The following is a 113492-nucleotide window of genomic DNA, read 5'->3' as shown; positions in this document are numbered from 1 at the left end:
CCGTCGGGCGACAGCTTCGGCCCGGTGACGAACCGGTGCCGGTCGTCGGTGAGTTCGCGTACGGCCTCCCGGTCCTGGGCGGCGGAGCCGTCCAGCGGTACGGCGGCCAGGACGCGGCGCACGTCGCTGGGGCCGTCGCCGGTGAACTCCTCCAGCACGCACCACACCTCGCCCCGCTCGGGCCGCGGCAGCGGCTCCGCCCAGCGCAGACCGCCGCCCACCGGGGAGACGGGCGTGAGCGGACGGGGTTCGCCGCCCGGCTCCCAGCGGTACAGCCGCTGGTCGGCGAAGTTCACGAACACCACCAGCGGGCCGCTGTCGCGGGCGAGGGCGGCCCACGGGTGTCCGCCGTACTCGATGACCCGGCTGCGCACGTTCCACGGGGCGGGCAGCAGGCACTCCTCCCGGCCGTCGGCGTGCCGGCGCACCAGGGCGCGGCGGCCGCCCTCGGCGGGGCGCGGTTCGGTCCACCACGCCTCGTCGCCGACGAAACCCACGTACTCCGGGTGCCCGTCGTGCGCGGCGGCCAGGGCCGCGTCGATGGGCGAGGGCCACGCCCCGTACGCCAGCGTCCGCACTGCCTTCCCCCGCTCGCCTAGACCGTCCGCAGGAACCGGTCGAGCACGCGGACGCCAAAGTGCAGTGCCTCGACCGGTACCCGCTCGTCGACCCCGTGGAACATCGCGCCGTAGTCGTAGCCCTCCGGCAGCTTCAGCGGAGTGAAGCCGTAGCCGGTGATGCCGAGGCGCGAGAACTGCTTGGCGTCCGTGCCGCCGGACATGCAGTAGGGCACGACATGCCCCTCCGGCGCGAACTCCTCGACGGCGGCCCGCATCCGGGCGTACGTCGCCGACTCCACGGGCGATTCCAGGGCGACCTCCCGGTGGTGGAACTCCCACTCCACGTCCGGCCCGGTGAGCCGGTCGAGCGTGGCGCCGAACTCCTCCTCGCCGCCGGGCAGATACCGGCCGTCGACGTAGGCCACGGCCTCGCCGGGGATCACGTTGACCTTGTAACCGGCCTCCAGCATCGTCGGGTTGGCGCTGTTGCGCACGGTCGACTCCACGAGCTTCGCGGCGGGGCCCAGCTTGTCGAGCAGCGCGTCGACGTCCGTCAGGTCGCTGTCGATGCCGTAGAGCGCGGCGAGTTCGGTGAGCGCCGCGCGTACGGTCGGGGTGGGCCGCAGCGGCCACTCGTGCTCGCCGATCCGGGTGATGGCGGCCGAGAGCCGGGTCACCGCGTTGTCCCGGTTCACCTTGGAACCGTGCCCGGCGCGTCCGCGCGCGGTGAGCTTCAGCCAGGCGGTGCCCCGCTCCCCGGCCGCGATCGGGTAGATCTCCCGCCCGCTGCCGTCGTGGAACGTGAAGGCGCCCGACTCGCTGACGCCCTCGGTGCAGCCCTCGAAGAGCGCGGCGTGCTCGTCGGCGAGGAATCCGGAGCCGTCCTCGGCGCTGTCCTCCTCGTCCGCGGTGAACGCGATGACGACGTCCCGCCGGGGCCGGACCCCGCGCCGGGCCCAGGCGCGCACGACGGAAAGGATCATCGCGTCCATGTTCTTCATGTCGACGGCGCCCCGGCCCCAGACGACCCCGTCGCGGACCTCCCCGGAGAACGGGTGCACGCTCCAGTCGGCGGCCGCGGCGGGCACGACGTCCAGATGACCGTGGAGCAGCAGCGCGTCGGCCGAGGGGTCGGTGCCCTCGACGCGGGCGACGACGTTGGTCCGCCCCTGGGTGCGCTCCAGCAGGGTCGGCTCGATGCCGGCCTCGGCGAGCCGCGCGGCGGCGTACTCGGCGGCGGGCCGCTCCCGGCAGTCGCCCCCGCCCCGGTTGGTGGTGTCGATCCGGATCAGGTCGGACGTGAACGTCACGACCTCGTCCAGCGCCTGCTCGTCCACCCGCTCAGCCATACTGCTCCTCCACCGCGGCCGAGACGATCGTGGTGACCGCCTTGAAGGCGCGGATGCCCTCGTACATGGTCTCGCTGGTGTAGGCCACCTTCCGCTCCGCGATCCGGTCCACGCCCGGCACGACGGTGGCGGCCATCGCCAGGTGCTCCGCGTCGAACTCTACGGCGACGGTGAACGGGCCGCCGCGCACGGGTTCGTACCGCACCGCCAGTGCGGCGGCCTCTTTTGCCGCCGCCCGGATGTCGGCCGCGGTGCGGGCGGGCGTACGGCACACGGCCGCGTACCGCGAAACGTGGTCCTTGACGGCGACCTTCAGCGCCTCGGGCGCGTACCCGAGCGCGTCCTCGCAGGCGACGTCGTCCCCGGTGACCAGTACGACCGGCACCCCGAACTCGGCGACGACATGCGCGTTGAGCAGCCCCTCGCTGGCCCGTACGTCGTTGAGCCACACGCCCGTGACCTGGTTCGCGAGGTAGGTGTGGGCGAGGACTCCCTCCATGCCGGCGCCCGCGTGGTAACCGACGAACGCGATGCCGTCGACGTCGCCGTGCTGCACGCCCTCCACCATGGACAGCGCCTTGTGCCGCCCGGTGAGCAACTGGACCCGCTCGTCCAGCTGCTCCAGCAGCAGGTTGCGCATCGTCGAGTGCGCCTCGTTGACGATCACCTCGTCGGCGCCGCCGTCGTGGAAGCCCAGAACGGCGGCGTTGACGTCGGAGGTGAACAGCGAGCGGCAGCGCTCCCACTGGGACGCGCCGGGCATCACGTCGTCCGGCCAGGTGACGCCGGTGGCGCCCTCCATGTCGGCGCTGATGAGGATTCTCATGACGAGCCGTCCCGGGTGGAGATCTTCATGGCTCGTCACGTTACGCGCTGCGAGCGGAACCGGCTACGACGTCACCAGCGGATCGGCAGGCCGGCGAGGAACGAGGTGAGCCGGTCGGCGAGGAGCCGGTGGTCACGGGCCGAGTAGTGCCAGTGGCAGCCGGTGTGGTCCAGGCCGGTGGCGTCGAGGGACCAGTAACGGACGCGGCGGTCGCCCGCGCCGGCACGATCCTGGACGACCTGCTCGACGTGTCCGGCGAACGGCCCGGTGCCGACGGCCAGGAGCGTGGTTCTCGGCCCGTAGCGGGTCCGCAGCTTGTCGAGGAAGCCGCTGTAGGCGCCGCGGTAGGCGGCGGCGAGGCTCTCCTGCGTCCACGGCTCGCCCGGGTTGAGCGGCGTCGAGAAGTCGTTGGTGCCGAGGTACACCACGACGAGCTGCGGGCGCCAGGTCCCGGGGTTCTGCCAGACGTCGCCCGGCACGTTCTGCAGCGCCCGGTCATAGTAGGTGCGGTAGGTGGTGTCCGGGCTGCCTCCGTTGTAGTTGCGCACCATACCCAGGCCCGAGTACGCGTTGATCTGGTAGTCCGCCCGGAGCCGCCGGGCGGTGAGGGCGCCGTAGCTCACATCGGCGTTGGTGGAGCGCTTGAGCTGCTCGCCGTCGCAGTCGCGGGACGCCGAGAGGTTGCCGTAGCCGGCGGTGAGGGAGTCGCCGACGAACTCGATCTGGCGGCTGCGCGCGGCCGGTCTGGCCAGAACGGCACCTCCGGGCGCGGCGACGAAGCCGCCGAACGCGCTGGTGCTCCACGGGGTGTCGTTGCGTTTGACGAGCCGGACGGTGTGCACGCCGTTGCGCAGACCGTTGACCCAGTGAGTGGTCCTGCCGGGCGTGACGAGGGTCGCGACCGTCGCTCCGTCGACCTGGACGTCGTAGTCGGCGGCGGGGTCGTCGAGCACGATACCCACGCCGGTGCCCCGGACCCGGCCCTCGAAGTAGACGCCGGGCCAGCTGTACTGGAGCACGTTCCCGGCGTCCTTGACGCGTCCGGCGGTGTGCACGCTCGCCGTCACGCCGTGCGGGTGCGGGTGTGGGTGCGGGGCGGCGGCGGTGGCTACGGCGGACGTACCGAGCAGCACCATCGACGCCGCCGGGGCGAGCAGCATCCGGATCCAGGGCAATGGCATGAGTGTCCTCCGGACGGCGAGGCGGGCGCGCGGGAAGAGTGACCGTACATCGACAAAACCGTCGTCCACCAGGCCGCTTCCGGTCACCGCCGGAGCCGGCCGAACCGGAGGGGCGGGAGCGCCTCGGGCCGCCGCCCGGTGACGGCGGACGCGGGTCGCCGGCCCGCCGCTTCAGCCCGTGCGGCCCGCCACCAGCCACGTGGACGGCAGCTCGATGCGCGTGCCGTCGGGTCGGTACTCCGTGGTCCTCAGGGGCAGTTCACCACTCGCCAGGACGGCGAGACCGGCCGAGCGCAGATACTCGGGCACGACCTCATCGGAGACCTCGCCGGGTGCGATGCCGTGCCGGAACACGGGCGCGAGCTTGGCCGGGGGGCCGCCCGGGCCGCTCGCCAGGCCCATCAGCACGGGCTTGGCGGCAGCCGAGAGTTCCACCAGGAAGGCGCGGCCCCGGTCACCGACGAGCGTGGCGATGCCGTCGACCAGCGCCTGCCGGTCGTCCGGCCGGCACTGGTGCAGGACACCCCGCATGTAGACGTTGGTGTCGCCGAGTTCCGCGTGCAGGGCCTGGGCGGCGCTCTTCTCGGCGGCGTCCAGCTGCCGGTACGAGGCCTGCCCCGCCGGGTCGGTCTGCCGGGCGTGGTCGAGTGCGGCGGCGGACAGGTCGGCGCCCAGGACCCTCGGGAAGCGGTCGGCGAGGAAGCGGGTCTGGGTGCCGTTGCCGCAGCCGAGGTCCACCAGCGGCAACGCGGGTTCGGCCAGGTACGGTTCGAAGAGGGCCAGATGCGGTCCGGCCGTCAGGACCGGTTCGGCGTCCCAGAACACCGCCCCGGGTTCGCCGGGCGCCTCACGCCAGAACCCCTCCCAGGCCTCCCGGTACCGATTGGTCACGCTCATGCCCAACTCCCCAGGGTGCGAACGGATCCCGCCGTGCGACGGGCGAGTACGGTGTATCGCGCCCCGGGCACGGCCACAAGGACGCGGCACGTACCTTCACTTCATTCCACTTCGTGTTCGGGCCGCCGGTCACCGGCGGCGCGGCAGAGTCAGCTCGAACCAGACCGTCTTGCCAGTCTTGGTCCGGCTGGTGCCCCACTCCCGGGCCAGCGTGCTGACGACCCTGAGACCGCGTCCGGCGTCCTCGAGCGGGCCCGTGCCGAGCAGCGTCGGCAGCTCGTGGTCGTCGTCCTCCACCTCGCACAGCAGGGTGTCGCCTCGGACGAGACGCAGGTCGACGGGGCGCGCGTGGGCATGCCGTACGGCGTTGGTGACGAGTTCGCTGACCATCAGCTCGGCGGGCGCGGTCAGCTTCGCCAGACCCCAGTCGTGGAGTTGCTCCCGGACCGCCGCGCGGGCCCGGCCCACCTCGGCCGGGTCGAGGGCGATGCGCCATTCGGCGACGTCGTCCGCCTCGACGCCGTTGAGGCGGGCCATCAGCAGGGCGACGTCGTCCTTGCGGCCGCCGCGGGTGTTGAGGGACCGGATGATCGTGTCGCAGGCGTCGTCCATGGACGCGGCCGGGTGGGCGGCGGACTCGCAGAGCGCCGCGAGACCCACCCCGATGTCCTCACCGCGCACCTCGACCAGCCCGTCCGTGCACATCACCAGCCGGTCGCCGGGCTCCACGCGCACGCGGACCGTCTCGAAGGGCACGCCGCCGACGCCGACGGGCGCTCCGGTGGGCAGGTCCAGCAGCTCGCTTCGGCCGTCGCCGGCACGGACCAGGACGGGCGGGACGTGACCGGCGTTGGCGAGGTGCAGCTCGCCCGCGATCGGGTCGTAGACGGCGTACAGGCAGGTCGCGAGGTAGGTGTCGCCGAGTCGCTGGGCGAGGTCGTCGAGGTGGCGCAGCAGTTGGGCGGGCGGCAGGTCGAGTCCGGCCATGGTCTGCACGGCCGTGCGCAACTGGCCCATCATCGCCGCTGAGTTCAGGCCGTGGCCCATGACGTCGCCGACGACGAACGCCGTGCGCCCGCCGTGCAGTTTCACCGCGTCGAACCAGTCGCCGCCGACCCGTCCGAGCAGGGTGCCCGGCAGATAGCGGGTGGCGATGTCGCAGCCCGCCATGCGGGACGGGATGTGCGGCAGCATGCTGTCCTGGAGCGTCTCGGCGACGTTCTCCTGCAAGGTGTACATGCGCGCGTTGTCGAGCACGAGGCCCGCGCGGGCGGCGAGTTCGGCGCCGGTGACGCGGTCCATGTCGTTGAAGACGGGCCGCTCCGGGTGCCGCAGCAGGATCATGAACCCGAGGACGACATGGCGCGCCTTCAGCGGGACGACCAGCATGGAGCGGCCGGTGATGAGCGGCCGGATGTCGCGCTTCTCGAACTGCGCGGCGACAGCGTGCCCCATCTCCTCGCTGATGCGCGGCACGAGGACGGGCTCACCGCTGGTCATGCACTGGAAGAACGGGGTGTGGGCGGGGAACGGCATGGCCTCGCCGACCGGCACGACGTCGTCCCAGCGGCCGGGTTCGTCGGTGTGCTCGACGGCGACCCGGTGCCACATCGTGGTCGTGTCGGGCACGCCGTCCCCGAACTCCTCACCGGCGACGACCTGTTCGCGGAGATAGGTCCCGGCGACGTCGGTGAAGCGGGGCACGACGGCCTTGCTGACCTCGATGATCGTGCGGGCCAGGTCGAGGGAGGTGCCGATGCGGCCGCTGACCTCGTTGAGGAACTCCAGGCGCTCGCGGACGGCGGCGTACTCGAGGTCCTCGCCCTCGTCGCGCAGGTCCTTGGGCACGGGCTCACCGGCGGCCAGGGCCCGCGCGGCCCGCTCGCGGCGCGCCTTGCGCTCGGCGCGCCGGGCGACGCCCCAGTCGGGCGTGACGGGCACCCGCTCGTTCCGGCTGAACTCCAGGATCGGGTAACCGAGTTCGAGGACCTGACCGACGATGCGGGCGCTCTCGCCGACGCTCATGCTGGGCAGGATCTCGGGCAGCCGGCGGGCGAGGTCCTCCGATCGGGGGAAGTCGGTGTGCAGCGCGAAGCCGGGCGCGATCCGCTCGAAGGCCCCGTCGTCCGCGCGCAGCCCGTCCGCGTCGGCGGCCAGCACGAGAAGCCGCTCGGGCCCGGGTCCGACCAGGGGGTAGGCCCACCACAGGACGTCGACCCGGTGGGCGGCCCCGGGCGCGTCGAGGCGGGCGCGGCCCGCAGCCGGGTAGGAGAGCCCGTGGCCGAGGGACGATTCGAGGTCGGGGCCGGGGCCGTCGGTGCCGTACGGGGTGCTCTCCCGCTCTCCCCGCAGGGCGCCGGAGACGGGGAGCAGGTCGAGGGCCGCGTGGCCGATCGCCTCGTCCTTCGGGACGCCGAACAGGCGCCGTGCGCCCCGGCTCCAGTGGGACACGAGGCCTGCGCGGTCGATCACGACGACGGCCAGCGGGACGCGGCCGGGCTCGGTGGGTTCCGGCACCGTGCCGTGCCCCGCTCCGTCCCGGTCGGTGCGACGGTCCATGGCCAGGCCCTCTCTCCCCACGGATCCGCAAGATCTGTGCCGGCGTCACCACCGTACGGCTCCCTCCGGTGGTGATGTGAGGCAATGCGGGAATTGCTCGCGCGGGGTTCGCACCGGCGCGCGACCCCGCGCGCCGATGCCCGTTCAGTCCTCGTGCCCCAGTTGCAGATCCCGCTCGGTGCGTCCGCCTCCGGGCACGTGGAGGACGGTGGCGACGGGCGGGTAACCGGCCGCGATGACGGTGTACTCCCCGGAGGACAGGTCGGCGAAGCGGAACGTGCCGTCGGGGCCGGTGGTGAGGGTGTCGACGACGTTGCCCGCCACGTCGAGAAGGGTCACACGCGCGTCCTCCACGGGCCGGCCGCCGCCCGCCCGGACGGTGCCGCGCAGGAGGGCGCCGCCGGCCAGTTCGATGTCCCGGCGGGTCTCGCGGGCGGCCTGGACGGTGACGGGGAGCGCGGCCGGGCGGAAGGCGGGGGCGCCGGCGGCGAGGGTGTACTCGCCGGCCACCAGCTCGGTGATGACGTAGCCGCCCTCCCGGCCGCTGCGGGTGGTGGCCACGACCTCGCCGTGCACGTTGGTGAGCGTGACGGTGGCGTCCCGTACGGGCGTGCCGTCGGCGGTGACGACGGTGCCGACGAGGTTCCCGGCGCCGCCGAGGACGATGTCGAGTTCGACGGGGCGTTCGCCGACGGTCACGGAGACCGCCTGCGGCTGGTGGCCGCCGGCCGTGGCGATCAGCACGTACGAGCCCGGGCCGGGGGTGGCCAGCGCGTAGCGTCCGTCCTCGCCGCTCGCGGCGCGCCCGGTCTGCTGTCCGGTGACGTCGATGAGGGTGATCGCCGCGCGGGGCACCACGGTCCCGTCGTGGTGCTGCACCGAGCCGCAGACGGGGACTCCGGCGGCGTACCCGCCGCGCGCCTGCGGAATCCGGGCGTTCCCCGGCACCGTGTCCGGGTCGGTGACAGAGGCGTTGTGGGACACCAGGGGTTTCTCCTTGAGGAAGAGGGCGATGACCAGTCCGAGGACCAGCACCGGCACCAGGTAGAGGAAGATCCGCGGCATGGCGTCGGCGTACGCCCGGACGTAGCCGTCGCGCAGGGCCGGGGGCAGGCTGTGCACGAGCTGCGGCGTGACGGCCTCGGGGTCGGGCAGTCCGGCGCCCGCGCGCGGCGGGAGGCGGTCGGCGAGGGCGTCGGCGAGCCGGTGGGCGAGGAGCGTGCCGAAGACGGCGGCTCCGACGCTGCCGCCGATCTGCCGGAAGTAGTTGTTGGCGCTGGTGGCGGTGGAGAGGTCGGCGGGGCGCACCGAGTTCTGCACGGCGAGGATCAGCACCGGCATCACCATGCCGATCCCGGCGCCGAGGACGGCCATCCAGATGCTGTAGTGCAGCCGGGGCGTGCCGGCCTCCAGGCGGGACAGCAGCCACATCCCGGCGACGGAGAGGGCGCCGCCGAGGATCGGGTAGGCCTTGTAGCGGCCGGTGTGGCTGATGAGCTGCCCGGCGATGACCGAGGCACCGACGATGCCGCCCATCATCGGCAGCATGAGCAGGCCCGACTCGGTGGCGGAGGCCCCGTCGACCATCTGCAGGTAGGTCGGCAGGTAGCTGGCGGCGCCGAACAGCCCGGCGCCGGTCACCAGGCCGACCAGGCCGGTGACGGTGAAGACGGAGTCCTTGAACAGCCGCAGCGGGACGAGGGGTTCGGCGGCGAGGCGCTCGGCGACGAGGAAGAGGACGGTGGCGGCCGCCGCTCCGGCCCCGAGGCCGAGGATCATGCGCGAGTCCCAGGCGTACTCGGTGCCGCCCCAGCTGGTCAGCAGGACCAGGCAGGTGGAGGCGGCGGTCAGCAGCAGCGCGCCGGGGATGTCCAGCCGGGCCTTGACGGCCGGTTTCGGAAGCTTGAGCGCGACGGCGACGACGCCGAACGTGAGAACACCGAACGGCACGTTGACGTAGAAGCACCAGCGCCAGGAGAGGTGGTCCGTGAAGTAGCCGCCGAGCAGCGGTCCGGCCACGGAGGCGAGGCCGAAGGCGGCGCCGATCACGCCCAGGTAGCGGCCGCGCCGCCGGGGCGGCACGATGTCGGCGATGATCGTCTGGACGCCGATCATGAGGCCGCCCGCGCCGACGCCCTGCAGCGCGCGGAACGCGATCAGCTGGTCCATGGTCTGCGCCCGGCCCGCGAGCGCGGAGCCGACGACGAAGACGACGATCGCGAACTGGAAGACGCCCTTGCGGCCTAGCAGATCGCCGAGTTTGCCGTAGATCGGCAGTCCGACGGTGGCGGTGAGCAGGTAGGCGGTGATCGCCCAGGACATCCGGTCCAGGCCGTGCAACTCACCGACGATCTTCGGGAGCGCCGTGGCGACGATCATCTGCTCCAGGGCGGCCAGGAGCAGGGCCGGCATGAGGGCGAGGAAGACCAACCGCACCCGGCGCGGGCTCAGTTGCGCGACCGGAGGCAGCGGTGGTGTGTGGGTGTCGGGAGGCGCCACCGCCGGTTCTTCCTGCGCCAGAGTGATCCCGCCCACCCACCGCTCCCCTCGTCGCGCTGCCGCACAATTCCCGCGTAAAAGCGACAACTACGAGCAAGCGCGACGAGTTACGGCACGAGGCCGAGCCGTACGGAGATCACTCGAACCGGTGAGGGGTACAACACCCTCCGCCGGCCTGAGCTTTGAGGGAGACTACTGCTCGACCTCGGTGGCGAGCCTGGCCAGCATCGCGTCGTAGATCCGGCCGAGGCCCTTGGGTGCGAAGGTCTTCTCGAAGAAGCCGCCGATGCCGCCGGCACCGGTCCAGGTGGTGGTCACGACGACCCGGGCCTTGCCCTCGCCCGCCGGAGTGACCCGCCAGGTGGTGACCATGGAGGAGTTGCGGTCCTTCTCGACCAGTTCGCCGTCAGTGGGCTCGCTGACCTCCAGGAGGCAGTCGCGCACGCGCTTGCTGGTCGCCTGGAGCTTCCAGTGGACGAGGGTGCCCTCACCGTCCCCGCCCTCGCGGACCTCGTACTCGCTGAACTGCTCGGGGAGCAGCTTCGCGCGCGTGCCGCTGTAGTCGGCGAGGGCGTCGAACACCGTCTCCGCGTCCGCCGCGACGATCCGCTCCGTAGTGGCCTCGACCTGCGCCATCGCTTTCCTCCAGGACATGGTTGCTCAGGGGTCGGGGCAAGCCAACCACCCCGCTGCCCGGCCCCCCAAATCGGGGTCGCCGAACCGCGTCCGGGCGGATGTCCGGGCCGGCGTCCGGACCGACATCCGAGCCGACTCAACTTTCGCTCCTTTAGGGACATACGAGCGCATCCGAAGATCCAATTGGGTCAAGAGTTTGACGGAATGAGTTCTTCCGGGACCGCTTTCCGGGACGATGCGGCGAGGACGGTGATCCTCACGGTCCGACATCCCACCGTCCTGGGAGGACTCCATGAGAAAACGCGCAGCCGCGCTGTGCGGCGCCGCCGTCGTCATGGCCGGGACCTTCACGGCCGTCCCCGCCGAGGCGAGCGCACCCGGCACCACCACCACCGCGCACACCGCGCACACCGCGAAGCTCAGCTGGAAGGACTGCGCCACCGAGAACTACCCGACCCTGCAGTGCGCGTCCCTGAAGGTGCCGCTCGACCACCGCAGGCCGCACGGGCGGCAGATCACCCTCGCCCTGTCCCGCGTCCCGCACACGGCCAAGACCTACCAGGGCCCGCTCCTGGTCAACCCGGGCGGCCCCGGCGGCAGCGGTCTGACGCTCGCCGGGTTCGTCGCCTCCTCGCTGCCCGAGAAGGTCGCCACCCAGTACGACGTCATCGGCTTCGACCCGCGCGGCGTGGGGGCGAGCAAGCCCGCCCTGGACTGCAAGCCGGGCCACTTCGGCCCGGTCCGCCCCGACTCCCTGCCGACGACGCCCGCGACCGAGAAGGCCAACCTCGATCGCGCCAGGTCCTTCGCCGCCGCCTGCGGCAAGAAGTACGCGCATCTCCTGCCGTACATCAACACCCCCAGCGCCGTGCGCGACATGGACGCCATCCGGCAGGCGCTGGGCGCGAAGAAGATCAACTACTTCGGATACTCGTACGGCACCTATCTGGGCGCGGTCTACGCCAAGTTCTTCCCGGAGCGGGTCCGGCGTCTGGTCCTGGACTCCGTCGTCGACCCGACCGACGTCTGGTACGAGGCCAACCTCAACCAGGACGTGGCCTTCAACGACCGCCACCGCGCGTTCCTGGCCTGGGTCGCCCAGCACGACGCGACGTACCGGCTGGGCACCGACCCGGAGAAGATCGAGGCCAGGTGGTACGCGATGCGGTCCGCCCTGGCGAAGAAGCCGGCGGGCGGCACGGTGGGCGCCTCGGAACTGGAGGACACCTTCATCCCGGGCGGCTACTACAACGGCTACTGGCCGAGCCTGGCCGAGGCGTTCGCGGCGTACGTGAACGACAAGGACTCCGAGCCGCTGGTCGAGGCGTACGAGAACTTCGGCGCGATCGACGCCTCCGGCGACAACGGCTACAGCGTCTACGCCTCGGTGCAGTGCCGGGACGCGGACTGGCCGCGCGACTGGCGCCAGTGGCGCAAGGACAACTGGGCGGTGCACGAGAAGGCGCCGTTCATGACCTGGAACAACGCCTGGTACAACGCGCCGTGCGCGTTCTGGCCGGCGGAGTCGCTGCGTCCGGTGAACGTCGCCAACGGCAAACTGCCTCCGGTGCTGCTGTTCCAGGCGACCGGCGACGCGGCCACCCCGTACGAGGGCGCTGTGACGGTCCACCGTCTGCTGGCCCGCTCCAGCCTGGTCGTCGAGGAGGGCGGCGGCAACCACGGCATCACGCTGAGCGGGAACGCCTGCCTGGACGAGCACCTGGCGGCGTATCTGACCGACGGCACCGTGCCACGCGGGTACGGTGAGGCGGACGCGACGTGCGCGGCGCTGCCCGACCCGAAGCCGGCGGCGCGGCAGGCGGCCTCGGCGAAGGCGGACTCGGCGAAGGCGGACTCGGCTACCTCGAAGGGTGCGACGCTGCACGGCCTGCTCGGCTTCCGCGGCTGAGCAGCTGACGGCCCGTCCGTCGGGGGCGGGCGATGTCAGTCCCGTGGTCCAGCATGGACCCATGAGTGAGCTGACGAGGATCACCGCCCCCGACGGCGTCGCCGCAGCGGCCCAGCACAGCCTCCCCCGGACTCTCGGCTTCGTTCGAGCAGGGGATGCCCGAGATCGAGGCGTTCGCGGTCGTGGCGGAACGAGCCGCCTGCGGGTCGCGGAATGAGCCGCCTGCGGATACGGGCGATGACGCTCGCCGACTGCGACCGCGTCGCGGAGATCCGCACCCGCGGCTGGCAGTGTGCGTACCGGGGCATGATGCCGCAGGCCTACCTGGACGGGCTGAGCGTCGCGGAGGACGCCGAGCGGCGCCGCTCGTACCTCACCCGGGGCGACGGCGGCGTGGTGAACCTGGTCGCCGAGGACAGCGGCGGCGAGGTCGTGGGCTGGGCCTGCCACGGACCGTACCGGGACGGCGAAGTCGCCACCGGGGAAGCCGAGTTGTACGCCCTCTACGTTCATCCGGGGCACCTGGGACAGGGCGCGGGGCGGGCCCTGCTCACGGAGTCGGTCGCGCGCTGCGCCACCGCGGGCCACGGCCGTGTCCTGCTGTGGGTGCTCAAGGAGAACGACCGGGCCCGCCGCTTCTACGAACGGGCCGGATTCCGCCCGGACGGCTCCGAGGAGCCCTTCGAGGTGCACGGGGTCACGGTCCCCGAGGTGCGGTACGCGAGGACGCTCACCCGCTGACCTCGTCGCTCCCCGCCGCCCTCACCCCTCCCTCGCCGCCCTCATCTCTGCCGGGGAATCCGTCCCAGCGCCCGCACCGCCGCCTCGGCCAGCGCCGGATGCGCGAGGGCCTCGTTCAGTACGGGTCCGGCCCGGCCGTCGCCCAGCGCCCCGAGCCCGTCCACGCAGGCGAGGGCCACGCGGCGGTAGGGGTCGTGCGGCCGCAGCCGCCGCCGGAGGGTGGTGATCAGCGCGGGCACCGCCTCCGGCGCGCGCAGCTCGACCAGGAGCCGTACCGGGTGCAGGGCGTAGGCGACGCGCAGCTCGTTGGTGGCGAGCGCGGCGGCCGCGCGGGCGGTGCGCGGGTCGCCGAGTCGGGCCAGGGCATAGGCGGCGGAGGCGCAGCGCGGCGGATCACGGTGGTTGAGCAGCAGCACCAGGGACTCGAAGGCCCGACGGTCCCGCGCGAGCCCGAGCCGGAACGCCACCACCTCCCTCGCCCACAGGGGCTGCCCGGGTTCGGTCAGCACCGCTGCCAGGGCGTCGAGGTCGTCGGTCGCCACGAGCCGCTCGAACGCGGGCGATGCCCCCGACTCCTGCCGTAAGCGCTCCGTGAGTGATCGCAACTCTTCGTCCATGACCCCGAGGTTAAGGGGTCCTCGGAGAGGTCTGGTCCGCCGCTCGGAACGTACATCACAAACCCGGGGACTGGCGCGCTCGTTACCCGCCGGTTAAGCTCAGACGAGCGAGTTACCCACTCGCGTTTCCTCGCGGCGGTCTGGTGACGCGGCCGTCGTGAGCCCAGTCGGTTCGGTGCCTCAGGTACCGCAGTACGACTCGGCCCCGGGACAGGGCCGGTCGGAAACGCTGTCATCTCCGGGCGTGTGCACGCCCGTCGGCGACGGCACCGGGCGTGTGCGCTTCGCAGCCCGGCCAACACCCGCACTCCTCACGCACCCGGTGCGCCCGGGGCCCGGCTCCCGCCGGGCCGTACCCGGCGCACCCGGGACGCGTTCCCCGTCGTCACCCTCATTCCTGGAGTCCCGCGATGGCCTCTCCCCTTTCCGACTCGTCCCAGTCCCCGCTGCAGACCGTCGCCGTCGTCGGCCTCGGCACCATGGGCACCGGCATCGCCGAGGTCCTCGCCAAGGCCGGCCGTAAGGTCGTCGGCATCGACGTCAGCGAGGCCCAGGCCGCGAAGTGCGTCGCCGCCCTGGAGGCCTCCACGGCCCGCGGTGTCGAGCGCGGCCGGCTGACCGAGCAGGACCGCGCCGAGATCCTGGCCCGCGTCCGCACCTCCGCCGACCTGCGTGCCGCGGCCGACGCCGACCTGGTCATCGAGGTGGCCCCGGAGTCGTACGAGATCAAGCAGCAGATCTTCCGGGAACTCGACGGGATCGTGCGCCCCGAGACGATCCTGGCGACCGGCACCAACGCCCTGTCCGTGACGCGTCTGGCGGCCGACTCGGCGCGCCCCGAACGGCTGCTGGGCCTGCACTTCTTCAACCCGGCCCCGGCGATGCGGCTGGTCGAGGTCGTCTCCTCGGTGCTGACCGCCCCGGCGGCCGTCACGGCGGTCACCGACCTCGCGCTGGACCTGGGCAAGGAGCCCGTCGCGGTCGGCGACCGCCCCGGATTCGTCGCCGACGGCCTGCTGTTCGGCTACCTCAACCAGGCCGCCGCGATGTACGAGGCGAAGTACGCATCCCGCGAGGACATCGACGCCGCGATGCGGCTGGGCTGCGGACTGCCCATGGGCCCGCTGGCGCTGCTCGACCTGATCGGCGTGGACACCGCGCGCACGGTCCTGGAGGCGATGTACGCCGAGTCCCGCGACCGGCTGCACGCGCCCGCGCCGATCCTCAAGCAGCTCAGCGAGGCGGGCCTGACCGGCCGCAAGGCGGGACGCGGCTTCTACACGTACGAGGCGCCGGGCAGCCCGGTCGTGGTCCGGGACGCGCTGACCCCGCTGGAGGGCGGCGACCTGCCCCCCGGCCGGACCGTCTCCTCGGTCGGCGTGGCCGGCTCGGGCACCATGGCCTCCGGTATCGCCGAGGTCTTCGCCAAGGCCGGGTACGAGGTCGTCCTGGCCGCCCGGAGCGAGGAGAAGGCGCAGACCGCCAAGGCCCGGATCGGCAAGTCCCTGGCCCGCTCGGTCGACAAGGGCCGGATGACCGCCGAGGCCGCCGCCGGGACCCTGGACCGCATCACGCCCACGGGCACCTACGACGACTTCGCCGGCGTGGACCTGGCCGTGGAGGCCGTCGCCGAGGACCTGGAGGTCAAGCGGCAGTTGTTCGCCGCGCTGGACAAGGTCTGCAAGCCGGGCGCGATCCTGGCCACCACCACCTCGTCCCTGCCGGTCGTCGCCTGCGCCCGGGCCACCTCGCGCCCGCAGGACGTGATCGGCATGCACTTCTTCAACCCGGCGCCGGCCATGAAGCTGGTCGAGGTCGTCCGGACGGTGCTGACCGCCGACGACGTCCACGCGACGGTCCGTGAGCTCTGCGGACGGATCAGGAAGCACGCGGTCGACTGCGGGGACCGTGCGGGCTTCATCGTGAACGCGCTGCTGTTCCCGTACCTCAACAACGCGATCAAGATGGTGCAGGAGCACTACGCGTCGCTCGACGACATCGACGCGGCGATGAAGCTGGGCGGCGGCTACCCGATGGGGCCGTTCGAGCTGCTGGACGTCGTCGGGCTGGACGTCTCGCTCGCCATCGAGAAGGTCCTGCACCGCGAGTTCCGCGACCCGGGGCTCGCCCCGGCGCCGCTGCTGGAGCACCTGGTGGCCGCGGGCTGCCTCGGCCGCAAGACCGGCCGTGGCTTCCGCGAATATGCCAAGCGCTGAGCGTTCCGGCGACTGGTTCCGGTCCGGCGTGGAGTGGGGCGGCCTGCTCGGCCCGGACCGGTTCGCGCCGCCCGGCGGCGGGGGCGGAGAACCAGGTCACGCGCGGCGAGCTGCGCACATGCAGTACGTTCATGGTATGTCCCAGCCCGTCAAGTCCTCACGTACACCGGCTACGCCCGACGCGCCGGAGAGTGCCGCCGGCTCTCGCGCCGCCGCCCAGCGGCTCAGGATGCGCCGGGAACTGGCGGCGGCCGCGATGGAGCTGTTCGCGGCCAAGGGGTACGAGGCGACCACCGTCGACGAGATCGCGGCCCAGGCCGGGGTCGCCCGCCGCACCTTCTTCCGCCACTTCCGCTCCAAGGAAGAGGCCATCTTCCCCGACCACGACGACACCCTGATCCGCGCCGAGGCGGTGCTCAACGCCGCGCCCGCGCACGAGCATCCGCTCGACACGGTGTGCCGCGGCATCAAGGAAGTCATGAAGATGTACGCGGCCCGTCCGGAGATCTCGGTCGCCCGCTACAAGCTGACGCGCGAGGTGCCCACCCTGCGCGAGGCGGAGATCGCGTCGGTGGCCCGCTACGAGCGCCTCTTCACCCGCTACCTCCTCGGCCACTTCGACGAGCGCGCGCACGCCGACGACGCCAACGACGACCCGCTGCTGGCGGAGGTCGCCGCGTCGGCCGTGGTGACCGCCCACAACCACGTCCTGCGGCGCTGGCTGCGGGCGGGCGGGCAGGGGGACGTGGAGGCGCAGCTGGACCACGCCTTCGCGATCGTACGCAAGACGTTCGGCACCGGGATCGGAGCCGGGCGCTCCGCGGAGCCGCAGCCGGCCCTGGCGACGGCCTCGGCGCAGGGCGAGGTGCTGGTGACGGTCGCCCGTACCGACGCCCCGCTCGACGAGGTCATGCGCACGATCGAGCAGGCCCTCAAGGAGCGCTGAGCTGGCCTCCGCGAGGCACTGAGCGGCTCGCGCCGCTGTGATGACGGCCACCCCCCGGGGTGGCCGTTTTGGCATGTCAGGGGCCGTTTTGCTGGCCCTCGCAGGCCACGTTCGATCGATCATCGCTCATATGTCACGTAAAGATTTCATCTGAGAGCAATTTCTGGCACTCAGTGCCTTGCGAGGTGACACGCGGTGTCATACGTTGAAGGGGTCCGGGCGATGTCCCGGCAGGCCCACCCGCCTGCACGTCCGGACGCCTGCGTCACAGGCAACCTCCCGCGCCACCACGCGCTGCCGAACAGCACCACCGCCGAACCGACGGCACACCCGCAACCCTCAGCAGCACCGACGTAACCCGCAGCGCCCCTCCCTCAGGGCGCACACCGCCGGAGGCAACACCGTGACCGTGAAGGACATCCTGGCCGCGATCCAGTCGCCCGACTCCACGTCGGAGGACTTCGCCGCCATCCCGCTCCCCGAGTCGTACCGCGCGATCACCGTGCACAAGGACGAGACGGAGATGTTCGCCGGGCTCGCCACGCGCGACAAGGACCCCCGCAAGTCGATCCACCTGGACGAGGTGCCGCTGCCCGAGCTCGGCCCGGGCGAGGCGCTGGTGGCCGTCATGGCCTCGTCGGTCAACTACAACTCGGTGTGGACGTCCATCTTCGAGCCGCTGTCGACGTTCGGGTTCCTGGAGCGCTACGGCCGGCTCAGCGAGCTCACCAAGCGCCACGACCTGCCGTACCACATCATCGGCTCCGACCTCGCGGGCGTCGTCCTGCGCACCGGGCCGGGCGTCAACGCCTGGCGGCCCGGTGACGAGGTCGTCGCGCACTGCCTGTCCGTCGAGCTGGAGTCCAGCGACGGCCACAACGACACGATGCTCGACCCGGAGCAGCGCATCTGGGGCTTCGAGACCAACTTCGGCGGCCTCGCCGAGATCGCCCTGGTCAAGTCCAACCAGCTGATGCCGAAGCCGGACCACCTCAGCTGGGAGGAGGCCGCCGCCCCCGGCCTGGTCAACTCCACCGCCTACCGGCAGCTGGTCTCGCGCAACGGCGCCGGCATGAAGCAGGGCGACAACGTCCTGATCTGGGGCGCGAGCGGCGGACTCGGCAGTTACGCCACCCAGTTCGCGCTGGCCGGCGGCGCCAACCCGATCTGTGTCGTCTCCAGCGACCAGAAGGCGGACATCTGCCGCTCGATGGGCGCCGAGGCGATCATCGACCGCAACGCCGAGGGCTACAAGTTCTGGAAGGACGAGAACACCCAGGACCCCAAGGAGTGGAAGCGCTTCGGCAAGCGCATCCGCGAACTCACCGGCGGCGAGGACATCGACATCGTCTTCGAGCACCCCGGCCGCGAGACCTTCGGAGCGAGCGTCTTCGTCACCCGCAAGGGCGGCACCATCACCACCTGCGCCTCGACCTCGGGCTACATGCACGAGTACGACAACCGCTACCTGTGGATGTCGCTGAAGCGGATCATCGGCTCGCACTTCGCCAACTACCGCGAGGCCTGGGAGGCCAACCGGCTCATCGCGAAGGGCAAGATCCACCCGACCCTGTCGAAGGTGTACTCCCTCCAGGACACCGGCCAGGCCGCCTACGACGTGCACCGCAACCTCCACCAGGGCAAGGTCGGCGTGCTGTGCATGGCCCCCGAGGAGGGCCTGGGCGTGCGCGACCAGGAGAAGCGCGCCCAGCACGTCGACGCCATCAACCGCTTCCGGAACATCTGAGAGGCGTCGCATGACTGAGCGTCAGAAGGACCGGCCGTGGCTCATGCGCACGTACGCCGGTCACTCCACGGCCGAGGCGTCCAACGAGCTGTACCGGCGCAACCTGGCCAAGGGCCAGACGGGTCTGTCGGTGGCGTTCGACCTGCCGACGCAGACCGGCTACGACTCCGACCACATCCTCGCCCGCGGCGAGGTCGGCCGGGTCGGCGTGCCGATCGCCCACGTCGGTGACATGCGCCGGCTGTTCCAGGACATCCCCCTGGAGCAGATGAACACCTCGATGACCATCAACGCCACGGCCATGTGGCTGCTGGCGCTCTACCAGGTCGTCGCCGAGGAGCAGGGTGCGGACATCACCAGGCTCCAGGGCACGACCCAGAACGACATCGTCAAGGAGTACCTGTCCCGCGGCACGCACGTGTTCCCGCCGGGGCCGTCGCTCCGGCTGACGACGGACATGATCGCGTACACGGTCTCCCACATCCCGAAGTGGAACCCGATCAACATCTGCAGCTACCACCTGCAGGAGGCGGGAGCCACACCGGTCCAGGAGATCGCGTACGCGATGTCCACCGCGATCGCCGTCCTCGACGCGGTCCGCGACAGCGGCCAGGTGCCGCAGGAGCGCATGGGAGATGTCGTCGCGCGCATCTCCTTCTTCGTGAACGCGGGCGTCCGCTTCATCGAGGAGATGTGCAAGATGCGGGCGTTCGGCCGCATCTGGGACAAGATCACGCGCGAGCGGTACGGCATCGAGAACCCCAAGCAGCGCCGCTTCCGCTACGGCGTCCAGGTCAACTCGCTGGGCCTGACTGAGGCGCAGCCGGAGAACAACGTCCAGCGCATCGTGCTGGAGATGCTGGCCGTGACCCTCTCCAAGGACGCCCGCGCGCGTGCCGTGCAGCTGCCCGCCTGGAACGAGGCCCTCGGCCTGCCCCGGCCCTGGGACCAGCAGTGGTCGCTGCGCATCCAGCAGGTGCTGGCGTACGAGAGCGATCTGCTGGAGTACGAGGACATCTTCGAGGGCTCGAAGGTCATCGAGACGAAGGTGGCGGAGCTGGTCGAGGCCGCGCTCGCGGAGATCGACCGCATCCAGGAGATGGGCGGCGCGATGGCGGCCGTCGAGTCCGGCTACCTCAAGTCGCAGCTGGTCGCCTCGCACGCCGAGCGCCGGGGCCGGATCGAGTCCGGCCAGGAGAAGATCATCGGCGTCAACGCCTTCGAGGGCACCGAGCCGAACCCGCTGACCGCCGACCTGGACACCGCGATCCAGACGGTGGACCCGGAGGTCGAGGCCCGCGTCATCGCCTCGCTGCAGCAGTGGCGCGACAGCCGCTACCAGCCGCCCTTCAACCACCCGCGGCCCTGCAAGGCCCTGGAGCGGCTGAAGGAGGCCGCCCGCGGCACCGGGAACCTCATGGAGGCCACCCTGGAGTGCGCCCGCGCCGGGGCGACCACGGGTGAGTGGGCCGGGGCCCTGCGCGAGGTGTTCGGCGAGTTCCGGGCGCCCACGGGTGTCTCGTCGGCGCCGGTGGCCGTCCCCGCCGAGGAGGGCAGCACACTGGCCCTGGTCCGCCGTAAGGTGGATCTGACGGCCAAGGACCTGGGCGTCGGCAAGCTGCGCTTCCTGGTCGGCAAGCCGGGCCTGGACGGGCACTCCAACGGCGCCGAGCAGATCGCGGTGCGCGCCCGGGACGCCGGCTTCGAGGTGGTCTACCAGGGCATCCGGCTCACTCCCGAGCAGATCGTGGACGCGGCCCTCGCCGAGGACGTGCACGCGGTCGGCCTGTCCATCCTGTCCGGCTCCCACGCCCAGCTGGTGCCGGACGTGCTCGAACGGCTGCGTGTGGCCGGTGCCACAGATATACCGGTGATCGCCGGTGGCATCATCCCCAACGGTGATGCCGAGCAGCTCAGGGCAGCCGGAGTGGCCGCGGTCTTCACCCCGAAGGACTTCGACATCACCGGAATCATCGGCCGCATCGTCGACGAGATCCGGAAAGCGAACAAGCTCGACCCCCTGGAGGTCTCCGCATGACTACGGTCAACCGCCTTCGCCCCCGGCGTTCCTGCCTGGCGGTACCGGGCTCGAACCCCCGCTTCCTGGAGAAGGCGCAGGGCCTCCCGGCGGACCAGGTCTTCCTCGACCTGGAGGACGCGTGCGCCCCGCTCGCCAAGCCGGAGGCGCGGCACACCATCGTCAAGTTCCTCAACGAGGGCGACTGGACGGGCAAGACGCGGGTCGTGCGCGTCAACGACTGGACGACCGAGTGGACGTACCGCGATGTCGTCACGGTCGTCGAGGGCGCCGGCCCCAACCTCGACTGCATCATGCTGCCGAAGGTGCAGGACGCCCAGCAGATCGTCGCCCTCGACCTGCTGCTGACGCAGATCGAGAAGACGATGGGCTTCGAGGTCGGCCGCATCGGCATCGAGGCGCAGATCGAGAACGCGCAGGGCCTGAACAACGTCAACGAGATCGCGCAGGCCTCCCCGCGCGTCGAGACGATCATCTTCGGCCCGGCCGACTTCATGGCGTCGATCAACATGAAGTCGCTGGTCGTGGGCGAGCAGCCGCCTGGCTACCCGGCGGACGCCTACCACTACATCCTGATGAAGATCCTGATGGCCGCCCGCGCCAACAACCTCCAGGCGATCGACGGCCCCTACCTCCAGATCCGCAACATCGACGGCTACCGCGAGGTCGCCCAGCGCGCCGCCGCCCTCGGCTTCGACGGCAAGTGGGTGCTGCACCCGGGCCAGGTCGAGGCGTCCAACGAGATCTTCTCGCCCTCCCAGGAGGACTACGACCACGCCGAGCTGATCCTGGACGCGTACGACTACTACACGTCCGAGGCGGGCGGCAAGAAGGGCTCCGCGATGCTCGGCGACGAGATGATCGACGAGGCCAGCCGCAAGATGGCCCTGGTCATCTCCGGCAAGGGCCGTGCGGCGGGCATGCAGCGCACCAGCAAGTTCGAGATCCCGGAGGCGTGACGGCGATGCAGTTCGGACGCACCTACGAGGAGTTCGAGGTCGGGGCGACGTACAAGCACTGGCCGGGCAAGACGGTCACGGAGTACGACGACCACCTGTTCTGTCTCCTCACCATGAACCACCACCCGCTCCACATGGACACGAACTATGCGGAGAAGACGACCGACTTCGGCAAGAACGTCGTCGTCGGGAACTACATCTACTCGCTGCTGCTCGGCATGTCCGTCCCGGACATCTCCGGCAAGGCGATCGCCAACCTGGAGATCGAGTCGCTCAAGCACGTGGCGCCGACCTTCCACGGTGACACCGTCTACGGCCAGACGACCGTGCTCGACAAGTGGCCGTCGAAGTCGAAGAACGACCGCGGCATCGTCTACGTCGAGACCAAGGGCTACAAGCAGGACGGCACGCTGGTGTGCGTGTTCCGCCGCAAGGTGATGGTGCCGACCGAGACGTACATCAAGGAGCGCGGCGGCGAGCAGCCCGGCCGCCCGCCCGTCTCCCACCACCACCCTCAACCGACGGCCCTGCGGGCCGACCCCGCTGGTTCCGAGCTCAGGGAGCAGGAGAAGTAGCCATGGCGCGACTCGCCCAGACCGCCGGTCTGACCGATATCCAGCAGGAGATCCTGTCCACCGTCCGGGACTTCGTGGACAAGGAGATCCTGCCGGTCGCGACCGAGCTGGAGCACCGCGACGAGTACCCGCAGCAGATCGTCGACGGGCTGAAGGAGTTGGGCCTGTTCGGCCTGATGATCCCCGAGGAGTACGGGGGCCTCGGCGAGTCGCTCCTGACGTACGCGCTGTGCGTGGAGGAGATCGCCCGCGGGTGGATGTCGGTGTCCGGCATCATCAACACGCACTTCATCGTGGCGTACATGCTCAAGCAGCACGGCACGCAGGAGCAGAAGGACCACTTCCTGCCGAGGATGGCGGCCGGCGACATCCGCGGCGCCTTCTCGATGTCGGAGCCGGCCCTCGGCTCGGACGTGTCGGCGATCAGCTCGAAGGCGGTGAAGGACGGTGACGAGTACGTCCTGAACGGCCAGAAGATGTGGCTGACCAACGGCGGAACGTCGTCTCTGGTGGCCGTTCTGGTCCGAAGTGACGAAGGTCACCCCGAGGGCACCGCGCCCCACAAGTCGATGACGACCTTCCTGGTGGAGAAGGAGCCCGGTTTTGGCGAGGTCCGCCCCGGCCTCACCATCCCCGGCAAGATCGACAAGATGGGTTACAAGGGTGTCGACACCACCGAACTCATCATGGATGGCCTGCGGATTCCTGCGGATCGTGTGCTCGGCGGGGCCACCGGCCGTGGTTTCTACCAGATGATGGACGGCGTGGAGGTCGGCCGCGTCAACGTGGCGGCGCGTGGCTGCGGCGTCGCTCAGCGTGCGTTCGAACTGGGCGTCCGGTACGCGCAGCAGCGCCACACCTTCGGCAAGCCGATCGCCCAGCACCAGGCGATCCAGTTCAAGCTGGCGGAGATGGCTACCAAGGTCGAGGCCGCGCATGCGATGATGGTGAACGCAGCGCGCAAAAAGGACTCCGGGGAGCGAAACGACCTCGAGGCTGGGATGGCGAAGTACCTCGCCTCCGAGTACTGCAAGGAGGTCGTCGAGGACGCCTTCCGGATCCACGGCGGCTACGGCTTCTCCAAGGAGTACGAGATCGAACGCCTCTACCGCGAGGCGCCGATGCTGCTGATCGGTGAAGGTACCGCCGAGATCCAGAAAATGATCATCGGCAGGCGGCTGCTCGAAGAGTATCGATTCCAGGGCTAGATGTCCGGATACGGGGTGTTTTCTTGGAGAAGAAGATCACACCCCGTCAGCACTCTTCAGCCGCCGACTCGGCTGCCTGGCTTACCCAGTTACGGCCCCGAGCCGCTACGATCGCCGGAAAGCCGCCGTCCCCCGTCAGAGTGCGGCATCATCCGCTACGAAGGTCATCCATGCCCCACAGCCAAACCTCTGCATCTCGCGACAGCCGGGCCGGCGTACGCCTCGCGCGCGGAGCATCGCCGTGGCTCCTTCCGACCGTCGCCACCGCAGCACTCAGCCTGGCCCGGGCGCGCCGCTCCGGCGCCGCCAAGGCCGTCGCCGTTCCCGCCACCGCGCTGGCGGCGGGGATGCTGTGGTTCTTCCGCGACCCCGAGCGTGAGATCACCCAGGGCCGGGTCATCTCGCCCGCCGACGGTGTGGTGCAGAGCATCATGCCGTGGAAGGACGGCCGCACGCGCGTCGCGATCTTCATGAGCCCGCTCAACGTCCACGTCAACCGCGCGCCGCTGAGCGGCACGGTGACGTCGGTCGAGCACGTGCCCGGTGGCTTCGTTCCCGCCTTCAACAAGGAGAGCGAGAACAACGAGCGTGTCGTCTGGCACTTCGACACCGAGCTCGGCGACATCGAGATGATCCAGATCGCCGGCGCGGTCGCCCGCCGCATCGTTCCCTACGTGCCGCAGGGCACCAAGGTCGAGCAGGGGGAGCGGATCGGACTGATCCGCTTCGGCTCGCGCGTCGACCTCTACCTGCCCGAGGGCGTGGAGGTCGCGGTCGAGGTGGGGCAGAAGACCGTGGCTGGGGTGACTCGCATTGACCGTGATTGATCCCGACACACAGGCCCCGACCTGGGTCGCCGAGGACGAGGACGACGCGGAGGAGCTGCCGCTGTCCCTCCGGCTGTCGATAGCGGACACGCTGACGCTCGGTAACGCGACGTGCGGCTTCATGGCGGTGTACTTCACCACCACCGGCATCCTCATCCCGCACCTCTCGGGTGACGCTTCGGGCATGGCCCGCAACAGCGCGGCCACGGCCGTCATACTGATGCTGTGCGCCGCCGTCTTCGACCTGTTCGACGGCCTCGTCGCCCGCAAGCTGCGGTCGTCGCCGATGGGCGCGGAGCTGGACAACCTCTCCGATCTGATCAGCTTCGGTCTGGCACCCGCGTACTTCGTACTCGTGTACGGCATGGTCGCGAGGGACGCGCACGAGCGGGTCGCGGCGGTGGGCGCGATCGTCGTGCTGTTGGCGGTGGTGCTGCGGCTTGCCCGCTTCTCGTGCGTCACCGTCAAGGACGGCACCTTCCAGGGCATGCCCTCGCCCTTCGGCGCGCTCACGGTCGTCTCGATCGTGCTGCTCGAGCTGCCGTTCGAGGCGACACTGCTGGCGGTCGTCGGTACCGCGTGGCTGATGGTGAGCCGGGTCGAGTACCCGAAGCCGCGGGGCGTCCTCGCGGTCGCGGTGCTCGGCTGGATCGTGTCGGCCATGGGCCTGCTGGCGGCGTGGGCGTTCGACGCGCCGGGCGGCCAGGTGCTGCTGCAGATGGGCTGCGCGCTGCAGATCGTGATGGCGGCGACGATCCCGCTGTTCGCGACGGCCCGGCGGGTGAACAACTTCCGCGGCCACCGGCGGGAAGCGCGGGCGGCGCAGCTGCCCTGATCTCGTCCCACCGCTTCACGGGTGTGGCCCGGGCCTCGAAGGCCCGGGCCACACCCGTTTCGCGTCCGAGGGCGTCCGCTGACGGCAAGGTGGAGGGCCTCACCAGCGGCAGCTGCGTCAGGGATCCGGACGGTGAGCTGATCCCTGACGGGTCAGGTCAGGAAGTCCCGCCCGATCCGCTCCGCCACCCGCTCCAGGATCGGCCCGGCCTCGGCGATGCACCTGGCCACGTCCGGCTCCGCATCCGTCAGGGGGTAGGCCCGCCGGATGCCGGCCCGGCCCAGGGCCTCGGGCTGGAGGGCCAGGCGGCCGCAGACCGCGACGACCTCCTTGCCGGCGGCTCGGGCCGCCGCGGCGACGCCCGCCGGGGCCTTGCCGTGGAGGGTCTGCTCGTCGAGGGAGCCCTCACCGGTGATGACAAGACCGGCACGGTCCAGGGCGGGGGCGAAGCCCAGGACGTCCAGCATCACCTCGATGCCCGGGCGGAAACGGGCGCCCAGCAGCAGCGCCCCGAAGCCGATGCCGCCCGCCGCGCCCGCGCCCGGCGAGGCGGCGTACTCGGCGGCCTTCGGACCGGCCGGTCCCTCCAGGACCTTCGCGAAGTGCGTGAGGGCGGCGTCCAGGGTCCGCACGTCGTCCGGCGAGGCCCCCTTCTGTGGGCCGTAGACCGCGGGCGCGCCCTTCGGGCCGGTCAGCGGGTTGTCGACGTCGCTCGCGAGGACCAGTTCCACGTCGGCGAGGCGCGGGTCGAGGCCTGACAGGTCCGCCGACGCCAGTGCGGCGAGGCCGCCGCCGCCCGGCGGCACCGGCTCCCCGTCCGTGTCCAGGAACCGGGCGCCCAGCGCGGACAGCATCCCGGCGCCGCCGTCCGTGGTGGCGCTGCCGCCGACCCCGAAGACGATCGTGCGGGCGCCCGCGTCCAGGGCGGCCCGCAGCAGCTCACCGGAGCCGTAGGTGGACGCCGTCAGCGCGGCGAAGACGCCGGCGGGCAGCCGCTGCAGTCCGCTGGCCTCGGCCATCTCCACGACCGCGGTGCCCTCGCGCAGCGCGAACGCCGCCGTCACCTCGTCGCCGAGCGGGCCGGCGACCCGTACCTCCCGGCGTTCGAACCCGGCCGCGACCGCCGCGGCCACGGTGCCGTCGCCGCCGTCGGCCACGGGCAGCGCCTCGACCTCGACGTCCGGCACGGCGCGGCGCAACCCGGCCGTGACCCGCTCGGCGACCTCCACGGCCGTCAGCGACCCCTTGAACTTGTCCGCGGCGACGAGCACCCGCTGTGTCCCGCGGGTGTCGCTCACTGCAGCGTCCGCCACTTGCACTCCCCTTGCTCTCGGGGCCCTCACGCACGTCAAGGCCAGTCGCGCCGCAGTGACCTTAACCGGAGGACACCCCCGTCGTCATGCGGGTGCCCAGCCCGTGGACCGCGCCCTTCGGCCCCGAAAGGGGTAGACCGTAACCATGACCACTGCCGGCACGGAGACAAGCACCGGGACACAGCTCGCCGACCGCGTCCTCGGCGGCTGGCTGGGCCGCGTCGCGGGGAACATGCTCGGCAAGCCGGTCGAGCAGGGCGAGGTGTGGACCCGCGACCGCATCGACCGCTACCTGCGGCAGGCCTCCGCCCTGCCGCTGACCGACTACCTGCCCGAGCCGATCAGCGAGAGCGACGGGTTCGAGCTGCGCCCCGAGTGGCGCCAGTGCGTGCGCGGCCGTATCCACGGCAGCTGCCGTGACGACGACGTCGACTACGCGATCCTCGGCCTGGACCTGCTGGAGACCCACGGCTTCGGCTTCAGCACCGAGCAGGTCGGCGACCTGTGGCTGCTGCGGCTACCGTACCTGCAGACGTTCACCGCCGAGCGGGTCGCGTACCGCAACCTCGCGAACGGGCTCAAGCCGCCGCTGACGGCGACGTACGACAACCCGTACCAGGAGTGGATCGGGGCACTGATCAGGGCCGACATCTTCGGCTGGACCTGCCCGGGCGTGCCGCGCCGGGCCGCCTCGCTGGCCCGGCGGGACGCGGTGCTGTCGCACACCGGCAACGGGGTCTACGGGGCGATGTGGGCGGCGGCGCTGATCGCGGCGGCGTTCACCGCGCCCACCGTGCGGCACGCGGTCGACGAGGCCCTGGCCGTGATCCCGGCCAGCAGCCGCCTCGCCCGTACGGTGCGCCGGGTGGTCTCGCTGCACGACACCCGGATGTCCTGGCAGGACACGCTCACCACGGTCTCCGAGGAGACCCTCGGCATGGGCTGGATCCACACCGTCCCGAACGCCGCCGTCCTGACCGCCGGCCTGCTCTACGGCGACGGTGACTTCACCCGCACCATCACCCTGACCGTCCGCGGCGGCCTGGACACCGACTCCAACGGCGCGACGGCGGGGGCGGTGGCCGGGGTGTTCGGCGGGGCGGCGGTCATTCCTCAGCAGTGGACGGTTCCCCTGGAGGACACGGTCCGCAGCGCGGTGTTCGGCTTCGACGGGGTGCGGATCAGCGAGCTGGCGGAGCGGACGCTGCGGCTGGCGGAGCGGGGGGCCTGACCGGCGCGGACCGGCCTTTCCCGCCCCCGCGTCCCCTCCGGGCACAGCCGCGTCCTCCCGTGCGGACGGGGCGGGGTGCGCCGGTTACCCTGCATCGATGACCACCTCTGCCGACTTCGCCGCCTACATCGCCTCCCTGCCCCGCGTCCTGGCCGGAGCCGCCGCGCTGTTCCGGGACGGCGAGGGCCGGGTGCTCCTCGTCGAGCCCAACTACCGGGAGGGCTGGGCGCTGCCCGGCGGCACGGTCGAGTCCGATGACGGCGAGACCCCGCGGCAGGGCGCGCGGCGGGAGACGGCCGAGGAGATCGGCCTGGACCGGGAGCTCGGCCGACTGCTGGCGGTGGACTGGGTGCACGGCACGGGCCGCCCCCCGCTGGTGGCGTACCTGTACGACGGCGGGGTGCTCGGCGAGGACGACATCAAGGCGATCCGTCTCCAGGAGGAGGAGCTGCTGTCCTGGCGCCTGGTCCCGCGCGAGGAGCTGCGCGGCCATCTGCCGGGCGCCCTCGGCCGCCGCGTCCTGGCCGCCCTGGACGTCCTGGCGGAGGGCTCGGGCACGGCGGAGCTGGAGAACGGGCACCGGGTGGCCTGAACGGCGCCGGCTGCTCAGCCCTCGGCTTCCCGGGGTTTGACGTCGACCTCGCGCAGCGCCTCGTCGCGTGCGGCCACGCGGGCCTCGGTGCGGTGGCCGCGCTCGACGTAGTCGCGGAGGACGAGTTCCACGGCGTCCTGGGGGCTGCCCACCCCGGCGAGCACCATGGCTTCCACGACGAGTTCGGCATCGAGCGAGACAGTGACCTTGGCCATGGGCGGACAGTAACACCGGTCCGGTCACCGCGGCATCGGCAGCACCGTGATATCCGCCCGCCGCTCCCCCACGGCCCGGCCTACCCTCGGCGACATGGCCAAGCCCCTTGTCGCCCTGCTCACCGGTGCCGGTATCAGCACGGACTCCGGCATCCCCGACTACCGCGGGCCGAACGGGCTGTGGCGGCGGGATCCGGAGGCCGAGAAGCTCGTCACGTACGAGTACTACATGGGCGATCCGGAGATCCGCCGGCGCTCCTGGCGGATGCGGCGCGCGAACCGGACGCTGCAGGCGGAGCCCAACGCCGCGCACCGGGCGGTGGCCGAACTGGAGCGGTCCGGGGTGCCGGTGCGGGTGATCACGCAGAACGTGGACGGGCTGCACCAGCTCGCCGGAATGCCCGCCCGCAAGGTGCTCGAACTGCACGGCACGGCGCGCAGTTTCGTGTGCACCGGCTGCCATGTCCGGGGCTCGATGACGGACGCGCTCGATCGCCTCGAGGCCGGTGAGGAGGATCCGCCGTGCCTGCGGTGCGGCGGGATCCTGAAGCCGGCGACGGTGATGTTCGGCGAGCGGCTCGACCCGGTCGTCCTCGGCGAGGCGGCCGCCATCAGCAAGGCCTGCCAGGTCTTCGTCGCCGTCGGCAGCAGCCTCCAGGTCCAGCCCGCCGCGGGTCTCGCCGGTGTCGCGGCCGACCACGGCGCCCGCCTGATCATCGTCAACGCCGAGCCGACACCGTACGACGACCGTGCCGACGAGATCGTCCGCGATCCCATCGGCACGGCTCTGCCGGAGCTGTTGCGCGGCCTCACGGCTCAGGCGCGGCCCGCAGATCGTCCAGGCGCGTGAGCGCGTCCCGGGCCTGGTCGCGCTCGGCTTCGGTGAGGCCGAGCGCGGCGGCCCGGGCGAGGGCGGTCGACGCCGTCTCCTCGTCACCGAGGCGTCCGGCTACGTCCGCGCGCAGGACGAGGAGCTGAAGCCGCTGCACGCGCGTCGGCGTCTCGTCCGTCAGGCGCAGCGCCCGGTCGATGACCTTGGCGGCGCCCGCCGCGTCCCCCTTGGAGTCCGCCAGGAGGGACGCGTGGTGCAGGGCCCGGGCGAACGTCTCCTCGGGGGCGGGCCCGTGGTGCCGGTCCGCGCCGGTGCGCTGTCCCACCCGGACGCAGTTGCCGCCCGGGTCGGTCATGAGGAACTGCCGCACGCCATACGTCATGTCCTTGAGCGGCCCGATCCGCGGCAGGCCCCGGGTGGGGATCCTGCCGTACGCCGCCTTGAGCCCGGCCCGGAACGCCTGGTACAGGCCGTCGACGTCGTCGGTCAGGACGTAGCAGGTGCTGATCGAGGCGGTCGGCTCGTAGTGCTTCATCGCGAAGAACTGCAGCTCGACGCCGCCGCGTGCCACGACGGCGTACGGGTTGGGGCTGCGCTGCCGGTACGTCACCTCGAAGCCGAGGGCGGTGTAGAAGTCGAGGACGGGCTGGAGGGTCCGGCACGGCAGGATCGGGATCGTCTGCTGCGGCATGACCACAGTCTAGTCAAATTTGATGAGTCGGGAGCTGGAAAAGGGCGGCCCCGCGTTCGAAGTCCAGCAGACGCTGCTTGCGCTCCAGCCCGCCCCCGTACCCCGTGAGGCTCCCGTTCGCGCCGATGACGCGGTGGCAGGGGACGATGACGCCGATGGGGTTGCGGCCGTTGGCGAGGCCGACCGCGCGGGAGGCGGCGGGAATGCCGAGGGTGTCGGCGAGTTGACCGTAGGTGCGGGTCTCGCCGTACGGGATGCGGCGCAGCTGGTCCCAGACGGCGCGCTGGAACGGGGTGCCGGTCAGGCGCAGTTCGACGGTGAACTCCTTCAGGTCGCCCGCGAAGTAGGCCTTCAGTTGCTCCGCCGCCTCCGCGAAGAGGGTGTCGTCGCGCGGGCCGAAGGTTTCCTGCGGTGGGCGGTGGCGCTGGCCGGTCATGTAGAGGCCGCACAGGACTCCGTCGTCGGCGACGAGGGTGAGGGGTCCGTACGGGCTGTCGGTCACGGAGTGCTGCTTCATGGAAGGTCCCTACGCCGGAAGGAAGTTGATCGGGTGGCTGTCGGTCGCCCAGAGGTACTGGACCGCGTAGGCCCGCCAGGGACGCCAGGCCGCCGCGCGGGCGGTGAGCGCGGCGGGCGTGGACGGCAGGCCCAGGTCCCGGGCGGCGTGGCGGATGCCGAGGTCGGTGGGGAGGAAGGCGTCGGGGTCGCCGAGGGCGCGCAGGGCGATGACGTCGGCCGTCCAGGGGCCGAAGCCGGGCAGGGCGAGGAGCCGCTCACGTGCCTGCGGCCAGTCGCTCTCCACGCCCAGCCGCAGGTCGCCGTCGGCGAGCCGCCGGACCAGGGTGGTGACGGTGGTGCGGCGGGTGCGGGGCATCGCCAGTGTCTCCGGGTCCAGTGCCGCGAGGGCCTCGGGGGCCGGGAAGAGGTGGGTGAGGCCGCCCTCGGGGTCGTCGACCGGTTCGCCGTGCGCGGTGACCAGACGGGCCGCGTGGGTGCGGGCGGCGGCGGTGGAGACCTGCTGGCCGAGCACCGCCCGGACGGCGAACTCGGCCTCGTCGACCGTGCGCGGGACGCGTCGGCCCGGCGCCTTGTCGACCAGTGGCGCCAGGACCGGGTCCGTGCGGAGCTGGTCGTCGATGGCGACCGGGTCGGCGTCCAGGTCGAGCAGCCGTCGGCACCGGCTGATGGCGACGGTCAGATCGCGCAGGTCGCTGAGGGTGAGGCGGCAGGCTATGTGGTCGGGGGTGGGCGTGAGGGCCACGATGCCGTGGCCGTACGGCAGCCGCAGGGTGCGCCGGTAGGAGCCGTCCCGCCACTCCTCCACGCCGGGTACGGCCGTCGCGGCGAGGTGGCCGAAGAGGTTGTCGGGGTTGAGCGGGGCCCGGAACGGCAGGCGCAGGGACAGCGCCCCGGGCGTGCTCGTGCCCTGCCGCTTCGGGACGCGGGCACGCAGCTCGCTCGGGGAGAGGGCGAAGACCTCGCGGACGGTGTCGTTGAAGGTGCGGATCGAGGCGAAGCCGGCGGCGAAGGCGATCCGGGCCATCGGCAGGGCCGTCGTCTCGATGAGCAGCCGGGCCGTCTGGGCGCGCTGGGCGCGGGCGAGAGCGAGCGGGCCCGCGCCGAGTTCGGCGAGCAGTTGGCGCTCGACCTGCCGGGTGCTGTAGCCGAGCCGGGCGGCGAGGCCGGGCACGCCCTCGCGGTCCACGACGCCGTCGGATATCAGCCGCATGGCCCGGGCCACGAGGTCGGCGCGCTGGTTCCACTCCGGGGAACCGGGGCTGGTGTCGGGCCGGCAGCGCTTGCAGGCCCGGAACCCGGCCTGCTGACAGGCCGCCGCACTCGGGTGGAAGACCATGTTCTCCGGCCTGGGCGGCACGACCGGGCAACTGGGACGGCAGTAGATGCGAGTCGTCAGGACGGCCGTGAAGAACCAGCCGTCGAACCGCGCGTCCTTGGACCGGACGGCGCGCACGCAGCGCTCGGTGTCGGTGTGCATCCCCATCTGCATGCGTCCAGGATCGGGCACCGGGCGGGTCGGGGCTGGCGGGAATCCGACATCGACGTGCCCGGGGAGCACCGCCTCACCGGGACAGATGAAGATTCATTCATGTGTTCGCGTGCGACCGGTACGATGACGTCATGGGTCATGGAGCCGTCATCCCCGCGCAGGACGCCAGCGAGCGCGTACGCCTGGACGCGGACAACGTCGCGAAGGTCGCCACCACGCTCCAGGCCCTGTCCACGCCCTCCCGGCTGCTGATCCTGGCGCGCCTGCGCGAAGGCCCGCTGCCCGCCACGGAGTTGGCCGCCGAGGTGGGCATGGAGCAGTCCGCCTGCTCGCACCAGCTGCGGCTGCTGCGCAACCTGGGCCTGGTCGTCGGCGAGCGCCGGGGCCGCTCGGTGGTGTACGCGCTGCACGACCACCATGTCGCCGAGCTGCTCGACCAGGCCGTATACCACGTGGAGCATCTGCGCCTGGGCCTCAGCGACGCCGCCGACTGAGGCGGCGCCGCTGTCACACCGTTCGTCCTACTCGGTGGCCGTCCGCCGTCGCGAGGCGTCCATCGCCTCGCTCACGCGCGTCAGCGGACGCAGCCGGTAGGTGTACTCGTAGTCGCGGTCGGCGAACAGCTTGAACTCGTCGTGGGGGTGTGCCCCCCAGCTGTCGTCACCGCCCACGCCCGTCTGGCGGTGGTTGACCCGGAGGACCACCGCGTCCCGGGGCGCGAGCTGGTAGTCGTGGCGGGCCCCGACCGACAGGTCCTCCGGAGTGAAGTGCGAGGCGTTGACCTCCAGCAGCGACTCACCGGAGACGAGCAGTCCGCGCCCGCCGCGGTCGGTGAGCGCGGCCCAGCGGACGTCGGTCTTGTTGCCGTTCTCCTGGGGGCGCAGGTAGGAGGTCCACTGCCCGGAGACGGTCCCGGAGTACAGGCCGACGTCGGTGGCGTTGTTGCGGTCCCACATGTTCTCCTCCGGGCCCCGGCCGTAGTAGTGCAGCCGGTCCAGGCGGCGGGGCAGGAACAGCAGGGTGCCGACCTCGGGGAGGTACGGAAGGCTGGCCGCGCCCGGGTGCAGGGTGTTGTCGACCTTGATCTCGCCGTTGCCGAAGACCGTGTACGTGGTGCTGTACGTGGACGCCGTGCTGGTGGGCAGCGTGCCGGTGACGGTGATCTCAACGGCCCGGTCATCCAGGGGCCGCACCCGGACGTCCGCCACCTTCCGGTTCGCTCCGGCGTCGCGCCACGTCTGGTTGCGGGTGTGGTGGCCGTTGCCCCGGTCGTTGTCGGTGGGCGCCCGCCAGAAGTTCGGGACGGGGCCGGAGGTGATGAGCCGGTCACCGCCCGCCTCGTAGGAGGTGATGAGGCCGGTGCCCTTGTCGACGGTGAGTGAGAGGCCCTTGCCCTTGACCGTGACGGTTGTGTCGCCGTCGGTGTGCCGCAGGGCCGGCACGCTGCGCAGCGGCGCCGGCCGCACGCCCGGGCTGCCCGCGTCGAGGGCCAGCTGCTGCTTGGCCACCTCGAAGCCCGCCGTGGCCCACTTGGTGCGCTCCTTGGTGGTGAAGGAGAGCTGCAGGAAGTACTCGGTGCCGGGTTCGGGCCTCGCGGGCAGCCGGACCGGAACCTTGATGTCCTTGCCGGTCAGCGGTGCGACGTTCAGCTGGTCGCGGGTCAGCCGGCCGCGCTGGACGACCTTGCCGTCGGCGACGAGGGACCAACGGCCGTCGAACTCACGGAGGTTGGTGAACAGGTACTCGTTGGTGAGCCTGACGGCCCCGGGGCCGCCCGAGGCCGGGGCGACGTTGATCGCCTGGTAGATCTGCTTGACCTCGGCGGACTTGCCCGTGAGGCCACGGTCGGCGGTGATGATGCCGTTTCCGCAGAAGGCGCCGTCGTTGGGGTTGTCGCCCCAGTCGCCGCCGTAGGCGTAGAACGTCCTGTCGCGCGGGCGCTTCTCGGTGACGCCGACGGTGGCGGCGTCGAACCAGAACCGCACACCCTCGTCGTCCGGGCCGCGGCCGTCCGAGGCCAGTTCTGCGGCGCTGAGGGCGCGGGCGTACACGCGGGCCCGGCGGATGGTGCCGCTGAACTCGCGGGTCGGGTTGTCGATGTCGGTGGCGAGCGCCAGGGACGCCGTGTTGGCACCGGGGCGCCGGGTGGTGGTCCGGGTGCCGCGCACCTGGCCGTCGACGTGGAGGGTGAGCGTGCCCGCGTCCGCGTCGAAGACGCCGGCGACGTGGTGCTCCTTGCCGGTCCAGCCCTCGGGCAGGGCCCAGCTCGCGGTGACCCACTGGCCGCCGCCGTGGATGAAGAACTCCAGGTTCTTGTCGGTCTGCTTGAGGGCGTACTGGGTGTCGCCCTTGGCGATGAGCGGCTGATGCCCGCCGGTGACGTTCGGGGTGACCCAGGCCTCCAGCGTGAGGGAGCCGGTCAGGTCGAGGCGGCTGTCGCGGGGGAAGACGGTGCCGCCGGAGACTCCCTTGGCGCGGTCGAAGGTGCCCGCCGGTGCCATGATCTCGCCGCGCAGCGCGCCCGGGCCGGACTCGGTCAGCAGCTTCCGCGCCGGGGTGGGCCAGCGCAGGGCCTGGTCGGCGAAGTCCCAGATCCAGCCGCCCTGGAGGACCTCGTAGCGGCGGACGAGGTCCCAGTACTTCTTGAAGTTGCCGTTGGAGTTCCCCATGCCGTGGGAGTACTCGATCATCACGTACGGCCGGGTGTCGCTGGTGTCCTTGGCGCGCTGCTCGACCCGCTGCGGCTTGTCGTACATCTCGGAGCGGATGTCGCTGATGCCCGGGCGGTCGTCGCCCTCGTACTGGATGACGCGGCTGGGGTCGTAGGAGTGGATCCAGTCGTACATGGCGTTGAAGGTGGTGCCGCCGCCCGCCTCGTTGCCGAGGGACCAGATGACCACCGAGGCGTGGTTCTTGTCGCGGTGGACCATGTTCCGGGCTCGGACCACGCACGCCTCGGTCCACTCGCGGTGGCCGCTGCCGGGGAACTTGTCACGAATGCCGTGGGTTTCGAGGTTGGTCTCGTCCACGAGGTACAGGCCGTACTCGTCGGCGAGTTCGTACCACAGCGGGCTGTTGGGGTAGTGCGAGGCGCGGACGCTGTTGATGTTGAGCCGCTTGATGATCTCGATGTCCTCGACCATCTGCGCACGGGTGAGCGCCGAGCCGGTGACGGGGTGGATCTCGTGCCGGTTGGTGCCGCGGAAGGAGACCGGCTTGCCGTTGATGCGCATCAGGCCGTCCTTGAGCGCGAACTCGCGGAAGCCGATCCGGTGCGAGAGCGTCTCGACCACCTTCCCGGACGGGTCGCGCAGCCGCAGCACGGCGGTGTAGAGGTTCGGGTGCTCGGCCGACCAGAGCTTCGGCGACGGGACGGCTCTGGACGCCTCGGCGGTGGCCTCGTCGCCGTCCGGGACGTCGACGGGCTGGTTCAGGGGCCGGGACCAGACGGCGTGGCCGCGCGCGTCGTAGAGCTGGGTCTCGACGGTGTAGCGGCCCGCGCCCTCGCCGCCGTAGTCGCGCACGTGCGCGGTGACCTTGAGCTCGGCGGAGGTGTAGCCGTCGCCGAGCGGCGTGTCCAGTTTGAAGTCGCGCAGGTGCACGTTCGGGGTGGAGTACAGGTGGACCGAGCGGAAGATGCCGCTCAGCCGGATCATGTCCTGGTCCTCCAGCCAGTCCCCGTCGGAGTAGCGGTACACCTCCACGGCGATCTGGTTGGTGCCCGGCTTGAGGTGGGGGGTGATGTCGTACTCGGCGGAGGTGTAGGAGTCCTCGTGGTAGCCCACCAGCTCGCCGTTGATCCACACGTAGTGGGCCGACTTGACGCCCTCGAAGTGCAGGAAGGTGCGCCGGCCCGACCAGTTCCGGGGGACGGTGAACGTACGGCGGTACTGGCCGACGGGGTTGTAGCGGGTGGGGGCGGCCGGCGGCTGGGCGTTCTCGCCGCCGCCGTTGGGGCCCCACCAGGGGTAGGTGATGTTGACGTAGATCGGGAAGTCGTAGCCGTGCAGCTGCCAGGCCGAGGGCACGGGGATGGTGTCCCAGCCGGAGTCGTCGACATCGGTGCGGTAGAAGTCGGTGTCCCGGTCGTCGGGGCGGTCGGCGTAGGCGAACTTCCACCTGCCGTCCAGGCTCAGCCGGTACGGCGAGCGCTCGCGGTCGCCGGCCAGGGCCTGCCGGAGGTTCGCGTACGGCATGAGGGTGGTGTGCGGCGGCTGGGTGCCCACGCGGTACACGGCCAGGCCGTCGTTCCACTCCGGAGGGCCGTCGGCCGCCGGACGCCGGCCGGCCGCGTGCGCCGCGACGGGCGAGCCGGACAGAGCGAGCGCGCCGAGTACGGCGGCGCTCCCTTCGAGCAGACGACGGCGGCTGACGACGGGCCGGTCGGCGGGGGACGGGAGCGGGTGCGGCATGACCGTGGCCTTCCTCGGTGCGACAGGGTGCTGCACGGGCTGAGGGCACGTCAGACGCGGTCCCCAACTGCCCACCCGTGATGGGGGTTTCTGTTGGGACACGTGCAACTGACGGTGACAGAGCAACTGCTGAGCAGGCACACCCTAGGACTCGAACACAACCGAAGCAATGATCCCGTCGGACTTTGTGCGGTCCTGATGGTTCTCCGCATCCTCCGGCACTCTGACGTCCTCGATCGAAGGCCCCCTCAGGCCGCGAGGAAGGTGAGCACCTCGCTCGTCAGCCGGGCGGGCGCGTCCAGCGGGACGAGGTGGCCTGCCCCGGGGACGGGCACCAGCCGGGCGCCGGGGATCAGACCGGCCAGTTCCTGCCCCATGGCGAAGGGGATCCAGGTGTCCTCGGTGCCCCAGCACACCGTGACGGGCAGGTCGAGCGTCGGGTACAACGGCTGGATCTCGTCGGTGTAGCGCTGGTCGGCCTGTGCGATCTGCCGGTAGAAGGCGGCCTGTCCCCGCTCCCCCGTCCAGGGCTCCACCAGCGCGTCGAGCGCCGCCGGGCGCAGGCCGAGGTGGCTCGCGGACGTGACGTACTCCCGTACCAGGGCCCGGTGCAGCGATGACGGGAGCTGCTCGAAGACGTGGCTGTGCTTCCCGGCCAGCCGGAAGAAGGGGGACCCCCAGGGTTCCAGGGCCACCGGGTCGACCAGCGCGAGCCGCCGGTAGCGGGCCCCGTGCAGCAGATGGGCGCGCAGGGCCACGCATCCGCCGAAATCGTGCGCGACGACGGACGGCTCGCCAAGCCCCCAGTGCGCGAGCAGCCCGGTGAGGATCCGGCCCTGGGCGCCCAGCGAGACGTCCTGGTCCGGGTACATGTCGGAGGTGCCGTAGCCCGCCATGTCCCACACGTGCACGTGGTGGCCGGCGGCGGCGAGTGCCGGAGCGATCTCGTGCCACACGTACGACGAGAAGGGCGTCCCGTGCAGCAGCACGACCGGCTCGCCGCCGGGGTCGCCGAGCCGCCCCCAGCGCACCGTGCCCGACGCGGTGGCCAGACTCTCCCGCAACGTCCAGTCAGCCAAGATGCCGCTCCCTCTCCCTGTGTACCGGCCTTCGCAATGTGCCATTTCGGCGCGACAGTGTCGCTGCTCCGACCGTAATGTGACCTCATCGGACAGCCTGCGCAACGGATCTTGGCCGGACCTTTTTGCCGCGCCGGTGAGGAGCGGCTCGCATGAACGGGTATGCGACCTCGGATCGCGATGCCGTCGCGGCCGCGCCCGGCGGGCTGATGGACCTGCTGAAGGTCGCGGCCGTGGTCCTGGACGGGACCGGGCACATCGCCCTGTGGAGCCCCGAGATCGAGCAACTGCTCGGCTACACCGCCGAGGAGGCCCTGCGGCAGCGCGCCGACACGCTCCTGATCTCGCCCGAGAACCGGCCCCGGGGCAGGGAACTGTTCGCGCAGGTCAGCTCGGGGGCCCGCTGGGCCGGTGTGTTCCCGCTGCGGCACCGCGACGGCACGGACCGCGCCGTGGAGTTCCGCACGATGCGGCTCCTCGACCCCGACGGCCAGCCCCACCTGCTGGGCCTGGCCACGGACGCGACGACCGTACGGATCGTGGAGCGGGACCTCGCCCTCTCGCACAGCCTCGTCAACCAGACCCCGCTCGGCATCGCCGTCTTCGACAACGACCTGCGCTGGGTCGGGGTCAACCCCGCGCTGGAGCGGATGAACGGTGTGCCCGAGGAGGCCCTGCTGGGCCGCCGGGTCGGCGAGGTGCTCCCGGGCCTGGACGTGGAGGCCATCGAGTCCCGGATGCGGCACGTGCTTCAGACCGGCAGCCCCCTGCTCGACCAGCAGACCGTCGGCCGTACGGTCGCGGACGTCGAGGAACGGGCCTACTCGGAGTCGTACCACCGCATCGAGGGCACCGACGGCCGGGTACTGGGCCTGGCGATGGCAGTTCTGGACGTCACTGAGCGCCAGCAGGCCGCGGCCGAGGTCGCGCAGGCACGCCAGCACCTGTCGGTGATCGCCGACGCGGGGGTGAAGATCGGCACGACGCTGGACCTCCAGCAGACCGCCCGGGAGCTGGCCGACGTGGTCGTACCGCACCTCGCGGACCTGGCTGCCGTCGACGTCCTGGAGTCGGTCGTGGCCCACGGCATCATCACACCCGTGTCCGGCGGCGCACCGGCCGAGTTCAGGGCGCTGGCCGTCGCGGCGGGCTATCCCACCAACGCCATCCACGCCGCCGACCCGGTGGGCGAGCTGGCCACGTACGGCTCGTCGCGGGTCATCACACAGTGCGTCCGCAGCGCCCGCCCGGTGCTGGTCGAGCGCGTGGACACCAAGATGATGCGGCATCTGGCCCGGGACGCGCGGGCCGCCCAGGCCCTGCACGAGGCCGGTGCCCACTCGTACCTGGCGCTGCCGCTGATGGCCCGGGGCAAGGTGCTCGGCACGCTCTCGCTGTACCGCACGGTCAGTGAGCGGCCCTTCGACGACCGGGACCTGGCGCTCGCCTCGGAACTCGCCGCCCGCGCCGCCATCTGCATGGACAACGCCCGCCTCTACGGCCGGGAACGCGGCACCGCGCTGACCCTGCAGCGCAGTCTGCTCCCGGGCACGCCCGCGCAGCGGGAGGGGCTCGACATCGCCGCCCGCTACCGCCCGGCCCTCAGCGAGGTCGGCGGCGACTGGTACGACGTACTGCCGCTGGGGCCGGGACGCACCGGGCTGGTCGTCGGGGACGTCATGGGCAAGGGCGTCCAGGCCGCCGCGATCATGGGGCAGCTGAGCACGGCGACCCGGGCGCTGGCCCGCCTCGACCTGCCGCCCGCCGAGCTGCTGCGGCACCTCGACGACATCGCCGGCTCGCTGGGAGACGCGATCGCCACGTGCGTGTACGCCGTGTGCGACCTGGGGCGCGGTGTCTGCGAGCTCTCCAGCGCCGGTCATCTGCCGCCGGTGCTGGCCGGGGCGGACGGCAGCGCGAAACTCGTCGACGTGCCGGGCGGTGTGCCGCTCGGGGTCGGCGGCGTGGACTTCGGCACCGTGGAGGTGGACCTCGCGCCGGGCTCCCTGCTCGCCCTGTACACCGACGGGCTGGTCGAGAAGCGCGGGGAGCCGATCGACACCGGCCTCAGCACGCTGGCCCACCTGCTGCGGAACGCGGGGCCCAGCCTGCAGCGCACCAGTGACAGTCTGCTGAGCGCGCTGAGCCCGGAGCCCGACGACGACGTGGCCCTGCTGCTGGTCCGCACGCGCGCCTGAGCACCCGCTCCGCTCACCCCGCGCTCGGCCGGCGAGCCGGTGGCCGAGCCGTGCACGGGTCGTGCGGTCGCCGTCGGCCGCGCCCGGCGGACGCCGCGCAGCCGGCCCCCGCTGTCCGGGCGGGTTCAGCCGCCCGGACGGAGGGCCGCTCCGGCCTCACGGATTCATGAACCCTCAGATCGCGATCACCACCACAGAACCAGATCGAAGCATGTCGACCCCGTGCCTCGATTCTGTCGGCGGTCACGGCGCCGACGAGCCGGAGCCGCTCAGGACCAGCTCCTTCGCCCTGCGGAACTCGTCGTCCGTGATGTCGCCGCGGGCTCGGATCTCGGAGAGCCTGGCGAGTTCGTCGACGCTGCTCCCCCGCTCCCCGCCGCCCTTGGCGGTCTCTCGTACGTAGCTGTCGAAGGCCTGCTGCTGCGCGCGGGCCTGGGCCACTTCCCGCCGGCCCATGTTCTTGCCACGGGCGATGACGTAGACGAACACCCCGAGGAAGGGCAGCACGATGCAGAACGCCAGCCAGCCGGTCTTGGCCCAGCCGCTCAGGGAGTCGTCACGGAGGACGTCGAAGACGACCCTGAAGAGCAGCACGAACCACATGATCCACAGGAAGAACCACAGCATCGCCCAGAAGGCGCTCAACAACGGAAAGTCGTAGGCCAGGTAGGTCATCGCGCTCATGTCACTCCTCCGTACCGGGCGCCCGTCCGGCAGCTGTTCGTGCCGTACTCAGCGTGCGCGCTCACGGGACGGGGCCGCCTCACCCGGGGCAGGTGATCGCCCGGTCGGCCCGGCGAGGGAGACTCGGACGCCCCCCGTCCAGGAACCCCCCAGTGCCGCCAGCATCCGCGCGGGATCGGACGCCGGTCCCGCGAGCCCGTGTTCCGCTCCGGTGCGCGGTGCCTGACCGGGCGACATCGTCATGACTCCTCCTCGTGCGAGGACCGGCGGCCCGCGGACGTCGCGGATCCCTGCCCGCCTCGGGCAGCCAGCGTCGCGCGCGCCGCCGGCCACCGGTTCACCCGCCGCGGGTGATCCGTACGCGGCGCCGTCGCGGTGAGGTGGAACAGCGCACCCCACCGGACCGAGAGACACCAGATGAACGATCCAGCGGCCGCCCGGCCCGAGTCCGCCCGGCCCCGGCCGGTGCGGGACCGGCACCGGCGGCGAGGGGGTCCACGCCGGCGCGCGTCGATCGCCGTCCTCGTGCGTACCGCGCTCATCGCGGCCGGACTCGTCACCGTCTACTACGTGCTCCCCCTGGACGGGCGCAGCACGGACGGCACCTCGGCGCTGCTCGCCGGTGGTCTGCTGCTGGTCGTCGTGGTCTTCTGGTGGGAGGTGCGGGCCACCGTCCACTCGCCCTACCCCCGGCTGAAGGCCGTCGAGACCCTGGCCACCACGCTGACCCTGTTCCTCCTGCTCTTCGCTGGCTCCTACTTCCTGGTGGAGCACACCACGCCGGGCTCCTTCAGCGAGCCGCTGACCAAGACGGACTCCCTGTACTTCACGCTCACCACGTTCGCCACCGTCGGGTACGGCGACATCACCGCCCGTTCCCAGACGGGTCGGGTGCTGGCGATGGTCCAGATGGCGGGCGGGCTGCTGCTGGTGGGCGTGGCCGCGCGGATCCTGGCCGGTGCCGTCCAGGCCGGGCTGCGCAGGCAGGGACGCGAGTCGCCGGAGGATCGCTCCTCGCGGCCGGAGGGCTGAGCCATGACCGTATCGAGCCCCTTCACGACCTTCCTGTCGCCGGCCGAGCGGGCGGCCGAGGGCCGGAGCGCGCGGCGACGGGTCCCGCGTTCGTCCCACGGTTCCTTCGAGGCGGGGCCGGACCGGTTCGACCCGGTCGAGGTGGTGGAGCGCCAGTCGGCCACGCGCGTGACGGAGTTGGTGCCGATCCGCTACGGCCGCATGCTCGAGTCCCCGTTCCGTTTCTACCGGGGCGCGGCGGCGATCATGGCGGCGGACCTCGGCGCCACCACGGACACGGGGCTGCGGGTGCAGCTCTGCGGCGACGCCCATCTGCTGAACTTCCGGCTGCTGGCCTCGCCGGAGCGGCATCTGGTCTTCGACCTCAACGACTTCGACGAGACCCTGGCCGGGCCGTTCGAGTGGGACGTCAAACGGCTCGCGGCCAGTTTCGCCATCGCGGGCCGGGCCAACGGCTTCACGACCGCGGAGCAGAACAGCGCGGTGGGGGCGTGCGTACGGGCCTACCGGCAGCGGATGCGGGAGTTCGCCGGCATGCGCACCCTGGACATCTGGTACGCGCAGGACGACGCCGACCGGCTGCGGGAGCTGATGGCCGCGTCGATGTCCAAGGACACGCGGCGCCGCACCGCCGAGGCGACGGCGAAGGCGCGCACCCGCACCCACCTCCAGGCCTTCACGAAGCTCACCCGGACCACGGCCGAGGGCCGGCGCATCGCGCCCGACCCGCCGCTGATCACCCCGCTCAGGGACCTGGTGACCGGCACCTCCCGGCACGGGCAGGAGAAGGAGCTGCGCGGCGTCCTCGAGGGGTACGCGCGGACCCTGTCGTCCGAGCGCCGGCACCTGCTGCGCCGTTTCCGTCCGGTGGACATCGCCCGCAAGGTGGTGGGCGTCGGCAGCGTCGGCACCCGCTGCTGGATCGTGCTCCTGCTCGGCCGGGACGACGACGATCCGCTGCTGCTCCAGGCCAAGGAGGCACAGGAGTCGGTGCTCGCCGCCCACACCGTCGGCATCCGCTACGACAACGAGGGCCGCCGCGTGGTGGCGGGGCAGCGGCTGATCCAGACGACCAGCGACATCCTGCTGGGCTGGACGCACGCCGTGGGGCTCGACGGGCACGAGCGGGACTTCTACGTACGGCAGTTGCGCGACTGGAAGGGCATCGCACGGCCGGACACCATGGACCCCGGCCTGCTCCGGCTGTTCGCGCGGCTGTGCGGGGCGAGCCTGGCACGGGCCCACGCCCGCTCGGGCGACCCCGTCGCCGTCGCGGCCTACCTGGGCGGCAGCGACCGCTTCGACCGCGCGCTCACCGCGTTCGCACAGGCCTACGCCGACCAGAACGAGCGGGACTTCGCGGCGCTGGGCACGGCCGCCCGGTCCGGCAGGATTCGTACGGCTCCGCTGTGATCGCTCCGGTCACTTCGGTCACTTCGGTCACTTGGGTCACGTCGGTCGCTCCGGTCACTCCGGCAGCTGGCGCATCTCCACGACTCTGAGCCCCAGCGACTGGAAGCGCGTCAGCAGCCCGTAGAGGTGGGCTTCGTCAATGACGGAGCCGTAGAGGACCGTCTGACCGGACATCACCACATGGTCCAGTTCGGGGAAGACGTTGGCCATCGTCTCCGACATGTGTCCGTCGACGCGGATCTCGTAGCGCATGAGCTGCTCTCCCGCGGGCCGCCTCGGTCGCGCCCTTCCCTTGCGATGGTCCGCTCCGGCGCGCCGTCCGCCCTCACCCGGCGCAGGTGAACTCCGTCGCCCGTCCGTGTTCAGTGCTTCAGTGCTTCAGTGCGCTCTGGCGGTCCACGGCCCGCTGCGCGAGCCAGGCGCGCCCCGAACAGCTCCGTGTGCACGTGCGCGCGCCAGAAGGCGCCCGTGCTGCTTCACAGCAGCCGCCGTTCGCGGGCGCGGCGCACCGCGTCGCCGCGGCGGGTCACCGCCAGCTTGCGGTAGATGCTCTTGAGGTGGGTCTTGACCGTGTTCACGGACACGTGGAGGTCCGCGGCGATCTCCTCCGTCGACATCATCTCGGCCAGTCGCCGCAACACGTCACCCTCGCGTGCGCTCAGCTCCTCGACGGCGAGCGGCGGAGGCTGGGCCGGTGCGGCCGATCCCGGGGGGCGGTACCGGCCGGTGGCCGGGAGGAGCCAGCCGGCAGCCAGGTCCCGCGGCCGGCCGGTGGTCAGCAGCGGGCGGATCCAGGGGCCGGCTTCCAGGAACGGACGGCGCAGCCGCTCGCGCCGCCCGTCCAGGAGCGCACGGGTGACCAGTCGGCGGGCGGTGGCGTCGTCCCCGGTCTCGTGGACTGCCTGCGCACGCACGAGCGTGGCGCGGACCGTCACCGCCGGACCGGGCCGGTCGTCCCCGGGCAGGCCGGCGATGAGGTCGAGCGCTTCTTCGGGGTGGCCCGCCGCCAGGCGGGCTCGTGCCGCCCCGACCGCACACTCCGTCCGGTGGTGTGCCCTCCGCTCCACGGCCTTCCCGGCCAGCTCGGGATGTCCCAGGGCCAGTTGGGCCGCGGACGCGAGCAGGGCGGCGTGGTCCTGCGCCCAGGGTGAGCTCACGGCGGCCTCCACGGTCGCGTCCGCCGCGGCCAGCGCGGCTCGGGCGTCCCCTCGGGCCAGGAGCAGGCGCCCCCGGGTGAGCGTCCGGGCCGCCTCCAGCACCGGGTCCTCGACGAGCGGCGGGGAGACGGCTGCCGCGTCGAGGAGCGCCTGGGCCTCGTCGAGTTCGTCGCGGTCGATGTGGACGGCGGCCAGGACCAGCGGGCCCGTGCCGGACCCGCACCGTCGGGGCAGGGTGTAGCGCTCCGCCTGCCCGGCCGCCGACCGGGCCTTGTGCTCCGCCTGGCCGGGCCGGCCGGTCAGGTAGTCGATCAGGGCCAGGTGTCCGAGGGCCTCCCACCGGGGCAGCGCCGTCGCCGCCCGGTCCGGGTGTCCGGCGACCTCCGACAGGGCGGCCCGGGCGTCGTCGAACCGCCCGGCCCACAGGCGGGCGGAGCCCAGGTGGGTGAGGAGGAGGGAGGTGAGTTCCGGGTGCTCGTCGAGGTGGTGCCCGGGGATGTCCTGCCGGAGGGCCCGTGCTCGCTCGGCGGCACGTTCCGCTCCGCCCGGCGAGCCGGTCAGCCGGGCCGCCAGGGCTTGAAGCAGGGCGCAGCTGAGCCGGACCGGCGCGGGACCGGTCCCGTCCCGGTCCAGTGCCTCCTCGGCCCGGCGCAGATGCGTCAGGGCGGGTGCGAGATCGCCCCGGGTCAGCTCACGGGCCGCGCGGACGAGGTCGGGCGCCGGACCCGTGACCTCCGGGCCCATCCCGGCGAACAGGGCGGACAGGTCCTCGCAGCGCAGGCCGGTGAAGAGCTGCCCGATCGCCAGGTCGTCGACCAGGGCGCGGGCGGTGAACTCCCAGTCCCCCGCCGCGGCACCCTGCGCCAGTGCGTCGAGCAGGGCTCCGGAGTCGCGCAGCCACCGCGCGGCCCAGCTGCGCAGCTCCGGCTCCAGGCCGGGCAGGCGCTCCCGCAGATGGGCCCGGAGGATCTCCGCGAACAACGGGTGCAGGCTGTACCACGCGTGGCCGAGATAGTGGACGAACGCGTTCTCGCGGTGCAGCCCCGCCAGGATCGGCTCGGCGTCGGTGCGCAGCGTCAGCGCGTTCACCAGGTCGGGACAGAAGCGTTCCAGGACGCTGATGCGCAGCAGCAGGTCCTGAGTGCCGGGTGTCTGCCGGTCGAGCACCTCGGCCAGCAGGAAGTCGGCCACCGTGCTGTGGCCGGCCTCGAACTGTTTCACATAGGCATGGGGGTCGTCGCCCTGCCGGGCGGCCAGCGCGCACAGCCGCAGACCGGCGGCCCAGCCCCGGGTCCGGTCGACCAGGGCCGCCACGGCACTCGTGGGCAGCTCAAGGCCGTGGCGCGACAGCAGCTGGTGGGCCTCGTCCGGTGTGAAGGCCAGCTCGGCGCCCCGGATCTCCGTCATCTCGCCGGACGTACGGTAGCGGTGCAGCGGCAGCAGGGGTTCCGTGCGGGTGACCAGGACCAGGCGCAGGCCCCGCCCGGCGTGGTGCAGGACGAACTGCAACTGCTCCGCGATCTCCGGGGAGGCCACCCGGTCGAACTCGTCGAGGACGACGACGGTGGTCCGGTCCCGGCGCTCCAGTCCGGAGGCCAGCCGGGTCAGCGTCCGCCGGTCCACGCGGGCCGCTTCCGCCGGGCAGCCGACCTCGCCCGCCAGGGGGGCTCCGGCGGCGCGCAGGGCCTGGAGCAGATAGGCCCAGAAGACCCCGGGGGCCTGGTCGGTGGCCTCGCTCGTGAGCCAGGCCACCGGTTCCCGCACGTCGGCGGCCCAGTCGGCGACCAGGAGGGTCTTGCCCGCGCCGGCCGACCCGTTGACCAGTGTCAGAGGCGTCACGAGTGCCTGGTCGAGGTGCTGGACCAGACGCGTCCGGCGCAGGAACGTGGCGGGCCGCCTCGGCAGGGCGAACCGTGTGCGCAGCAGCGGATCGCCCGTCGGGTCGACGCCCGTGGACGCCGGCTCCGCATCGGTCTCCTCCGTCGCGGCCATGGGGATCACCCCTGCCTGCCGTCCGCCGGATCACGAGCAGCGCTCGTTTCGCTCAGGATCTCAGTGCTCACCGCCCCCCGCACACCAGGAGCAGGCCCGGGCCCCGTGCAGGCGCGGGTCGCGGGCGGCCACCGGTGCACGCGCCCCGCCGGCCGTCCACCCGTTGCGGGCGATGCGGCCGCCGCGTCGCCGGAGTTCACTGGAGAGCGCGTCGGCGCCCCGGCGCACGGGTGACGGATCCGCACCCACCAGCTACGGAGCCGCGCGGCAGGACCCGGAGCCCGAAACGGGGGCGGCAACCACCCACACGACGGCAGCCGGCCTGCTGCGCCTGAACGCAGCGCATCGTGGTACTCGTCCGCAGGGACCTTCTGAAGGGGGTCGTCTATGTCCCGCCACGTGACGGTCGGTGTGGACGGGTCGCCCGAGAGCGGGGCCGCCGCCGAATGGGCGGCGCAGGAGACCTTGCTGCGGGACGCGCCGCTGCGGATCGTGAACGCGTACGAGTGGCCGGGGGCGGCGACCACTCCGGTCGTCAGCCCTGATACGCAGCGCCGCTGGGCGGACGAGCTCCTGGCCGAGACCGCGGAGGAACTGGGGCGGAAGCACCCCTCACTGGAGATCAGCACCCGGCGGCTGCCCGGGCGGCCCGCCGCCGCTCTGGCCCTCGAGGCGGCCGAGGCCGACGTCCTGGTGCTCGGCTCGCGCGGGCTGAGCGGCGCGATGGGATTCCTCCTCGGGTCGGTCGGCAGGGAGACGATCAGCAGGACGGAGCGGCCTGTCGTGCTTGTACGGGCGCCGGGGGAGGCGGTCGCTCCGGAGGAGGCTGGCCCTGCCGCTCCTCCTCGCTACGTGGTCGTCGGCATGGACATCAACCAGCACTGCGACTCGCTTCTCGCCTTCGGCTTCGAAGAGGCCGCGCGGCATGGCGACCGCTTGCTGGCGCTGCACGGGTGGTCCATTCCGCCGATGGTCCGCGACGCGGCCGCACTCCTGGCATCCCAGCGGGAGATGGGCCAGGACATCGCCCGGCGCCTCACCGGGATTCTGGCGCCCTGGCGGCAGAGGTTCCCCGCGGTGGAGGTGGTCGAGCGATCGCCCATCGGCGCGCCCTCTCAGCTGCTGGCCCACGCGGCGGCCGACGCGGACCTCGTGGTCGTCGGCCGACGCGTCCGCAAGGGCCTCCTGCTCGCGCACGTCGGTTCCGTCACGCACGCCGTGATACACCACTGCGCCGCGCCCGTCGCCGTCGTCGCCCACCGGTGACCGCCGTCCGGCAACAGGATGTGGGGCGGCGGCCGCCCCGCGACGTCGCAGTCGCGGGATTCCTCCTGGCCGGCAGCGGCGCCGAGGCCGGCCGGTCCCGGCGTGTCAGACGCGGCTTCCACGCCCGTGCGGGGATCCTTGCCCCATGAACACCGCCGTCGCGGTGCCGGCCGCCTTGCTGTCCGCCATCTGCTTCGGGGTCGGGTCGGTGCTTCAGCACCAGGCGGCGCGCCAGGCGTCTCCGCAGGAGTCGTTGCGGCTTCGGCTCTTGCTAGATCTGGCCCGTCGGCCGATGTGGCTGGTGGGGATGGGTCTGGTCGCCTCCTCCTTCGCATGGCTGGGCATCGCGCTGGCCTTCGGCCCGCTGGTCCTGGTCCTGCCGCTGGCGGCCACCGACCTCATCTTCGCTCTGCCGCTCCTGGCCTGGCGTCGCAGGATGCCTCTGACGCGCATCGAGGCGACCGGGATCGCGTGCACGGCGGGGGGCGTGGCCATGTTCCTGACGGTGTTGCCACCGGCCCCCGCCGGGACGGAAGTTCCCACGCTGCGTGACTGGGTGCCGACACTCGCGGCCGTCGGTGGCCTGGTGGCTCTGCTGGTGCCGGCCGGGGTGAGGAGGAAGGGGCGGACGCGTGCGGCCCTGTACGCGATCTGCGCGGCATTGATGTTCGCGCTTCTCGACAGCCTGGCCAAGAGCACTACCGGTCGGCTCCGGGACGACGGCTTCGGCGCGTTCGCGCACTGGGAGCCGTATGCGCTGATCGTCGTCGGTGTGATGGGCCTGACCCTGTCGCAAAGTGCTTACCAGGCCGGCTCTCTGGCCATCAGTCTGCCGGTCATCGACACCCTGGAGCCGGTCGGTGCCGTGGTGTTCGGCCTCGCTGTCTTCGGCGAGCAGCTCGCCGCGTCCACCTGGGGGATGACCGTGCAGGCGCTGGGCGCGGCCACGGCCGTGGTGGGCATCGTGCTCCTGGACCGGTCACCGCTGGCACGCGCCTGACTACGCGCCCGCGCCCGGCACACCGGCTCACAGCCGTCCCGGGCGCGTGACCGCGTCGGGATCGGCCGGCTTCCGCGGCGCGCACGCCGGACATCCGCCCCATGGCCGTGTGACTGCCTGAGGACTCAGCCCAGTCCGTGGGCCGCACGCACGCCCGCGCTCACAGTGGAGCGATCGGGGTGCTCCGCCGCCCCGGGCACGTCCGGTCGGAGCCGGTGCGGGGACTCGGCAGGCACGCCCGTCCGCGACGGGATTCCGGTATCCGGTACGCCTCACGCACCGCAGAGGGGTACTCGGGTCGTCAAGGAAGCGGAAGCTTGCATTCCGCCCAGGTGCGTCGGGAGAGAGTGGATGCGGTGGCTGGACGCAGCCCTCGGACGATGACCAGGCTTTTCGCCCGGGCGCTCCTGGTCGCGCTGGCGTGCGCACTCGGGCTTCCCGCCGCCGGTGCGGCGCAGGACTCTCGTGTTCTGGTGACGCAGGTGGACGACACGATCACCCCGGTCATCGCGGATCACCTGGAGGAGGGACTGCGCACCGCGGAACGGGACGACTACGCCGCGTACGTGGTGGAGATCGACACACCGGGCGGTCTGCTGGTGTCCACCAGGGAAATCGTGCAGGACTTCCTGTCCTCGCCCGTGCCGGTCGTCGTTCACGTGACGCCCTCGGGCGCGCGGGCGGCGTCGGCGGGCGCCTACATCACGATGTCCGCGCACATCGCCGCGATGGCACCGGGCACACACATCGGCGCGGGAACACCGGTGACCGGGGAGGGCGAGAAGGCGAGCGACAAGGTCGTCAACGACTCGGCCGCGTTCGCCGTGTCGGTCGCCGAGCGCCGCGACCGGAACACCGAGTTCGCCGAGAGCATGGTCCGTGACGGAACATCGGTCTCCGCCCGACAGGCCCTGCGGGACAACGTCGTCGACCTTGTGACGCCCTCCAGGGATTCCCTGCTCGCCGACCTCGACGGGCGCACGGTCGTCGTGGGGCCGCAGGACGCGTCCCGCGAAGTGGAGCTGCACACCGCGAACGCCCGGGTGGTCGAACACGAGCTGGGCTTCTTCGGCGACCTGCGACAGTGGCTGGCCAGCCCGGAACTGGCGTTCCTGTTCCTGTCGATCGGAACCCTGGCCGTGCTGTACGAGCTGGCCGCTCCCGGCATCGGCTTCGCCGGCGTCGTCGGCGGGATCCTGCTGGTGCTCGGGTTCGTGGCGTTGAGCGTGCTGCCGTTCAACGTCGGCGGGCTGCTGCTGCTCCTGCTGGCCGCCGCACTGTTCGCCGGTGAGATCCTCACACCGGGAGTCGGTGTGCTCGCCGCAGGGGGGACCGCTTCGTTGGTGATGGGCGGGATCCTGCTGTTCCGGGGGGAACTCCGCGTCGATCCGGCCGTCCTGTGGCCCACCGCACTGGTCGTCGGGGGCGGAGCGCTGATCGCGGGCCGCCTCGCCTGGCGGGCACGCCGCGCGCCCACGCTGGGCGACGAGGACGAACTGGTGGGGCGCGAGGCAGTGGTCACCCGCGTCGAGGGCGCTGCCGGTCAGGTCCTGCTCGACGGAGCGTGGTGGACGGTCCGCGGACGCGACGCCCCGGTGGCTGAGGGGAGTCGCGTGCGGGTGGTGGCCCGCGAGGGACTCGACCTCGTCGTCGAAGACGCACCCAGCCCCGGCCGGGACCGGGGTCCCACGGAGGAGGAACCATGAACGGTGCACTGACCGGAATCCTCGTCGCGGCGGGCATTGCGCTGCTGCTCCTGCTCATGGCCGTCAAGATCGTTCCCGAGTACGAACGCGGAGTGATCTTCCGCCTCGGCCGCATCATCGGAGCGAAGGGGCCCGGCCTCTTCGTGATCATTCCCTTCGTCGACCGCATGGTCCGTGTCTCCCTGCGGACGGTCACGATGGACATCCCGCCCCAGGACGTCATCACCAAGGACAACGTCACCGTCCGGGTCAACGCCGTCACCTACTTCAACGTCGTCGACCCCAACCGCTCGGTGGTGGCCATCGAGGACCACATCAAGGGGACCTCACAGGTCGCCCAGACCACGCTGCGCAGCATCCTCGGCCAGGTGGACCTGGACGAGCTGCTGATCAACCGGGACGAGATCAACCAGCGGCTGCAGCAGATCATCGACCGTGTCACCAACCCGTGGGGTGTCAAGGTCACCCTCGTCGAGGTCAAGGACGTCGAGCTGCCGCAGCCCATGCGCCGGGCCATGGCCCGCCAGGCGGAGGCCGAGCGCGACCGACGGGCCAAGGTCATCCACGCCAAGGGCGAGTACGAGGCCGCCGAGACCCTGGCCGACGCCGCCGACCGTCTCGAAGGCCACCCGGCGGCCATGCACCTGAGGATCCTGTCCACCATGGCCGAGATCTCCGAGGAGCGGAACTCCACACTCATCTTCCCGCTCCCCATGGAGGTGCTGCGCCTCGTCGACATGTTCCGCCCGCCGTCCGACCAGACCCCTGCCACTCCCACGAAGTCACCATGAGCACGCCTCGGTGAGAGGCACGCGAGCCCGGCAGCGGGTTCCGGGATTCTCATCGCAAGGCTGGGTACGCGGTGGGGACATCCGGGCCGAACGGAGATGGTGCGGCCCGCGCAGAAAGTGACACCGATGATCTCCGGGATGGTCCTGCACATCGAGATGATGTGACACTCCCCCGCGGACATCATCGTCTCGAGGCCGGCTCGGGGCCGCGGTGACCGTCCCCGCCTGACGGTGTCATCACGGCGTGCGGCCTGTCACGACGAAGGTGGGAGCGCGATGACCAGTGACAAGGGAACGTCCTGGCTGGGGTCGACGACACGTCGCACTGGCTCCGGCAACAGCCCAGGGCGGCGTGAGGGTCCGGTGCAGCGCGGACGCTCCGGAATGATCGGCCGCCGTTTCCCCCGAACCGGTACCGAGCCGGTCACCGCTCAGAGCCCGCTCGGCCTGCGTCTGCTGCTGTCGGTGCTGTTCCTGCCGTTGTTCGGCGGGGCGGCCGTACTCTTCGGCGTGTGGGCGGCGGGCTCGGGCCCCGACGGCAGCCCCGGACGCGGCGTCCTCGTCACTCTCGCCGTCGTGTGCGCCGCGCTCGCCCTGCTCGCGGCGGTCGATGTGGTCGTCGTCGTACGCAGGCTCAGGCGTGAACGCGGCGATCGTTCACGGGCGGGGTGAGCGCGTCCTGTCATCTCGACGAGCACGGCTCAGCGGCTGCCTGCTTCCTGACCGGAGTCCGCGGACTTGGGGGGATGCGCGCGCAGTGAGCCGGGGTGGGCCTTGGCGGTCGGGTCGTGCCTCGTTTTGATCAGGCTTGCCACGGTGACGACCGCGAGCACGAGGGCGATCACGACGAGGCTGACCGGGGTGGAGATCTCGGGGACTGCCTCGTGCACGTCGACATGCGCCCAATGCAGGATGAGCTTGACGCCGATGAACGCGAGGATCAGCGAGAGCCCGGCGGACAGATACACCAGCCGGTCCAGGAGTCCCTTGACGAGGAAGAACAGGGCGCGCAGCCCGAGCAGGGCGAAGGCGTTGGCGGTGAAGACGATGTAGGGCTCCCGGGTGACCCCGAACACCGCGGGGATGGAGTCGAGCGCGAAGAGCAGGTCGATGCTGCCGATGGCGAGCAGGACGACGAACAGCGGGGTGACCATCCGGCGCCCGTCGACGCGGGTGGCGAGTCGGCCGCCGACGTAGTCGTCGGTGACGGGCAAGAACCTGCGGGCGGCCTTGACCATGACGTTGTCCTCGATGTCGGGGTCCTCGTCGCGGTGCCGGAACAACTGCACGGCCGTGTAGATCAGCAGCAGCCCGAACAGCAGGAACATGAACGAGAACAGCGCCAGCAGGGTGGCGCCGACCGCGATGAAGACCGCGCGCATGGCCAGGGCGAGCACGATGCCGAAGGTGAGCACCTTGTGCTGGTGTTCCTCGGGCACGGCGAAGGTGGTCATGATGATGACGAAGACGAACAGGTTGTCGACCGACAAGCTCTTCTCGACGATGTAGCCGGCGAAGTACTCGGTGCCGAACTCTCCGCCGTACCGCGCGGCGAACCAGACGCCGAAGCCGACCGCGGCCAGGACGTAGAACACCGACCACGCGGTGGCCTCGCCGAAGCCGACCCGGTGCGGGCGCGCGGCGGCCAGGATCAGGTCGACGGCGAGCAGGGCGAGGATCAGGCCGATGGTGACGGCCCAGGTGAGTGCGCTGATGTCCAGCACCGGTCCTCCGTTCATCTCTCCGGTCGGTCCTCGCTCGGCGGGGACGTTGTGGTGGCGCCGGTGCCGGTCGGGGCCGTGAGCAACGACACCACGCCTGCCAGGGCGGCGATGGTGGATGCGGTGAGGATACCGACCTTGGCCTGAGCGACAAGGGCGGCGTCGGTGAAGGCGAGGTCGGTGATGAACAGCGAGACGGTGAACCCGATACCGCCCAGTGCGGCGGCGCCCAGGATCTCGCGGTGGTGCATGCCCGCGGGCAGAGCACCCCAGCCCAGTCGGCGCACCAGGTAGGCCACCCCGCCGATGCCGATGATCTTACCGAGGACAAGACCGGCGATGATCGCCCACGTCACCGCCTGGCCAAAGGCGTCGCCGAGCGCGCCACCGCGCAGGTCGACGCCGGCGTTGGCCAGGGCGAAGACCGGAACCACCAGGAACGCGCTGACCGGGTGCAAGGTGCGCTCCAGGTCGTCCAGAACACCGCGCCCGGCGACGGGCCGGGCCGGGGTGAGCAGCCCGAGCGCGACCCCGGCGAGGGTGGCGTGCACGCCGGACTCCAGGGTGGCGAACCAGACCAGCACCCCGACCGGAACGTAAGCCCAGGGCTGGTGCACCCCGAGCCTGCGCATGCCGGCGGCGACCAGCAGTCCGGCCACCGCACCCGCCAGCCACCAGAGATTGAGGCGTTCGGTGTAGAAGACCGCGATGACGCCGATCGCGAGGATGTCGTCGACGATGGCGACGCTGAGCAGAAAGAGCTTCGCCCCGGTGGAGGCCCGACGGCCCAGCAGCGCCAGGATCCCGACCGCGAAGGCGATGTCGGTGGCCATCGGAATGCCCCACCCGCGCCCCGCTTCCCCACCGCTGACCACGCCCACGTACATGAGCGCCGGGACCACGACACCGCCGACGGCGGCCAGCGCCGGCAGCATCGCCGCGCGGCGGTCACGCAACTCCCCCACGACCAGTTCGCGCTTGATTTCCAGGCCGATGACGAAGAAGAACAGGACCATCAGCCCGTCGTTGACCCAATGCCGCAGGTCGTGGGTCACCCTCGCCTCCCCGCCGCCGAGGCTGACCTCCTGCTGCCAGAACTGGGCATAGCCGTCCGCCGCCGGGCTGTTCGCCCACACCAGCGCACTCACCGCGGCAACGACCAGGATGATCCCGCCCGCGCTCTCCGCGTGCAGGAACACCCGCAGCGGGGAAGCGACCGCGGCCGCCACGCGTCTGATCGAATCTGTCACGGTCTCTGTCGCACTCCTTGCCCACGGTCACCCTGTCGCACGTGACGGCGAAACACACGCTCGTATCGACTCTCACAAAGATCGTCCCCGGCCGCACCCGCACGCCACCGGCCGGCGCGGGGGGTCCGAGTGGGGGGGGCGGCACGGAATCCAGCGACCTCTCAGGCGCCCCTGGGCTACGAGGAGCGCGGGGTCCATCCGTCCGCCCGGTTCTGGACCATCCGCTGGAGGATGTTCCACCGCGGACGGAGGCGCTCCGCGGTGAGTGCGCTCGGAGAGCAGAACGGAGTACGCTCGCACGTAGCCACTACTAGCATCGGACAATGCGCACCTCCTCATCGCTGCTGCGGGCCCTTCGCCCCCAAGTCCAAGAGCGCCTCTACGACTTCTACGAAGAGCTGCGGAGCGCCGACGACCTCTTCTGGGACCGCCACCTGGACGCCTGGGTCGCGACCGGGCACGCAGTGGTCAGCAGCGCCGCAGGTGACCAGAGGCTGTCCTCAGTGCGCTATCCCGACATCGCGGCCGTCTCCGAGGAACTGCGGCCGCTGGCCCGAGTCCTGAGTCGGCAGATGCTCTACAGCGACGCCCCCGACCACCCCCGGCTGCGGGCCCTGATCAGCAGGGCCTTCACCCCGAGGGCGGTAGCGACACTGCGTGCCCGCATCGTCGAAGCCGTCGACCGGATCATCACCGATGCCGCGCCGACAGGCCGGATGGACATCGTCGCGGACCTCGCCCGCCCCCTGCCTCTCACCGTCATCTGCGACCTCCTCGACGTACCGCAGCAGGACCGCCCCGCCGTCGCCGCCTGGTCCGAGCCGATCGCCGAAGCCATCGGCAACTCCCGGCTCGACGCCGACGGCAACCGCGCGGCCTCGCAGAGCATGGCGGACATGCTCGCCTGCCTCCGCGGACTCCTCACCCGCCACGACGCTCCGCCGGCCCCCCACACCCTGCGCGCCTTGCTGACCACACAGGCCCAGGCCACCGACCAGGACCTCGACGAACTCCTCGCCAACTGCGCCCTGCTCCTGATCGCCGGCCACGAGACCACCACCCACTTCATCGGCAACGCCACCCTCGCCCTGCTCCGCCACCCGCACGCAGCCGACCAACTGCGCCACCGGCCCGAACTGATGCCCGCCGCCGTCGAGGAACTCCTGCGCTATGACGCCCCCGTACAGCTGATGCTGCGCCGCGCGCGCCAGGACCTGGACCTGGCGGGCCGCACCGTCGCCGAAGGACAGACCGTGCTCCTCGTGTGCGGCGCCGCCAACCGTGATCCGGCCGTGTTTCCCGATCCCCACGTACTGGACTTCGAGCGGCCCGGCGGACGGCACATGGCGTTCGGGCACGGACCGCACTTCTGCCTCGGCGCGGCACTGGCCAGGCTGGAAGGCGCGATCGCGCTGGAAGCACTCCTCACCCGGCTCCCCGGCCTGCGCCTCGACGGCACCGCGCCACAGTGGCAGCGCAGCCTCAACTTCCGCGGACTCACCCGTCTCGACGTCGCCTTCACCCCGCTCTCGGACGAACACGGCACAGGCTCGCGGAACCTGCCGACCGACGCTCTCCCACGCGGCCTCAGCCGCCCGACGCATGCCGGCGAGTGCCCCGCCCGCACGGCGCCCGGCACCGTCGCGGGTGCTTGACGTGGCCCAGAGCGGAGGGCACCGGGCGGCCAGGCCGACCTCGATCGCCGGGGAGTATCCGCGCGGCCGGGGAGCGCTTGGGGAGGAGCGACCGCACGCCTCAGGCGTGGGGTGAGCGGGCCATGATCATCGTCAGCGGACCTGCCGGACGAACGCCTCGTAGGCCCGCTGGTCGAAGAGGACGAACCTGACCTCCTCGAGCGACGTCTTCGTCGCGCGCACCGTCTCCACCGCGATCCGCGCCGCGTCCTCCATCGGCCATCCGTAGATTCCCGCGGAGACCGCCGGAAAGGCGACCGTACGGGCACCCAGCTCGTCCGCCAGCCTCAACGACTCCCGGTAGCACGAAGCCAGCAGCTCCGACCGGTCCTCCTCGTGGGCAAAACGCGGTCCGACGGTGTGGATCACCCAGCGGGCGTCCAGGTCACCGGCGGTCGTGGCGACCGCCCGGCCGGTGGGCAGGCCCTTGCCGTAGGACGAGGCGCGCAGCTTGCGGCAGTCCTCCAGGATGGCGGGGCCGCCACGGCGGTGGATCGCTCCGTCGACACCTCCCCCGCCCAGCAGCGAGGAGTTGGCCGCGTTGACGATCGCGTCGACGCGCTCGCGGGTGATGTCGCCCTGGACGAGTTCGATGGTGGTCATGTCTGCCTCAGTCGCTTCCAGACGGCCTTCGCGGCGTTGTGCCCCGACATGCCGTGCACACCGGGACCCGGTGGGGTCGCCGACGAACAGATGAACACGGCTGGATGAGGGGTGTGGTACGGGAACGGGGTGAGCTTCGGACGCAGCAGGAGCTGGACGCCGGAGACCGCGCCGGAGGCGATGTCGCCGCCGATGTAGTTGGCGTTGCGGGCGGCGAGTTCGGGCGGTCCGGCCGTGGCGCGGGCCAGGACGCGGTCGCGGAACCCCGGGGCGAACCGCTCCAGTTGACGCTCGATGGCGTCGGTGAGGTCGCCGGTCCAGCCGTGCGGGACATGTCCGTACGCCCAGAAGACGTGCCGGCCCTCCGGGGCCCGGGTCGGGTCGACGATGCTCGGCTGCACCGTGATCAGGAACGGGACGTCGGGGGCCCGGCCCTCCCGGGACGCCGCGCGCAGCGCCGTGCCGATCTCCGCGCTGCTCGCGCCGATCTGCACCGTGCCGGCGGCGCGGGCCTCCTTGGCGGTCCACGGCACGGGGCCGTCCAGCGCGTAGTCGATTTTGAAGACGCCGGGCCCGTAACGGTAGTTGGCGTAGTGGTCGCCGAAGCCGGCGATGCGCGCCAGGGCGGTGGGTGAGGTGTCGAAGACGTACGCCCGGGCCGGTGGCAAGTCGTCGAGGCGTTTGACCTCGTAGTCGGTGTGGACGCTGCCGCCGAGGTCGCGCAGGTGGGCGGCGAGGGCGTCGGAGATGGCCTGGGAGCCGCCGCGGGCGACGGGCCAGCCGCGGGCGTGCGCCGCGAGGGCGAAGACCAGGCCGATGGCGCTGGTGGCGAATCCTCCGAGCGGTGCCATGACATGGGCGACGAGCCCGGCGAACAGCGCCCTGGCCCGTTCGTCGCGGAAGCGGCGCATCAGCAGCGTCGACGGGGGCAGGCCGACGAGGCCGAAGCGGGCGAGGGTGACCGGGTCGCGGGGCAGCGCCGTGAGCGGCAGGGACATGAAGTCCCGGGCCAGGGTGTCCCACTTCGGCAGGAAGGGCTGGACGAGCCTGCGGTACGCACCGGCGTCGCGCGGACCGAAGGAGGCGGCCGTCTCGCCGACCGACCTCGACAGCACGGCCGCCGTGCCGTCCGGGAAGGGATGCGCCATGGGCAGCTCCGCGTGCAGCCACTCCAGGCCGTAGCGCTCCAGCGGCAGGGCGCGGAACGCCGGTGAGTTGATGCCGAGGGGGTGGGCCGCTGAGCACGGGTCGTGCCGGAAGCCGGGGAGGGTGAGCTCCTCGGTGCGGGCGCCGCCGCCCACGGTGGACCGTGCTTCGAAGACGGCGACGGAGAATCCGCGGCGGGCCAGTTCCACGGCCGCGGTCAGTCCGTTCGGCCCCGCACCCACTACGACGACATCGAGCATCGACGGCACCTTCGGACCCCTTCGTCAGCCGACGGCCACTGAGGATCAGGATAGGCCCGGGGACTGACAGTCACCGGCCGTGGGGGATTTCCGGTGCGGAAGGCCGGTTTGCGGCGGCTGGAATCCGGGCGTGTACACAGTGGATGCATACGGTGTGTGATCGCCCGTGTGCGGCAAGCGAGGGCTCCGGCGGTCACGCCCCGCCCGCCAGCAGCCCGGCCACCCTCCGGGCCGTGGCCGCGTCGCGGGCCGCGGTGAAGGGCAGGGCGTTGCCGCCCGTGATGCGGTACGGCTCGCCCGCGCGGGTCAGGTGGGCGCCGCCCGCCTCCTCGACCAGGAGCAGACCGGCCGCGTGGTCCCAGGCGGCTTCCCAGGAGAAGGCGATGGCGTCGGACTCGCCTTGTGCGATGGCGAGGTACTCCAGTCCGGCCGAGCCGCACGCGCGTGGTGCCACACCCTCGGTGCGCAGGCCGAGCAGGGCGTGCTTCTGTTCGTCCGTCGTGTAGTCCGGGTGCGAGGTGGCGACGCGCAGGTCCCGGCCGGGCTCGGGCACACCGGCGAACAGCCGCTCCCCGTCGAGGTAGGCGCCCTTGCCGCGCAGGGCGGTGGCGAGCCGGTCGCGGGCGGGCGCGTAGGTCCAGGACGCGAGCAGGGTGCCGCGCAGCGCCAGCGCCACCAGGGTGCAGAACCCGGCCTCGCCGCGCACGAACGGCCGGGTCCCGTCGACCGGGTCGACGATCCAGACCGGGGCGTCGCCGTGTATCGCCTCGTAGGACGCCGGGTTGGCGTGCACCGCCTCCTCGCCGACCACGACCGAGCCGGGCAGCAGCGCGACCAGCGCCTCGGTCAGGTACAGCTCGGCCTTGCGGTCGGCGTCGGTCACCAGGTCGTGCGGACCGCTCTTCTGGTCCACCTCGTGCGTGGCGAGCCGGCGCCAGCGCGGCATGATCTCGCCGGCGGCGGCCTTGCGGATCGCCTCCTCGACATCGGAGGCGTGTTGTGCGAGAAACTCTTCGATGGTTTCGTTGCTGTCGATCACCCCACCATCACAACACGCGCCGCTGACAATCCCCACCCCGCGGGTGCACGGCGGACGGCATCGCGATGAACAGCGGCCCCCGGGATCACCGGCCGACGGCGTAGCCCTGCATGCCGCGCGGGTTCGCCGCCGCCGACAGCACGCCCGTCTCCGGGTCCCGCGCGACGGCGCACAGCCGGCCCTCCGACCAGGGGCCGCCGACGGTCACCTGGTGGCCGCGCCGCCGCAGCTCCGCGACGACGGCCGGGTCCGTGCGCGATTCCACGGTGACGCTGCCCGGGCGCATGCCGCGCGGATAGAAGGAGCCGGGGAAGCTGTCGTTGTGCCAGTTCGGTGCGTCGATCGCGCCCTGGAGGTCCAGGCCCCCGCGCACTCGGTCGCGCAGCGCGACCGCGAGGAAGAAGTGCAGCTGCCACTGGTCCTGCTGGTCCCCGCCGGGGGTGCCGAACGCCAGGACGGGTATGCCCTCGCGCAGGGCGATCGAGGGCGTCAGGGTGGTGCGGGGGCGGCGGCCGGGGGTGAGGGAGGCCGGCAGGCCCTCCTCCAGCCAGGCCATCTGGAGCCGGGTGCCGAGCGGGAAGCCCAGTTCCGGCACGACGGGGTTGGACTGGAGCCAGCCGCCGCTGGGTGTCGCCGAGACCATGGTGCCCCAGCGGTCGACGACGTCGAGGTGGCAGGTGTCGCCCCGGGTGGTCCCGTCGGCGAGTATTTCCGGCTCGCCGGGCACGGGGGACGCCGGGCTCTTGGCGACGGTCGGTTCACCGGCGCCGAGGCCGTGGAAGCCCTCCTGGGCGGCGGCCGCCACACGCGCGTGCGCGCACAGGCGCGGGGTGCGGCCGCCGGGGCTGCCGGGCCGCAGATCGTACTCGGCCCGCTCGCCGACGAGGGCGCGGCGGGCCGTATTGTACCCGTCGGACAGCAGGTCGTCGAGCGGCACGTCGGCCGCGTCGCCGTACCAGGCCTCCCGGTCGGCCATGGCGAGCTTGCAGTTCTCGATCAGCAGGTGGACGTAGTCGGCCGAGCCGTACGGGGGCAGGCCGGGCGGGAGCAGGGCGAGCTGCTGGAGCAGGACCGGGCCCTGGCTCCAGGGGCCGGGCTTGCACACGGTCCAGCCGTTCCAGTCGTACGTCGCCGGTGTCTCGTAGGTCGCGGACCAGGCGGCGAGATCGGCGGCCGTGAGGGTGCCGGTGTGGTGGTCGCCGCTGGTGTCCAGGGTGGGGCGCCCGGCCTGCCGCACCAGGGCCTCGGCGATGAATCCGGTGCGCCACACCTGCCGTGCGGCCTCGATCCGCGCTTCCCGGCCGCCGGCCCCGGCGGTCTCGGCGAGCAGGCGTTTCCAGGTGGCGGCGAGCGCGGGGTTGCGGAACAGGACGCCGGGACGCGGTGCCTTCCCGTCGGGCAGGTAGACCTCCGCCGACGAGGCCCATTCCGTCTCGAACAGCCCGCGCACGGTCTCGACGGTCTCGCCGACGCGCTCCACGGGCGCGTGCCCGTGTTCGGCGTACCCGATGGCGTAATTCAGCACATCGTCGAGGGACTTGGTCCCGTGGTCGCGCAGGAGCACCATCCACGCGTCGAACGCACCCGGCACCGCGGCGGCGAGCGGCCCCGTACCGGGGACGAGGTCCAGTCCGAGACGCCGGTAGTGCGCGGCCGTCGCCCCCGCCGGCGCGACGCCCTGCCCGCACAGCACCCGCACCTCGCCCCCGGCCGGGGCGAGCAGGATCGGCACCTCCCCGGCGGGCCCGTTGAGGTGCGGCTCGACGACATGCAGCACGAAGGCGCCCGCCAGGGCGGCGTCGCAGGCGTTGCCGCCGTCCTCCAGCACGGCCATCGCCGACTGCGAGGCGAGCCAGTGAGTGGAGGAGACCATGCCGAAAGTACCTTTCAGCGTGGGACGAGTCGTGAATTCCATATCTGACCTCGGTGTTTACGTGTGTCGGTCGGCCCAGAACGGGCCGTGGGGAGAATGAGCGCGAGGCCATCTCCTCCAGGTAGGCCCATTGCCCCCTCTTTCCTGACCGGCTGTTGAGGACCGAAACTGCTGCGCTCGTGGAGTCAACGTGCACCGCGGATCAGCGGCAACCCGTCTCACCTGGCAAAATGGGTCCTCTTGGTGGGCACCAGAATCTCCTGTTGCACGCTGCCGCTCCGTTACGCGGACACGTCGTTCTCGCCGACTCACGACACCCCCACGATCGCGAGCCCGGTACCGCAGGTGGAGGAGCTCGGACTCCAAGTTGCCCAGGATCTCGATACCTTGACCGTCAACCAGGCGGCTGATCCAGTCACCCTGCGGTGACCGCCTTCACCGTGGCCACTTCCTCGTCTGGCACGTCCTCCTCCGGCGTACGGCGGCGATGACCTGTGCGTTTGTACCGAAGACGCGGCAGTAGATCGCCCGAACTCGGCGGCGACATGCACAACACAACCCTGCGCGTGACCGCCACCGGTGAAGACCGGCTGGTCATCCTCCGCTTCGCGCCCCATCCGGAGAGGCAGCTCAGGGCCCCGGCGTGTGCCCGGCTCGCCCCGGCTTGGAGTGGTTGATCGCGGCAGCGGGCCCCGGAAGCAGGTGAACACGGCACCTGTGGATCATGGAGTTCTCTACGCTTCAAGATCCACGAAGGTGCCGTGTTCGTCCCTCCATCATCTCCTGTCGCTGTTCTCGCGCCTCACGCACCCCGCCTGGAGGCCCTCGGCGAGGCTGCCGCACATATCCAAGTCCGTTGTCTGGTCGCCGAGTTCGAGTCGGTCACCGACCCGCGAGGGGCTTGCGGGGTGCGTTACCGGATCTCCTCGCTGCTGGCCCTGGTGGTCTGCGCGATGACTGCGGCGGGCCACGACTCGATCACCGCGGCGGCGGAGTGGTGCCGGCGTGCGACGCCGCGGGAGCTTGCCGCCTTTGGCCTGTCCTATCACCCGTTGCTGGGCCGCTACCGAGTCCCGAGTGAGAAGACCCTGCGCAGCGTCCTGGGGCGTCTGGATCCCGGTGAGATCAGCGCGGCCGGCTACGACTACCTCCGGCCCCTGCTGTCCACGCAGCCCCCTCGGCCGGATCCGGTGATGCCCGACGGCGGAATCGAGCGTGAACAGCGCCGGGCCCATCGGATGGCCACCCGCGCCGAGCCAGTGAGGTCCAGGCGCCGGGCGATCACGGTGGACGGCAAGTGCCTGCGTGGCGCGAAGCGACCGGACTGCAGCCGGGCCTTCGTGCTGTCCGCGGTCCGCCACGGCGACGGCGTCACGCTCGCCTCGCGCGAGATCGGCGCGAAGACCAACGAAATCCCCGAGTTCGCACCCCTGCTCGACCAGATCGACGACACAGATCTCGCGGGGACCGTCGTCACCGCCGATGCCCTCCACGCCCAACGGGACCACGCCACCTACCTGCACGAACGCAGCGCCCACTACCTGCTGACCATCAAGAACAACCAGCGGGGCCAGGCCCGCCAACTCCATGCCCTGCCCTGGAAAAACATCCCCGTGATCCACCGCGACGACACGCGAGGGCACGGCCGCCACGAGCAACGGATCGTCCAGGTCGTCACCGTCGCGGGCCTGCTCTTTCCGTACGCGGCCCAGGTCCTGCGGATCCAGCGCCGTCGCCGCCTCTACGGAGCGAAGAAGTGGTCCAGCGAGACCGTCTACGCCATCACGGACCTGACCGCCGAAGAAGCGAACGCGGCCGAGATCGCGTCTTGAGCTCGCGGGCACTGGACGGTGGAAAACACCGTCCACTGGGTCCGAGATGCTGTCTTCGGAGAAGACAAGTCCCAGGTCAGAACCCACAACGCGCCCGCCGTACTCGCTGCCGTCCGCGACCTAATCCGCAGCGCACTCAAGCTCGCCGGATACGTCAACACCGCCGCCGGACGCCGAGCCCACACCGACCGCCTCCGCGTCCTCACCCTCTACGGCATCACATGATCAAACCGGACGAGTCAGGCAAACGCCGGGGCCCTGGGCGCACCCAGGTGCGGAGAGTCTCGGGATTCACGTTGAGTTCCCGGGCAACATGGGCGATCGGCTTGCTGGATTTCAACGCCAACTGGACCGCTTCTTCACGGAACTCCGGCGAGTACGGACTTGGACGTGCCACTTGCTTCTTCCCTCGATTCCTTACAGGACAACCCTATTGGGTCCCTGTCCGGGATCTTCGGGGCCCCTCACCCCGCAGCCGGAGCAGCTCGTCAGCACGGTGAAGGCCGGGCCGGGCGGCGCGATGACGGATGAGGTCGGCATCATCACTGGCGACCTCACCGTCGCCACCCGTCTCCTTGACGACGGACGCGCCCACATCGCCGTCCAGTACACCGACGCAGACGAGTGGTACGTCCTCACCGGCAGCCCCGTCCCCGTGCCGCCGGAGGGCCTGGCGGCTCTGCACGAGCAAGTCCTGGAACGGGTCCGCCACGGCGGCGGCGCCGAAGCCCCGCACTGAACGGGCGAAGCCCCTCGAGCCGCCCGGCCACGCAGTGCCTCACCTGCCCGGGCAGTACGCCTGTGCCTTCATCCCGGGCGTACCGACGTGAGCCCCAGAAGACTGCCGCAGCGAAACCAGCGCGTGATCCCGGCCCCGAAAGGCCATCCGAGCGCTGTCAGATACTGACCGCCGTGGCGGAAGGCTCCGGTCCGCAGCGGAAGGTCACCTACCGAGCGCCGATGGGCTCTGCGGAGCTCACGGCGTTCGATGACGGCGGCAACATCGCCGGCGCCGGGTTGCCGCGGGCCCAGGGGGTGATCCTCCGCCGGCCGCCGGGCCGGAGGCGGACTCGTGCAGGCGTATGCCTGTGTCCTGCCCGCCGGAACCGGCTTGTCGTGGTTGTTTGGGGACATGATCGGCAAAGTCCGCGCCCGTGTCCTGCCGGCCTCCCAGCGCCGCTCGCTGGACGAGCTGACCGAGGACCTGGACCTGTCGTCCGGAGACACTACGTCCAAGCGTTCGGCCTTCTGGACGATGCTGACACTGTCGTCGGTCATCGCGTCCGGCGGGGTACTCACGGACTCCACGGCGACCGTGATCGGCGCGATGATCATCGCGCCGCTGTCCACACCGATCATGGGCATCGCCCTCGGCTCGGTGCAGCGCCGCCGCACCGGATCGGCCGTCGTCGTTCTCCTCGCGTGCCTGCTGGTGATCGCGGTCGGCATGGTCATGTCGGTGGCCCTCCCCAGCGACTACGACCTGCTGTCCAACAGCCAGATCTCCTCGCGGACGTCGCCGGGCCTGATGGACCTGATCGCCGCCCTGGCCACCGGCCTCGCCGGCGCAGTGGCACTGGCCCGCCGGGACGTCGCCGCCGTGCTGCCCGGGGTGGCGATCGCCATCTCCCTCGTCCCGCCCCTGGTAGTGGCGGGGGTGTGCCTGGGACAGCTGTCGGGATGGCTGGCACTGGGGGCGTTGGTGCTGTTCGTGTCGAACCTCTTCGCCCTGGTCTTCGGGGGCATGGTGGTCTTCGCCTCGCTCGGCTACGGCGCGGAGGCCGACAAGGCAGCCGGACGGCCCGCCCGCAGGACGTATGCCGCCATGGTCGTGCTGTTCGTCGTCGTGTTCGTTCCGCTGACGGCCAACACCGTGGTCACGCTCCTGGTCGACACCTGGACCGGTCGGACCAAGGTCGCGGCGGAGCAGTGGCTCGCCGACGTGCCGGGCGCGTCCGTCACGAGTGTCGACGCGGCTTCCCGGACGATGTACGTCCACGTCCGCAGCCCTGGAGACCTCCCGCCGGTGGGGTCTCTGCTCGACCGGCTCGAGGGACGGATCCCGGACGGCATCCCCGTCGTGGTGGACACCTCACGCGGTCGGCACATCGACGCCGGAGTGGTCGGCGACTGAGTGTCGGCGGGATGTGCGGCACGGCGTTCTGTGACGATCTGATGGCCGCACCGCCGCCGGATTGCGTCGTGGCCGCGACGGCCCCGGGCTGCGCCGGCCCCGCGAAACCTCACGGTGGAGCACTACGCTGCGCTTCCGGGCGCTCTCGCCGATGATCGCCGTACTCGTCTGTCGGCACACTCGCGGTCAGCTCCTGGGAGCGGTGACCGGGCCCCTGTCAGCCGCGGCCGCGCCGTCCACCACTTCAACGATCACCGCAGTGCGCGGCGCCAGGGCCGTCCGGTCCCGTCCCATCACCTGAAGGGGTGGTGCTGACGCCACGTGATGGTGGATGGCCTCGTCCGCGCCGCGCCACTGACACCGTGAACCGTATCGCCGAGGCACTGAGGCCATGCCGATGGGGCGCCCGGCGGCATCCTGCTCCTGCCCGAGAGATGGAGTTCTTGTGCATCGTCGCAGAGCCGCTGTGCTCACGGCTGTCCTGGCTTGCCTTGCGATGGGGGCTTCTTACCCGCAGACCACCGGTGGATCGCCACCCGGACACGGCACGCTGGATCAGCGCGGTGTCGTGCGCAGTGGCAGCCGGCCCATCGCCGCTGGCGAGGTCACACTGCTCCAGGCCGGGGACCATCCCGGTGCCGGCGCCCGTGTGCTGGCCCGCACACGCAGTGACGCCCAAGGCCGCTTCGGCCTCTCCTACCGTGACCCGGACGCCCCGGACGCCGTGCTGTACCTGACCGCGGACACCGGACCGGCCGGCCACGCGCCCCCTCGGGCCGTGCACCGCGTGCGGCCGGTCCGGCTGGTCGCGATGCTCGGCGCCGGCCGCCGTACCGGGAAAGTGGTGCTCAACGAGCGCACCACGGTCGCGGCGGGTTTCGCGATGGCGCAGTTCACCCGCGGAGGGGAGGTGGCCGGCCGCAGCCCCGGGCTGCAGAACGCCGCGGCCGTCTCCCACAACCTGGCCGACATCACCAACGGCGCGCCGGCCACGGTGCTTGCCACCGCCCCCAACGGCAACCAGACGTCCACGCTGCGTGCCTTCAACACGCTGGCCGACATCCTGTCCGGCTGCACGGCGGGCGAGACCTGCGGCATGCTGTTCGGCCTGGCCGGGAGGCCCGGGGCACCCGCGCCCCGGGAGACCTTCCAGGCCGTCGCGGACATCGCCCGGTTGCCCGGCAACCATGTCGCCGAACTCTTCGCGCTGGCCGACGGCCGCACCATCTACCGGCCCAGGCTGACGACGCCCCCCGACGCCTGGACCCTCGCCCTGCGCTATGTGGGCAACGGACACGAGCTGGACGGGCCGGGCAACGTCGCGTTCGACGCGGAGGGCACGGCCTGGATCGGCAACAACTACGCGTTCAATGCCGATCCCCGGCAGTCCGTCTGCGGGTCGCGCATCCTGTCCCGGCTCACTCCGACCGGCCGGGACGTCCCCGGCGCCCCCTACCGCGGCGGTGGACTCTACGGCGTGGGTTTCGGCACCAGCATCGACCCCCGAGGCCGTGTCTGGGCGGCCAACTTCGGCTTCCAGGGCACCGGCTGCCCGCTCGACGCCAGCCGCCTGTACCGCAGTGTCTCGGAGTTCACCGCCGACGGCCGGCCCCTCTCACCACCCCAGGGCTGGCGACAGGGCGACATCGTCCAGCCGCAGGGCACCGCGTCGGACCGCGATGGCAACATCTGGATCGCCAACTGCGGCGGCAGAAGCGTGACCCGGATCCCCGAGGGGAACCCGCGGCGGGCCAGGAACATCACACCCGCCGGCGACAGCCTGATCAAGCCGTTCGGCGTCACGGTCGACACCCGGGGACGAGCCTGGGTGACCGGCAACGGAAGCAACAACGTGACACTGCTGTCCCCCCAGGGCAGGCCCCTGCGCTCGATCACCGGCGGCGGCATCAAACGCCCCATGGGCGTCGCCTCCGACAGCCTGGGCAACGTCTGGGTCGCCAACGGAGGCGCAGTGGTCGCACCCTGTGAGGGCACCACACCCGCCATGGTCGCCGAAGCGATCAAGGACATCGTCACCCGGCACGTCGACGCCTCCGTCACGATGGTCCGTGCCGACGGCACCACCCCCGCCAAGCCGTTCGTCAACGACGGCCTGTTCCTGCCCTGGGGGATCGCCGTCGACGGCAACGACACCGTCTGGGTGGCGAACTTCGGCGGCCACCGCCTGGCCAACCTGTGCGGCGCCCGCACGTCCGCCTGCCCGCCCGGACTCCGCACGGGCGACCCCATCTCACCGGCCGACACCGGGTACACAAGCGACGGACTGGAACGCAACACCGCCGTCCAGATCGACCCCTCCGGCAACGTCTGGCTGGCCAACAACTGGCGGAACGTGCCCGTGCAGACCAACCCCGGCGGCCACGAGATGGTCGTGTTCGTCGGACTCGCCGCCCCGGTGCGCACCCCGCTGCTCGGACCGCCACGGCACCTCTGAGTCGGGGCACGGGGCCGACGGCCCGACGCCCGATCGGCGTACGCCTGCCTCCCGGCCCCGTCCCGGACCGTTCCCGGCGACGATCACCGCCGGACGTTTCGGACACCGCGTTCTACGCGGGGCCGTGTCCGGCCGCACCAGCAGCCGCACCCCTTACAGCACCTCCGTCGGCAACCGGCGCAGCAGTGCTGCCAGGAACGCGCGATCGCCCGGGGTGAACTGCACTCTCTGGCCGTCGAGTTGGCGCTCCAGTGCCCCGATCTGATGGCGTAGAGCGAGGGTGTCGGCGTCCTTGCCATGGTCGCTTATCGGCAGCAGGCACAGCAGGGCGAACACGTTCGTCACACCCAGACAGGCCAGTCGCAGCAGCACGGCAGGCCATCATGCCGGGGCGATCACCAGCCGCGCGAGTACCCTGCACCCCCCAGACAGACCCTCACCTGCATGGATGAGGTTTGCGGCAAGCACAACCTCTCTGCGCTGCCCTACCACCCCACCTGCGACGAATCACACAAGCAGGACGATCTTCAGCGGCACGTACCGCGCCCCTGCCATGATCGGGCTCGGTGCCGTGCGGGTCGCGTTTGACGAGCTGCGCGAGGGGTGCGACCTGATAACCCAGTCATCGGATCTGTCATGACCGGGACTGTGGCGGCCCGGGACTCGCGGGCGCAGGCGGCGGTGGTCTGCGGCGACGGCGATCACTGGAACTTCGCCGTTTCCGCGTTCCCCTTCACCCCCGATCGGCCACCCCATGAGCTGGGCATACGGCCGCTTCGAACGTCGCATCCGGCGAAAGCTTCCGGTAGCTCCAGCTATCCGGGAGCCGAAGCCGCCTGTTCGGTTCCATCTCCATCAGCACCGTCGCGCACTCCGAGCACACCCCTCGATCGCCGTCACGGTGATGGCACTGCACGACCAGGCGCGCGTCACCGCCACGGCGGCCACCGGTGACGGACCAGACGAGCAGGGCGACGCACAGGCCGGCGGCTGCACGGCCTGGCGGGAGGCATCCCGGACCGTGGGCCGATTGCCACTGACGGGCCGTTCCGTCCTACTCTGAATACCGAGGCGTCGTTTCAACGGATGGGAGATGGTCGAACGCACCGAAGCCCCTGCTGTCCGTGGCACTCGTGGAGTGGCACGACGTGCTCAGCGCCTACACGCCGACGGACCGGCCCACAGAAGCGCGGCTGCGCACGCTGCGGCGCAACGCCATCGTCTCCGAGGGCGTCCAGGGCCTGCTCAAAGCGCGTGCTGGCCGTTTCAGCGGAAAGCTGTCCCTGTTTTGCGAGCTGAACCTCGACGCTGCCGTGCTTTCACGCCGCGGCCTGGCCGACCTGGCGGGACAGTACCGCTCGGCGGCCAGCGACCTGGAGGAGAGCCTGCGGAAGCTGCTCGTCGAGCACAGCGTGCAGATCGCGGAGCGCATGCGCCCCACCGAGCCCCGCAGACGTGAGGCCTGGCATGTTCTGCTGCTCTTCAGCGAGGCGGTGAGCGAGGCTCGTGAGCATCGAGGTCTCGCAGGGACTGTTGCAGGACGACCGCCGATACGTCGGCGAGCCAGGCGCGTTCCTCGGTGCGCTTGGCCTGGGTGATGCGGAGCCGGGACAGCTCGGCCGATTTCACGTACGGCATCCCCGCCGCGCGTGCTTCCTTGCGGTCGCGCAGGCAGTCGTTCCACACCACGCGGGCGCACCCGAACGCCCTCGCCAGCGCACGGCGCTGGGAGGCGTCCGGGTAGGCCCGGTAGTTGTAGCGGAGCTGCATGAGCAGGATCCTACTACGATTGGTCTCATGGATGGAGGGAACGACTACAGGCGCGGCAGACACGTGGTTTCGGCGATGCACGTACATTTGGTCTTTGTGACGAAGTACCGGCGCGGAGTGTTCAACGGCGAACGCGATCACGTCCACCTCCTGGTGCACTACCCGCCGAAGGTCGCCGTCTCCAAGCTGGTCAACAGCCTCAAGGGCGTCTCCGCCCGCCGGATACAGCAGGAGTTCACCGGCAGGATCAACCGCGCCATCATGCACGGACACCTGTGGTCGCCCTCGTACTTCTCCGCGTCGTGCGGCGGAGCGCCGTTGGCGATCGTCCGTCAATACATCGAGCAGCAAAAACGTCCGCCCTGAAGTGCACGTCAGAGCAGCCTTGAGATGCATTCATCCCCAGCGTGAACGCCGGGGCTTCCTGCAAGGAACCCGGTAATGTGCCGAGTTCCTTGGGTATTGGCGTGTCTGCCCGGTGGCTGTCGCGCGGTTCACGGAGGCACGCGAGCCGGCCTCCGTGTCCGCCGGTGCGGGTGAGGACCGGCTCCTCAGTAGGGTCAGGGTGATCGGCCACTTGCTCGGCCTGGCCGTCGTAGTGGTCTTCGTGGCCGATGTGGTCGCACGGAAGCGGCTCAGAGGCGTCGCATCAGCAGCGCGGTGAACTGCTGGGAGGTGCCCCACGGGGTGAGGTGGTCCTCGCCAGCGGTGTCGACGAGTTGGTAGCCGGGGAACTGTGCGGCGAGTTCGGCGTGGGTGTAGCGCACGATCGGGAGGCCGCTGCACGTGGTCGGGCCGTCCGGGCCGAACGTCGCCACGACGAGCCATCCGCCCGGTCGCAGGGAGCGTTCCAACGAGGCGAGGTAGTCGGCGCGTTCGTCCGGCTCGGTGAGGAAGTGGTAGACGGCCCGGTCGTGCCACAGTGCGTACTGGCGTCCCATGCGCAGGTCGAGGACGTCGGCCACGGTGAGGACGACGTCCGCGCCCGCCGGACCGAGCCGGTCGCGGACGGTCTGCAGGGCGGTGGTCGACAGGTCGACCGCCGACAGGTCGCGGTAGCCGCGTTCGACGAGGTGGTCCACCAGCGTCGACCAGCCGGCACCCACGTCGATGACGGGCTCGTCGAGGCCGAGTCCGGCCTTGTCGACCAGCCCCAGGGAGAGTTCCGGGACCGACTGCCACCAGGAGACGCCGTCGATGTTCTTGCCGTCGTGGACCCCTTCCCAGAACTCCGTCCGGGTCGTTGCGTCGTCGGGGCGCCAGATGCCGTTGTCCGTCATGGCGGTGACGGTAGTCCCGGTGGGTCGGGCTCGGCAGTGCCGGGAGGTGCCGTGGGAGGTGGCGTCATGATTCCGTAAGGATCGATCTCCTCCTTGCCGTGCCCGGTCGTGGCTACGGTGACCGCCATGGTCGAACGAACACAACCCGGTCCGGACGCGACTCCGCTCGGCGAGGTCCAGGCGCTGGTCGACGGCGGTGACATGGACTGCGGCAGCGGTCTGCTGCTGCTGATCACACGAGCGATGAGGCGGCTGGAACCCGGGCAACTGCTCGGTGTGCGCAGCGCGGAGGCGAGTGTCGTCACCGATCTCCCTGCCTGGGCCGACCTGGTCGGACATGACGTCGTCTCCGAGGTCGCCGAGTCGGCCCAGGGCCCGTGGTGGTTCGCCGTGAGCAAGGCGGGCAGGTCCGCCGAGGCGGTCACGGTCTTCACCCGGGGCGAGCGGACGCCGGTGGGCCGCAGGCTGTGGCTCTACACCAACTTCGACTGCAACCTCGCCTGCGGATACTGCTGCGCCGAGTCCTCACCCAAAGCCGCGGCCCGGCGTTTCGACCCGGCTGTGGCCGCCGCGGTGTTCGAGGAGTTCGCGGACCAGGGCGGCGGGGAGGTGTTCTTCACCGGCGGCGAGCCGTTCATGCACCCTGACCTCGGGGCCCTGATCGCGGCGGCGGCAGGAATGGAGCGCACCATCCTGACCAACGGAATGATCTTCGCCAGGGGTACCCGCCGGGACACCCTGGAGAACCTGGACCGCGACGTGGTGCTCCAGATCAGCCTCGATTCGGCCACGTCCGAGCTGCACGACCGACAGCGAGGTGCGGGCTCGTGGTCGCGGGCGCTCGACGGGATCACGCTGGCCCGTTCGCTGGGGTTCCGGGTGCGGGTGGCCGCCACGCTCTACGACGAGGACCCGAAGGGTGTGGACGCGCTGCACCGGCGGCTCGACGAAGCCGGGATCGCTCTGCCGGACCGGGTCATCCGGCCGGTGGCCCAGGAAGGCTTCGCCGACCAGGGCGTGCACGTCTCCCTCGACACTCTGGAGCCGGAGCCGACGCTCACCGCGGACGGCGCCTGGTGGCACCCGGTGGCGGTCACCGACCCGCATCTGCGGATCGCCGACGCCCCACTTCCGCTGGCCGAGGTCTTCGGCGTCGTACGGGACACACTCGCCGTCCAGGATGCCGCCGCCCAGTCGGGGCGTGAGGTCTTCCGCTGTGCCTGAGGGAGCATTTGTATGCAAGCACCTATGACCGGGCCCGCGAGGTCCCGGATGGCGCCCGTCCGGTGGCTCTTCGCCCCCGCCACCGACGAGGTCCCTCGCGGGCAGGCGGGCGGCGCGGCCTTCCTGAGGGTGCTGCTCGGCCTGATGTGGCTGCACAACGTGTCGTGGAAGGTTCCCCCGGACTTCGGGAACGCCGAGGGAGGGCTCTACAAGTGGACGGCCTTCGCCGTGAGCCACCCGGTGTTCCCGCCGTACAGCTGGGTCGTGGAGCACGCTGTCCTGCCCAGCATCGAGGTGTTCGGCTGGGGAGTGCTGATCGCCGAGAGCGCCCTGGCGGCGCTGCTGCTGACCGGTGCCTGGGTGCGGGTGGCGGCGGTTCTCGGGGTGGGCATGTCGCTGTCCATCGGACTCTCGGTCGCCGCGGCGCCGCACGAGTGGCCGTGGGCCTACTGGCTGATGATCGGTGCCCATGCGGCGATCCTGTTCTCCTCGGCCGGGCGGGCGTTCGCCGTCGACGCGCTGCGATCCGGACTGGGCTGCGCCCGCAGGCTCGGCCAGGTCTGGGGCGCGATCGCGGTGGTCGTCGGTGGTCTCGCCGTACTGGGCTCGGCCGGAGACGATCCCGTTGCCGCCCGTGGCCACGACATGCGGGCCTGGGACCTGGCGATCAGCGTCGGCCGCTACAACCTCGTCGGCAGCCTGGTGCTGGTGCTGATCGGCGTCCTGCTGCTGGTGGGCGCCCGCGGCCGGTTCGCCCTCCTGAGCCACGCGGCGGCGGTCGTCGGCGCGCTGGCCGCACTGTCCCTGTTCGCCCAGGTCGGCTTCAGCGACCCGCTCCTCGGCGGCACCGCGACCTCGGCGGCCTTCCTGCTGTCCGTCGCCCTGGTCGCCGTAACGGTCGCAGGTGCCCCGGATCCGGCGCCGCCACGCGAGTGAAACCGACGACCACCACCCGCCGGCCGGCCGGCCACGCCCGCACCAAGGAAGTGCCCATGCCCATGAGATCGATGACCCGACGTACGCTGCTCCTCGGCACCGGAGCGACCCTCCTGCTCAGCGCCTGCGGGACCGGGGCCGCGTCCGAGACCCGGCAGCTCGGGATCTCCGCCATTCCCGACCAGGACCCCGAGCTGTTGAACCGGCTCTACCCGGGCGTGGCCGAGCGGTTCGCCGACGCGACCGGCCTGAAGGTGGCCTACCGACCCGTCACCGACTACACCGCCGTGGTGCGGGCGTTCGAGATCGGCGACATCCATCTGGCCTGGATGGGCGGGCTGACCGGCGTCCAGGCACGCGCACGCGTACCGGGTGCCGCGGCCATCGCGCAGCGGGACATCGACGCCGAGTTCCACAGCCTCTTCATCGCCCACTCCGACGCCGGCCTGCGGCCGTTCGAGAAGGTGGACGGGCTGCGCGGCCTCGCCGGACACACCTTCACCTTCGGTAGCGAGACCTCCACCTCCGGCCGGCTCATGCCGCAGTACTTCATGCGGCAGGCCGGTCTTGAGCAGGGCGAGTTGCGGGGGAAGCCAGGCTTCTCGGGCTCCCACGACGCCACGATCGAGCTCGTGGCGGGCGGCAGCTTCGAAGCCGGGGCCGTCAACAAGCAGGTCTGGGACGCCGCCGTCGCGGCGAAGGAGGTCGACCTGAGCAAGGTGGTCGTGCTGTGGCGCACTCCCGGCTACGCCGACTACCACTGGCTGGCTCGTCCGGATCTCGACAAGACCTTCGGTGACGGAACCAGGAAGAAGGTGCTGGACCTGCTCCTGGGTCTGGACGACCGGAACGCCGAGGACGCGAAGTTGCTCGAGCTCTTCGGCGCCAAGTCCTTCGTAGGCACGAAGAATTCCGCCTACGACCGGATCGAGGACGTGGCCCGAGACCTGGGCCTGCTCCGGTGAGTGACGCTCCGCCGGTGATCCGGCTGCGCGGCGCGGGGCGCCGGTTCGGCGCGCACGAGGCCCTGGGCGAGCTGGACCTCACCGTCCACGCCGGGGAACGGGTGGCGGTGCTCGGCACCAGCGGCGCCGGCAAGAGCACGCTCCTGGCTCTGCTCAACGGGTCGCTGGAGCCGACCACGGGCAGCGTGGAGGTCTTCGGTGAGAACTCCGCCCGCCTGACGGCCCCACGGCGTCGGCTGCTGCAGCGGCGCGTCGGCTCGGTGAGCCAGGACCTCGCCCTGATCGAGCAGGTCCGGGTGGTGCACAACGTCAACGCGGGCAGGCTCGGCCGGTGGAGCACCCCCCGCGCCCTGGCCTCGCTGGTCTGGCCCCACTCGCTCGACGTGGTCCGCGACGCGCTCGAACGGGTCGACCTGGGCTGGGCGCTGTACGAACGCACCGAGCGCCTGTCCGGCGGCGAGCGGCAGCGGGTGGCCATCGCCCGGCTCCTGGTGCAGGATCCCGAGTTGGTGGTGGCCGACGAGCCCGTATCCAGTCTCGATCCGGTGCGCGCCGCGCGTGTTCTCGGCCTGCTCGGCGCCTCACCGACCGGGAGAACGCTCGTGGTGAGTCTGCACCAGCCGGCATTGGCCCGCGAGCACTGCACCCGCGTGGTGGGCCTGCGCCAGGGCCGGATCGTCCTCGACCTCCCGGCCGGCGACGCGACCGACGAAGCGCTGCACGACCTCTACGAGCTCGTATGACACTCCAACTCGACGCCCCGCCGACCCCGCCGTCCCCGTCGGCCGTATCCGCGCCGGGGCGAAAGCCCGTGAGCGGGCGGCGGATTCTGCTCCGCAGGCTCACGGCACTGGTGACGGTGGCCGGGCTGCTGGCCTGGGCGTTTGCTCGCGCCGTCCCGTCGGGCGGCGAGCTGGTCAACCGAGGCGGTCTGGCTCTGCTCGACGACCTCGCGGCGACCGCGCTGCATCCCTCCCTGGACCCGGGCTTCCTCGGCGTGGTCCTGGAGGCGACGGCGACGACGCTGGCCCTGGCGCTGCTCGGGACGGCCGGGGCACTGGTGATCGGCCTGGTCGGCGGGCTGGTCCTCAGCGACGCGGCGTGGAGCGGCGCGCTGCCGTGGCCCCTACGTGCGGGGCGGCTTGTGCTGCGCGGCGCGCTGGTGGCCGTCCGCTCGGTGCACGAGCTGGTGTGGGCGCTGCTCTTCGTCAGCGTGCTCGGCCTCGACCCGCTCGTAGCCGTCCTGGCACTCGCCCTGCCCTTCGGCGCGCAGAGCGCCCAGGTCTTCGGGGAGACCTTCGACAGTGTGCCCGACGCGCCGCTGCGTGCGCTGCGCGCCGCCGGCGCCAAGCGTTGCTCCGCTCTGGCCTACGCCCTCCTTCCCGGCACGGCACCGCTGCTGCTGTCCTACTCCTTCTACCGGTTCGAGTGCGCCCTGCGGTCCGCGGTCGTGCTCGGCGTCGCCGGCGTCGGAGGGCTGGGATTCGAGCTCACGGTGAGCCTGCAGTCGCGTAACTGGGGCGAGGTCTGGACGCTGGTCGCGGCACTGCTGGCGCTCGCGGGGGTGGTCGAGCTGTGGAGCAACCGAGTCCGCTCCGACGTCGCGGTGGTGACCTGCGCCGACTGGTCGGTCGGACATGAACGCTCACGCGACGACGGCCGGTCCCCGCGTGGCCTGTCCCGCTCGACCCGCTGGTCTCTGATCCTGGCGGTGCCGGCGATCGCGGTCGCCTGGTGGTGGGCCGGCCTCTCACTCGCCGGACTCGCTTCGGCCCGCACCCAGGACCTCGCCGGCCGGCTGCTCGGCGACCTGTGGCCTCCCGAACTCCCCGAGGGCGGTCTGCGGGTACTGACCGGCGCCGCCCTCGACACCGTGGCCATGGCCGTCCTGGCCATGGTCGTGGCGGTCGTGATCACCCTGCTCGTGGGCCCCTGGGCCGGCCGCCCGCGCGCCGACCGGCGCGGCCCGGCGTCCTGGGGCCGACGGGCCGTCTGGTGGCTCGCCCGGCTGCTGCTCCTGGTGCTGCGGTCGGTCCCCCCGACCGTGTGGGCCGTCGTCGCGCTCCTGGGCCTCTTCCCCGGCGTCCTGCCCGGAGCCCTGGCACTGGGGCTCTACACCGGCGGCATCCTCGGCCGACTGGTCGCCGAAGCCTGGGAGACCATGGACCTGGGGCCCCGGGAGTCCCTGCGCAACGCCGGCGTATCCCGTGCGCTGTCGGCCGTGGTGTCCATGGGACCGCCGTCCGCGAACCACCTGCTCACCTACACGCTCTACCGGTTCGAGATCTGCGTACGCGACACCGCCATCGTCGGCGTCGTCGGCGCGGCAGGTCTCGGCCGACTGCTCAGCGAACGTCTCGCGGCCTTCGACTTCCCCGTGGTCACCGGCATCCTGCTGGCCTCGTTGCTGGTCAGCCTCGCCGTCGAGGTACTGGGACGCCGCCTGCGGCGCGCCCTCCGGGCCTGAGCCCAGGCCGACCGCGGTCGCTTTCGGACCCTGTCGGGTTCGATTCCGCCCGTTCGGCTTCCGCACACCCGGCCGGCCAAGGCCCGGGGCCGTTCACGGGCAACGGTTCCGCCCAAGGGCCTCGCCCGGGGCCGCGTCACCGTCCTCGCCCCGGAGCGGCTCGCCGACCACGCGGGCCGACGTCACCGAACCGTAAGCACCCGTCCCAGCCCGTACCGCCCGCCGCCCGGCCTACAGTTCAGCTGACCCCGACCACCAGGAGCCGTCCCGTCATGCGTGCCCGCCTGATCCTCCCCGGCCTGCTGGCCGCCACCGCCCTCACCCTCGTCGGCTGCGGCGCGGAGACGTCCGCCTCCTCCAGCGGTGCCGCAGAGAAGTCCGGCCCCACGGCCTCCGGTTCCTCCGCGCCCGCAGGAGCAGGTACCGCGGCGGTCCCCGAGACGCTGCGGTTCACCGGCACGACCGTGGACGGCAAGCCGTTCGACGCGGCCACGCTGGCGGGCAAGCCCACCGTGTTGTGGTTCTGGGCCCCGTGGTGTCCCACCTGCAAGGCCCAGGGACCCGAAACCGCCAAGGTCGCCGACCGGTTCCAGGGCAAGGCGCACGTGATCGGGGTGGCCGGACTCGACACGCCGCAGGCCATGAAGGACTTCGTCACCGACACAGGGGTCGGCACCTTCCCGAACCTGGCCGACGAGGCCGGGGACATCTGGAAGAAGTTCGAGATCACCCAGCAGAGCGTCTACGTGATCCTCGACAAGGACGGCAAGACCGTCTTCACCGGCAGCCTCCCGGCCGGCGAGGGCCTCGCCGGCAAAGTCGGCCCGCTCGTCGGCTGAACCGCCATGTCCGATCTGCCGCTGGCCCTCGCTCTGACCGCGGGCATGCTCGCCGCCGTCAACCCCTGCGGCTTCGCCCTTCTGCCCGCCTACCTCTCCCTGCTCGTCCTGGGCGACGATTCCCCCACCCGCACAGCCGCCATCCGACGCGCGCTCGCCGCCACCGCGGCCATGACCGCCGGATTCGCCGCCGTGTTCGCCCTGTTCGGACTCGCCATCGCCCCCGTCGCGGGCCAGGTCCAAGAACACCTGCCCTGGTTCACCATCGCCTTCGGCCTCCTGCTCGCCCTGGCCGGCGCCTGGCTGGTGACCGGGCGCGACCTGCCCGCCCTGCTGCCCCGACTCCGCCGTGCTCCCGCCGTCACCCGCTCCGCCGTGTCGATGGCCCTGTTCGGCGCCGCTTACGCCATCGCCTCCCTCGGCTGCACCATCGCCCCCTTCCTCGCCATCGTCGTCTCCGCCTTCCGCAGCGGATCCCCCCTCGACGGCATCACCCTGTTCACCACGTACGCGGCCGGCATGGGCGCGATCGTCGGCGCCGCTGCCCTGTCCATCGCCCTGACCCGCACCGCCCGCGTCACCGGTCTGCGCCGCCTCGGCTCGCTCGCCTCCCGCACCGGCGGCGCCCTGATCCTCTTCGTCGGCGCCTACATCGCCCACTACGGCTGGTACGAGATCCGCGTGCAGAACAACCCCGCCACCCAGGACCCGGTCATCGACGCCGCCGGCACGATCCAGCGCACCCTCGCCGACACCCTGGACACCATCGGCCCCGGAGCCATCGCCGCCCTCCTCGCCGCGCTGCTGATCGGAGGCGCAGTCCTGCGCCGCCGGCATCCCCGCTCCCCAGACCAAGCGCCCGCCGACCCCGGCAACGCGCCTGCCCCGTAAGGCGGAACGGCCCGACGAGAGCCACGCGGGCGCCATGGCCCTCACCGCCTTGCGGCGGTCACCCCCGCACGCCACCTGAACGGATGGCAGGGCAGGGCGGTGAACCCCATCGGGCATCCGACCGGATGGGTCCGCCCGTCGGCCTCGGCACACGGGACAGCGGAGAGCGCGCCCGGCGCACTGCGGCGGAATCAGAAGCAGGTCCCGGGCGGTGGACCAAACACTGTGATCTCCTTCCACGGAGCCCAACAGACAGCTGGTGCCGTACCCGGTGGCGCAGGAGGCGTCGGAAGGCAGCCGTCCGAGCCCGGAGATGAAGAAACTCCGCCCAGCGGTGGTAGCCGCACGCCTCGCGGTCATCGGCGCCCCGTTCCGGGATTTCCAGGGCCTGACCGAGGACGAACCGGGCCGGGCGCAGCAGAGCGCGTCGCGCGGTATCCGCAGGACGCAAGACGGCGTCACCATGAATCGGGATGCCTCGCGGGGTGACGGGTGTTGTGCTGTGTCTGTCTCCGGCGTGCCCGCCTCCTCCCCCCCCCTTGCCCCCCTTGCCCCCCTTGCCCCCCTTGCCCCCCTTGCCCCCCTTGCCCGCCTCCGGCGCGGCGGCCAGGACCGAGGACGCATGCGGGTGCCTGGCCGGGTGCGACTGCTGCTGACCGATCGGTCGTACGCCCTCAGGTGCGCGGACGGGTCTCGTACATGCGCACCGCGACGACGAGGCCGGAGGCGGCGGTGAGGGCGGCGACGGCCCAGATGGCGGTGGTGAGGCCGTAGGCATCGGCGAGGATTCCCGCGACCAGCGCGCCGACGGCGAAGCCGCCGTCGCGCCACAGGCGGTAGACGCCGACGGCACGGGCGCGCCAGGCGGGGTGGGCGACGTCGCCGATGACGGCCAGGAGGGTCGGGTAGACCAGCGCGGTGCCGATGCCGAGCAGGATCTGGGCGGTGGCCCAGACGGGGAAGGTGGTTCCGGCGGCGACGAGGGTGATGGCGGCGGCCTGCAGCAGCATGCCCGTGGTGATCAGGTGTTTGCGGCCTATGTGGTCGGACCACCAGCCGGTGAGCATCTGGCCCGCGCCCCACACGGCGGGGTAGAGCGCGGCGAGGACGCCGATCTGGGCGATGGACAGGCCGTGGGCGGCGAAGAGCAGGGGGAAGATGCCCCAGGCGAGGGCGTCGTTGAGGTTGTTGACCATGCCGGCCTGGCTGGCGGCGGACAGGGCCCTGTCGCTCAGGCTGGTGAGGCGGGCGATCTGGGCTGTGGTCAACTCGGCGTCCGAGCCGGACTGTCGGGGGTGCTGGGCGGCCTCGGCCCGGGCGTGCTCGCGGGTCTCGCGGACGGCGAAGGTGGACAGGCCCAGCGCCAGGACGACATAGGCGGCGCCGAGGAGAAAGGGCTCGGGGCGCAGCCCGGCGTGTTCGGCGATGGCGCCGGTGGCCATGGCGGTGGCGGCGACGGCTCCGTATCCGGCTGCCTCGTTGAAGCCCATGGCCAGGCCGCGGCGCTGGGGGCCGACGAGGTCGATCTTCATGATGACGGTGGTGGACCAGGTCAGGCCCTGGTTCATGCCGAGCAGGACGTTGGCGGCGATGATCCAAGCCCAGGTCGGGCCCCAGGCAAGCATGGCGGGCACGGGCAGGGCGATCAGCCAGCCGGCGATCAGGACGGGCTTGCGGCCGTAGCGGTCCGACCAGGTGCCGGCGAAGAAGTTGGTGATGGCTTTGGTGGTGCCGAAGGCCACGATGTAGGTGAGGGCGGCGGTGTAGGCGTCCAGGTGGAAGACGTCGTCGGCGAGCAGCGGCAGCACGGTGCGTTCCTGGCCGAGCATGCCGCCGACCAGGGCGTTGACCGCGACGAGCAGGGTGAACTGGGCGAGGTTGGCGCGCAGTCCGAGCCGTATGCCGTCCGTGTCGCTCGTGCTCGAAGAGGTGGCCGGGGAGGTCACTCGCCTTCCTCCAGCGTGCGGCCGGTGGCCTTGGCCCAGTCGCCCGGTCCGCCGTCCAGGACGGCGAGGTCGCCGTGTCCGGCACGCGCGAGGAGGCTGGCGGCGGTCATGGCGCGCTCGCCGTGCCCGCAGGCGACGACGGCCCCGGCCGGTGCTTCGCCGGGGTGTCCGGCGAGGCCGCCGAGTTCGATGTGGACCGCGTCCGCGATGTGTCCGGCGACGTGCTCGGCCCGCTGCCGGATGTCCAGGACCGGACGGTCGGCGATGCGGTCGGCGGTGATCAGGTCGATGGTCCGCTGCTCCCCGCCGTCCGCCTGCCACATCGCCCACTCCAGGTGTCCGGCCAGCCGCTCGTACCCGATCTTCAGGGCCTGCCAGGTGAGTTCGCCGAGGTCCTGGCCCGGCGCGGTGACGAAGACGAGCGGGGTGTCGTCGGGCAGCAGCCAGCCGAGCCAGGTGGCGAATTGGTCGCGCAGCGGGATGGAGATCGCGCCGGGGATGTGGCCGTGGGCGAAGTCCGTGAGGGGTCGTACGTCGATGATCTGGGCGCCCTGGCCCAGCAGTTGGCGTGTCTCGGCCGCCGAGAGCGCGGCGAGCGTGGGGGTGGTCTCGAGGATCGCGGGGCCGCGCCGGTTGATCTCGCCCAGACGGTCGAAGTAGGCGGGGTAGGCGCCGAGGCCGGCGAGCAGCTGCCGTACGAAGGTGTCCTCGTCCGCTGTGGCGAGCAGGGCGTTGGCCCGCTTCTGGGCGCCGATGGTGGTGGTGCGTTCGGCACCGGGTGGGGCGGAGCAGAAGGAGCCGGCACCGTGGGTGGGCCACACGGCGGTCGCGTCCGGCAGCTGGGCCAGGCGCCGCAGGGAGTGGTACTGGGCGCGGGCGAGTTCGTCCGCCCGCTCGGCGCCGAGCAGGTCGGTGCGGGCGGCGGAGCCGACGATGAGGGATCCGCCGGTGAAGACGCCCAACTCCCGGGTGCCGTCCAGCAGGAGGAAGGACAGGTGCTCGTCGGTGTGGCCGGGGGTGGCCAGGGCCCGCAGGGTCAGCCCGCCCAGGTCGGTCTCGTCGCCGTCGGCGAGCGCGGTGTGCGGGAAGGCACGGTGTCCGGCGGCGGAGGCCAGGACGGTCGCACCGTCCTCGGCGGCGAGCTGGAGCGCGCCGGTGAGGAAATCGGCATGGAGGTGGGTTTCGGCGGCGTAGGCGACGTTCAGCCCGCGCTGCTCGGCGGCGGTGCTCAGGGCGCGCAGATCCCGGCTCGCGTCCACTGCCAGGGCGCGTCCGTCGCCCAGGTCGACGAGATAGGCGCTGTTGCCCAGCCCCTCGTCGACCAGCGGTATCAGGTGATCGTCGGCGAAGCTCATGGGGTCCTCCTGGTGTCACGGTCGGCGCTGGATGGTCACAGCGCCCACCTGTGGATACAATATTCCATGGATTTATGGAGGATGCCATGGGAGATGCCGCACGCAAGTCGGCGCTGTACGACGCTTTCGCCCACACCGGTAAGGCGCTGAGCAGTGGGAAGCGTCTGGAACTGCTCGATCTGCTGGCCCAGGGCGAGCGCACCGTCGACGCCCTCGCCAAGGCGGCCGGGCTGAACCTGACCACCGCCTCCGCGCACCTGCAGACCCTCAAGCAGGCGGGGCTGGTGACCACCCGCCGCGAGGGCGTACGCATTCACTACCGGCTGGCCGGAGGCGACGTCGCCGCTCTCTACGCCCTGCTGCGCCGGGTCGCCCAGACCCACCAGGCGGGCGTCGAGGCCGCCCGCACCGCCTACCTCGGCAAGGACCAGCCGGAGGGGGTCGGGCGCGAGGAGCTGCTGGCTCGCGCGCGGGCGGGCGAGGTCGTCGTCCTGGATGTGCGCCCGGCCGAGGAGTACGCCGCCGGGCACATCCCCGGCGCCATCTGCATCCCTGTCGCGGAACTCGCCGATCGTATCGCCGAGTTGCCCGCCGACACGGAGGTGGTCGCCTACTGCCGCGGCGAGTACTGCGCTCTGGCCCACGACGCCGTACGACTGCTCACCACGCGCGGGCGGCGGGCCGTGCGGCTGATCGACGGCATGCTGGAGTGGCGCCTCGCCGACCTGCCCGTGGCGACCGGAGAAGCCGCGTGATCCCCGCGCACCCGGGGCTGCGGGGCGGGCCGGTCTATCTGGACTACAACGCCACCACTCCGGTCGACCCCCGGGTGGTCGACGCGATACTGCGTCACCTGGCAGCATTTCGGCAACCCGTCCAGCAGTCATGCCTATGGCGATCAGCCCCGCCACGCGCTCGGACAGGCACGCGCGCAGGTCGCCGCCATGGTCGAGGCCGGGCCTGACGAGATCGTCTTCACCGGCTCCGGGTCCGAGGCCGACAACCTTGCCCTGCGCGGTGCCGTACTCGCCACCAAGACCGACCGCCCTCATGTGATCACCCAGGTCACCGAGCATCCGGCCATCCTGGAGACCTGCCACGCCCTGGAGCGCCTCCACGACACCGAGGTGACGTACCTGCCGGTGGACGGCGACGGTCTGGTCGACCCGGGGCGCTCGCCGCCGCCCTCACGGAGCACACCGACGAGGTCGCCATGCTGGCGATGGCCCTGCTGTTCGCCGGCCACGAGACCACCGTTGTCCAGATCGGTCTCGGCGCATTGCTGCTGCTCTCGCATCCGGACCAGTGGCAGGCTCTGGCGGAATCTCCCGACCGGATTCCGGATGCTGTCGAGGAAATCCTGCGAGCCCCGGGCAAAGGCGGCGGGGGCATACCCCGCTGGGCGTCAACGGTGACGGAGCAGCAGCATGGCCGCGTCGTCGTGAAGCGGTCCACTGACGTGCTGGAGCAGGTCCTGGCGGAGGTCCTCGAGCGCCGTCTCGGGATTGCGTTCCCTGAGCAGGTGAGCGCGTTCGGCGAGCGGGTAGAAACGGCCTGCGGTGTCGCGTGCCTCGGTGATCCCGTCGGTGTAGAGCAGAAGCTGATCGCCCGTCAGGAAGTCGGCGCGGTACGGTTCCGGCGGCTCCGTACCGCAGGCCCCCAGGCCGAGCGGGAGACCGTAGGAGGACGGTTCGGGCCAGGTGATCATGCCGTCCGCCCGTATCAGCAGGGGGGCCGGGTGGCCGAAGTTGAGGAAGACGACCTCCTCGGACCTCACCTCGGCGAGGACGGCGGTGACGAACTTCTCGGCTCCCGGCTGCCGCTCGACAGCCCGTTCCAGCCGGCACCCCACGGCCGCCAGGTCGGCTTCGTCGGGGGCCGCTTCGCGGAAGGCGCCCAGGACCGCCGCCGCGGTCTCCACCGCGTCCAGCCCCTTTCCCTGGACATCGCCGACGATCACTCGCACCCCATGCTGTGAGGTGGCGACTTCGTACAGGTCACCTCCGATGCGGGCCTCGGCGACGGCGGACATGTAACAGACCGCCATCCGCAACCGCCCGGACAGTCGCGGAACCGGTCTGAGCAACACTCGCTGCGCGGCCTCGGCGATGGACCGCACACTGTCCAGCTCCGCCTCGCGCCCCTGGCGCATGGACACGGCCAGGAGGCCCGCCGCGGTGACGCCGAGGATCGAGACGACGCTCATGATGCCGCGTGGTGTTTGGAGCAGTCCGTTGAACCAGCTCAGACCGACGCACAGCAGCAGAGCGATGCCGCCGACGCACGCGGTGCGCCGCCAGCTGCCCACGAGCGGGGCGAAGGCGGGTCCCAGCGCCAGCAGCGGCAGGAAGACCACCTCCGGGCCGATCGCGAGATCGGCCACCGTGGCCGCGGCCATCATCGCGAAAGGCAGCAGCGACAACACGGTGAGACGGTGGCTCTCCGACCTCATTGCGTCTTTCCTCCCCCTCGTCGGCCCGCCCCCCTGTCCATGGCGGCAGCGCCCCCGATGCGGCGCACAAGATCCATGGTGGCAGACCCACGTCTCCTCTTCCGGACGATGGCGGTGCCCGTCCGGGCATCCCCGATCCAGGGCAGACGCATCGCGTACGCGCTGCGTGACGCGGGTGAGCGGTTGCGTTACGGCGTCCCCTTCGCCGCTCGGCTCAAACCGACACGCCGGGTGACAGGTGTGCCGGAGCCCTCCGGTCCGATGCGCGGAGCCGGGCCGGTCCGGCTCCGATGTACCCAGCCGTCGGGTTCTTGCGGCCCGTACGGTCTGCGGCAGCGCCCGCATTCCCGCGCGCCGTCGTTGTGTTCCGGGCAGGACTGAGGGGTACACGGTCAGCCTCCAGCGAGTACCACGAGTACCAGGGAAACGACTCCGTCGAGGAGATGAGCCAGATGATCGTCCTCGGATTGCTCCTCCTGGCAGCCACAGGGGCCTTCACCGGCCTGGTGATCGCCGACAACCTCTCCGGCGGGCCCGAGTACACCGTGTCCGTACTCGGCCAGGACATCGCCACCATGAACGCGCTGGCCATCTTCTGCTCCGGCCTGGCCCTCGCACTGATCTTCGCCCTGGGACTCAGCGCGGCAAGCACAGCCGTCCATCGCCACCGCAAGCACCCTCGCTACACGACTCCCCCTGGCACCCCCGACCACTGAGGGACAAGCACTCCACCCGCGTGTTCCCGGCCGACGTGACGGAAAGCGCGCCCTCTCCCCAGGACCGCCGCTGGTTCCGGTGCCTGCACGCCGTCACCGGTCGAGTGGTCACCAGCGTGTCGGCTGGGCGAGAGCCCCGGCAGCACCGGCCGGCTGGCTCGGCGGCCGAAGCGGGCCCGGGTGTGCCGTCCAAGGCCCTGTCGCCCGGCGGGCCGTACACCCTGAGCAGTGCGGCGGGTGCGTACGCTGAAACACGTGCAGCTGCTTCCGGAGCCCGTCCGTCGACTTGCCGCCTGGTGCGTCGTGATCCTGCTGGTAGCGGGGGTCGTATACGTCGGGACCCAGCTGTTGGTGGCGATCCGGCCGGCCGTCGTCCCCGTCCTGCTCGCCTTGCTCGGCACCGCACTGCTCCTGCCCGTCCACCGACGGCTCGTGAAGGCCAGGGTCAACCGGTCCCTCGCCGCCGGTCTCACCTGTGCCGCCGCGCTCGCCGTGGTCGGCGGCACGATGTACATGGTCACGGCCGCGCTGGTCGACACCTGGGATCAGATCGTCGCCTCACTGCGCAGGGCGACGCGGCAGCTGGCCGACCAGTTCGGGGCGTCCGGCACCTCGCTGGAGGACCTGGCCGACGACGCCCTCGACCTGCTGGGCAGGTTCGGCGGGACGGCGGCCTCCGGTGTCGTGACCGGAGTGAGCGTCGCCGTCCAGGCCGCCGGCATGGCGGTGCTGGCGCTGCTGCTGGTCTTCTTCTTCATGCGGGACGCCGACCGGGCGGCCGGCACCCTGCGTTCGCTCGTCCCGCGCGGCGGCACGGGCACCGTCGAGGCGATGGCCCGGCGGGCCTTCGAGGGCGTCGAGGGGTTCATGCGGGGCACCACCGTAGTGGCGCTCATCGACGCCGTCTGCATCACCATCGGCCTGTTGATCCTGCGCGTGCCGGGTGCTGTCGGGCTCGGCGCGATCGTCTTCATCGGCGCCTACGTCCCCTACCTCGGCGCCCTCGTCTCCGGGGCGGCAGCCGTGCTCGTCGCACTCGCCGACCGGGGGTTCGCCATCGCGCTGTGGGTGCTCGGGGTGGTGCTCGTCGTGCAGATCCTGGAAGGGAACATCTTCCAGCCGATGGTCCAGAGCCGGACCGTGCGGATGCACCCCGCGGTGATTCTGGTCGCGCTCACCGCGGGCGCGTCCGTGGCCGGGATCGTCGGGGTGCTCCTCGCGGTGCCGGTCACCGCCGCCGCCTTCGGTGTCCTCCACGAGCTCCGCACGCGCTACGCGTCGTCCGAGGGCACACCCTCTGCCGGGGCCCCCGACGAGCCGCCCAGGCAACCATGAGGACGCACCGTACGCCGCATGCGCCGCAGTTCACCCTTTGTCAGAAGATCTAGTGGCTCACGGCCGTTGAACCGTGCGCCCCATCGGTGCCCGGCTCCACCTCCAGTGACAGCATGGTGCTCGCCCCATCGGCCAGGACCCTGACCTGTACCGCGCCCGGGCTGTCGCCTGCGATGAGCGGTACGTCCGTCGTGCCCACACCGTCTGACGCCGTGGTGACTCGGACGGGTGAACCGCCATGAAAGTCGGTGCCGGTTCCTTCCGGGTCATCCACGAAGAAGCTCACCATCCGTCCGCCCGCGGCTGAGCCGTCGGCCCGGGCCATCACCGAGAGCGAAGAGAACTCCTGGCCCTGCGCAGCCCGCTGCCCATCACCAGAAACCACCATCAGCTCATCCATCACTCAACGCCCCCTCCATCCGCACACCCCGCCTGCGTAACCGGCAGATTCCACGCCGGACACGCTGCGGGTCTCCGTCCAGAGGCTTGTCAAACCAGGAGGGCCCCCCAGCGCACCACCGCCCCGGACCCGTCCCTGACTGAGGCAGCGGTGCCGGTGACTTGGTGGAGGGACACTGGCGCGGGGTACGAATCGGATCGTGTTCTTCGACTCCTGGAACGACCTCGCCCGAGTTCTCGTCATGGCCGGGCTGGCCTACCTGATCCTCATCATCGCGGTACGCGCGTCAGGCAAACGTGCGCTCGCGAAAATGAACGCCTTCGACCTGGTGGTCACGGTCGCGCTGGGATCGACCCTGGCCACTATCCTGCTCAACCGGCAGGTGGCCCTCTGGGAGGGGACTCTGGCACTCGTCTCCCTGGTGGCCCTTCAGTTCGTCACCGCATGGACATCGGTCCGCTCCCGGCACGTTCGACGGCTGGTGAAGGCCCAGCCGACCCTCCTGCTGTACGACGGCCACATGCTCCATGAGGCGATGCGGCACCAACGGGTCGCGCCGGACGAGGTACGCCAGGCCATTCGCGCCCAGGGAATCGGTGCGCTGGAGCTGGTGCACGCGGTGGTACTGGAGACGGACGGCAGCTTCAGCGTGATCCCCCGCTCGCAAGCGGGTTCAGGGAACGCCGTGGACAACGTGGCGTAGTCCCGGCCTCCGAGTACCGGCTCGCCGCCGGTACGGCCTCGCCGCGTTCCGGGGCGGCTCGTCCGGCTGGGCGAGGTAGGCGGTGGTGAAGAGGCCGCCGTCGCATGGAGCAGGACTGCACAGCGCGACCGCGTCGGTGCGAACGGTATTTCCGCAGCCTGCGTACTGGAACGCACTTCCGCACCACAGACACTCGTGTGACACTGTCGTCCCGTCCGCCGTGCGGACCCGTTCCGCACCGTCCGTCCCCCACGAGAAGGGCGCCGTGCGTTCCCTACCCCTGCCTCTGGCCCTGACCGCGCGCCTGTCGCCGGTGGTTGTGCTCGCCGCGGCGGGCTGGGCGCTGTCGTCCGGTCCGCTCGCCGCGCCGCAGGCCGCCGAGCACAGGCCGGCCGAAGAGAAGACCGAGACCCGGTCCGCCTCCGCCCCGTCGACGTCGACGGTGTCGAAGACCTACTCGGCGGCGCCCGCGCCGTGCGAGAGCATCGCCAAGAAGACGATCGAGTCGCTGGTCCCGGGCGCCAAGACGGCCGGCAAGGAAATCCCGTCCACGGACTCCAAGCTGCGCCGCACCTGCTCCTGGAACGCGCTCAAGGGCTACGAATACCGCTGGCTCGACGTGTCCTACGAGGTGCTGAAGTCGGACGAGGCGGCACAGAAGTCGTACGAGGAGCACACCGAGAGGAAGAGCGGCGGCGGGGCCGTGCCCGGTCTGGGCGACAGCGCGTACTCCGTCGTGAACCTCACCACCGAGGACAAGCAGCAGACCCGCGAAGGCACCGTGCTCGTCCGCGCGTCCAACGCACTGGTGACGGTCACGTACAACGGCAGTGACTTCGAGTCGAAGAAGGCGCCGAGCACGGACACGATCAACAAGGGCGCCATCAAAGCCGCGAAGGAAGCGGTGGCGGCGCTGTAGGGCGAGAAGGACTGACCCGGCCCCGCCGGCGCCGCCGGGCCGGGTCAGACGGTGCGGCGGCGCAGCGCCATCAGCAGCAGGTACAGCACCATCGAGGTGCCCAACCCCACCGCCCAGCCGTAGTCGGCCAGGCCGGCCAGCGCCGGAACGGGACGGCCGTCGACGAGCGGCTTGAAGCTCGCGCCGCCGACCGCGAGGACGCCGCCGGCCACGAAGGCGACGACAGCCCGCCAGTTCCAGCCGGACTCGTACCAGTAGCGGCCGCCCACGCGGTACAGGTCGGCCAGGTCGAGCCGGGAGCGGCGCAGGATCCAGTAGTCGGCGATGAGGATGCCCGCGACGGTGCCGAGCAGGCCGCCGACCAGGCCCAGCCACGTGAAGATGTAGCCCTGCGGGTCGGAGTACAGCTTCCACGGGAAGATCAGCACTCCGAGCACGCAGGTGGCGAGGGCCCCGGCGCGGAAACTGATCCTGCGGGGCGCGATGTTGGAGAAGTCGAACGCCGGTGAGACCAGGTTGGCCGCCACGTTCACGGAGAGGGTCGCGACCAGTACGGTGACCAGCGCGAAGAGCAGGCCAACCGTGTTGTCGGTCTTCGCGGCGAGCTGTACCGGGTCCCAGATGGCCTCGCCGTAGACGGCCTGCGAGCCCGAGGTGACCATCACCGACAGGAAGGCGAAGAGGGTCATCGTCGTCGGCAGGCCGAGGGCCTGGCCCCAGGTCTGCGCCTTCTGGCTCTTGCCGTAGCGGGTGAAGTCGGGGATGTTCAGCGACAGCGTGGACCAGAAGCCGATCATGCCCATGAGGGCGGGTGCGAACAGCGTCCAGAAGTCGGCCCCCCAGCCGAGCTTCGACGGCTGGTCGAGCAGCGGGCCGAAGCCGCCCGCCTTGTCGCTCATCCACCACAGCATCACGAACGCGCCGACGAGCACGAAGGGCGCCGCCCAGTTCTCGAAGCGGCGGATCGTCTCCATGCCCCGGTAGATGATGACGACCTGCAGCGCCCAGAAGATCGCGAACGACAGCCACATGGTCCAGGCGTAGCCGCCGACCTTCGCCGCGTCCGTCCAGCCGCTGCCGACGAGCTTGCCGGCCAGGAAGTAGATGGCCTCGCCGCCGATCCAGGTCTGGATGCCGAACCAGCCGCACGCCACCAGTGCCCGGACGACGGCGGGCAGGTTGGCCCCGCGGATCCCGAAGGAGGCCCGGGCGAAGACCGGGAAGGGTATGCCGTATTTCGGCCCCGCGTGCCCGGTGAGCAGCATCGGTACCAGCACGATCACATTGGCCAGGGCGATGGTGAACACCGCCTGCTTCCAGTCCATGCCGACGGCGATGAGCCCGGAGGCCAGGGTCCAGGAGGCGGTGTTGTGGGCCATGCCGACCCACAGCGCGGAGAAGTTGTACGTGGTCCAGGTGCGCCCCCGGACGGGGACCGGCAGCAGGTCCTCGTTGGCGTAGGGACCGCTCGGCGCGGGGGCGCCCGGGGCTATCTCCACGCGGCCGTCGGCGAGGGTCACTTGGGTGGTCGGCGGTGTGGCAGTGGGAGCGGTATCGGTCATGGGCCAGCCCAATCGGGGGAGGTGGGACGGGAAAAGCCATGCGGGTGGCGCCGATGGGGGGGTGCGCTCGGGAGCGTGCTGGGCCCCCTTCCCGAGCCGCTGGGAAGGGGGAGATCAAGAGAGGGGTGGTACGGAGGTGTTCAGCCGTTGACGGCCGGGATCACCCGTGATCCGTAGGCGTCGATCACGGTCTCCTGCGCGTCGTGCATGTCGTAGACGGCGAACTGGTCGACGCCGAGCGCGCGCAGCGCCTGAAGCTTCTCGATGTGCTTCTCGACCGGGCCGATCAGGCAGAACCGGTCGACGATCTCGTCGGGCACGAACGCGGTGTCGGGGTTCCCGCTGCGCCCGTGGTGGGAGTAGTCGTAGCCCTGGCGTGCCTTGATGTACTCGGTGAGGTCGTCGGGCACCTGGGACGAGTGCTCGCCGTACTTGGTGACCAGGTCGGCGACATGGTTGCCGACCATGCCGCCGAACCACCGGCACTGCTCGCGCGCGTGGGCCAGCGCCCCGGGTGAGTCGTCCTCGGTGACGTAGGCCGGGGCGGCCACGCAGATGGTCACCTCGGACGGGTCCCGCCCGGCGGCGACGGCCGCGTCCTTGACAGCCTTGACCATGTACTCGGTCAGATACAGGTCGGCCAGCTGGAGGATGAACCCGTCCGCCTCCTCACCGGCCATCTTCAGCGCCTTGGGCCCGTACGCGGCCATCCACACGGGCAGTTCGGCGTCCGGCTTGATCCACGGGAACCGGACGACGGTGCCGCCGAGGTCGGCCTCCTGCCCGCTGCCCAGCGCCCGGATGACCTTCATGGCCTCGCTGATCCGGGCCAGGGTGTTGGGCTTGCGGCCGGCCACGCGCATCGCGGAGTCGCCGCGGCCGATGCCGCAGACCGTGCGGTTGCCGAACATGTCGTTGAGGGTGGCGAAGGTGGAGGCGGTGACCTCCCAGGTGCGGGTGCCCGGGTTGGTCACCATCGGCCCGACCTTCAGCTTCGTCGTGTTGGCCAGGATCTGGCTGTAGATCACGAACGGTTCCTGCCAGAGCACGGCGGAGTCGAAGGTCCAGCCGTACCCGAAGCCGTTCCGTTCCGCCCGCTTCATCAGGCTGATCACTCGCGAGGCCGGCGGGTCGGCCTGCAGGACGAGTCCGAAGTCCATCTGCGCCACTCCTAGTTGAGGTACTGACAGGTGGATCGCGGGGTGTACACACCGTGTCCGGTGTGCCCGGTGTACTCCCGCTCGGTGATGACGGGTTCGCCGCGCGAGAGGACCGTCTCGACCCGGCCGGTGGTGCGCTTGCCCTCGTACGCCGAATAGTCGACGTTCATGTGGTGCGTCTCGGCCGACATGACCTGCTCGGCGTGCGGGTCATAGATCACGACGTCGGCGTCGGCGCCCGGCGCGATGGTGCCCTTCTTCGGGTACAGGCCGAACATCCGGGCCGGGGTGGCGCAGGCGATCTCGATCCAGCGGCGGCGCGAGATGTGCCCGTCGAGGACCGCCTGGTGGAGCAGGTCCATACGGTTCTCCACGCCGGGAAGGCCGTTGGGGATCTTGGAGAAGTCGCCGCGGCCGAGTTCCTTCTGGCCGGTGAAGCAGAAGGGGCAGTGGTCGGTGGAGACGACCTGGAGGTCGTTCGTCCGCAGCCCCTGCCAGAGCTTCGCCTGGTGTTCGCGTGGCCTCAGCGGGGTGCTGCACACGTACTTCGCGCCCTCGAAGTCCGGCTCGGCGAGATGGGCGGTGGACAGGAACAGGTACTGCGGGCAGGTCTCGCCGAAGACGTTCAGTCCCTCGTCGCGGGCCCGGGCCAGCTCGGCGACCGCCTCCATGGCCGAGACGTGCACGACGTACAGCGGCGCGCCGGCGACCTGCGCGAGCCGGATGGCGCGGTGGGTGGCCTCGGCCTCCAGCAGCGCCTTGCGGACCTCTCCGTGGTAGCGCGGGTCGGTCTCGCCGCGGGCGAGCGCCTGCTCGACCAGGACGTCGATCGCGATGCCGTTCTCGGCGTGCATCATGATCAGGCCGCCGTTGTCGGCGGAGCGCTGCATGGCGCGCAGGATCTGGCCGTCGTCGCTGTAGAAGACGCCCGGGTAGGCCATGAACTGCTTGAAGGAGGTGACGCCCTCCTCGACCAGGTGGTCCATCTCCTTCAGCGTGTGCTCGTTGACGTCGGAGACGATCATGTGGAAGCCGTAGTCGATGGCGCAGTTGCCGTCGGCCTTGGCGTGCCAGGCGTCGAGTCCCTCGCGCAGGGCGTGCCCGACGCTCTGCACGGCGAAGTCGATGATCGTCGTCGTGCCGCCCCAGGCGGCGGCCCGGGTGCCGGTCTCGAAGGTGTCGGAGGCGAAAGTGCCGCCGAAGGGCAGCTCCATGTGCGTGTGGGCGTCGACACCGCCGGGGATGACGTACTTTCCGGTGGCGTCGATCGTCCGGTCCGCGGTGAAGGTCTCCGCCACGGGTGTGCCGGAGGCCGCGAGGGCGGCGATGCGGCCGTCCTCGATCAGGACGTCGGCGTGCAGTTCGTCGGAAGCGGTGATGACGAGGCCATCGCGGATGACGGTTCGGGTGCTCATGCTCGGTCGCTCCTCGCCGTGTTGACGTGCCGGTGGTGTGTGGCTGGTCGCGCGCACGCGGCGGTAGCCGCATATCGAATGCAGCCCCGCGCCCCTAGAGGTCCGTCAGTGGGCCGTACGTTCCCGGTGCCCGGTCCCGGTAGAACTGCCAGCGGTCCCGGACCTCGCGGAGTCTGGCCATGTCCAGGTCGCGGACGACCAGTTCGGGCTCCTTGTCGCTCGCCACCTCGCCGACGAACTGCGCCTCCGGGTCGACGAAGTACGACGTGCCGTAGAAGTCGTTGTCGCCGTACTCCTCGACGCCGACCCGGTTGATCGCGCCGACGAAGTACTCGTTGGCGACGGCCGCCGCCGGCTGTTCCAGCTGCCAGAGGTAGCCGGACAGGCCGCGCGAGGTGGCCGAGGGGTTGAAGACGAGCTCGGCGCCCGCGAGGCCGAGCGCGCGCCAGCCCTCGGGGAAGTGGCGGTCGTAGCAGATGTAGACACCGATCCTGCCCACGGCGGTCTCGAAGACCGGCCAGCCACTGTTGCCCGGGCGGAAGTAGAACTTCTCCCAGAAGCCCCTGACCTGGGGGATGTGCGTCTTGCGGTACTTGCCGAGGTAGGAGCCGTCGGCGTCGATCACGGCGGCGGTGTTGTAGAGGACCCCGGGCTGTTCCTCCTCGTACATCGGCAGCACCAGGACGATGCCCAGTTCCTTGGCGAGGGCCTGGAAGCGGCGCACAATCGAGCCCTCGGGGATCTGCTCGGCGTACTCGTAGAACGCCGGGTCCTGGACCTGGCAGAAGTACGGTCCGTAGAACAGCTCCTGGAAGCAGAGGACTTGGGCACCCTGCGCGGCGGCGTCGCGGGCCGCCTGCTCGTGGACCTGGATCATCGATTCCTTGTCGCCGGTCCAGGCGGTCTGGAAGACGGCGGCACGGATCACTCGGCTCATCGGGACCTCCGGTCGCTCGGTGTGCGGTGAGCCTAGGAAGTCCGCGAGCGGGCTTTGAGGTGCACCGTGTCACGTCTGAGGGCGTGCGGCGTGTCACCGTGTCACTCTGCCGTGGGCCCATGTTTCACCGCCGTTTTCCCAGGTCGTCGGGTGTTTCACTGCTGTTGCGCGTCGTGCGCGAGGAGCGCGATGTGCACCGATGCGGCCTGCTCGAAGTCGTCGAGGTTCACTCCGAGGCGGACCTGTATGGCCTCCAGGCGGCGGTAGAGGGCCGGCCGGGAGACGTGGTGGAGCTGCGCCGTGCGGGACTTGTTGCGGCCGGTGGCGAGGTAGGTGCGCAGCACGGCCAGCAGGTCCTCGTCGGTCTCGCGCAGCAGCCCGTCCAGCTCCCGCTCCGCGAAGGACTGCACATGCGGGTCGTCGCGCAGCAGGCGGATCAGGCCCCGCAGATGGACGTCCCTGAGGCGCACGACCGGCGGGAGGTCGAGGGCGGCGGAGGAGTCGGCGACCGCGTCCGCCACGTGCTGGGCCTCGCGCAGGCCGGTGGGGACGTCGTCCCAGGAGACTCGGGGGTCGGCCGCGGCGACGACGGCGCGCTCCGGGCCGGACTCGGTCCGCAGCCGGGTCGCGAAGTGCGTAGCGAGGGCGCCCGCGTCCTGGTCGCGGGGAAGGCTGAGCAGCACGGCGGTGACCCCGTCGGCCAGTTCGGCGACCAGCCCGGGCAGGCCCAGCAGCCGCAAAAGCCGTTCGAGCCGGGCGGGGTCACCGTCGCGGACGGCGAGGGGGACGAAGGTCCGCCGGTTGACCGGCAGTCCGGCCGCGCGGGCCCGGGGCAGCAGTTGCCGTGCCGGTACGACACCGCTGACCAGGTCGGTCAGCAGGCTCTGCGCGGACTGCTCCTCCCAGGAGCACGCGGTGCCGCCACCGAGCATGCGGTGCAGGACGAGGGCCTCGGCGGCGCGGTCGGCCAGCAGCCGTCCGGTGGCGGTGTCGCCGCGGTAGCCGCACAGCACGATCCGGCCCCACCGCTCCCCGCGTCCGCCCAGTTCGGCCCGGATCCAGCCGTCGCCCTCGGTGCCTCCCCCAGTGCCTGAACGGCCTGGGTGGTGCCCCCACGCCTGCCGGGCGATGCGCTCCCAGTCGCGCAGCACGTCGTCGACCGCGGGCCGCTCCCCCGCCGTGCCGAGGACGCGGTGGGCGAGGTTGGTGACGACGACCGGGCAGGCGCTGTGCCGGGCGACCTCGTCGAGCAGACGCTGCAGCGGGGCGCCCGAGGTGATGAGCGCGGTGAGTTCGCTGCGGACGGCCTCGGAGAGGCTGACGGCGGCGAACTTGCGCCGCACCAGCCGCGACTGGACCTCCTCGGTCAGCTCGGCGAAGGGGAAGGGCCGGTGCAGGACGACCATGGGCAGTCCGCACCGCTCGGCCGTCCGGCGCATCACGTCCGGGGCCGCGAGGAAGGCGCGGCCGAGTCCGAGGACGACGGCCGCGGCCTCGGCCCGGTGCAGCGACCGGACGTACTCGGCCTGCTTGTCCTCGTCACCCGCGAGCAGCACGCCGGTGGTGAGGACCATCTCGCCACCGCTGAGCATCACCCCGACGTCGGCGGCCTCGGCGACGTGCACCCAGCGCACGGGCCGGTCGAGGTGGCTCGCGCCGGCCACCACCTCGGGCTCCCCGGCGAGCACCCGCTCCAGGGTGAGGACCTGCCGGACCGACAGGGCCGTTTCCGGGGAATCCAAGGTGGTGGTCATGGTGACGGTTCCCTTGTTCAGTTCACTGCTACTGGATGCTCCTCAGAGCGTTCTCGAGGATCGCGGCGCCTTCCTCGGCCTCCGCGACGTTGAGGGACAGCGGCGGGGCGACGCGCAGGGAGCTGGTGTTGTGCCCGCCGCCCTTGCCGATCAGCAGACCTCCCTCGCGGGCCGCCTCCAGGACGGCCGCGGCGGCCTTCGGGTCGGCCTCGTCGGTCCCGGGCCTGGTGATCTCGATGCCGATCATCAACCCTCGTCCGCGTACCTCCCGGACGGCCGGGACCTGCGCGGCGGCGGCCCGCAGCCGCTCGATGAGCATGCCGCCGACGCGCCGGGCGTTGCCCTGGAGGTCGTGTTCCAGCAGGTAGTTGAGGTTGGCGAGGCCCGCCGCCATGGTGATCTGGGTGCCGCCGAACGTGGAGATGCTGTTGGAGTCCAGGCAGTTCATGATCTCCGAGCGGGCGACGACACCACCGATGGACATGCCGTTGCCGATGCCCTTGGCGAAGGTCATGATGTCCGGCGGCCCGTTCTGCCCGTGGGCCTGCCAGCCCCAGAAGTGCTCGCCGGTGCGGCCCCAGCCGGTCTGCACCTCGTCGGCGATCCACAGGATGCCGCGCTCGTGCAGCACCTCGCGGAAGGCCGCGTACAGCCCGTCCGGCGGGGAGGTGAAGCCGCCGACGCCTTGGATCGGCTCGGCGATCAGCGCGGCCGGCGCGCGGGTGTGACCGAGCAGGTCCTTCAGATCGTCGACGCAGGCCGCGATGAAGGCCTCGTCGCTGAGGGAGGCGTACGGGCCGCGGGTGCGCACCCCGCCGTGGACGTACAGCGCCTGCAGCGGGGACAGCGAGGTCGGGGACCAGCCGCGGTTGCCGGTGATGCCGACGGAACTGAAGGAGCGTCCGTGGTAGCTGTTGCGCATCGCCAGGACCGTGTTGCTCCGCCGGTAGGCCGTGGCCAGCAGCAGGGCGGTGTCGTTGGCCTCGGTGCCGGAGGTGGTGAAGAACACCCGGGCGTCCGGGATGCCGCTCAACTGGGCTACGCGCTCGGCGAGTTCGACCATCGGACGGTTGAGGTAGAGGGTCGAGGAGTGGATGATCCGCCCGGCCTGCTCGCTCACCGCCTTGGTCACCTCGGGCAGCGCGTGCGCGGTCATGGTGGTGAGGATGCCGCCGAAGAAGTCGAGGTACCGGTTGCCCTGGGCGTCCCAGACGTGGCGGCCCTCGCCGTGGGTGATCTCGAGGGGCTCCTCGTAGTAGAGGGCGAGCCAGTCCGGGAGCACCGCCCGGTGGCGGCCCAGGAGGTCGTGGGTCACGGCTGCACCAGCCCTTCGTAGGCGTCGGGGCGGCGGTCGCGGTAGAAGGCCCACTGCTGCCGCACTTCTTCGATGAGGTCGAGGTCGATGTCCCGGACCACGAGTTCCTCCTTGCTGTCGCTGGCCACGTCCCCCACCATCTGCCCACGCGGGTCGACGAAGTAGCTCGTGCCGTAGAAGTCGTTGTCGCCGTACTCCTCGACGCCGACCCGGTTGATCGCGGCGATGTAGTACCCGTTGGCGACGGCCGCCGCGGGCTGCTCCAGCCGCCACAGGTGGGACGACAGGCTCCGGTGGGTGGCCGAGGGGTTGTAGACCAGCTGGGCCCCGGCCAGGCCCAGTTGCCGCCAGCCCTCCGGGAAGTGGCGGTCGTAGCAGATGTAGACGCCGATCCTGCCCGCGGCCGTCTCGAAGACGGGCCAGCCGAGGTTGCCGGGCTTGAAGTAGAACTTCTCGCGGAAGCCCTTGAGCTGCGGGATGTGGTGCTTGCGGTACTTGCCGAGGTAGGTGCCGTCGGCGTCGATCACGGCCGCGGTGTTGTAGTAGAAGCCGGGCTGCTCCGCCTCGAACACCGGCGCGACGATCACCATGCCGGTCTCGCGCGCGAGCGCCCGCATCCGCCGCACGGTCGGCCCGTCGGGGACGGGCTCGGCCCACCGGTAGTGCTCCGGCTCCTCGACCTGACAGAAGTAGGGGCTGCTGAAGACCTCCTGGAAGCCGATGATCTTCGCGCCCCGGCGGGCCGCCTCGCGGGCGTGCTCCTCGTGTTTCGCCACCATGGACTCGGTGTCGCCGGTCCAGGTGGCCTGGACCAGAGCGGCACGTACGACGTTGGCCATGAGCTGCTCCTTCGACGCGACGTCTGCGCCTCTACGCCCGTAGAAGCGGGCCGTAGAGCCACGAACGTAAGCCTCCGGCACGGGCTTGCCAAGACCATCGTCGCCAACCCGCGGGGTGGAACGCGATTCGCACTCCGGTGGGTGAGTCGTCCGGGCCACGACATCGCCGGTCAGGCGGCGAACCCCGCGACCCTCAGGGCGTGCACGAGATCCCATCGGCGCTCGTCCGACATCCCCTGGGCGGCCCGCAGCAGGAGTGGTACGAGGCGCTGCGGATCGGGCGCGGCGCTGCGGGCGGCCTCCTCGGGGGTACGGGCCCGCACATACGCGTCGAGCAGTGCCCGCACCTCACGGTGACGTCCCTCGGCGGCCAGCCCGAGCACGGCCTGGCCGACCTCGCCCGGAGGGCGCGCGACCCCCTGCCGCAGCATCTGCCGCCCGTCCCCCACCCGCCCGGCCTCGGCCAGGGCGTCCGCGGCGGCGACCAGCCGCCCGGCGGGCAGGGAGGCGGCCTCCCAGAGCAGCGTCTGCCAGTCGGCGTCCAGTCCGGCGAGGTGCAGCCGCTCCGCGAGCAGCGGGAACCGGGCGGGGTCCCAGTACGCGGCCTCGACCAGCAGGGCATGCGCTTCTCCGCTCCGCCCCTCGCTCCGCAGCCGGGCCAGCGCTTCCACGGCCCTCACGACCTCCGCCCGGTCCCCGGCGCCGACCGCGCCGGCCTCCGCTGCCGGGCGCTCCGCCACCGCCTCCTCAGCGGCCCCGGCGAAGCGGGCGCCGCGGGGGGTGCGGCCGGTGGCGGGGGCGGGGGCGGGGGCGGGGAACACCGGCTCAGCAGCGGGCGGCACGACGACGGGTCCGGCCTCCTCCTCGGCCATCCCGGCGTAGCGGGCGCCGCCGCGACGGCGCTTGCGCGCCTTGGGGACGGGGGGCTGAGGGGCCTGGGGTTGGGGGGCCTGGGGTTGGGGGTCGGCAGGCGCGGTGAACGCGTCGGGGGTGCCGTCCGCGTCGGGTTCCCGGGGGACGGCCCCGCTCCCCGGACGGCCCTGGGCGGGACGCCCGGGTTCCGGGCCGGCGGCCTCGTACCGGGTGTCGTACCGGCCGGCCGCGTCGGTCACGGCCGGCGCCGGCTCGTCGCGGGGCCGCCGCACGGCGGGCGACCCGGGCTCATACGGATCGACGGCCGCCTCCGGCGTACGGCCACTGCCCGACGCCCCCCGGTCAGCCCCGTAGGGGCCACGCTCCGCCGGATGACCACCTGCCGATGTCCCACCGCCGGAGGCACGAGCCGGCGCCGGCTCGTCGCGGGGCCACGGCATGGCGGGCGCCCGGGGCTCGGAAGGATCAGCGGCGGCCGAGGGCGCACGGCCGCTGCCCGGGACCGGCCCGTCCGGCCCGTAGGCGCCGCGCCCCGTCGACCGGCCGGCCGTAGCTGCCCCACCGCCGGCCGCACGAGCCCCGCCTGCCGTTTCCCCACCCCCGAACACAGGAGCACGATCCGCCGCCCGCGCACCGGTACCCGCACCGGGGACACGCGCGGCGTTCGCCGGCACTCCGCCCCGCGACCCGTCGCCCCACGCCATCGCGGGCACCCCCTGCTCCCGGCGGTCCAGGTGAGCCATCCGTGCGCGCAGCTCCGCACACCGCGCGTCGGCGCGTTCGTGGTCGTCGCGGGCCCAGGCGAGGTCCAGGCGGAGGGCGTCGGCCTGCTCGCGGGTGGTGGCCGAGGTCAACTGGCGGGCCAGGGCCGCCTGGCGTTCCGCGGCGTACCTCTGTTCGCGGAGCATGACGTCGAGGCGGTCACCGAGGGCGTCCCGACCCCCGGGCCGGTTGTCGTACGCGGCGAGCGCGGCGGCGTGCAGGGAACGGGCGCGTTCCGTCTCCGGGTCCGCTCCCCCCGGGCCGTACTGCGCGGCGAGGTCGTGCAGCAGCGCCTCCACCACGTCCCAGGGCGGCATCTCAAGCCCGTCGAGACAAGCCCGCATGCCCTCCGGATCGCGCTGCCAGAACACCGCGTACCAGCCGCCCGCGGGGTCGAGACGTGCCAGCAGGCCGTCCAGATAGTTCGCGAACTCCCGCACCTGGGCCGGGAGTTGATCCGCCGTCATCGCTCAACTCCCGCCAGACCAAAGCCTCCGCCCCGTAGGCAACACCAGTTGTGTTACAGCGGTGCTACGGGGAGTTTTCACACGCGGAGCAGGAGCCTTCGTGCCCGGGTCAGAGCGGCACGGGCACGCACTGCCCGGCCAGCTCGTCCATCGACAGACCGAGCACGCCGGCCAGCGCGGCCACCGTGAAGAAGGCCGGGGTCGGAGCCCGTCCGGTCTCGATCTTCCGGAGGGTCTCCGCGGAGATGCCCGCCCGGGCCGCGATCTCCGCCATGCTCCGGCCGTCACGCGCCTCGCGCAGCAACTTGCCCAGCCGCTCGCCGCGTTCGCGCTCTTCGGGGGTGAGAGGGGTGCGCACCATGCCACCATTCTAATACCGGTATAGTAATTGGCATGGTGGAACTGAAGACGGACACATCGATCGACGCCATGTACGAGGCGGGCCAGGTCGTCGCCCGTGCCCTGACGGCCGTACGGCAGGCCGCCGCCGTGGGCGTCTCCCTGCTGGAACTGGACGAGGTGGCGCACGGCGTGCTGCGCGAGGCGGGCGCGACCTCGCCCTTCCTGGGCTACCGGCCGTCCTTCGCGCCGACCCCCTTCCCCGCCGTCCTCTGCGTCTCGGTGAACGACGCGATCGTGCACGGCGTCCCGGACCGCTACCGGCTGCGCGACGGCGACCTGGTCTCCGTCGACTTCGGCGCCGAACTGGGCGGCTGGGTCGGCGACTCGGCCCTCAGTTTCGTCGTGGGCACCCCGCGCCCGGCCGACCTGCGCCTGATCGAGACCGCCGAGCGCGCCCTCGCGGCCGGCATCGAGGCCGCCGTCGTCGGCAACCGCATCGGCGACATCGCCCACGCGATCGGCACGGTCTGCCGCGCCGCGGGCTACGGCATCCCGGACGGCTTCGGCGGCCACGGCATCGGCCGCCGGATGCACGAGGACCCCGGGGTGCCGAACGAGGGCCGCCCGGGGCGCGGGATGCGCCTGAGGCACGGCATGGTGCTGGCGATCGAACCCATGGTCGTCGCGGGCGGCACGGACACCTTCCACGCGGCCCCCGACGGCTGGACCCTGAAGACGGACGACGGCTCCCGCGCGGCTCATGCGGAGCACACGGTGGCGATCACGGAGTCGGGGCCGCGGATCCTGACGGCGCGCTGAGGCTCGCCGGGATCACCCTGGTACGCCCCGAAGGTGCCCCTTGTCCGCGATCGTGCGAAGGTGTTCTACGAGCGCGCCCCAGGTGTAACCGGCTGCCACCCGGGTTACCCGACCCCGGCACGTCGACCAGCGAGGGCGTCCCCCGCCCGCGCGCCGGGGACGCCGGGAACGGAAGGCCCATGAGCAGCGGCTTCACCAGCCCGGAGGGCTACGGCTCGGACCCCTTCGGAGAATTCCTCGCACGCTTCTTCGGCGGACCGCGTCCGGGTCCCCGGCAGATCGACCTCGGGCGGCTGCTCAGTCAGCCGGCCCGGGAGCTCGTCCGCGGCGCCGCCCAGTACGCCGCCGAGCACGGCAGCCGGGACCTGGACACGGAGCACCTGCTGCGGGCTGCGCTCGCCACCGAGCCCACCCGGACCCTGCTCAGCAAGGCCGGCGCCAACCCCGACTCGCTGGCCTCGCAGATCGACGAACGGTCGGGCCCGGCCCAGCACAGCCCTAAGGACGCCCCGCCGCCGACCGCGCTCTCCCTCACGCCGGCCGCCAAGCGGGCCCTGCTGGACGCGCACGACATGGCCCGGGCCCGCGGGTACGGCTACATCGGCCCGGAGCACGTGCTGAGCGCCCTGGCCTCCAACCCGGACTCGGCCGCCGGGCACATCCTGAACGCGGCCCGTTTCGCCCCCTCGGAACCGCCCGAGGCGCCGGAGGCTCCCCCGTCGGAGCGGCCGCGCCCGACGAACACGCCGACCCTCGACAAGTACGGCCGTGATCTGACCGAGCTGGCCCGGCAGGGCCGGATCGACCCGGTGATCGGCCGGGACCTGGAGATCGAGCAGACCGTCGAGGTCCTCTCCCGCCGTGGCAAGAACAACCCGGTGCTGATCGGTGACGCGGGCGTCGGCAAGACCGCCATCGTGGAGGGGCTGGCGCAGCGCATCTCCGAGGCGGACGTGCCCGACGTGCTGGTCGGGCGCCGCGTGGTCGCCCTGGACCTGACGGGCGTCGTCGCGGGCACCCGCTACCGGGGTGACTTCGAGGAGCGGATGAACAACATCGTGAGCGAGATCCGCGCCCACTCCGACCAGTTGATCATCTTCATCGACGAGCTGCACACGGTCGTCGGCGCCGGTTCCGGGGGCGGAGACGGCAGCTCCATGGACGCCGGCAACATCCTCAAGCCCGCCCTCGCCCGGGGCGAGCTGCACATCGTGGGCGCCACCACGCTGGAGGAGTACCGCCGGATCGAGAAGGACGCGGCGCTGGCCCGCCGCTTCCAGCCGATCATGGTGCCGGAGCCGACTCCCGCGGACGCGATCGAGATCCTGCGCGGCCTCCAGGACCGCTACGAGGCCCACCACCAGGTCCGCTACACCGACGAGGCGCTGGTCGCCGCAGTGGAGCTCTCGGACCGTTATCTCACCGACCGCCGGCTGCCGGACAAGGCGATCGATCTGATCGACCAGGCCGGTGCCCGGGTGCGCCTGCGGGCCCGGACCAAGGGCACGGACGTCCGGGCCATGGAGCGGGAGCTGGAGCAGCTGACCCGGGACAAGGACCAGGCGGTCGCGGACGAGAGTTACGAACAGGCCACCCATTTGCGCGACCGGATCGTGGAGCTGAAGCAGCGGATCACCGAGGCCGGCGGTGAGGGCGAGGTCGACGAGGGCCAGGACCTGGTGGTCGGGGCCGAGGCCCTCGCCGAGGTGGTGTCCCGGCAGACCGGCATCCCGGTCAGCAGCCTCACCCAGGAGGAGAAGGACCGCCTGCTGAGCCTGGAGGAGCATCTGCACGAGCGGGTGGTCGGCCAGGACGAGGCCGTGCGGGTCGTCTCGGACGCGGTGCTGCGCTCCCGCGCCGGGCTCGCCTCCCCCGACCGCCCGATCGGCAGTTTCCTCTTCCTCGGGCCGACGGGCGTCGGCAAGACCGAACTGGCCCGGGCGCTCGCCGAGGCCCTGTTCGGCAGCGAGGACCGCATGGTCCGCCTCGACATGAGCGAGTACCAGGAGCGCCACACCGTCAGCCGCCTGATCGGCGCCCCGCCCGGCTACGTGGGCCACGAGGAGGCGGGCCAGCTCACCGAGGTGGTGCGCCGCCACCCGTACTCGCTCCTGCTGCTCGACGAGGTCGAGAAGGCCCACCCGGATGTCTTCAACATCCTGCTCCAGGTCCTCGACGACGGCCGGCTGACCGACTCCCAGGGCCGCACGGTGGACTTCACCAACACGGTCATCGTGATGACCAGCAACCTCGGCTCCGAGGCGATCACCCGCCGCGGCTCCACCGTGGGCTTCGCGTCGGGCGGCGCCGAGGCGGACGAGGAGGCCCGCCGCGAGCAGATCCTGCGGCCGCTGCGTGAGCACTTCCGCCCGGAGTTCCTCAACCGCATCGACGAGATCGTCGTCTTCCGCCAGCTCACCACGGAACAGCTGCGCCGGATCACCAACCTCCTGCTGGACCGCACCCGTTCCCTCGTCCAGGACAAGGGCATCACGGTCACCTTCACCGACCGGGCGGTGGAATGGCTGGCCGAACGCGGCTACGAGCCGGAGTACGGCGCCCGCCCCCTGCGGCGCACGATCCAGCGCGAGGTGGACAACGAGCTGTCGCGGCTGCTGCTGGACGGCAGGGTCACGGAGAACGGCCAGGTGGCCGTGGACGTACAGGACGGCCACCTGACGTTCGCGACGCGGGATCCGGCAGCGCCCTCGTAGAGGGCGCGGGGTGGTGCGATGTGCGGCTCCGCCGCGTGGCGCGGTCAGCACCCGGGCATGGAGGCGCACCCACCCACCCGCACACGAAGGCCGTCAGCGCACCGGCCGCACCACCATCGCCGACCCTCCACCGCGCCGCTCGGTCTCGGCGGCTGCCAGCCACTTCCCCCCGGGCAGCCGCTGAACGCCCGTCGCCGCACCGATCTCCGGGTTCACCTTGAACGAGTGCCCGATCCCTTCGAGCCGCTTCCTCAACCGGACGTCGTCATACAGCCCGGGCTCCAGCTCGGTCTGCGCGGCGTTGCGCTGGCTGGCCCGGGGGGCGGCGATCGCGTCGACGAGCGGCAGCCCCCGGTCGAGGAACCCGGTGAGCGTCTGCAGCACCGTCGTGATGATCGTCGCGCCGCCCGGCGACCCCAGCGCCACCACCGGCCGGTCGTGCCGGTCGAGCACGATCGTCGGCGACATCGAGGACCGCGGCCGCTTCCCCGGACCGGGCAGATTCGGGTCGTGCACCGCGGGATTGGCCGGCGTGAAGGAGAAGTCCGTCAACTCGTTGTTGAGGATGAAGCCCCGACCGGGGACGGTGATCCCACTGCCACCGGTCTGCTCGATCGTGAGGGTGTAGGCGACGACGTTGCCCCACTTGTCGGCCACGGTCAGATGCGTGGTGCTGTCGCCCTCGTAGGTCGTGGGAGCAGCCGTACCGCCGGAGCCGCAGGACTTCGGGGCGCGCGGATCGCCCGGCGCCACTGGGCTGGCGAGCACCGCGTCGTCCTTGATCAGGCAGGCCCGCGAGTCCGCGAACCGCTGCGACAGCAGCTCCTTCGTCGGCACGTCCTCGAAGGCGGGGTCCCCCACCCACCGCCCGCGGTCCGCGAAGGCGATCCGGCTGGCTTCGATGTAACGGTGCAGGTACTTCGCCCGGCTCGCCTTCGACAGGTCGGTCCGCTCCAGGATGTTGAGCGCCTCACCGACCGTCGTGCCTCCGGAGGAGGACGGCGCCATGGAGTGGACGCCGAGACCGCGGTACGAGGTCCGGGCCGGCGCCTGGAGCTTGGTGCGGTAGGCCGCCAAGTCCTTCGCGGACAGGTCGCCCGGCCGGGCGTTCCAGCCCGATCCGGGGTCCACCGGCGGCTTGTTGACCGTCTCGACGACGTCCCGCCCGAGCGTGCCGTGGTAGAGCGCCCCGACGCCCTTGCGTCCCAACTCCGCGTACGTGCGGGCGAGATCGGGGTTCTTGAAGGTGGAGCCCACGACCGGCAGCCGCCCGCCCGGCAGGAACAGCTCCGCGGTGTCCGGGAAGTAGCGGAAGCGGGTCTCGTTGGACGCCGTCTGCGAGCGGAAGGTCTCGTCGACCGTGAAGCCGTCACGGGCGAGCCGCTCGGCCGGCTTCAGGACACTCGCGAGCCGCTTGCTGCCCCACTGGTCCAGCGCCGTCTGCCAGGTGGCGGGCGTGCCCGGCGTGCCGACGCTCAGGCCGCTGCTGACGGCCTCGGCGAACGGGACGGGCTTGCCGTTCTCGAGAAACAGGTCCTTGCCGGCGCTCAGCGGCGCGGTCTCGCGGCCGTCGATGGTGCGCACCGTGCGGGACTTGGCGTCGTAGTAGACGAAGTAGCCGCCTCCGCCGATGCCGGCGGAGTAGGGCTCGGTGACGCCGAGTGCGGCGGCCGTGGCGACGGCCGCGTCGACGGCGTTGCCGCCCTTCCTCAGGACCTCGATCCCGGCGGCGGAGGCGTCGGGATCGACGCTCGACACGGCGCCGCCGTAGCCGACGGCCAGGGGGGTCTTCTCACCCCCGGGGCTCTGCGCGGCGGGTGGCGCCGCCGCCCCCACCGAAGCCACCACGGCGGCCGAAACCGCCAGGACCGTCAGATTCCGTGCGACAGGGCGACGCATCCGCACCTCCAGTCAAAGGCCGTCCGCGCAGCTTAATTCATCGTCATGGAGGCGTCAGGCAGGCATCGAACACCGGTGCGTCGGCCCGCTACCATGCGCGCCCATGAACGACGACGTGCGCAACATCGTCCTGGGCGTGATAGCGGCGGGCATCAGCGCCGCGCTGGGCTGGGTGGCCCGGACCTACCTGTACCGGCGCAGGCTCCGCCGGAAGCAGGCGTTCTTCGGGCTGCCCGACAACTCCGAGTCCCTGCTGGTGGTGAACCGGGGCGCCGCGGGGCCGGAGTTCTCGGTGATGCGCTACGACGTGTTCGCGCTTCTCGAACTCGCCGCGCTCATCAAGGACTGCAACGCCCACGCCCAGATCCTCCCGCACGACACCGCACGCCAGGGCTTCGGCGAGCGCACCGAGTTCTGCGTGGGCGGCCCGGCGTCGAACCGCCGCATGGCGGCCCATCTGTCCTCCCTGCTCCCCGGTGTGCGGGTGAACGTGGACCCCGAACCGGGCCCGGACCGGGGCTCGTTCCTGGTCGGCTCCGAGCGCTACCGCGTGGACAACGGCAAGGAGGAGTACGCGCTGCTCGCCCGGCTCACCGCCGACCGCGGCCAGGACACCCGTCCGGTCTTCCTCTTCTGCGGCCAGACGTCGATCACCAACCAGGCGGCCACCCGTTATCTCGCCCGCAACCAGGAGCGGCTGGCCCGCAAGTACGGCAGCGGTTCCTTCGTGCTGCTGCTCAAGGTGATCAACTCCCAGGCGTACGGACCGGACGTCGTCGAGCTGGTCGAGGAGGTGACCCGCGCGGCACAGACCGCCGTGCCCGCCACCGCGGTTCCACGCAACAGCCACCGGGCCTCCTGAAGTCCTCCACTCCTCAACAATCGTTACTGGCACGTAACTTACCGACGGGTTACCACTGGTAAGAGGCCGAGGTTACCGTCTGGTCACTTTGCACTGACACGAGTGAGGAGTGACCCATGAGCCAAAGGGGCGCGAAGCGCCTTCGAACCGGGGGGCGACGGGAGGAGGGTGGGACCCACCGCAAGGCCCTGCGCGCCACCGCCGCAGGCGCCGTCTCGGCGACCCTGGTCGCCGGCACCGCCCTCGGCATCGCCCCCACCGCCCAGGCGGCGCCGAACCCCGTCCGCTTCGTCGACATCGCCGGCGACGGCGGCACCGTCCTCAAGGCCAACGTCGTCACCCCGGCCGGGGCCCGCGGCACCGACCGCTTCCCGCTGCTCGTCATGCCCACGAGCTGGGGCCTGCCCCAGGTCGAATACCTGGCCCAGGCACAGCAGCTCGCCGACTCCGGATACATCGTGGTCACGTACAACGTGCGCGGCTTCTGGCAGTCGGGCGGCGAGATAGAGGTGGCGGGCCCACCCGACGTCGCCGACGCCTCGAAGGTCATCGACTGGGCTCTCGCGAACACCCCCTCGGACGGCGGGCACATCGGCATGGCGGGGGTCTCCTACGGCGCCGGCATCAGCCTGCTCACCGCCGCGCACGACAAGCGGGTCAGGGCGGTCGCCTCGCTCAGCGGCTGGGCCGACCTGATCGGCTCGATCTACGCCGGGCGCACCCAGCACCTCCAGGCAGCCGCCCTGCTGGACGGCGCGAGCATCGTCACGGGCCGTCAGAGCGCCGAACTCCGCCAGGTCTTCGACGACTTCTACGGCTCGAACCTGGCGAAGGAGCCGGAGCTCATCGCCTGGGGGAAGAAACGTTCCGCTGTCACGTACGTCGACCGGATCAACAAGAACGGCGCGGCGGTCATGCTCGCCAACGCCTGGGGCGACTCGGTCTTCCCGCCCAACCAGTACGCCGACTTCTACGAGAAGCTGACCGGCCCGAAGCGGCTGGAGATGCGCCCCGGGGACCACGCCACCCCCGAGCTGACCGGCCTGTTCGGGCTGCCCAACGACGTGTGGAAGGACACCCGGCGCTGGTTCGACCACCACCTCAGGGGCGAGGCCAACGGCATCGACCGCGAGCAGCCGGTCCAGCTCAAGTCCCGCTCCAGGGGCGGCTACGAGGGCTACCCGGACTGGAAGTCGGTCGGCGCGAACGACCGGAAGATCGCCCTCGCGGGTACGAAGACGATCCGCGCGAACGTGAACTCGGGCGCGGACGGCGGGGTCGTCTTCCTGTCCAGCATCCTCGACCAGGCGGCCCAGTTGCCCCCGATGGCCTCGATCCCCCTGCTCCCCCGCCGCTGGGCCGCCGTATGGCAGTCGGAGAAGTACGCCACGGCCCAACAGGTGCGCGGGACGGCGACGTTGCACACGACCCTCACCCCGGCCAAGGAGAGCGGCACCCTCGTCGCCTACCTGTACGACGTGGGGCCGCTCGGCCTCGGCAAGCTGGTCTCCCACGCGCCGTACACCTTCCACGGGCGCACCCCCGGACAGCCGTTCGGCGTCGACCTGGAGCTGTACTCCACGGCCTACGACGTCCCGGCCGGGCATCGCCTCGCCCTGGTCGTCGACACGGTCGACCCGCTCTACATCGAGCACAACCCGTCCGGCGCGCAGCTGACCTTCTCCTCACCGGCGAACGACCCGTCGTACGTGTCGGTTCCGCTGCGCGAGCAGTGATCTCCGGCTGCCGCCGGACGGGCCTGGCCGATGTGAACCGCCGCCCCCGTGGCCGTGCGGGCCATGGGGACCGCACCCGGTGGGAACGCCCCGCGGACCGGGCGGGCGGTCAGCTCATCCCGGGCGGGTCGGCGGATTCTGGCGAAGTCCCCCTCTCCGACAGGGATGAAGGGCACATCGTAGTCGAGGTCCGGGGCGATGAGCCGTCCGGTGCCCGCCCGTTCAGTGTTTGAGGATCTTGGAGAGGAAGTCCTTGGCGCGGTCACTGGTGGGGTTGGTGAAGAACTCGTCCGGGGTGCGGTCCTCGACGATCCGGCCGTCGGCCATGAAGACGACGCGGTTGGCGGCCGAGCGGGCGAAGCCCATCTCGTGCGTGACGACGATCATGGTCATGCCGTCGCGGGCCAGTTGCCGCATGACCTCCAGCACCTCGTTGATCATCTCCGGGTCGAGGGCCGAGGTCGGCTCGTCGAAGAGCATCGCCTTGGGCTCCATGGCCAGGGCGCGGGCGATGGCCACACGCTGCTGCTGACCGCCGGAGAGCTGGGCCGGGTACTTGTCCGCCTGGTCGGCGACGCCGACCCGGTCGAGGAGTTCACGGGAGCGCCTGTCGGCGTCCTCCTTCTTGCGCCCGCGCACCTTCACCTGCCCCAGGGAGAGATTCTGCAGGACGGTCTTGTGGGCGAAGAGGTTGAACGCCTGGAAGACCATCCCGACGTCCGCGCGCAGCCGCGCGAGGGACTTGCCCTCCTCCGGCAGCGACTGCCCGTCGAGGACGATCGTCCCGGACTCGATGGTCTCCAGGCGGTTGATCGCCCGGCACAGGGTGGACTTTCCCGACCCCGACGGGCCGATGACCACGACCACCTCCCCCCGGCCGACGGTGAGGTTGATGTCCTGCAGGACATGCAGCTCCCCGAAGTGCTTGTTGACGTCACGCAGCTCGATCAGCGGATCGACGGCCATGCTCAGCCCTACTCACTCTCAGCTGTGTGGTGGTTGCCGCAACGTATCCAGGCACGATCGGACTTGTCGGGCGACACGCACTTTTCGATCATTAGCCGTATTTACGTCGGACTTTGGGCCAAAGGGTGCGGCCAGGGGGCTCACGACTCCGCGACTTCGGCGTACAGCTGCGACAGCTCGGGCACCCCGTACGCGGCCCACTCGTGACCGGAGTCCACGACGTCGAACTCCCGGCCGGACGCCAGCCGCACGACCGGTTGCCCGTCGGAGCGGATCTCCCAGGCGGCTCCCGGCACGGTGCGCACGATGACGGTGCCCAGGTAGAGCCCGGCGTCGTTGCCCAGCCAGGCAAGGGTCTCCTCGTCGTCCCGCCAGCGCGGAACGAGCTGGTCCAGCGCCTCCAGGGAGGCCGCCGAGTCGTCCAGCCGGACCCCCTCGCGGGATGCCTGGGAGCGGAGCAGCTCGCACTCGGCGAGGAGTTCCGCGATGCCCGCGGGATCGGGGAACCCGACCTTGTGGCGCCGGTTGCCCAGGAAAGGGATGTTCATACGCCCAGCGTGTCATTCGTACCGCCGTTCGCACCACAGGGCGCGCGGGCCCGCCGATTCCGGACGGGTTCAGGCCGAGTTCACGTGACGCGCGTTGACGGGTCCGGTCTCCCATGTCTCCCTGGTTTCACCGTGCGTCTTGCGTCCCTGCCGTCGTTACCTCTTCTGTTCCGTCCCTGCGTTTGGTCTTGTTGCGTCGCGTGTCGATGAGCGGGAGGTGCCGGCCGTGCGCCGATGTGTCCGGGTGGTCCTGGTCGTCCTGGCCCTGTGCGGTTCCTTGATCCCGGCGGTCTCGGCCCATGCCGCCGAGGCAGGACGAGCCGCGCCTGTGCCGCTGGAGCGACTGTTCGACAACGTCGCCGTCAGCGACGACGACCGGCCGGCCGAAGCCGACTTCGACGGCACCGGGGCCTCCCTGTCGGCCCGGGACCTGACGGCGGCGGGCTGGACGCCCGGCCGCACGCTCATCGTGCAGGGGGCCCGGCTGACCTGGCCGAAGCGGCAGCCGGGCGAGCCGGACAACGTCCGCGCCGCCGGGCAGGACGTCCGGGTCACGGGGCGCGGTGACGCGCTCGCCTTCCTGGTGACGGGCACCGCGGGCACGGAGGTGGGCGGCCCGGGCACGATCACCTACGCGAACGGCCAACGGGCCGGCTACCGGCTTTCCGCGCCCGACTGGCGCACCGGGCCGCTCGCCACCAAGGCGGTGGCCCTGCCGCACATCAACACGCCCGGCGGCCAACTCGCTCTGCGGGCCCGGCTGTACGTCGTGACGGTGCCACTGGTCCCGGGGCGCGCGGTCGCCTCGGTCCGGTTGCCGGACGCCACCGGACTGCACGTCTTCGCGATGTCCGTACGGACCGCCACACAGGGCTGGACGGGCAGCTGGGCGACGTCCACCGGCGGCTACGGCGCGGTGGGCCCCTGGACGGACCGGACGCTGCGGCTGGTCGTGCACACCTCGGCGGGCGGGCCCCGGGTGCGGGTGCGGTTCGACAACACCTTCGCGGTGGCGCCGGTACGGATCGGGAGCGCGACTGTGGCCGTGCAGGCCTCGGGGGCGGCCTCCCGGAGCACTCCCGTGCCGCTGTCCTTCGGCGGGACGGCGGGCGTGCGGATCCCGGCCGGGGCGCAGGCGTACAGCGATCCGCTCGGCTTCACCGTGCCCGCGGACGCCAACCTGCTTGTGAGCTTCCACCTGCCCGGCACGGTGGCGGCGGCACCCGTGCACCGGCTCGCGCAGCAGCGGTCGTACGTGAGCGAGCCCGGCGACCACGCGGCGGACGGCTCGGCGGGGGCGTACACCTCCGTGATCACCGGCTGGCCACTGCTCGCAGGTGTCGACGTCAGCGGCGGGCCCGGCTCCGTGGTGCTGCTCGGGGACTCGATCACCGACGGCGACAAGTCCACCGTGGACGCGAACCGGCGCTGGCCGAACGTCCTGGCCGGCCGGCTCCTGCGGCAGAGCACCGTCCCGCGCTACGGCGTACTGAACCAGGGCATCTCGGGCAACCGTGTCGTCAGCGACCGGTATCCCGGCGACGGGGTGTCCACGGACGCGGCCGGGGTGAGCGCCCTGCACCGGTTCGACCGGGACGTCCTCGCCCAGCCGTCGGCCCGTACGGCCGTCGTCTTCGAGGGCGTCAACGACCTGCGGTGGGGCACCTCGGCGGAGCAGGTGATCGCCGGGCTGCGGGAGCTGGCGGCACGCGGGCACGCCCGGGGCCTGAGGATGCTCGCGGCGACGATCCTGCCCTGCGAGGGCGAGACGCGCTGCACGGCCGCCGTCGATGCCGAGCGGATCGCGGTCAACGCGTGGATCCGGGACGGCGAGGTCTTCGACGGCGTACTCGACTTCGACGCGGTGGTCAGGGACCCGCAGCGGCCTTCCCGGATACTGCCCGCGTACGACAGCGGGGACCACCTGCACCCGGGCGACACGGGGCTGGCGGCCCTGGCGGACTCGGTCGACCTGCGGCTGCTCCGGTCCTAGAAGCGGCCTGGGGCCTGTTGCGAAACCGGTCCTACACGTCGAGGTCCACGACGACCGGCGCGTGGTCCGACGCGCCCTTGCCCTTGCGCTCCTCGCGGTCCACGTACGCGTCGCTGACCGCCTTCGAGAACGGCGCGTTGGCGTACACCAGGTCGATCCGCATGCCGCGGTTCTTCGGGAAGCAGAGCTGGCGGTAGTCCCAGTACGTGAACGGGTGCTCGTACTTCAGAGGCCGCGGGACGACGTCGGACAGGCCGGCCTCGCGCAGGGAGGCCAGGGCGGCGCGCTCGGCGGGGGTGACGTGGGTGGCGCCCTCGAAGGCGGCGCGGTCGAAGACGTCGTCGTCCGTCGGCGCCACGTTGTAGTCGCCCATCACCGCGAAGGGGCGGCTGCCGGACGCGTCACCGGCGACGGCCGCCTTGAGGGCCTCGAACCACTGGAGTTTGTAGGCGTAGTGGGGGTGGTCCACCTCACGGCCGTTCGGCACGTAGACCGACCAGACGCGGAGCGGGCCGCAGGTCGCCGAGATGGCACGGGGCTCCACCGAGCCGTCGAAGCCGGGGTCGCCGGGCAGGCCCTTGACCACGTCCTCGATGCCGACGCGGGACAGCACCGCCACGCCGTTCCACCGGCCGGTCGCGTGGACCGCCGACTCGTAGCCCAGCTCGCGCAGCTGCTCCGTGGGGAACTGGTCCTCGGCGACCTTGGCCTCCTGGAGGCACAGCACGTCCGTGCCGCTGCTCTCCAGCCAGGCCAGGAGCCTCGGCAGGCGGGCGGTGATCGAGTTCACGTTCCAGGTCGCGATGCGCATGTCCCACAACCTACCCGGCGGGTCTGACAACGCGGCCCGGTCCCCTTCGGCCTCAGACCTCGGCGGAGTCGCCCGGCGCCAGCCGCAGGTGCTCCGAGCCGCCGAGCTGCCCGATCTGGCGGTCGTAGATGGGGCGGGCGAGGTCGGTGAGCAGGGCGTCGTGGATGTCGTAGGCCCGCTGCGGCTCGACCTCGCGGACGTAGTCGATGACCTCCGAGATCTTGCTCCAGGGGGCCATGACGGGCAGCATCAGCGTCTCGACCGGCCGGCCGGGGACGGTGAGCGCGTCGCCGGGGTGGAAGACCTTGCCGCCGTCGACGAGGTAGCCGACGTTGGTGATGCGCGGGATGTCCGGGTGGATCACCGCGTGGAGCTCGCCGTGGACCTGGACGTCGAAACCGGCGGCGGTGAAGGCGTCGCCGTGGCCGACGGTGTGGACGCGGCCCGGGAAGGCGGACGAGATCTTCTCCGCGACCGACTTCAGGGTCCAGATCTCGGCGGCCGGGTTGTCCTCCATCGCGGCGCGCAGCCGGAACTCGTCGAAGTGGTCGGGGTGCTCGTGGGTGACGAGGATCGCGTCCGCGCCGAGCGCGGCGTCCTCCTCGCTGAACCCGCCGGGGTCGAGGACGAGGGTGCGGCCGTCCTTCTCGAGGCGGACGCAGGCGTGTGACTTCTTCGTGAGCTTCATGGTCCCCATCCTGCCTCGGGGGCCTGCCTCGGGGGCTGCCTCGGGGGATGTACGAAGGCTCACTCCTGGGGCGTGGTCTCCTCACGGATGACCTGCTGGGCCACCTTGAACGCGCTGTTCGCCGCCGGTACGCCGCAATAGACCGCCGCCTGGAGCAGCACCTCCTTGATCTCGCCCGGGGTGAGGCCGTTGCGCAGGGCGGCCCTGGTGTGGAAGGCCAGCTCGTCCAGGTGGCCGCCGGCGACCAGGGCGGTGAGGGTGACGCAGCTTCGGGTGCGGCGGTCCAGGCCGGGGCGGCCCCAGATCTCGCCCCAGGCGTAGCGGGTGATGAACTCCTGGAAGTCCCCGGAGAACTCGTCGGCCTGTGCCAGCGCCCGGTCGACGTGCGCGTCGCCCAGCACCTCGCGGCGGACCTTGATCCCGGCGTCGTACGGGTCGGGCCGCACCTGGACCTGCGGCGGTACGGCGACCGGCGCGATCTCGGCGACGGGCCCGGTCTGCGGGGGCTGCGGCGGGGCGGGAGACAGGACCGGCCTGAGGGCGGCGGCCGGCAGGGCAGTCTGGCCGGTGGAGGTCTCGAAGCCGGGCTGCCAGGCGGTGGAGAAGTGCCGCACGAGCAGGTCGGTGACCGCCGCGGGCTGCTCCACCGGCACCAGGTGGGAGGCTCCGGGCACGACGGCGAGGCGGGCGTCCGGGATGCCGGCGACCAGGGTGCGGGCCTCGGCGGGGCCGGTGACCTGGTCGTCCGAGCCGACGAGGACCAGGGTCGGCACGCCGACGCGGCCGAGTTCGGCCCGGACGTCGAAGGAGGCGAGCGCCTCGCAGGCGGCTATGTAGCAGCCGGGGTCGGTGGTGCGGACCATCTGCACGGCCCATTCGGTGATCGCGGGCTGCGCGGCGGCGAACCCTCCGGTGAACCACCGTTCCGGCGCGGTACGGGCGATCGGGTCGAGGCCGTTCGTGCGGACGATCACGCCTCTCTGCCGGAACTCGTCGGCCGTGCCGAAGCGGGGCGAGGCCGCGATCAGGGCCAGGGAGGCGAGCCGCTCGGGGTGGCGCAGGCCCAGCTCGATGCCGACCGCGCCGCCGAGCGCGCAGCCGGCGTAGCCGAAGCGCTGCACGCCGAGCCCTTCGAGGGTGGCCAGCAGCCGCGTGGTGAGGTCGCTGACCGAGCCCGCCGGGTACGCGGGAGCGCCGCCGTGACCGGGCAGGTCGAACCGGAAAACGCGCCACTGCTTGACCAGCTCGGGGATCTGGCGGTCCCACATGTGCCATGTGGTACCCAGTGAGGGACCGAGGATCAGGACCGGGGCCTCTTCTGGCCCGTCAAAGCGGTATTGCAGGGTGCTCGGTGGTGTCTCACTCACGTCCCAGACCCTCTCACGTCTCACAGACGCCCCTATAACGCGGGGGTGCTTGAAACCCGTCTGACCAGGTTGAATACCTCGCGGGCCGCGTATCGCTTGAGGCATCGGACAATCTCACGACGGGTCTTGCCCTCCTGCGTGCGGCGTTCGTAGTACGCCTGAGTGCGGGGGTCGTGGCGCAGCCGGGTGAAGACGATGCGGTGCAGGGCGGCGTTCGCCTGGCGGTCGCCGCCGTAGTTGAGCCGGCGCGTGCTCCGCCGGCCAGAGGAGTACTCGATGGGGCTGACTCCGCAAAGGGCAGCAAAGGACGCCTCGGAGTTCAGCCGCTCGGGGTTGTCTCCCATGGTGATCAGGAGAGTGACTGCACTGTCCGGGCCAAAGCCCACCGGTACGAGTAGCTGTGGGGCGTGGTGTTCGACGAGCCGGGTCAGGCGTTGGTTGAGCTCATTGATCTGCGCGGTGAGCTGTTCGATGCGGTCGGCGAGCATGCGTAACGTCATGTGGGTGGCCTGGGTCACCGCGTCCTCGTCTCCCCCACCGTCGGGTGGGCCGAGGCGCGCGCAGGTGCGGAACAGCTCGGCGTTGCCGAGGCTCGACAACCGTTCCCGCAGGGCGGGATCGGCTATGTGAGGGGCCCCGAAGATCCCGGACAGGGACCCAATAGGGTTGTCCTGTAATGAATCGAGGGAAGAAGCAAGTGGCACGTCCAAGTCCGTACTCG

General features: G+C 71.5%; 95 protein-coding genes and 2 pseudogenes (1 of these 97 running past the window's edge). 48 read left to right on the top strand and 49 right to left on the bottom strand.

Translation table 11 applies throughout. From position 1 onward, the window contains the following. The 8 genes from ACZ5TL_RS03635 to ACZ5TL_RS03600 all read right to left on the bottom strand — a co-directional run. Positions 1–578, bottom strand: the start of a protein-coding gene (locus ACZ5TL_RS03635) for a prolyl oligopeptidase family serine peptidase (protein ID WP_468587282.1). The gene continues 1372 nt to the left of window position 1, outside the view; 578 of the gene's 1950 nt are visible here — the first part of the coding sequence; its start codon is at positions 576–578; its stop codon lies off the left edge, out of view. A gap of 17 nt (positions 579–595) precedes the next feature. Continuing rightward, positions 596–1909 (bottom strand): M20/M25/M40 family metallo-hydrolase, encoded by a 1314-nt coding sequence (locus tag ACZ5TL_RS03630; protein WP_468587280.1) that lies wholly within the window; start codon positions 1907–1909, stop codon positions 596–598. Continuing rightward, entirely contained in the window at positions 1902–2735 is an 834-nt protein-coding gene (locus ACZ5TL_RS03625; protein ID WP_468587278.1) for a M55 family metallopeptidase, read from the bottom strand. The genes ACZ5TL_RS03630 and ACZ5TL_RS03625 overlap by 8 nt, the downstream gene beginning before the upstream one ends. Before the next feature lie 71 nt (positions 2736–2806). Beyond that, complete coding sequence (locus ACZ5TL_RS03620; RefSeq protein WP_468587979.1) at positions 2807–3895, bottom strand: SGNH/GDSL hydrolase family protein; 1089 nt, start codon at positions 3893–3895, stop codon at positions 2807–2809. A gap of 192 nt (positions 3896–4087) precedes the next feature. Then, on the bottom strand, positions 4088–4813 hold the full coding sequence (locus ACZ5TL_RS03615) for a class I SAM-dependent methyltransferase (RefSeq protein ID WP_468587276.1): 726 nt from the start codon (positions 4811–4813) through the stop codon (positions 4088–4090). A gap of 129 nt (positions 4814–4942) precedes the next feature. Next, positions 4943–7372 carry an ATP-binding SpoIIE family protein phosphatase gene (locus tag ACZ5TL_RS03610; protein ID WP_468587274.1) on the bottom strand — a complete coding sequence of 810 codons (2430 nt, stop codon included), beginning with the start codon at positions 7370–7372 and terminating at the stop codon, positions 4943–4945. Positions 7373–7516: 144 nt separating this feature from the next. Next, on the bottom strand, positions 7517–9907 hold the full coding sequence (locus ACZ5TL_RS03605) for an MFS transporter (protein ID WP_468587272.1): 2391 nt from the start codon (positions 9905–9907) through the stop codon (positions 7517–7519). 156 nt (positions 9908–10063) lie between these two features. Next, positions 10064–10507, bottom strand: coding sequence for an SRPBCC family protein (locus ACZ5TL_RS03600; RefSeq protein ID WP_468587270.1), 444 nt, complete (start codon positions 10505–10507; stop codon positions 10064–10066). Positions 10508–10799: 292 nt separating this feature from the next. Between ACZ5TL_RS03600 and ACZ5TL_RS03595 the strand changes: the two genes are divergently transcribed. Together ACZ5TL_RS03595 and ACZ5TL_RS03590 are read left to right on the top strand one after the other, a co-directional pair. After that, positions 10800–12416: an alpha/beta hydrolase gene (locus tag ACZ5TL_RS03595; protein ID WP_468587268.1), complete on the top strand. Its 1617-nt coding sequence runs from the start codon at positions 10800–10802 to the stop codon at positions 12414–12416. A gap of 237 nt (positions 12417–12653) precedes the next feature. Further along, entirely contained in the window at positions 12654–13157 is a 504-nt protein-coding gene (locus ACZ5TL_RS03590; RefSeq protein WP_468587266.1) for a GNAT family N-acetyltransferase, read from the top strand. 41 nt (positions 13158–13198) lie between these two features. Here ACZ5TL_RS03590 and ACZ5TL_RS03585 read toward each other — a convergent pair whose 3' ends face one another. Next, the gene (locus ACZ5TL_RS03585; protein ID WP_468587264.1) at positions 13199–13774 is read right to left on the bottom strand and encodes an adenylosuccinate lyase; all 576 of its coding nucleotides are present in this window, start codon (positions 13772–13774) and stop codon (positions 13199–13201) included. A 410-nt stretch (positions 13775–14184) separates the two neighbouring features. On the opposite strand from ACZ5TL_RS03585, the gene ACZ5TL_RS03580 reads away from it, so the two are divergent. The 9 genes from ACZ5TL_RS03580 to pssA all read left to right on the top strand — a co-directional run bounded on the left by ACZ5TL_RS03580 (position 14185) and on the right by pssA (position 25125). After that, positions 14185–15990: a 3-hydroxyacyl-CoA dehydrogenase family protein gene (locus ACZ5TL_RS03580; RefSeq protein WP_468587262.1), complete on the top strand. Its 1806-nt coding sequence runs from the start codon at positions 14185–14187 to the stop codon at positions 15988–15990. Positions 15991–16126: 136 nt separating this feature from the next. Continuing rightward, entirely contained in the window at positions 16127–16936 is an 810-nt protein-coding gene (locus ACZ5TL_RS03575) for a TetR family transcriptional regulator (protein ID WP_468587260.1), read from the top strand. 403 nt (positions 16937–17339) lie between these two features. Then, entirely contained in the window at positions 17340–18683 is a 1344-nt protein-coding gene (gene ccrA / locus ACZ5TL_RS03570; RefSeq protein ID WP_468587258.1) for a crotonyl-CoA carboxylase/reductase, read from the top strand. Positions 18684–18693: 10 nt separating this feature from the next. Beyond that, positions 18694–20721 (top strand): protein meaA, encoded by a 2028-nt coding sequence (locus tag ACZ5TL_RS03565; RefSeq protein ID WP_468587256.1) that lies wholly within the window; start codon positions 18694–18696, stop codon positions 20719–20721. After that, the gene (locus tag ACZ5TL_RS03560; protein ID WP_468587254.1) at positions 20718–21680 is read left to right on the top strand and encodes an HpcH/HpaI aldolase/citrate lyase family protein; all 963 of its coding nucleotides are present in this window, start codon (positions 20718–20720) and stop codon (positions 21678–21680) included. The genes ACZ5TL_RS03565 and ACZ5TL_RS03560 overlap by 4 nt, the downstream gene beginning before the upstream one ends. A gap of 5 nt (positions 21681–21685) precedes the next feature. Further along, positions 21686–22255, top strand: a complete 570-nt coding sequence (locus ACZ5TL_RS03555) for a MaoC family dehydratase (RefSeq protein ID WP_468587252.1) — start codon at positions 21686–21688, stop codon at positions 22253–22255. 2 nt (positions 22256–22257) lie between these two features. Then, complete coding sequence (locus ACZ5TL_RS03550) at positions 22258–23463, top strand: acyl-CoA dehydrogenase family protein (RefSeq protein ID WP_468587250.1); 1206 nt, start codon at positions 22258–22260, stop codon at positions 23461–23463. Between the two features lie 170 nt (positions 23464–23633). Continuing rightward, positions 23634–24290, top strand: coding sequence for a phosphatidylserine decarboxylase (locus ACZ5TL_RS03545; protein ID WP_468587977.1), 657 nt, complete (start codon positions 23634–23636; stop codon positions 24288–24290). Beyond that, entirely contained in the window at positions 24277–25125 is an 849-nt protein-coding gene (gene pssA / locus ACZ5TL_RS03540) for a CDP-diacylglycerol--serine O-phosphatidyltransferase (RefSeq protein ID WP_468587248.1), read from the top strand. Before ACZ5TL_RS03545 ends, pssA begins: the two co-directional genes overlap by 14 nt. Positions 25126–25277: 152 nt before the next feature. Here the strand turns inward: pssA and ACZ5TL_RS03535 are convergent, their stop codons facing one another. Beyond that, entirely contained in the window at positions 25278–26396 is a 1119-nt protein-coding gene (locus ACZ5TL_RS03535; protein ID WP_468587975.1) for a glycerate kinase, read from the bottom strand. A gap of 187 nt (positions 26397–26583) precedes the next feature. Here ACZ5TL_RS03535 and ACZ5TL_RS03530 point away from each other — a divergent pair, with 187 nt between their 5' ends. Continuing rightward, positions 26584–27669 (top strand): ADP-ribosylglycohydrolase family protein, encoded by a 1086-nt coding sequence (locus ACZ5TL_RS03530; RefSeq protein ID WP_468587246.1) that lies wholly within the window; start codon positions 26584–26586, stop codon positions 27667–27669. Positions 27670–27766: 97 nt separating this feature from the next. Next, on the top strand, positions 27767–28261 hold the full coding sequence (locus tag ACZ5TL_RS03525) for an NUDIX domain-containing protein (RefSeq protein WP_468587244.1): 495 nt from the start codon (positions 27767–27769) through the stop codon (positions 28259–28261). Positions 28262–28275: 14 nt separating this feature from the next. Here ACZ5TL_RS03525 and ACZ5TL_RS03520 read toward each other — a convergent pair whose 3' ends face one another. Next, the gene (locus ACZ5TL_RS03520) at positions 28276–28476 is read right to left on the bottom strand and encodes a type II toxin-antitoxin system VapB family antitoxin (RefSeq protein WP_468587242.1); all 201 of its coding nucleotides are present in this window, start codon (positions 28474–28476) and stop codon (positions 28276–28278) included. A 94-nt stretch (positions 28477–28570) separates the two neighbouring features. Here ACZ5TL_RS03520 and ACZ5TL_RS03515 point away from each other — a divergent pair, with 94 nt between their 5' ends. Further along, entirely contained in the window at positions 28571–29326 is a 756-nt protein-coding gene (locus tag ACZ5TL_RS03515) for an SIR2 family NAD-dependent protein deacylase (protein ID WP_468587240.1), read from the top strand. Here the strand turns inward: ACZ5TL_RS03515 and ACZ5TL_RS03510 are convergent. From ACZ5TL_RS03510 to ACZ5TL_RS03500, 3 genes are read right to left on the bottom strand one after another with little or no spacing between them, the layout of a single operon-like run. Beyond that, positions 29286–29999, bottom strand: coding sequence for a bleomycin resistance protein (locus ACZ5TL_RS03510; protein WP_468587238.1), 714 nt, complete (start codon positions 29997–29999; stop codon positions 29286–29288). The two genes, ACZ5TL_RS03515 and ACZ5TL_RS03510, sit on opposite strands and share 41 nt — an antisense overlap. A 13-nt stretch (positions 30000–30012) precedes the next feature. Then, positions 30013–30516 carry a methylated-DNA--[protein]-cysteine S-methyltransferase gene (locus ACZ5TL_RS03505; RefSeq protein WP_468587236.1) on the bottom strand — a complete coding sequence of 168 codons (504 nt, stop codon included), beginning with the start codon at positions 30514–30516 and terminating at the stop codon, positions 30013–30015. 9 nt (positions 30517–30525) lie between these two features. After that, complete coding sequence (locus ACZ5TL_RS03500) at positions 30526–32007, bottom strand: AlkA N-terminal domain-containing protein (protein ID WP_468587234.1); 1482 nt, start codon at positions 32005–32007, stop codon at positions 30526–30528. Between the two features lie 131 nt (positions 32008–32138). Between ACZ5TL_RS03500 and ACZ5TL_RS03495 the strand changes: the two genes are divergently transcribed. Further along, positions 32139–32501, top strand: a complete 363-nt coding sequence (locus ACZ5TL_RS03495) for an ArsR/SmtB family transcription factor (RefSeq protein WP_468587232.1) — start codon at positions 32139–32141, stop codon at positions 32499–32501. A 27-nt stretch (positions 32502–32528) separates the two neighbouring features. On the opposite strand, the gene ACZ5TL_RS03490 is transcribed toward ACZ5TL_RS03495, so the two are convergent. Beyond that, complete coding sequence (locus ACZ5TL_RS03490) at positions 32529–36419, bottom strand: glycoside hydrolase family 2 TIM barrel-domain containing protein (RefSeq protein ID WP_468587230.1); 3891 nt, start codon at positions 36417–36419, stop codon at positions 32529–32531. A gap of 248 nt (positions 36420–36667) precedes the next feature. Further along, positions 36668–37498, bottom strand: coding sequence for an alpha/beta fold hydrolase (locus ACZ5TL_RS03485; RefSeq protein ID WP_468587228.1), 831 nt, complete (start codon positions 37496–37498; stop codon positions 36668–36670). 152 nt (positions 37499–37650) lie between these two features. On the opposite strand from ACZ5TL_RS03485, the gene ACZ5TL_RS03480 reads away from it, so the two are divergent. Then, positions 37651–39696: a SpoIIE family protein phosphatase gene (locus tag ACZ5TL_RS03480; RefSeq protein WP_468587227.1), complete on the top strand. Its 2046-nt coding sequence runs from the start codon at positions 37651–37653 to the stop codon at positions 39694–39696. A gap of 243 nt (positions 39697–39939) precedes the next feature. Here ACZ5TL_RS03480 and ACZ5TL_RS03475 read toward each other — a convergent pair whose 3' ends face one another. Continuing rightward, the gene (locus ACZ5TL_RS03475) at positions 39940–40380 is read right to left on the bottom strand and encodes an SHOCT domain-containing protein (RefSeq protein WP_468587225.1); all 441 of its coding nucleotides are present in this window, start codon (positions 40378–40380) and stop codon (positions 39940–39942) included. A gap of 417 nt (positions 40381–40797) precedes the next feature. On the opposite strand from ACZ5TL_RS03475, the gene ACZ5TL_RS03470 reads away from it, so the two are divergent. Both ACZ5TL_RS03470 and ACZ5TL_RS03465 read left to right on the top strand, forming a co-directional pair. Continuing rightward, the gene (locus tag ACZ5TL_RS03470) at positions 40798–41412 is read left to right on the top strand and encodes a potassium channel family protein (protein ID WP_468587223.1); all 615 of its coding nucleotides are present in this window, start codon (positions 40798–40800) and stop codon (positions 41410–41412) included. A gap of 3 nt (positions 41413–41415) precedes the next feature. Continuing rightward, on the top strand, positions 41416–42825 hold the full coding sequence (locus ACZ5TL_RS03465) for a DUF2252 domain-containing protein (protein WP_468587221.1): 1410 nt from the start codon (positions 41416–41418) through the stop codon (positions 42823–42825). A 54-nt stretch (positions 42826–42879) separates the two neighbouring features. Here ACZ5TL_RS03465 and ACZ5TL_RS03460 read toward each other — a convergent pair whose 3' ends face one another. After that, entirely contained in the window at positions 42880–43077 is a 198-nt protein-coding gene (locus ACZ5TL_RS03460) for a hypothetical protein (protein ID WP_468587219.1), read from the bottom strand. Between the two features lie 224 nt (positions 43078–43301). Next, positions 43302–45974, bottom strand: coding sequence for a helix-turn-helix transcriptional regulator (locus tag ACZ5TL_RS03455; RefSeq protein WP_468587217.1), 2673 nt, complete (start codon positions 45972–45974; stop codon positions 43302–43304). Between the two features lie 387 nt (positions 45975–46361). Here ACZ5TL_RS03455 and ACZ5TL_RS03450 point away from each other — a divergent pair, with 387 nt between their 5' ends. From ACZ5TL_RS03450 to ACZ5TL_RS03430, 5 genes are all read left to right on the top strand, one after another. Further along, positions 46362–47240 carry a universal stress protein gene (locus ACZ5TL_RS03450; RefSeq protein WP_468587215.1) on the top strand — a complete coding sequence of 293 codons (879 nt, stop codon included), beginning with the start codon at positions 46362–46364 and terminating at the stop codon, positions 47238–47240. Between the two features lie 145 nt (positions 47241–47385). Then, complete coding sequence (locus tag ACZ5TL_RS03445) at positions 47386–48240, top strand: DMT family transporter (protein ID WP_468587213.1); 855 nt, start codon at positions 47386–47388, stop codon at positions 48238–48240. A gap of 380 nt (positions 48241–48620) precedes the next feature. Beyond that, positions 48621–49946, top strand: a complete 1326-nt coding sequence (locus ACZ5TL_RS03440; RefSeq protein ID WP_468587211.1) for an NfeD family protein — start codon at positions 48621–48623, stop codon at positions 49944–49946. Further along, on the top strand, positions 49943–50737 hold the full coding sequence (locus ACZ5TL_RS03435; RefSeq protein WP_468587209.1) for a slipin family protein: 795 nt from the start codon (positions 49943–49945) through the stop codon (positions 50735–50737). Before ACZ5TL_RS03440 ends, ACZ5TL_RS03435 begins: the two co-directional genes overlap by 4 nt. 276 nt (positions 50738–51013) lie before the next feature. Continuing rightward, positions 51014–51409 (top strand): DUF6343 family protein, encoded by a 396-nt coding sequence (locus tag ACZ5TL_RS03430; protein ID WP_468587207.1) that lies wholly within the window; start codon positions 51014–51016, stop codon positions 51407–51409. Positions 51410–51438: 29 nt separating this feature from the next. Here the strand turns inward: ACZ5TL_RS03430 and ACZ5TL_RS03425 are convergent, their stop codons facing one another. Then, complete coding sequence (locus ACZ5TL_RS03425; RefSeq protein WP_468587205.1) at positions 51439–52476, bottom strand: TerC family protein; 1038 nt, start codon at positions 52474–52476, stop codon at positions 51439–51441. Beyond that, positions 52473–53708, bottom strand: coding sequence for a Na+/H+ antiporter NhaA (gene nhaA, locus ACZ5TL_RS03420; protein WP_468587203.1), 1236 nt, complete (start codon positions 53706–53708; stop codon positions 52473–52475). The genes ACZ5TL_RS03425 and nhaA overlap by 4 nt, the downstream gene beginning before the upstream one ends. A gap of 323 nt (positions 53709–54031) precedes the next feature. Between nhaA and ACZ5TL_RS03415 the strand changes: the two genes are divergently transcribed. Next, positions 54032–55363, top strand: a complete 1332-nt coding sequence (locus ACZ5TL_RS03415) for a cytochrome P450 (RefSeq protein WP_468587201.1) — start codon at positions 54032–54034, stop codon at positions 55361–55363. Between the two features lie 132 nt (positions 55364–55495). On the opposite strand, the gene ACZ5TL_RS03410 is transcribed toward ACZ5TL_RS03415, so the two are convergent. From ACZ5TL_RS03410 to ACZ5TL_RS03395, 4 genes are all read right to left on the bottom strand, one after another. Continuing rightward, positions 55496–56005: an O-acetyl-ADP-ribose deacetylase gene (locus ACZ5TL_RS03410; protein WP_468587200.1), complete on the bottom strand. Its 510-nt coding sequence runs from the start codon at positions 56003–56005 to the stop codon at positions 55496–55498. After that, a complete protein-coding gene (locus ACZ5TL_RS03405; RefSeq protein ID WP_468587198.1) occupies positions 56002–57411 on the bottom strand; it encodes a phytoene desaturase family protein in 1410 nt (469 codons plus the stop codon). The genes ACZ5TL_RS03410 and ACZ5TL_RS03405 overlap by 4 nt, the downstream gene beginning before the upstream one ends. Positions 57412–57604: 193 nt before the next feature. Further along, positions 57605–58450 carry an inositol monophosphatase family protein gene (locus ACZ5TL_RS03400; protein WP_468587196.1) on the bottom strand — a complete coding sequence of 282 codons (846 nt, stop codon included), beginning with the start codon at positions 58448–58450 and terminating at the stop codon, positions 57605–57607. Positions 58451–58535: 85 nt separating this feature from the next. Further along, positions 58536–60365, bottom strand: a complete 1830-nt coding sequence (locus tag ACZ5TL_RS03395) for a gamma-glutamyltransferase family protein (RefSeq protein ID WP_468587194.1) — start codon at positions 60363–60365, stop codon at positions 58536–58538. A 719-nt stretch (positions 60366–61084) separates the two neighbouring features. Between ACZ5TL_RS03395 and ACZ5TL_RS03390 the strand changes: the two are divergent. Further along, positions 61085–62380, top strand: a pseudogene (locus tag ACZ5TL_RS03390) (ISAs1 family transposase). Here the strand turns inward: ACZ5TL_RS03390 and ACZ5TL_RS03385 are convergent. Beyond that, entirely contained in the window at positions 62373–62552 is a 180-nt protein-coding gene (locus tag ACZ5TL_RS03385) for a transposase (protein ID WP_468587192.1), read from the bottom strand. The pseudogene ACZ5TL_RS03390 and the gene ACZ5TL_RS03385 overlap by 8 nt on opposite strands. Positions 62553–62675: 123 nt before the next feature. Here ACZ5TL_RS03385 and ACZ5TL_RS03380 point away from each other — a divergent pair, with 123 nt between their 5' ends. The 3 genes from ACZ5TL_RS03380 (at position 62676) to ACZ5TL_RS03370 (ending at position 66744) form a co-directional block, all read left to right on the top strand. Further along, positions 62676–62894, top strand: coding sequence for a hypothetical protein (locus ACZ5TL_RS03380; protein ID WP_468587190.1), 219 nt, complete (start codon positions 62676–62678; stop codon positions 62892–62894). Between the two features lie 393 nt (positions 62895–63287). Continuing rightward, positions 63288–64289, top strand: coding sequence for a TIGR00341 family protein (locus tag ACZ5TL_RS03375; protein WP_468587188.1), 1002 nt, complete (start codon positions 63288–63290; stop codon positions 64287–64289). A 496-nt stretch (positions 64290–64785) separates the two neighbouring features. Further along, on the top strand, positions 64786–66744 hold the full coding sequence (locus ACZ5TL_RS03370; protein ID WP_468587186.1) for an NHL repeat-containing protein: 1959 nt from the start codon (positions 64786–64788) through the stop codon (positions 66742–66744). 153 nt (positions 66745–66897) lie between these two features. On the opposite strand, the gene ACZ5TL_RS03365 is transcribed toward ACZ5TL_RS03370, so the two are convergent. Continuing rightward, the gene (locus tag ACZ5TL_RS03365; protein WP_468587184.1) at positions 66898–67116 is read right to left on the bottom strand and encodes a hypothetical protein; all 219 of its coding nucleotides are present in this window, start codon (positions 67114–67116) and stop codon (positions 66898–66900) included. A 532-nt stretch (positions 67117–67648) separates the two neighbouring features. Between ACZ5TL_RS03365 and ACZ5TL_RS03360 the strand changes: the two genes are divergently transcribed. Next, positions 67649–67807, top strand: a complete 159-nt coding sequence (locus ACZ5TL_RS03360; RefSeq protein WP_468587182.1) for a hypothetical protein — start codon at positions 67649–67651, stop codon at positions 67805–67807. Positions 67808–68256: 449 nt separating this feature from the next. Here the strand turns inward: ACZ5TL_RS03360 and ACZ5TL_RS03355 are convergent. Next, positions 68257–68514 (bottom strand): annotated as a pseudogene (locus tag ACZ5TL_RS03355) (helix-turn-helix domain-containing protein); the annotation flags it as partial. Between the two features lie 27 nt (positions 68515–68541). On the opposite strand from ACZ5TL_RS03355, the gene tnpA reads away from it, so the two are divergent. Further along, entirely contained in the window at positions 68542–68880 is a 339-nt protein-coding gene (gene tnpA, locus ACZ5TL_RS03350) for an IS200/IS605 family transposase (protein ID WP_468587180.1), read from the top strand. 269 nt (positions 68881–69149) lie between these two features. On the opposite strand, the gene ACZ5TL_RS03345 is transcribed toward tnpA, so the two are convergent. Next, positions 69150–69794: a class I SAM-dependent methyltransferase gene (locus ACZ5TL_RS03345; protein WP_468587178.1), complete on the bottom strand. Its 645-nt coding sequence runs from the start codon at positions 69792–69794 to the stop codon at positions 69150–69152. 126 nt (positions 69795–69920) lie between these two features. Here ACZ5TL_RS03345 and ACZ5TL_RS03340 point away from each other — a divergent pair, with 126 nt between their 5' ends. From ACZ5TL_RS03340 to ACZ5TL_RS03310, 7 genes are all read left to right on the top strand, one after another. Then, a complete protein-coding gene (locus ACZ5TL_RS03340) occupies positions 69921–71018 on the top strand; it encodes a radical SAM protein (protein WP_468587176.1) in 1098 nt (365 codons plus the stop codon). Positions 71019–71042: 24 nt separating this feature from the next. Further along, the gene (locus ACZ5TL_RS03335; protein ID WP_468587174.1) at positions 71043–71954 is read left to right on the top strand and encodes an Rv1678 family membrane protein; all 912 of its coding nucleotides are present in this window, start codon (positions 71043–71045) and stop codon (positions 71952–71954) included. A 71-nt stretch (positions 71955–72025) separates the two neighbouring features. After that, on the top strand, positions 72026–72919 hold the full coding sequence (locus ACZ5TL_RS03330) for a putative selenate ABC transporter substrate-binding protein (RefSeq protein WP_468587172.1): 894 nt from the start codon (positions 72026–72028) through the stop codon (positions 72917–72919). Continuing rightward, positions 72916–73662, top strand: a complete 747-nt coding sequence (locus ACZ5TL_RS03325) for a phosphonate ABC transporter ATP-binding protein (protein WP_468587169.1) — start codon at positions 72916–72918, stop codon at positions 73660–73662. Before ACZ5TL_RS03330 ends, ACZ5TL_RS03325 begins: the two co-directional genes overlap by 4 nt. Then, positions 73659–75386, top strand: a complete 1728-nt coding sequence (locus ACZ5TL_RS03320) for a PhnE/PtxC family ABC transporter permease (protein ID WP_468587167.1) — start codon at positions 73659–73661, stop codon at positions 75384–75386. The genes ACZ5TL_RS03325 and ACZ5TL_RS03320 overlap by 4 nt, the downstream gene beginning before the upstream one ends. A gap of 272 nt (positions 75387–75658) precedes the next feature. Beyond that, the gene (locus ACZ5TL_RS03315; protein ID WP_468587165.1) at positions 75659–76225 is read left to right on the top strand and encodes a redoxin domain-containing protein; all 567 of its coding nucleotides are present in this window, start codon (positions 75659–75661) and stop codon (positions 76223–76225) included. Between the two features lie 6 nt (positions 76226–76231). Continuing rightward, entirely contained in the window at positions 76232–77116 is an 885-nt protein-coding gene (locus tag ACZ5TL_RS03310) for a cytochrome c biogenesis CcdA family protein (protein WP_468587163.1), read from the top strand. A gap of 674 nt (positions 77117–77790) precedes the next feature. Here ACZ5TL_RS03310 and ACZ5TL_RS03305 read toward each other — a convergent pair. Further along, positions 77791–79062 carry an MFS transporter gene (locus tag ACZ5TL_RS03305; RefSeq protein ID WP_468587161.1) on the bottom strand — a complete coding sequence of 424 codons (1272 nt, stop codon included), beginning with the start codon at positions 79060–79062 and terminating at the stop codon, positions 77791–77793. Then, on the bottom strand, positions 79059–80417 hold the full coding sequence (locus ACZ5TL_RS03300; RefSeq protein ID WP_468587159.1) for an MBL fold metallo-hydrolase: 1359 nt from the start codon (positions 80415–80417) through the stop codon (positions 79059–79061). The genes ACZ5TL_RS03305 and ACZ5TL_RS03300 overlap by 4 nt, the downstream gene beginning before the upstream one ends. Positions 80418–80503: 86 nt before the next feature. Between ACZ5TL_RS03300 and ACZ5TL_RS03295 the strand changes: the two genes are divergently transcribed. Beyond that, complete coding sequence (locus ACZ5TL_RS03295; RefSeq protein WP_468587157.1) at positions 80504–81172, top strand: ArsR/SmtB family transcription factor; 669 nt, start codon at positions 80504–80506, stop codon at positions 81170–81172. 36 nt (positions 81173–81208) lie between these two features. Beyond that, the gene (locus ACZ5TL_RS03290; RefSeq protein WP_468587973.1) at positions 81209–81832 is read left to right on the top strand and encodes an aminotransferase class V-fold PLP-dependent enzyme; all 624 of its coding nucleotides are present in this window, start codon (positions 81209–81211) and stop codon (positions 81830–81832) included. Here the strand turns inward: ACZ5TL_RS03290 and ACZ5TL_RS03285 are convergent. After that, entirely contained in the window at positions 81823–82869 is a 1047-nt protein-coding gene (locus tag ACZ5TL_RS03285; protein ID WP_468587155.1) for a PP2C family protein-serine/threonine phosphatase, read from the bottom strand. The genes ACZ5TL_RS03290 and ACZ5TL_RS03285 overlap by 10 nt on opposite strands. 443 nt (positions 82870–83312) lie before the next feature. Here ACZ5TL_RS03285 and ACZ5TL_RS03280 point away from each other — a divergent pair, with 443 nt between their 5' ends. Then, the gene (locus ACZ5TL_RS03280; RefSeq protein WP_468587153.1) at positions 83313–83585 is read left to right on the top strand and encodes a hypothetical protein; all 273 of its coding nucleotides are present in this window, start codon (positions 83313–83315) and stop codon (positions 83583–83585) included. Between the two features lie 255 nt (positions 83586–83840). Further along, positions 83841–84920, top strand: a complete 1080-nt coding sequence (locus tag ACZ5TL_RS03275) for an AI-2E family transporter (RefSeq protein ID WP_468587151.1) — start codon at positions 83841–83843, stop codon at positions 84918–84920. Positions 84921–84969: 49 nt separating this feature from the next. Here ACZ5TL_RS03275 and ACZ5TL_RS03270 read toward each other — a convergent pair whose 3' ends face one another. After that, positions 84970–85320, bottom strand: a complete 351-nt coding sequence (locus tag ACZ5TL_RS03270) for a hypothetical protein (RefSeq protein WP_468587149.1) — start codon at positions 85318–85320, stop codon at positions 84970–84972. 199 nt (positions 85321–85519) lie between these two features. Between ACZ5TL_RS03270 and ACZ5TL_RS03265 the strand changes: the two genes are divergently transcribed. Both ACZ5TL_RS03265 and ACZ5TL_RS03260 read left to right on the top strand, forming a co-directional pair. After that, positions 85520–86023, top strand: a complete 504-nt coding sequence (locus ACZ5TL_RS03265; RefSeq protein WP_468587147.1) for a DUF421 domain-containing protein — start codon at positions 85520–85522, stop codon at positions 86021–86023. A 265-nt stretch (positions 86024–86288) separates the two neighbouring features. Further along, positions 86289–86942 (top strand): hypothetical protein, encoded by a 654-nt coding sequence (locus ACZ5TL_RS03260; RefSeq protein ID WP_468587145.1) that lies wholly within the window; start codon positions 86289–86291, stop codon positions 86940–86942. A gap of 44 nt (positions 86943–86986) precedes the next feature. Here ACZ5TL_RS03260 and ACZ5TL_RS03255 read toward each other — a convergent pair whose 3' ends face one another. The 9 genes from ACZ5TL_RS03255 to ACZ5TL_RS03215 form a co-directional block, all read right to left on the bottom strand. Continuing rightward, positions 86987–88504, bottom strand: a complete 1518-nt coding sequence (locus ACZ5TL_RS03255) for an NCS1 family nucleobase:cation symporter-1 (protein WP_468587143.1) — start codon at positions 88502–88504, stop codon at positions 86987–86989. Positions 88505–88644: 140 nt separating this feature from the next. Then, entirely contained in the window at positions 88645–89664 is a 1020-nt protein-coding gene (locus tag ACZ5TL_RS03250; RefSeq protein WP_468587141.1) for a TIGR03842 family LLM class F420-dependent oxidoreductase, read from the bottom strand. An 11-nt stretch (positions 89665–89675) separates the two neighbouring features. Continuing rightward, positions 89676–91079, bottom strand: coding sequence for a dihydropyrimidinase (gene hydA / locus ACZ5TL_RS03245; RefSeq protein ID WP_468587139.1), 1404 nt, complete (start codon positions 91077–91079; stop codon positions 89676–89678). Between the two features lie 94 nt (positions 91080–91173). Next, positions 91174–92016 carry a nitrilase-related carbon-nitrogen hydrolase gene (locus tag ACZ5TL_RS03240; RefSeq protein ID WP_468587137.1) on the bottom strand — a complete coding sequence of 281 codons (843 nt, stop codon included), beginning with the start codon at positions 92014–92016 and terminating at the stop codon, positions 91174–91176. A gap of 155 nt (positions 92017–92171) precedes the next feature. Further along, positions 92172–93770: a PucR family transcriptional regulator gene (locus tag ACZ5TL_RS03235; RefSeq protein ID WP_468587135.1), complete on the bottom strand. Its 1599-nt coding sequence runs from the start codon at positions 93768–93770 to the stop codon at positions 92172–92174. Positions 93771–93798: 28 nt separating this feature from the next. Beyond that, the gene (locus ACZ5TL_RS03230; protein ID WP_468587133.1) at positions 93799–95085 is read right to left on the bottom strand and encodes an aspartate aminotransferase family protein; all 1287 of its coding nucleotides are present in this window, start codon (positions 95083–95085) and stop codon (positions 93799–93801) included. Continuing rightward, entirely contained in the window at positions 95082–95924 is an 843-nt protein-coding gene (locus tag ACZ5TL_RS03225; protein ID WP_468587131.1) for a nitrilase-related carbon-nitrogen hydrolase, read from the bottom strand. Before ACZ5TL_RS03225 ends, ACZ5TL_RS03230 begins: the two co-directional genes overlap by 4 nt. A gap of 170 nt (positions 95925–96094) precedes the next feature. Then, positions 96095–98026, bottom strand: coding sequence for a hypothetical protein (locus tag ACZ5TL_RS03220; RefSeq protein WP_468587129.1), 1932 nt, complete (start codon positions 98024–98026; stop codon positions 96095–96097). A gap of 109 nt (positions 98027–98135) precedes the next feature. Then, positions 98136–98387, bottom strand: a complete 252-nt coding sequence (locus tag ACZ5TL_RS03215) for a helix-turn-helix domain-containing protein (protein WP_468587127.1) — start codon at positions 98385–98387, stop codon at positions 98136–98138. 32 nt (positions 98388–98419) lie between these two features. Here ACZ5TL_RS03215 and map point away from each other — a divergent pair, with 32 nt between their 5' ends. Together map and ACZ5TL_RS03205 are read left to right on the top strand one after the other, a co-directional pair. Then, positions 98420–99187 (top strand): type I methionyl aminopeptidase, encoded by a 768-nt coding sequence (map, locus tag ACZ5TL_RS03210; protein WP_468587125.1) that lies wholly within the window; start codon positions 98420–98422, stop codon positions 99185–99187. A gap of 179 nt (positions 99188–99366) precedes the next feature. Then, entirely contained in the window at positions 99367–101901 is a 2535-nt protein-coding gene (locus ACZ5TL_RS03205) for an ATP-dependent Clp protease ATP-binding subunit (RefSeq protein WP_468587123.1), read from the top strand. Between the two features lie 93 nt (positions 101902–101994). Here the strand turns inward: ACZ5TL_RS03205 and ggt are convergent, their stop codons facing one another. Beyond that, entirely contained in the window at positions 101995–103800 is a 1806-nt protein-coding gene (gene ggt / locus ACZ5TL_RS03200; protein WP_468587121.1) for a gamma-glutamyltransferase, read from the bottom strand. Positions 103801–103903: 103 nt separating this feature from the next. Here ggt and ACZ5TL_RS03195 point away from each other — a divergent pair, with 103 nt between their 5' ends. Both ACZ5TL_RS03195 and ACZ5TL_RS03190 read left to right on the top strand, forming a co-directional pair. Then, the gene (locus tag ACZ5TL_RS03195; RefSeq protein ID WP_468587119.1) at positions 103904–104662 is read left to right on the top strand and encodes a hypothetical protein; all 759 of its coding nucleotides are present in this window, start codon (positions 103904–103906) and stop codon (positions 104660–104662) included. 116 nt (positions 104663–104778) lie between these two features. Beyond that, the gene (locus tag ACZ5TL_RS03190; RefSeq protein WP_468587117.1) at positions 104779–106398 is read left to right on the top strand and encodes a CocE/NonD family hydrolase; all 1620 of its coding nucleotides are present in this window, start codon (positions 104779–104781) and stop codon (positions 106396–106398) included. A gap of 222 nt (positions 106399–106620) precedes the next feature. On the opposite strand, the gene ACZ5TL_RS03185 is transcribed toward ACZ5TL_RS03190, so the two are convergent. Both ACZ5TL_RS03185 and ACZ5TL_RS03180 read right to left on the bottom strand, forming a co-directional pair. After that, positions 106621–107364 (bottom strand): amino acid ABC transporter ATP-binding protein, encoded by a 744-nt coding sequence (locus ACZ5TL_RS03185; protein ID WP_468587115.1) that lies wholly within the window; start codon positions 107362–107364, stop codon positions 106621–106623. 140 nt (positions 107365–107504) lie between these two features. Beyond that, complete coding sequence (locus tag ACZ5TL_RS03180; RefSeq protein ID WP_468587113.1) at positions 107505–107912, bottom strand: DUF6278 family protein; 408 nt, start codon at positions 107910–107912, stop codon at positions 107505–107507. 226 nt (positions 107913–108138) lie between these two features. Between ACZ5TL_RS03180 and ACZ5TL_RS03175 the strand changes: the two genes are divergently transcribed. After that, a complete protein-coding gene (locus ACZ5TL_RS03175; protein WP_468587111.1) occupies positions 108139–109905 on the top strand; it encodes an SGNH/GDSL hydrolase family protein in 1767 nt (588 codons plus the stop codon). Between the two features lie 31 nt (positions 109906–109936). On the opposite strand, the gene ACZ5TL_RS03170 is transcribed toward ACZ5TL_RS03175, so the two are convergent. The 4 genes from ACZ5TL_RS03170 to ACZ5TL_RS03155 all read right to left on the bottom strand — a co-directional run. Beyond that, entirely contained in the window at positions 109937–110716 is a 780-nt protein-coding gene (locus ACZ5TL_RS03170; RefSeq protein WP_468587109.1) for an exodeoxyribonuclease III, read from the bottom strand. Between the two features lie 52 nt (positions 110717–110768). After that, on the bottom strand, positions 110769–111404 hold the full coding sequence (locus tag ACZ5TL_RS03165) for an MBL fold metallo-hydrolase (protein ID WP_468587107.1): 636 nt from the start codon (positions 111402–111404) through the stop codon (positions 110769–110771). Between the two features lie 59 nt (positions 111405–111463). Then, complete coding sequence (pcaDC, locus tag ACZ5TL_RS03160; RefSeq protein WP_468587105.1) at positions 111464–112771, bottom strand: bifunctional 3-oxoadipate enol-lactonase/4-carboxymuconolactone decarboxylase PcaDC; 1308 nt, start codon at positions 112769–112771, stop codon at positions 111464–111466. 32 nt (positions 112772–112803) lie between these two features. After that, positions 112804–113492 (bottom strand): transposase (locus ACZ5TL_RS03155; RefSeq protein ID WP_468587103.1); only part of this gene is annotated, 689 nt, incomplete at its 5' end.

It is taken from the genome of Streptomyces sp. NPDC033136 (genome assembly GCF_055578235.1).
Note: the sequence above shows the minus strand (reverse complement) of the source record. Positions and strands in the feature narration are given on the sequence as shown.

Coding starts and splice junctions, on each gene's coding strand:
- ACZ5TL_RS03630 (WP_468587280.1), bottom strand. CDS start 1,909: ATGGCTGAGCGGGTGGACGAGCAGGCGCTGGACGAGGTCGTGACGTTC.
- ACZ5TL_RS03625 (WP_468587278.1), bottom strand. CDS start 2,735: ATGAGAATCCTCATCAGCGCCGACATGGAGGGCGCCACCGGCGTCACC.
- ACZ5TL_RS03620 (WP_468587979.1), bottom strand. CDS start 3,895: ATGCTGCTCGCCCCGGCGGCGTCGATGGTGCTGCTCGGTACGTCCGCC.
- ACZ5TL_RS03615 (WP_468587276.1), bottom strand. CDS start 4,813: ATGAGCGTGACCAATCGGTACCGGGAGGCCTGGGAGGGGTTCTGGCGT.
- ACZ5TL_RS03610 (WP_468587274.1), bottom strand. CDS start 7,372: ATGGACCGTCGCACCGACCGGGACGGAGCGGGGCACGGCACGGTGCCG.
- ACZ5TL_RS03600 (WP_468587270.1), bottom strand. CDS start 10,507: ATGGCGCAGGTCGAGGCCACTACGGAGCGGATCGTCGCGGCGGACGCG.
- ACZ5TL_RS03595 (WP_468587268.1), top strand. CDS start 10,800: ATGAGAAAACGCGCAGCCGCGCTGTGCGGCGCCGCCGTCGTCATGGCC.
- ACZ5TL_RS03590 (WP_468587266.1), top strand. CDS start 12,654: ATGACGCTCGCCGACTGCGACCGCGTCGCGGAGATCCGCACCCGCGGC.
- ACZ5TL_RS03585 (WP_468587264.1), bottom strand. CDS start 13,774: ATGGACGAAGAGTTGCGATCACTCACGGAGCGCTTACGGCAGGAGTCG.
- ACZ5TL_RS03580 (WP_468587262.1), top strand. CDS start 14,185: ATGGCCTCTCCCCTTTCCGACTCGTCCCAGTCCCCGCTGCAGACCGTC.
- ACZ5TL_RS03575 (WP_468587260.1), top strand. CDS start 16,127: ATGTCCCAGCCCGTCAAGTCCTCACGTACACCGGCTACGCCCGACGCG.
- ACZ5TL_RS03565 (WP_468587256.1), top strand. CDS start 18,694: ATGACTGAGCGTCAGAAGGACCGGCCGTGGCTCATGCGCACGTACGCC.
- ACZ5TL_RS03560 (WP_468587254.1), top strand. CDS start 20,718: ATGACTACGGTCAACCGCCTTCGCCCCCGGCGTTCCTGCCTGGCGGTA.
- ACZ5TL_RS03555 (WP_468587252.1), top strand. CDS start 21,686: ATGCAGTTCGGACGCACCTACGAGGAGTTCGAGGTCGGGGCGACGTAC.
- ACZ5TL_RS03550 (WP_468587250.1), top strand. CDS start 22,258: ATGGCGCGACTCGCCCAGACCGCCGGTCTGACCGATATCCAGCAGGAG.
- ACZ5TL_RS03545 (WP_468587977.1), top strand. CDS start 23,634: ATGCCCCACAGCCAAACCTCTGCATCTCGCGACAGCCGGGCCGGCGTA.
- ACZ5TL_RS03530 (WP_468587246.1), top strand. CDS start 26,584: ATGACCACTGCCGGCACGGAGACAAGCACCGGGACACAGCTCGCCGAC.
- ACZ5TL_RS03525 (WP_468587244.1), top strand. CDS start 27,767: ATGACCACCTCTGCCGACTTCGCCGCCTACATCGCCTCCCTGCCCCGC.
- ACZ5TL_RS03520 (WP_468587242.1), bottom strand. CDS start 28,476: ATGGCCAAGGTCACTGTCTCGCTCGATGCCGAACTCGTCGTGGAAGCC.
- ACZ5TL_RS03515 (WP_468587240.1), top strand. CDS start 28,571: ATGGCCAAGCCCCTTGTCGCCCTGCTCACCGGTGCCGGTATCAGCACG.
- ACZ5TL_RS03510 (WP_468587238.1), bottom strand. CDS start 29,999: ATGCCGCAGCAGACGATCCCGATCCTGCCGTGCCGGACCCTCCAGCCC.
- ACZ5TL_RS03505 (WP_468587236.1), bottom strand. CDS start 30,516: ATGAAGCAGCACTCCGTGACCGACAGCCCGTACGGACCCCTCACCCTC.
- ACZ5TL_RS03500 (WP_468587234.1), bottom strand. CDS start 32,007: ATGCAGATGGGGATGCACACCGACACCGAGCGCTGCGTGCGCGCCGTC.
- ACZ5TL_RS03495 (WP_468587232.1), top strand. CDS start 32,139: ATGGGTCATGGAGCCGTCATCCCCGCGCAGGACGCCAGCGAGCGCGTA.
- ACZ5TL_RS03490 (WP_468587230.1), bottom strand. CDS start 36,419: ATGCCGCACCCGCTCCCGTCCCCCGCCGACCGGCCCGTCGTCAGCCGC.
- ACZ5TL_RS03480 (WP_468587227.1), top strand. CDS start 37,651: ATGAACGGGTATGCGACCTCGGATCGCGATGCCGTCGCGGCCGCGCCC.
- ACZ5TL_RS03475 (WP_468587225.1), bottom strand. CDS start 40,380: ATGAGCGCGATGACCTACCTGGCCTACGACTTTCCGTTGTTGAGCGCC.
- ACZ5TL_RS03470 (WP_468587223.1), top strand. CDS start 40,798: ATGAACGATCCAGCGGCCGCCCGGCCCGAGTCCGCCCGGCCCCGGCCG.
- ACZ5TL_RS03465 (WP_468587221.1), top strand. CDS start 41,416: ATGACCGTATCGAGCCCCTTCACGACCTTCCTGTCGCCGGCCGAGCGG.
- ACZ5TL_RS03460 (WP_468587219.1), bottom strand. CDS start 43,077: ATGCGCTACGAGATCCGCGTCGACGGACACATGTCGGAGACGATGGCC.
- ACZ5TL_RS03455 (WP_468587217.1), bottom strand. CDS start 45,974: ATGGCCGCGACGGAGGAGACCGATGCGGAGCCGGCGTCCACGGGCGTC.
- ACZ5TL_RS03450 (WP_468587215.1), top strand. CDS start 46,362: ATGTCCCGCCACGTGACGGTCGGTGTGGACGGGTCGCCCGAGAGCGGG.
- ACZ5TL_RS03445 (WP_468587213.1), top strand. CDS start 47,386: ATGAACACCGCCGTCGCGGTGCCGGCCGCCTTGCTGTCCGCCATCTGC.
- ACZ5TL_RS03440 (WP_468587211.1), top strand. CDS start 48,621: ATGACCAGGCTTTTCGCCCGGGCGCTCCTGGTCGCGCTGGCGTGCGCA.
- ACZ5TL_RS03435 (WP_468587209.1), top strand. CDS start 49,943: ATGAACGGTGCACTGACCGGAATCCTCGTCGCGGCGGGCATTGCGCTG.
- ACZ5TL_RS03430 (WP_468587207.1), top strand. CDS start 51,014: ATGACCAGTGACAAGGGAACGTCCTGGCTGGGGTCGACGACACGTCGC.
- ACZ5TL_RS03425 (WP_468587205.1), bottom strand. CDS start 52,476: ATGAACGGAGGACCGGTGCTGGACATCAGCGCACTCACCTGGGCCGTC.
- ACZ5TL_RS03415 (WP_468587201.1), top strand. CDS start 54,032: ATGCGCACCTCCTCATCGCTGCTGCGGGCCCTTCGCCCCCAAGTCCAA.
- ACZ5TL_RS03410 (WP_468587200.1), bottom strand. CDS start 56,005: ATGACCACCATCGAACTCGTCCAGGGCGACATCACCCGCGAGCGCGTC.
- ACZ5TL_RS03405 (WP_468587198.1), bottom strand. CDS start 57,411: ATGCTCGATGTCGTCGTAGTGGGTGCGGGGCCGAACGGACTGACCGCG.
- ACZ5TL_RS03395 (WP_468587194.1), bottom strand. CDS start 60,365: ATGGAATTCACGACTCGTCCCACGCTGAAAGGTACTTTCGGCATGGTC.
- ACZ5TL_RS03380 (WP_468587190.1), top strand. CDS start 62,676: ATGACGGATGAGGTCGGCATCATCACTGGCGACCTCACCGTCGCCACC.
- ACZ5TL_RS03375 (WP_468587188.1), top strand. CDS start 63,288: ATGATCGGCAAAGTCCGCGCCCGTGTCCTGCCGGCCTCCCAGCGCCGC.
- ACZ5TL_RS03370 (WP_468587186.1), top strand. CDS start 64,786: ATGGGGGCTTCTTACCCGCAGACCACCGGTGGATCGCCACCCGGACAC.
- ACZ5TL_RS03360 (WP_468587182.1), top strand. CDS start 67,649: ATGGCACTGCACGACCAGGCGCGCGTCACCGCCACGGCGGCCACCGGT.
- tnpA (WP_468587180.1), top strand. CDS start 68,542: ATGGATGGAGGGAACGACTACAGGCGCGGCAGACACGTGGTTTCGGCG.
- ACZ5TL_RS03345 (WP_468587178.1), bottom strand. CDS start 69,794: ATGACGGACAACGGCATCTGGCGCCCCGACGACGCAACGACCCGGACG.
- ACZ5TL_RS03340 (WP_468587176.1), top strand. CDS start 69,921: ATGGTCGAACGAACACAACCCGGTCCGGACGCGACTCCGCTCGGCGAG.
- ACZ5TL_RS03335 (WP_468587174.1), top strand. CDS start 71,043: ATGACCGGGCCCGCGAGGTCCCGGATGGCGCCCGTCCGGTGGCTCTTC.
- ACZ5TL_RS03330 (WP_468587172.1), top strand. CDS start 72,026: ATGACCCGACGTACGCTGCTCCTCGGCACCGGAGCGACCCTCCTGCTC.
- ACZ5TL_RS03320 (WP_468587167.1), top strand. CDS start 73,659: ATGACACTCCAACTCGACGCCCCGCCGACCCCGCCGTCCCCGTCGGCC.
- ACZ5TL_RS03315 (WP_468587165.1), top strand. CDS start 75,659: ATGCGTGCCCGCCTGATCCTCCCCGGCCTGCTGGCCGCCACCGCCCTC.
- ACZ5TL_RS03310 (WP_468587163.1), top strand. CDS start 76,232: ATGTCCGATCTGCCGCTGGCCCTCGCTCTGACCGCGGGCATGCTCGCC.
- ACZ5TL_RS03300 (WP_468587159.1), bottom strand. CDS start 80,417: ATGAGCTTCGCCGACGATCACCTGATACCGCTGGTCGACGAGGGGCTG.
- ACZ5TL_RS03295 (WP_468587157.1), top strand. CDS start 80,504: ATGGGAGATGCCGCACGCAAGTCGGCGCTGTACGACGCTTTCGCCCAC.
- ACZ5TL_RS03285 (WP_468587155.1), bottom strand. CDS start 82,869: ATGAGGTCGGAGAGCCACCGTCTCACCGTGTTGTCGCTGCTGCCTTTC.
- ACZ5TL_RS03280 (WP_468587153.1), top strand. CDS start 83,313: ATGAGCCAGATGATCGTCCTCGGATTGCTCCTCCTGGCAGCCACAGGG.
- ACZ5TL_RS03270 (WP_468587149.1), bottom strand. CDS start 85,320: ATGGATGAGCTGATGGTGGTTTCTGGTGATGGGCAGCGGGCTGCGCAG.
- ACZ5TL_RS03255 (WP_468587143.1), bottom strand. CDS start 88,504: ATGACCGATACCGCTCCCACTGCCACACCGCCGACCACCCAAGTGACC.
- ACZ5TL_RS03250 (WP_468587141.1), bottom strand. CDS start 89,664: ATGGACTTCGGACTCGTCCTGCAGGCCGACCCGCCGGCCTCGCGAGTG.
- hydA (WP_468587139.1), bottom strand. CDS start 91,079: ATGAGCACCCGAACCGTCATCCGCGATGGCCTCGTCATCACCGCTTCC.
- ACZ5TL_RS03240 (WP_468587137.1), bottom strand. CDS start 92,016: ATGAGCCGAGTGATCCGTGCCGCCGTCTTCCAGACCGCCTGGACCGGC.
- ACZ5TL_RS03235 (WP_468587135.1), bottom strand. CDS start 93,770: ATGACCACCACCTTGGATTCCCCGGAAACGGCCCTGTCGGTCCGGCAG.
- ACZ5TL_RS03225 (WP_468587131.1), bottom strand. CDS start 95,924: ATGGCCAACGTCGTACGTGCCGCTCTGGTCCAGGCCACCTGGACCGGC.
- ACZ5TL_RS03220 (WP_468587129.1), bottom strand. CDS start 98,026: ATGACGGCGGATCAACTCCCGGCCCAGGTGCGGGAGTTCGCGAACTAT.
- ACZ5TL_RS03215 (WP_468587127.1), bottom strand. CDS start 98,387: ATGGTGCGCACCCCTCTCACCCCCGAAGAGCGCGAACGCGGCGAGCGG.
- map (WP_468587125.1), top strand. CDS start 98,420: ATGGTGGAACTGAAGACGGACACATCGATCGACGCCATGTACGAGGCG.
- ACZ5TL_RS03205 (WP_468587123.1), top strand. CDS start 99,367: ATGAGCAGCGGCTTCACCAGCCCGGAGGGCTACGGCTCGGACCCCTTC.
- ggt (WP_468587121.1), bottom strand. CDS start 103,800: ATGCGTCGCCCTGTCGCACGGAATCTGACGGTCCTGGCGGTTTCGGCC.
- ACZ5TL_RS03195 (WP_468587119.1), top strand. CDS start 103,904: ATGAACGACGACGTGCGCAACATCGTCCTGGGCGTGATAGCGGCGGGC.
- ACZ5TL_RS03190 (WP_468587117.1), top strand. CDS start 104,779: ATGAGCCAAAGGGGCGCGAAGCGCCTTCGAACCGGGGGGCGACGGGAG.
- ACZ5TL_RS03185 (WP_468587115.1), bottom strand. CDS start 107,364: ATGGCCGTCGATCCGCTGATCGAGCTGCGTGACGTCAACAAGCACTTC.
- ACZ5TL_RS03180 (WP_468587113.1), bottom strand. CDS start 107,912: ATGAACATCCCTTTCCTGGGCAACCGGCGCCACAAGGTCGGGTTCCCC.
- ACZ5TL_RS03170 (WP_468587109.1), bottom strand. CDS start 110,716: ATGCGCATCGCGACCTGGAACGTGAACTCGATCACCGCCCGCCTGCCG.
- ACZ5TL_RS03165 (WP_468587107.1), bottom strand. CDS start 111,404: ATGAAGCTCACGAAGAAGTCACACGCCTGCGTCCGCCTCGAGAAGGAC.